We start from the raw sequence: 114,503 nt of genomic DNA on the forward strand, positions 1-114,503 counted from the left end.
TTTCATCCTCTAGAAAGGGCCCTGTGATTGGCTTGTAGACTTTGGCCTCGATTACTTTTGTCAACCTCTCTACCTCATCCAGACGATGGAACTAAGAAGGATAGTTTCACTCATAAAGAATCTGTTCATCCTTGCAGCAATTTCCATAATTCGTCAATCAACGTAAAATCACAAATCTTGGGAGTCTTATCTATATCCCGAAATGTAAGTGGGCCCAAAGGGATTCGAACCCTTGGCCGACCGGTTATGAGCCGGTCGCTCTAACCAGGCTGAGCTATGGGCCCGCGTACGTGCGTACGTGCAGAATCAAAAATCGGACGAGTATGTATAAAGGTTTGGAGCGTCAGCAATACATGCTGCCGACATATTTTTCCTGTACAGAATCCAAGAGCAGGTTCTGCGCCTTGAGCGACTCGACAGCGGCCGCAAACGCCTTTTCGCGTTTTTCAGCCGGCACTGCCTGCAGGATGTCGCGCCATACCTGTGCGTGCCTCACGTCGGCGTCTTCATGTATCTCAAAATAGTTGAGAGCATCCTTGTTGCCGGTCATGCCATAGAATTTTGCCAGGCCGTCTATCTTGCTCCTGCTTATCTTTGGGAGCTCTGCTTCAAACGCATACATTGCAGCGACTGCTTCCTCAAACGACAGCAAAGTGAGCGACATCATCTTTGCCACCGCGTCGTTTGTCTTTGCTGCACCTGCATAGCTGGCAAGCTCTGACTGCGAAACGCCCATCGCACCGGCAAACCTTGCCCAGGGCTCGATGTGCTCTGACTCTTCCTTCAGGTTCTCTTTAATGCCTGGAACTTTTGAGGGGTCGGTATTGTTGGCAGCTGAGGCAATGTTTTGCACGAACGCCGGGACTGCCTTTACAAGCTGAAAGTATTCCTTGGAATAGCCCTGCAGGTGGTCGACTGTCAGCCTGCCTTCCGACCACATCTGGTAGAACGGGTGCTTCAAAAGGCTGCGGTTTTCTATTTCCGAGTCGATCCTCTCTACAAGGTCGTAGTTTTCCATATTGTATCTCACTTCAAAAGCCATAGAAAAACCTTATGACAGCAAGGATTTTATGTGAATCTCCCATCGATTGTGCTCAAGTGCTCCGGTGGTGTAGTGGCTATCCTGCCGGCAACCATCCTCCGGCAAGGGGCTGCACAGTCCGGTCAAGCATTGTGGCCTTTCGAGTCGCAGATCCCGGGTTCAAATCCCGGCCGGAGCACTACTCTCTCATGTTATACCAAGTCCGATAGTAACCCTGACCACCACCTTCAGCCCTTACCATTAGCAGTAAGGTCGTTCTTACCACAGACATTAAGCTCGAAAGTCACAACGCTTGACCGGACTGTGCAACCCGACTGGAATGGCTTCCGTCAATACCTAAACAACATACAAAATCCAAAGGTAGCCAACGACACCTTGCGCTATGCCCGCCAACACTATCGCATTCTGTGGGGAGAAGGAATGGAAGAGCTTCTTCAGCTATCACAAGGGAAGCAACGACACGTTATGAAGGCAATGTCTTCTCTCTCAAAGTATCTTGGGTGTTACAATCATTGGAAGGAAATCAGAGAAGGCTACCAATTGAAATGGTCTCAACAGGACAGCCTTGAACTGTTCCATAACATAATCGACAATGAGCATAATTACAGTGCCATGATAGAATGGCTGAAAGAAGCTTGTGCCAAATCACCCAAGTCGTATGCAGATATCCTGATCTATGCCACTTTAACTGGCCTAAGAGCACAAGAGGTCATAGATAGCATACGCTTGATCAAGACTACTCCTGAAAATTACCTGAAAAAAGATTCAATGATTCTAGAGCACTATCGATATCCCAATCTCTTTATCAGACGAACCAAGAAAGCATACGTGAGTATAGTAAGCGAAGACATACTACAATTAGCGAAGACAGCGGGCAATCACAGCTATATGGCCATTCGAATGGCGCTGGAAGAACGAGGAATGGCTACCAATATGAAGTATTGCCGCAAGATTTTCTCCACCTATCTTCGTATGAATGGCATTGAATCAGAGTTAATCGACCTACTTCAAGGGAGGATACCAAAGACTGTATTTGCGAGGCATTATTTCAGGCCAGACTTTGAAAAAGACATGGTAAGAATAAGGAATGTACTTGAAAAATTGAAGGGTGAAATTACACTGCCAGCATGACTACGGCGGATATCAAAGCTCTACGGCATATTCGCCTGTTCTCAGGAATCGATCAACTGCGCCAAAGAACGTAATAACTGTCAAGATCAAACTAAATGCCGGACTGACTACCCAATCAACTAGGAATTTTGTGTTATTTGCAGCCTGCAAACACTTGTCTTGATTGTCTGTCATTCTCATACATTGTGCAACCGTGGTATCGTAGGTACTGTTGAAAATCCGTGCCAAGCCTTCCTTAATGGGATCAAATATCCACCCGAGAACATATTCGGTGACCAAATGCCATGATAACCAAAGCAAAAGAAAGACAACAATCTGTATTTTAGTTACCATAGGCAGACAGAATCTTGTTCCGGTATTTACCTACTAAAGTTTTCGAACTATCTTTTGGCATGGGCAGCTTTCAAATAACTCTCCCATTTTTCTAGCCGCCCTATGGAAAAAGAAAAATGCAAAACATGCAATGGCCGGGGATATGTGGTGATCGGTACAACTACTACGAGTTGCGAAGCCTGCAAGGGTAATGGTGTGATCACTTCTAACACTATGGAGAACTACTTTGGTTAAAAGCTGTCTTGCTTCCACTATTAGATCCGTTAATAAATTGCAAATTTTTTATATTATCACAATAAATCAATTCTATGTCAGAAGAAGACCCAAGGCGTACAGCTCTTTACCAACGTCTACAGGTTCTTGGAGTCAATGTATCTAAGATAAAGGACATGGAGATTACATTAGAGGCTCTTTTAGAGCTGACTGAAAGATTGGAGGAGATCATTCAAACAGATAAGTTTTAGGCACCACCGACAGCACAAAAAAATACTGCGGCCTTGTGATCTTACCAAGTCTACAACCAAACCTTTCTGGTAATGGCAAAATCTTCAATGATACCTACTTCTGATCCCCTGTTTACCAGAGTAACACGTATTCTGGAAGCATAGGGAGTATAAGGAATTGGAGTGAATGCTAACGAGTATTTCTGCCCTTCTTGGCCAGTAATATCAGCTTCTTCCGTACTCTTATAGCGTAAAATGTATGGGTGTCTGGGGTTGCTTTTTCCCGCCGGGTCAGGGGAGATTCCTGCCACCGGTGCCACTTCGCCCGCACCTACGCCCCAATTCTTGGTTATCAAATCGACAAACGTTTCATGCCCTTGTTGGATACTGACACCAGCTCCACTAGTACCCCAGATCTCTACGTTCAGACCAAGATATCGATAATTCCCATGGAGTTCGAATAAGTAAAGCTCTCCGCTTTCTTTTTGATCTATTACAACTCTTTCTTCTCTGCCCTCTAATGCCAAGTTGCTAATGTCATTTTGAACGAATTGATACTTTCTGCCAAAGTTGTCGGTTTGAACAGCGTGTATGGATTGATTTATGGACTTATTTGTTGACATGTTTTTATCACCTGAAACGGTTGCAATCCGCCGTCAGTGCTTTAATGAAAATTGCCTCATTGCTAAGATTTCGGATAGAGTTGTAGTCTCCAAGATTGGTGGAGCGGATAATGCCTCTATCCACGTCATCAAGAATATTCATTGCAATCTTGCATACTTCTGCTTTCGCTCCCCTAGATAATCTTGGAACCAGCCTGTTAACAGCTCTTACACTTTTGTCTGGCATTTTGATTCACCAAATTAGTACAACCTAAGTATAGGAGAAATCTGCATAGGAAATCTTACTATTTACTGATCTAGATAACTCGTTTGCCCGGTATGAGCCGCCGTTACTTGTAGGGGTAAATGAATAGAGAAAACTATTGGCCCGGCCATCGTTCTGTGCTCTGATATCTCGGGGTGTCATTTTCCTTAGATTACCTTGGGGAGCTGAAGCGTACGCTTGCGAGGGTGTAAAAGTCCTATCCCATATTGCTCTCGCTTGTGAAACTGCACTGGTAACGTGATTCTGGAGATTGAAGCCCGCTGCACTGGCCATTTTGCTTATGACCGTGCCAACAACAGCTCCAGCTCCAAGATTGACAAATGTCTTTTGCTTGAGTACGTAGCCGGTGCCGGCTGCGGCGAGTCCAAGCCCACCGGTCAGTGCATCTGCTTTTGTCAGTGATACCATTCCTGTTAATGGAATGATAGGAGAATTAAGGACTGGTTGCGAGTTTGCAATCTGATTTACTGCAAAGCCGCCCACAGCTCCTAACGCCAACTGAACAACGTCATTAGAACCTAAATTTGTAAGACTAGTCATGAATATTCAATATAATATGTTTAAACATGTATTTAAAGTACTGCTGATTTTAATGAAAAAAGGGCAAGAAATACCCCTATTACTATACTAAACCTAACTCGAAATTACAGGAGTAAACACAATTGAACCTCCAAACCTTTTCTGTCTAAAGGTAATTTGACGAGATCCGTCAAAACCTAGCTCTTTCAATAATTCTTTATTTATACTCACATAATGGGTTTGCCGGATTAATTGCGTTTTTCGTATGTTAGTGGGATTGTATGTCATCTATACTAAATAACCAAACGGTTATATTTAAGAATTATAGGAAATGTTTAAACATTTTAGGCTAAATTTAAATACTTGCAAATAGTATAAATACTGGAATGACAGCAAGTATCAGTTTTTCAGGGTCAGGATTTGACTTTGACATTAACATGTACGGATTCACACCCGGCGAATTAGTTACCATCGTCTTTACCAACGTGAACAACTCTAATGATATGTATTCGATCGACACCTATGTAGGTTACAATCCGATACATGTCCTGCAGCAACATTTCCCGGCGGAAGCTGAAGGCAATTACCACGTCACGGCCGTAGGTTCAACTGGCACAAAGGCGGAAAATACTTTGACTATAGGTTATCCTACCGTGCAGGGCATTCTGCCAAATACAGAAGTGCCTCTGGAAAATATCACAAATCAAGGTGGAGAGACGGTACCAATATTCGGGCAGCTCGAATCGATTGGTGGAGCAGCTGTACCTTCAGCTATTCCTACTCAAACTTCACAGAATAATTCAATTCCATTAGTCTTGGCAGGTGGAGCTCTGTTAGGAGGTCTGTTGCTAATATCTGGTGGAAAGAAGAAAGTGTTTGCCTGACTTTTACCATATCAGATAATGGAGGTAATACAACTTAAGGAGTAGTCTGAAACAGAGACAAATACCTAAAATAATATCGTTCTAATCTTAGGTAATATCATTGCAAAATAGTGATCTAACTCTTACGAAAGCACTTTTCAAAACTGCACTTTCTGATTATAATGCTGCAAAGCTATTATGGGAGAAGGGATTCTATCCACAATGCATTTTCTACTTAGAACAAGCCTTTGAAAAGGCAAGCAAATCTATTATTGCGCACTTTTCCGTTAACCTCAAAAAATGTCCTCAAGAGAAAATTGAAAAAGAATTGAAGAAATCTTTCGGGCACAATAACAAGTATTCTGCCTATACGGTAGTAATGGAGCTACTTGAAGCTGACAAGTGGAAGAAACAACAATCCGGGAAGTGGAACGAAAAACAGGCTAACGTTGCTTTTGCTTTTGCTGAAGGTCATAAGAAAACAAAGCAGAATTACAAAATTGAACAATATTGCAATATGGTCGATTACTACTATTCGAAATACAATCAATTCATGGCACACCCTAAACTAAGACATCCTGCTAATGCAATCTTGGCGTTAAATTGGGCATTGTCCAGCTGCTTTGAAGATATGGAGAATAGAGCAAGATACCCGCTTTCAGAACACGGATACTTGAATCTAGATAAACTAAACCAAGAAAAGAACAAAGACTGTTACAAATTGCTCCTTATCATGGTAAGAGACTACATTAACCGAACGCCTGATTTGATTAATGTTGCAAACGAGCAATTACCACCGTATTATAACAGACAGAGATAGAATTCAAGAACAAAAGAAAAAGGACGTTGCTCACTTCACGATAGAGTGAGCTCACTAGTTAGCTAACAGCGTATGCACTACTCTTTCGAACCAATCTTCAAGCGAAGTTACACTAGAGGTTACACTGGAAGTTCCACTATAAACCACAGTAATATTGTGTCCACTAGATCTGCCGTTCGAAGTTACACTAGAAAAATGAATGGGTGTGGTGGTGTTAAGTAGGAAGTCGTCTATCAGGTCAGACATTCTAGTTACCACCTTTTTTGAATCCGACACTTAGGCAGGAATTGCCAGAAGCTATGACTATTTCTTCGTCTTTATGTGCAGGACAGGCACAGGATTTGCCTTTTGGTTCATGGTCGTAGATATCATTTGTTTCTGGCATTGACGGAACCCTCCATTTTAGGACTAATGGTTTCTTTTGTATGATCTCGACTCTGCTATCCGTGCATTCTTGGAACATTTCAAGCAGGTTTCGTAATTTCTTGTTCTCTCTGGTTACAAGGTTGACTCCTAGGTAATTGCCAACTCTTTCGTTGTTTTTGCAAGCTATTCTCGCTGCTTCTACGAATTCAATTGGTTTTTTGGCGTTCTCGACAACTTTGACTATCTCCTTGAATGCGACTTCTATTGGATCTGCACGAACTGTCTCTGCAAGTTGTCCTTGCTCTGCCAACATTGTAGTGTAATATTCCATTAATTCAATGACAAGCTCTTTGTCCACTACAGTTTCTAAGTGAAGTCGTGCATATGCTGAAGAGAGTCTAAAAAGAGCGTCAAGATTTCTGTTTGTCGCCCTGCCGGTAGATCTCAAACTAATCCAGTATTCTTTGAGCATTTCCCTTGCTTCGGTTGTGAAAGTTGGATAGATTGTCTTGGCGTGAGCTATGTATTTTCTAAGGAAGTTGTAGTTGTGTTCAATATGTCTTTCATCATAGTCCATTTTTGCATCTGCATAATCCCTCATAGATTCTTCAGTCACAAAGTCACGGAATACAAACTTCTGATCAAATCTATCCAATACTTCTTTCTTGACTGGTATTTCACTCATGTCAATCGAATGATCACTATTCCAAGTTGAACCGATTGGGTTGCACGTTGCAATTATGGTAGTTGGGGAATCGATTTCTTGACGAATGCCATACTTATCAATCGTGAAATCCCCTTCTTCCATGACATCATGCAAGTGTTTCTGATCTTCAAAGCTCATTGTTCCAATTTCGTTGATTGCACAAATGCCATTCTTTGACAGCGGAATTGATCCAAGTCTCAATACTGCATTTTCATTCTCCATTACAATAATCGCTGTCAGACTCTTTCCGCTTGCGCCCTGAGCGCTTACATACCGACTGTTAGGAACAAGTCTTATGGATTCTCTAGCTAGCATGGACTTTGCTGTACCGGGTGCTCCTACAAAGAGTGAATGTATTCTACCACGTTTTCCATTCTCTGGTGCTCCGACAGCAGATAACAGGATTCCTAGTTTCTTGTCTTTGTGACCAACTACGTTAGGAGCTACCATTGATACTAGTCTTTCACGAAGAGTTGGTATGTATGTGACCTTTGTGACGCTAGTGACCTTTGTGCCCAGATCCTTGAACCTATAGATATTTTCTACGTCCTTTTCAGTTACCTTCAGCTCTTGTCTTCTGTGATATTTGATAGATTCTGCATGTAGGACAGTAGTTAGCTTCTTTGTTATGAATTTCATTATGTGACTTGTGCCCTTGATTTCTACTAGCTCCCCGGCAATGACATTACAAGTATCCTTTCCATACAGTATGATATCCAGACGTTCTAGATCTCCTGTAGGATTAGGATCTTGGAGTTGTATAGAGAGAGCGGTAGCATAGTCAAACTTGGGTAGGTTTTTCTGTCCACAGTTTCTACATTTTTTTGGTATACCAGATTCTTCAAATTTTGGAGGATTGTGCTCTGTCTCGTCATACTGGTCACAAGAGTTACACCCTATCATTGTCTTTGTAATAACCTTGTAAGGTAATGATTGACTAACGATTACTCCTTTGACAGATAGTTTCACGGAAGACGTTGTACGTAATGCTTCAGAAATTGTCATAGACACAAAATTCTGGTCACATTGGGCACAAGGGTCACTATGTGGATTAGATTCTTCTGCCATAGTCGAGTGTGAAGGTCTTTCGCCGGCGATAATCAACCTCGTGTTGAATCTCTTTAGCCGTGTAATTTCGCCTTTAAATCTATCCGCTATCTCAACTGGCAACAACTTGACGGCTTCGATAAACGTGAGTGAATCAATCGGGAACCTACTATCACGAGATATCCCTTCATTCTCTAATGCAGACTTTAGCTCAATTGGCATAGTCGCAAGGAATTGATCAAGTTCTTCTCTTGTTGTCATTTTTCAATTCACCTTTACGGCGTGGAGCATTGCAGTACGGAAGAGTATGCGAATATGCTCGACTGAAGCGTACCAAATATTGTAGAGGTTACAACGTTCTTCTATCAATTGGTGAATCTTTTGCAATGACGTACCATAGGCGACAGAGATTGGTGTCTCACAACCATCTGTGCTGTAAATGGTAATCACTTCACCGTTAATGCCAATGTGGTCAATGCGTCTTTCAGCGTCAAAATGAGATACCATCATTTTGCAATCACCGAGATTAGCACCATATTCAGGATCACAGACAACGAAAATGTCAGTGGTAGAACATAATTCGTTATAAGATTAATATAAGAGATCTTCGATCTATACACTGTTCACCACCTTTGAATCTGGTAGGTTAACATCTGATTGCGGAGCTGCAAACTCTGCGATCTTATTTCTTTCCACGTTAACTTTTGACCAGCAAGAAGGACACGAAGTATTTTGCCTCAATGACCTTGTATTCCAAGTCCAAGAACACTTTGGACATTTTATCGGTATTTGATTACCTAACATTTTACAAGTAGTAGTAGCACTAACAGATATATAAACTTTTAATCTATCTATAGCTTTCGCTACAATTTAGTATAATACTGTACCACTAATAAACTTACCGATTCAGCGTTGGACGGTAACACGTGTTAGAAATGCCATTTTTGATTTTTCAAAAGTTTTAACTACACTATGAAAAGTGAAAAAGATCATGTGTTACCGTGTTGATTTTTGTCAAAGTCTGCAGAAATTCGTGCTCAAAAATGGTGGTAACAGCAGTAGCGGCAGTAACACGTGCCACAATGCTGTATACTATACATAATGTAATCATTCTTTACCTAATACCAGACGTTATAGGACATGTTACAAGTGTTACCGTGTTACCAAACTAGTTATCTCTGATACTACATGCCTCTGAATAACACATTCGTCAATTATCGCACCAAGTGAAAGGGTCTTGACCTTGGCACATTAGTGTAGTCCAATGGATACAAGAGACAACAATATTGTTACACTATTAATAGTGTAAAACACCGGTGTAATCCATTAGAAATAGGTCAATACCGGTGTAAAAATATGTAAACGTTATGTAAAAGTAAAAGAAAGATCCCGAAAAACCACCAATTTCAACCATTCTGTCTCATGCGATCAAACCTACAATTTTCGTTTGCTTTTATTTCTTTGTACATATTTGCAGATCTAAAAATCATTTTTCCAATGGATTATTAGTGTTTATTGTTAGTATTTTACACTATTAATAGTGTGTTTTACCGGTCACACCGGTGTGCCTCCAATGTATCCAGTAGAAATAATAGTGTTGCAATATTATTCACCAAAAACCGACCATGCTACTGTAATAACTATTCCAAATCTTAGTCTTTTTTGTTAGTTTTGGTTAAACATTTAAATAATAGTGTAAATAATAATATGATATCGTATATAATAATTTGACAGAAGAAAATTTGACGGATAATTTAACAAAAGAAAGTTTACCTCAAAGCACAGAACAAGTTAATACAGCACAAAGTGGCAAAGAAGAAACGACTTCGTTCATACCACAAATCGATTCCCAAACTCAGCGCATGATAATCGAGCGTGGCGTGGACTTTTTGGAGAAGATGGCAGGTGTTCAACCAAAAAAGCCGGAGCAAAAGCAGTTTGGCGTTTACTTCAGTCCAGAAGAGATCCAGCTTCTTGAAATATACGCTAGGGAGTTATTCAATGACGGTTATATCAGTCGCAACTCGATTGGATCACTTTGTAGATTCTGCACTATTGCCTTTCTAAAGAACTCGCAAAACCAAGCATTGGAAAATGTTCGTGCAAGACAAGCGGCGCAAACAAAAGAAAGTGGTCAACAATGACAGTCTACATTATAGACGCTGATAATATCGACTTTGAAGGGATTAACAAGTTCAAAAAAATGGGTTTGATAACTAATGGAGAACCTATCCTTCGTAGCATTGTACTTGAGCAGACAATCCAGAACAAAGACTGGCCAGTGTTCAGGATAGACACACCTTATGGGAAGTTCAAGGAAATCTTTGAAAAATTCTTACCTGAATTAATGACGGTTGTATCTGGCAATGCTGACTCGAAAACATTAAGCGATAACGCTGGAGTTGACACTGAAGTTGACACAGAAACCAAGAAAAAAGAAGTTGATAAGGTCAAAGTTGAAAATGCTGATCCTGAGATACCTCAATATCTTCAGACTATGCAACAAGTTGTTAACACTGTCGGAGTACCAATCCTTGAAAAGTTTGGTGGTGGATTAGCGCAAAAGGTGAATTAGAAAAAATGGACACAATAAAAGATAACGTGAATTGCACTGTCTACCTCAACCACCACTTTGCCAAAACGATTGACACATACTTAGATTCATTCAAGTCGCTCCGCTTTGACGTAAAACAGACGAGGGCGAGTGCAATCAAACACATGGCAGCCTCCTATTCTTCAATATTCAATCTGGACAATATGGCATTGCTCAAAAAGTATGATGAGCTCCAGAGAACAACCGCCATTGGCAAGTCCTCCAAAGATCTCTACTCAGAGTTAAAACAAGAAGCGAACAATGCAGTAAAGGAAAAGCTCACCAACGCAATCAACAATTTGAGTCAACGAGCGGGGAAGTTTGCAACGTTTGAAGCTCTCGACTCTTTGAGAAACAGGCGATAGAAATGAACAAGTTAACTATACCGCCAATCATGGAGAGAGAAGAAGCATTAGAAAGAGTTGCGCTATTCCTCATAGCAAAAGAGGTATCGGTACTTCGTAAATGGTTAGGGGAATAAGAATGGGCAGACCAAGGAAGAAGAAGCAAGAAAAGAGAACATTCAGCCGAACAGAATGGGAAAGGATCCGCAGAGAAATGCCTTCATTCAATGAACAAGAGTTAAAAGAATTCTTTGACTTTCCCCGGATAGTAGCTGATCCAAAAATGGATTCTGGGTATCTTTAGCAAGGTGGGCAGATTGGGAGACATAAACAGTTTCAATGTTGACGACATTCCACTTTCAAAGAAGTCTAGTAATGTGGTAGCAGGTGACATTAATGTTGGAAAGAAGTCTCCAGCGGAGTTAGAGCAAGTTCATATCGAAGAGGATTTACAGACACAATTAGCAGTAACTGATTCAATCTTTTCATTACAATCATTAGACGATAAAACCCAGAGAGAGTTAGCGGAGTTTGCCGGGTATTACTATGAACGTGGAAGGATAACCCAACCAACTATACAGGCGTTAATCCAATACCACTTTGACAAAATAATGGACAGTATAAGATCAGAGTACGAGAGCCATATTTTCAATAAGCAATTGGAAGAAGCAATGATGCGATCAATGGGCATAAAACCTGAAGATATAGACAAATTCAAATTTTAACAACTTTTATCTTCCTTAGTATGATACTGTACCTCTTTTTTCCTGCTTTTTTGTGATTTTTCCTATAAACTTAAATACTTAAGTTAGTATATTTTACATTGCCCACAACACTACTGTTTGAACGACACTTTGGAACATGCAGGAGGTGAGAGGAGTCATTACCCTCTCACCTCATACTTATCTCAAATTTGGTAAGATTAGTTCTGTAGCTTCTTCTCTAACTCTTTAAGTCCAATAATAGACTCAACTCTAATTAACAACAATCCAATATACCGCATTAATGGCGCTTCTCACAGCTTCTGAACTAGCTTGGTTGAAAGGTGAAAAACAAGTTTCTAAAGGCTATGAACATAAAATGAAAAGTGTAGTCAAGAAGAAGCTGCATACTTTCCTAGCTGAGGAATATGCCCTAATTGTAAGAAAGTGCTACGGACGGAATTTGAACGAATTACCAGATATGGTAAGAAATTTGCCTTTCGAGTCGCAGATCCCGGGTTCAAATCCCGGCCGGAGCACTTTCTCATGTTTTCACACATATATTGCATCGAACCAGAAAGAGCAGATACAGAATTACCGCAGCAGCATAAAGACATAACAAATAGAGAGTGGTCAGGAGAGCATATTATTTTGGTCTGGTAGCTCTGTTACAGACAAAAGGGATACAAACAAGCCGCTCCCCCTGACCAAGGGGAAGGATGCTTGCATTTCTTTTATAACTTGTGTAATGAGTGCCTAGAGATTGCCTCTTTCCAAAAGCTCCTTGACCAACGGTCCTGTCCCCGGAACGATGCAACTTGTGGAGACAGGACCATGTGCGAGTCGTTATATCTGCTATTTGATGTGCATCACCGCGGTATAAAAAACTCGATTAACTTGGTTATCGCGGCGGTTCCCAGACAATCGCCAGTCGACGTGTATGTTTCAAAAGGCCACTACTAAAAGTCAGAGTTTCTAATGGCAGGAAGGCAAAGTGAAAAAATACGATTTCACTCATTTTACATCTTTCAAACTGTGAATAAAATAACAAGGGGGACTGACGCTGGAACGGGACAAGGTTCCAGCATGAGCCACAACAACGATCAAGCGTACACGAGAGGTAACGGTTCCTTTTTCAGCCCCTGCCTTTTCCAGGGATCGAGAGATTAAATGACTTTCTATGATTCTCTGGCCGCCTCTCCCTCCCCTTGGGGTGCCAGCTAGAATATAATGTTCAACTTGCTTGGCAATGTGATGGCATGTCGAAACATGTGTGAAAGGTTAAGAGACACTACTCGCACCTTTTACCCTTCGCCGTATGAAGCAGGCTACAAATATTGCCAGAGGTGCGCGCTCTTCATAAAGTTTCAGGGCATTGCGTGCCCTTGTTGCCACAAACGATTAAGGGTCAGGGCTCGTGAAAGTGTCAGGAAAAAAGAGCACGTCCGGTTTTGAATAGTCAAGCGAAGAAAACCGTCACGGAACATGATGATGCAACACACGCCCAACTGGGCATTTATTTTGATTTGGGCAGGCAGTGCTTGCAAAAAAACTGAATGGCTGTGCTGCCCCACAGGTCAAACATGGCTTCGCTTGTCGCAGGTCTAGAACATTCTGAGCAGTACTTTGGAAATGCATTCTTTTCTTCTTCCTCGTCGTCAATTGATCTGATTTCGTATGGCATCAGCATGAGAAGTAAACGGGCTGCATATTATAAAAGCGACAGGAGTACAGTGCGCTATCTTTTCACTGACAGCAAAAAAATTATTGCGATGTACCCTTGACATTTTTATTTTATGAATTCAAACTTCTCCTTAAGAAGGTAAGGTCCCACACAACTTATCTTCGCCCCACACAGATGCAGATGACGGGGTCAGGAACGGGCTAGCTCTCGCAGGCAAGGGCCTTGAAAAGCGGCAGTTCCCCCTGATCTCCCGATTCTCTCTTGGATACTTGTTGTTTTACTTTTCAATGAGTTTCGGATGCATATATAACAGGCTGGCAAAAAATATTAGAAATTGTCCAAGTCGACTCTTGTCGTGTCCTTGCTGCATAACTTCATTGAAGCGGCGACGGATTTATCCTACTAGTCGAAAAAAATAGCACGCGGAACAAGCCTTGTCTGCATCTGTCGCATTTATTTATCCACAGACAATGGCAGCAGCAAAAACATTCCTGCTGGAACCCAAGCATACAGAACAGGAAGATTGTTTGAAGGCATATTGGATGAAATAGCAGCGGCATCTAACCCGAAATTGCTGGATGGGGTGTTCAGCAGGAGAGCACACAGGATGGGCAACAGTCGAGGCCCGGGAGGAATCAGAAGCAAGAAACTTACTTACTTGCACTCTCTCTCCACATTCTACTAAAAGAATAGAAAAGCAGAATGGAGAAGGTTTTCTGCAAGCATCACCCATATTCTGTATGTTATTGACATATTCGTATCGATGTAGTGATAAATTAATATGGTCAACTAATCGAATCACCCTCAAGGAAAGAGCTAGTTCTTGGGCAGGAGAAACATAGAGGCCAACCCACTGACAGACCTTTGTGGCGACTACCTCGTTCGAATCGAAGACGCGCTCAAGCGCGAGCTCGACTCTTATTCATGGTCTGAATTTCATGCGCCACTGCGCTATGCCTGCGATGGAGGCAAGCGCATCAGGCCGCTAATCCTGGTTTTATCGGCAGAGGCGATAAAGGGCAAAAAGGCAAACGGCGACGCGTACCTTGCCGCTTCGGCCATCGAACTTTTGCACACAGAATCGATCATCCACGACGACATAATTGACGAGGAGCATACCCGCAGGGGCAAGCCGTCGTTCCACGTAAAATACGGATACAACAGCAGCATCCTTACCGCAGATTTCGTTCTCGGCGTCATACTTTTCATAGGCTCTAAATTAAAGAATCCCAGGGTGCTTAACGAGCTGTCAAACGCTGCAACGCGCATGAGCGAAGGCGAGATGATGGAGATAAGGCTGAACAAGGCGCCGGCAATAACCGAGGACGACTACATCAAGGTGCTTGACTACAAGACGGCGTCATTGTTCGAGACATCGGCCAAGATAGGCGCAATACTGGGCGAGGGCACCGAGGAGCAGATCCACGCGATGACGACCTTTGGCCACATGCTAGGCATTGCCTACCAGATCCACGACGACCTCATCGACTGGAACGACGAGGACAAGCTGTTCAACATGCTGGTCAAGCAGAACGACAGGTCCAAGGACTTTATCGACAGGATGGAAAAATTATACCAGTCGTACGCTGCAAAGGCCAAGGACGAACTGCTAAAGGTGGCGCCGGCAAACAACGAGGTTATTCGCCATCTAGAGTTGATGACCGACCTGGCATCAGTGCAGATCTAGTATTTTTATGCCCGCGCAGAAGCTCGCAATATGCTGCACGCACACCATACTATCATGGTACTTAAGTTTCGGGGTTGCTGCAGCAGTATTATTAGTAGCGCAATAACCACCGCCAAGGCTGCTGTGCGTATGCAACCCTTAATGCAGCGGGCCAGCGTGGGCGCCAGAGATAAAGCTGAGGTCAGGCACCGCCTTTGACGCAAAGTCAATGAGGGGCGCGTGCCAGATGCCAAAGCCGACCATGAACACCACCGCAAACACCAGCACTGCAATCATAGCCCGGGGTTCTTTTACCCTCTTCATGTCTGGAGCGTCTTCCATGTACATCTTTCTCATTATCCAGGCATAGTAGCCAAGCGAGAGCGCGCTGTTGAGGACGCCGGCGATTGCAAGCCACGGCCCCCAGTCTACCACGGGGCCCGCGTTTATAGCTGCGCCAAAGATCATCAGCTTGCTCCAGAACCCGTTGAGCGGAGGGACGCCTGCAAGGGCAAGCAGCGCTATTGAAAACGTTGCAGCCGTTATTGGCATGCGCCTTCCAAGGCCGCGGTACTTTTCAAGGCTATAGCTGGCAAGCGTTATCGCCACCGCGGCGACTGCAATGAAGCCTGCCGACTTCATGACGGCGTGGTTTATGATGTGGAAAAGCGAGCCGGAAAGCGCCTGGTCAGAGTATGGCGCAAGCGCAATGCCTATCATGATGTAGCCTGCCTGTGCTATGGACGAGTAGGCAAGCATCCTTGGAACGCTCCTCTGCATTATGGCGCCAAGGTTTCCAATCGTCATAGTAAACACTGCGAGTATCGCAAGGGTGAGCGTCCAGTCGGCGTTGAGCGCAAACATGCCCAAGACGATAACGCGGAGAGCCGCTGCAAAGCCGGCCTTCTTGGTTCCCGATGCTAGCAGGCCGCCGATGGTTGCAGGCGAGCCCTCGTACGCGTCTGGGAGCCACATGTGGAACGGGACGAGGCCCATCTTGAATCCAAAGCCGGCGATGAATAGCGCGATTGCAAGCAGGCCTACAGGCATCATCGACGGGTCGAGGTTTGTCAGCGCTTTTACAGAGTCGCCGATGTTTGTGGTGCCGGTCATGCCGTAGACGAGGCCTATTGCAAAGACAATGAGCGCCGACGACAGGGCGCCAAACATGAAATACTTTATTGCAGCCTCGTTTGATACCGGGTCGCGTTTTTGGAAACCTGCCAAGGCGTATGTCGGAAGCGACATCAGCTCCCACGCGACCAGGAGCATTACAAGGTCTGTCGAGTAGGCGATGAGCACCATGCCGATGCTCGACAGCAGGATAAGCGAGTAGTACGCCGCCGGGTTTGACCTGCCCTTCCAGTAGTTCCACGACGATGCCGTCATCATGAGCGACACGAGCAAGAGCGCGACTGCAAAGAATGAGCCGAACAGGTCGTCCGTGAGCACGTCCGTTCCAAACGCGACTGCAGGCATCACCTCGCCGGAGAACACATTGAATATCACGATTCCCATGGCGACGGCGAGCGCGCCAAACGCGATTGCGCTGTACACCTTGTTGCGGTCGATGCCCTTTTCGCGCCTTCCGGCGTCGATGGCGGGTATGGCCAGGCCTACCACGCCCAGTATTACCGTCACGAGTATTGGTGTTGAGGTCAGCTCTACCATTTTTTCTCCATCTCCTTTACATCAGCAACAGCATCACTACTATCATGATGCCCACTGCGAACACGAACAGGTACGTCTGGGTGATGCCAGTCTGGCCGCTCTTGACGACTTTGGACATGCCGGCCATGGCACCCTGGAACGCAGGGTTTATTCCGTCGATTACCGTGCTTTCAAAGTAGCGCCAGATAAAGCGGTATATTGCAAGCGGCCCGATGACTCCTCCCCAGTACAGGGCGGTGTTGAGGTACCACCTGTTGTAGAGGAACTTCCAGATGCCCCTCGTGATGATGTTGCGGCCGATTGCCTCCGGGTCTGCCTTTCTTGCGATGTAGAACACGAATCCAAGGCCCGCGCCTACTGCAAACGCGCCCACGGATGCAATCGCGGCTATTGGGTTGAGGTTGAGGAACGTCCTGCCGGTTGCTTCGTGCGCCGGTGCGATTCCAAACGACTCGCCCAAATATTCGCTGAACAGCTCGTGCAGCTGTTCTTCAAACACAAACCCGACTACACCGACTGCAATCGTCGCCACGGCAAGTATCGCAAAGGGCACCCACATCACAGGACCCACTTCGTGCACATGGTGGCCCTTGTGCTCCATCTCTTCAAGGTGCTTGCTCTTGTTGCCAAAGAACGACATGCCTATCATCCTCATGGTGTAGAACGCAGTCATGACGGCGACTATTACTGCCATTGCAAACAGAGGCCACGAGTAGGTGTATCCTGATTCGAGGATGGCTGCAAATATTGCATCCTTGCTCCAAAAGCCGGACGTAAACAGCGGAGCGCCGGCAAGCGACAGCGCGGCAAGCATCATGAAAATGTAGGTCTTTCTCATGTCCTTTCGCAGGCCGCCCATGTCGGTCATAAAGCGCGACCCAACGCTGTGCAAGAGCGCTCCTGCGCCCATGAAAAGCGACGCCTTGAACATGGCGTGGCTCATCAGGTGGAAGAACCCTGCGGTGTAGCCGTCTGTAAAGTTGAGCGAGATGCCGGCGATGCCAAGTGCCATCATCATGTAGCCTATCTGCGAGCCGGTAGAGTATGCAAGCACCTTCTTTATCTCGGGGCTGACCAGCGCCTGGGTTGCAAGCAGGAACGCCGTGATGGCGCCGGTCCACGCGACCACTTCAAAGAACTGGCTCGTGTTGAGCGCAGAAAGCGCAAAGAACAGAGGTCCTAGCCTTGCGACCAGAAACACACCGGCCTTTACCATGGTCGCGGCGTGTATGAGCGCCGAAACTGAGGTCGGGCCGGTCATGGCCTCAAGGAGCCACTCGTTTAGCGGGAACTGCGCAGACTTGCCCACCGCGCCTCCAAAGAGGAGCACTGCAGCCGGCACTAGCAGGTTCTGCTGCGACATGGCCGCCGCCCACGACTGGTCGGCGACAAGCTCCTTGAACCCAAAGGTGCCGGCATAGGCAAATATCAGGAACATGCCGGCAAGCATCATGACGTCTCCAGCCTTGGTCATGAGGAATGCCTTCATGCCGGCATGCGTAGGGGCGGTCCACATAGGGATTCCTCCTGCCATGTGGCCTTCCTTTCCGACATAGTCCTTCTTTCTGTCGTGGTACCAGAACCCGATGAGCGCGTACGACGCAAGGCCCACTCCCTCCCATCCAAAGAAGACCATGAGCAGGTTGTCAGATATGACGATGAGCTGCATCGAGCCGATGAAGAACAGCATAAAGAACCAGTACCTAGTAAGGTCCCGGTCGCCGTGCATATATCCTAGCGAATACACGAATATCAGAAACGCTATCCAGGCCACGACGTTGGTCATGACTATGGCAAGCGGGTCAGCAAGGACGCCTGCCTTCAGGCCGAGCGCCGAGATCCAGGTAACCTGGCTGTGCACTTCGTGGCCGGCAAGCCCTATGGGTATCAGAGTTGCAGCGGATATTGCGCTTGCCAGCGCAAAGCCTACTGCGATGTAGTCGCGAGCCTTCTTGCTCCCCTTGGCGATTGCAGGTATGATAGCAGCACCTGCAAACGGGAGTATCCATATCAGCCAAACGTTGATTGAATTAGCAAACGTTTCCACCATTATCAGGTTCCGCCTCCATTACCACTAGTTTGTGCCGAGATTCCTTCCTGCATTGAAACGCCGTCGGATTCGTGACCGAGGGCGGCTGCAGGCTCTATTGCTGCATTAGAGTGCTCGGGCAGAGGGAGCACGTTTTCATGCCCGGCGAACATGCCCTGTATGTAGCCTGTTATCGGGTTGAGGAACAGGTCCGGCAATATGCCTATCGTAAGCGAGAGCGCTGCAAAGACCAGCATCGTCATGGTGATGTACGGGCTTGCCTCCTTGACGTGCGCCATCTCTTCAGGGATCTTGCCAAAGAACACGCGCTTTAGCATCCACAGTATGTATGCGGACGTCAGTATCGTTGCCATGATGCCAAAGCCAAACATCGCCGCGCGGAACCAGTCGCCGTTGTGGGCCGCAGTCTGCAGGGCGCCGTTGAACATTGTCCACTCGGCCATAAAGCCGCTTGTGGGCGGGACGCCCATGATTGTAAGGGCACCGATGAACGCAATGACTGCCGTGTACGGCATCTTGCCTGCAAGGCCGCCAAGCCTTGACATGCTCCTTGTGCCTGTCTGCAGGATGATAGAGCCGGCCATCATGAAGAGCACAGCTTTGCCAAGGCCGTGTGATACGTAAAGCATGGTTGCGCCAGAAATGCCAAGTATGCTCTCAGAGCCGAGGCCAAAGAGAATGTAGCCCATCTGGCTGATAGACGAGTACGCAAGCACCTTCTTGATGTCGTCCTGCATCAGCGCCATGGCGCCTCCGTATATCATGGTGGCAAGGCCCCACATGTTGATGTAGAGGCTGTACTGCTCGTAACTGCCCGTCAAAAGTTCCAGCCATAGCCGGAGAAGGGCGTAGGCGCCGATGCCGATCATCGCCGGCGAAAGCAGCGCGGATACTGGCGTAGGTGCTTCGGCGTGGGCGTACGGGAGCCAGATGTGGAGCAGGAACGCGGCAAGTTTCACGCCAAGGCCGGCTACGAGCCCAAAGACAATGAGCGCAAGCCACTGCTGCGGTATGTTGCCAGCATTGGCCTTTATGGTCGCAAAGTCATAGCCTCCTGCAAAGAATCCCATGGCAAGCAGGCTCAACAGCAGGACGACTGCGCCGACGTGGGTCCAGAAGAAGAACATCAGGGCTATTCTGCGCCTTGCGCCATAGCCGTAAAAGGCGATCAGGAAGAACGACGGCACGAGCATCAGCTCAAAGAACACATAGAACTCGATCACGTTGGTCGCAAGGACCGTGCCGAGCATACCCATGGAGAACGCCAGATAAAGCGCAAAGTAGAGCCCCATCTGGCTGTTCACGTACTGCTTTTGCTCGGGGCTCAGCAGCATCATGGTTCCACCGCCATGGCCGGGGCTTTCATGCGAAGAAGAGTGAGAAGGAGCGGAAGAGGACGAGGATGATGAGGAGCCGTCGCCGGCCTTGCCGTGGCCGGGCATGTCCTCCATTATCTTGTGGATCATGTACGGCTTTGAATAGATGGCAAGCACGGTGCACAGCACGTAGATGATTAATGCAAACGGAAGTGCCAGGCCATCAAGCCTCAGGCCAAAGTCGCCAAACTGCCCCCACTTGTACGTCTCTACATACGAGGTCATGCCCCCGTGCAGGAGCATCGTCGGGATGAACAGCAGACCAGTGGATATCGCAAGTGCGCCAAAGGAAAACCACGTGACGGCTGTAGCCCCTGCGCGCCGGCCAATGACGTACGCAACGGGCGCCAAAAGGAGGGGTATAAAGGTCGCTGCCAACAGGAAATATGACTCTGCCATTTTCTTCTTCTCTCTCCCTTTTTCCTCTCTCTATCCCCGCATGCTCCTGAATTCAGCGACGTCGATTTCCTTGTAGAGGCGGTATGCTACAATCACAAGCCCAAGCCCCACTGCGACTTCGGCCGCAGCGATTGCGATTGAAAAGAGCGCAAAGACCTGCCCCTGGACGTTGCCGGTAGATCTTGAAAATGCGACAACCACAAGGTTTGCCGCATTGACGATTATCTCTATTGAAATCAGCATCCTTATCGCGTTGCGCTTGACTACGATGCCGTATATGCCGACGGCCACGAGCGCGACCGACACTATGAGGAAGTCAATCAGTTCGGTCATTCTTGTTGTTGTCCCTCCTCCTGCTCTGTCACAATATCTTCTCTGCGCGCAAGCGCAAGCGCCGCAATCACCGATCCCGCAAGCACCAGCCCAAGCACGATGAGCACAGGCGCATAGTACGTAAGCATCTCCTGGCCTATCTTCATAAAGTTGACGGGCGGCGCGGCAAAACTGTTGCTGCTGTTCAGGCCAGAAGCCAAGAGCAGCGCGCCAAGGCCACCCATTATGAACAGCATCAGCACGATGCCGCCTGCCTTTCTTCCCTTGTCCTCCTTTGTAGTAAATAGCGCCTGCGTCCTGACGAGCATGACCGTGAATATCAAGAGCACCGCGACTGCGCCGACGTACACCGCGATCTGGAACATGGCCACAAACGGCGCGTCAAGTATCAGGAAAAATCCTGCGATGCCAAGCATCGATATGGCAAGGCCTATTGCGCCGTAGATGAGCTCGCGTGTTTCAAGCGCGATGATGGCAGAGCCGACGGTGAGCACTGCAAGGCCTACAAATACCGGGTCAACCATGCGAAGCACCCCTGTCGGTTATCCTGATCTCGACATCACCTTCGTATTTTGGCTTGACTTCAAGCTGCTGCGGCGTGTATATCAGGTGTTCTTTTGTAAAGCCAGAGAGCTCGTAATCGTTTGTCATGAACAGAGCGTAAAACGGGCAGGCGTCAACACACAACCCGCAGAACACGCACTTGCCATAGTCAATCTGCGGCATTATGGATTTCTTGTTCTGCTTCCAGTTCTCGTCGACCTTGACCATGCCTATTGCTTCCGCGATGCCCTCGCACGCGATGGCGCACAGCTGGCAGCCGGTGCACTTGTCGTGCATGAGGATGTGGCGCCCCCTGTATCCGGCGATGCCGACTCCGCGCTTTGGATCAAACTGGTAGCCGTCGCCCACAAAGCGGAGCTTTTGCTCTGGGTAGCGAAAAGTAAAGCGCCTGATTACAAGGTGCTTTGACCCCGACTCGATTGCCTTGATAAACCCAGAAGCCGTGCCGCTCATCTTACCAACAGCCCTCCCGGACCAAGTATGCCGCCATATATTAGTGCAAGGGCAACGAACATGTTGATGAACGAGAGCACGATCAGCTTGTACCAGCCTGTGTGCAGCAGTATGTCTATCCTGATTCTGGGGCTGATGCCTCTTGGGAGCAGCATGAGCATTATCACGCCGAACGTCTTGACGGTGAACCACACAATGGCTGAAAGCGTGACTGGGTTGTAGATCTTGTCGCCAGTGTAGCCAGGGATTATCTCTTGCGGGAATATCACGGGCCCTGCCCACCCTCCAAGGAACAGGACAACGAATAGTGCGGCAAGCGCGTACGTCTTTACGTACGAGCCAAGCTGGATGAGGCCGTAGATCATGCCCGAAGTCTCGGTTATCCATCCCGCCACGATCTCTGACTCTGCCTCTGGCAGGTCAAACGGAATCCTTTCAAGCTCTGCCAGCGACGAGAGGTAGAACACGAACGCGCTTATTGGCAGGAAAAAGATGTACCAGTACGACGAGATCTGGGCGTTGACGATGCCCGTCAGGTTGAGCGTGCCGGCGAGTATGACCACCGACAGCGCAGAGATTATGAACGGGATTTCAAACGCGATTATCTGGTGCAGGGCGCGTAGTCCGCCTATGAACGGGTACTTGCTGTTTGACGCCCACGAGAAGAGGAGCGCGATGAGCGGGAAGAACCCAAGTATCGCAAACACAGCCAAGAGCCCCACGTCGACGTTGGCAACGACCCAGCCGGGCGCAACGGGAATAAGTGCAGTCACGGCCGCTGCAGTCGATACAAACGCAATTGGCGCCGCCCAGAACAACGGCTTGTCTGCGCCAGAAGGAACGATTATCTCCTTTGATATGAGTTTCAGGCCGTCTGCAATGAGCTGAAGCCAGCCCTCTATCTTGCCTACATAAAGCGGGCCGTACCTAAGCTGCATCTTGGCGAGGAACTTGCGTTCCACAAAGATGGTCACCGCTGCAAAGAGCGCTGCGTAGGTAAAGCCGGGGAATGCCGCCACGCGGAACAGGTCCGTGTGGATCATGTACTTGATTATCGGGATGGTGCGTGTCGGGTCCACCGTCATCGTCAAGAACAGGTATGGCGTGAGCGGGGCGCCGTTGACTGGCGGCAGCGGCACGTAGAACAGGACCACGAACAAGAGCGGGAGCCCTACGAGCGAGAATATGATGAGTATCCAGAATACCAGCCACAGGACGCTTCCAATGAATTCGCCAAAGCGGAATGATTCTGTGTACGCCATTTTCCTATCTGTCAGCCTCCACGGGCCAGTAGTTCAGCGACCAGTATATCGACGGCATGTCTGCCAGTTTGTTGCCCACAAGCAGGAAAGGTAGCGCAAGCATGTTGCGGAACGAGCCCACTGATATTTTCACCCTGTACGGCTTGGGAGTTCCGTCGCTTACAATGTAATAGCCTAACGCGCCCCTGCCGGACTCGACGCGCCTATATGCCTCGCCCGGCGGACCCTTGGGGTTTGGCTGCAGTTTCGTGCGCACGTCTCCAGAAGACGGCATCTTGTCGAGCAGCTGCCTCATGATGTTGCACGACTCTTTCATGTCAAGGAACGGCACGTACGAGCGCGCAAACGAGTCGCCCGTCTTCATGTACTGCACCTTGAAATCAATCTCGTTGTAAATGTCATAGGGCTCCACCTTGCGTATGTCGTACGGAACTCCTGACGCGCGCAGTACAGAGCCGGTAACTCCAAGCTTTATTGCGTCTTCCTTTGAAAGCACGCCGACGCCTTCGGTCCTCTGCCTGAAGAGCGGCATGTTGTAGAAAATGTCCTCGTATTCCTTTAGGCGCTTTTCAAAGTAGTTGATGTGCTCAAGGCACTTTGCCTTAAAGTTGTCAGGCATGTCGTTTCTGACGCCGCCTGGTATGTTGTAGGCGTGCGTGACGCGGGCGCCTGTCAGCCTTTCCAGAAGGTCGATGAAAAGTTCGCGGTCGCCTGCCGGCCACATGAACATGGTCGAGTGGCCAAGAAAGATGCCATAGATTGCAAGCCAGTACAGAGTGTAAACCTGCCTGTTCATCTCTGAAGCAAGGGCGCGGATGAACTGGCCCCTGCGCGGCACCTCGATTCCCATCAGCTCCTCGACTGCAAGGCTGTACGAGTACGTGATGTTGGTCGAGTCGTGGATTACCGGCCTTTCAAGATGCGGGATGTTCTGGATGACGTTGCGGTACTCGCACATCTTTTCCTCCCCGCGGTGGACGTATCCGGGGTCAGGATCGCAGTAGACGATATAGTCGCCGTCGACCTTGACCGTAAAGCGAAAGTGGCCGGAGCCGGGATGCTGCGGGCCGATGGAAAGCGTCATGAGGCGGTCGTCTTCGGTTTCCTTGACCACCTGCAGTCCCAGTTTTCTTGTCTCCTCTATCTTTTCTTCAAGGCTTGCCATTTTTTATCATCATCTTCCCTTTATCCTGAATTCTTTGCGCAGTGGCGGGATGTCGGCCCAGTCCTCCGGCAGGAGGAACCTTTCGTTCCTCGGGTGGCCGTCAAAGTAGACACCCAGCATTTCAAACGTCTCCCGCTCGTGGTACTCCACGGACTTGAAGACGTTAATTAAGCTTGGGATGTGCGCGTCGTCGCGGTTAGTTCGAGTAGCGAGAACAAGGACGTGTGCAAGCAGGTCGTCGCGGGTGTACGAGCCAAGGTGGTAGTTGACCTCTATCTGGCTGTCCTTTGGGTAGTCGGTGCCAGAAGCGCACTCGGCATGGTCAAAGCCCATGTTGTCGCGGATGTATGACGCGACTTCAATAAGGTTGCCGGGCTCGACTTGGACCTTGATGCGAAGCGGCCTTATATAGAGGACCTTGACTGCATTGCCAAAGCGCGTGACAAGTTGCTGTGCGATGCCCTTTTCAAAGGCAGGAGGCTCTGGCTCTTTCTTGGCGGCCGGAGGCGCAGCGGCTGCTGCAGGCTTTGCAGCTGCTGGAGCTGGCTTTGCAGCTGCTGGCGATGGTGGCGCTGCCGCTGGCTTGGGTACAGGTTTAGTAGTAGCATTAGAATCTTCAGGCTTTGCAGCTGCTGGAGCTGGCTTGGCTGGCGGAGCTGGTTTTTTCTGCTCTTCCTTGTCGCTGCTCATGTTACTTGATCTTTTGTCTCTTGATCTTTTCTTGGAGCAACATACAGCCCTGGATAAGAGTTTCAGGCCTTGGAGGGCATCCTGGCACGTAGACGTCCACAGGAATGATGCCGTCGCACCCCGGAAGGACGTTGTACGAGTCGATGTATAGTCCGCCAGTGATTGCGCAGGCGCCCATCGCGATTACGTACTTGGGCTCTGGCATCTGGTCGTAGACCATTCTCAGCCTTGGGGCCATCTTTCTTGTCACCGTGCCCTGCACCACGATAAGGTCGCACATGCGCAGCGAGCCGAACGCTTCGATGATGCCGAACCTCTCGACATCGTACCTCGGGCTCGAGGCGGCTCCAAACTCGACACTGCAGCACGCCGTTTCAAGGTGCACCGGCCATAGAGACCAGATCCTTCCCCAGTTGATCGCGTATCCAAGGGGTCTGTCAAGCGCCCTGACCAAGACGTCGGACAGCTTGGTCACAAGTACGTTGAAGTTGTTTGGTGTTGGGCTTACCAGTTCCTTGTTCATTTACGCAATCTTTCCTCCTCTGCCTGTACTTCGCCGTGACCGTATTTAAAACATGCTAGCATGATGATGTTTACCAAATTCCTTTCCTCCCTGCAAGATACAGAGCATAGCCCATCGCTGCAAACATGATTCCAAGGAAAGCGATTATCGGGAGCGTGGCGGTCCTTGGGATGTTAAAGAGGGCCGTGCCCCATGCGTACAGAAAGATGGACATGACGTCAAAGACGACGAACATGAGGATGTAAGCATAATACTGCATCATGAAATGAGAGCGGCCTTCGCCTGTAGGCATCTGTCCGCACTCCATCGGCAGGAACTTGACGGGATTGTACCGGCGCCTTGGAGACACCAGCCTTGACAGGATAAGAGCGGGCACCGAGGCTACAAGACCGAAGCCCAGCATGTAAAGAATTGGTGTAAAGTCTGCAGCGGTCTCCCCAGCCAAGTCACCCATGCTGGCCTAGCGAAGGTATAAAAACTTAACGAGAATTGCGCGCGGCAATCGTCAATCGGTTAACCAATTAATTATCTTTCGATTTTGTTGCATAACGGGGTGCTGTTAGACCGGGAGTAATATTATATGCAACACGTATCAAGATGAACTCTGACGTTTTTGTCAAACATCTTAAATGGGTTCGTTTTCTTCACGGTATAAATGTCGTCAATGTTCAACAATATACTGTTCTTAGCAGGAGTCTTGATAACTAGTGTGTCATCTTCTGTTGTAAAAAATCAGAGCCATCAAGCTATGTTCTGAAAGTATCTGGCTAATGCAAGAAGAATGTTTTCAAACTTTATTCCTAGTTATTTTTGATGGTAAGTTATTTTGCCTTCCAGATCAACTCTGGCAACTTGCCAGTTGTAACTACCATTCCTTATGGCATCCCGGATGGACTCTCTTATTTTATTCAGACCGTTGTTACTTATTTTCTTTGAAAGGAAAATTATTTCTTTCACATTTTCAGCACTGTGAAGACCATCAAATATGATGAAATCCACAGGATGCATAAGTGCCTTGATGTCATAAGGATTGTATGATAAGTTCATAAACTCTATGCTCATTGATCTTCGGAGTATGTCTGGCACCTGCTTCCTGCCTTTCTCAGTAGCGCTCTGTCTAAGTTCTTCAGCCTTTTCCTCAAATGCTTCAACTTTCTTTTCCAAAGCTTTTACTCGCGATTCGTAAATGTCAAGCCATGTCTTCTTAATTCTGCCCCCGTATCTGGGGTTAATATCGGAAAGGCGTTGGATTTGGTTGCAGTATGGACACAAGCAAAGAATAGTCCTAAAAGACTGGAATAGCTCCAAGATATCGTTTGCCAATCTCTATACCTCTTTGTAGCTCACTTCTCTCTTTTCTACAGCCTCTTTGATCGACTTCTCGCGTTTACTTAGTTGTGCCTTACCGGTTTTAATTTCAAGGAATGTGATATAATCGACGGCATGATTGCTTGCCCCTTTGAATACTACCATGTCAATAGGTTCAAACAGTGGTCTACAATCAGACAATGGAAAGTTAAAGTCGCGGTATGCAGGTACTATCTTTTCAACAATCTTCCCAATGCTTACATAGATAGCTTTTTGTTCCGCGCCCTCTACAGAAAGCTTGCGTTTCGTTAATTCCTCTGCCTGCTCCTTTAATTCGTTTAACAACTGTTGGCGTATGGCTTTTGCTTCATCAGGGAATTTGCCTAGTCCATCAAACAAGATAGCTCTCGAAAGAGGAAAATCTCGGCCACAATTCAGGCAGGTACCAATAAGTTCAGAGTTTCTTAATGACTCTATGGTCTCCCTGTTTTCCAAGTGAATAAATCTTCCCAGAGCTGCCATGCTTAAGTATTTTAGTATGTGACATTTTTCTACGCACCTTGTTGAACAACCTATATTCGCAATAACTTGGCCTGATTGAGGGCGGGCATGTAGTTTAGCTGATATCAAGATTTATGAAAGTTATCTCAGTTTGGTTTGGAATCAGCGACATGTCACTTCAAGTTAAGGCTTTCTTCAATGACATTCTTTTCTTCCTCGGTAATACTATACAATTTGTAAACTAGCTCATCGATTTCAGTATCAAGTTTCTTTGCTTCCTCTTCTATTCTCGCCTTTTCATCAGTCCTTTTATCGCCAAGCTCGCTCAATTGTTTGTTTAATATTAGCATCCTTTCAACTAATTTTTCTAATTCAGGATCTCGTTTCTTTGCAATAGGTGCATTCCCAAAATATTTCCAAATAAGCTGGTATCCGTCTTGAACTTGAGTGCACGTATTCATAATCAAGAACCATCCTAATTTAGAGTTAAGAATTGCAAGCAGCTGCTTGTCTTCAGTAGGGATAAAAAAATTAGCGTTATTTGCAAAGTACCCTTTTGTATCTATTGCAAATCTAGGAGCAACTGTAATCACACCATAGATTAATTTTGGTTTTTCAAACAGATCATAGTAGTCACACGCTCTTAGCTCATACCAATAATTTCCTTTATCCCATCTTTTTTCTAATTCTGGTTTAAACTTGGAAAGCCACTTGAGTATAGCTGGATACCTTTGAATATCGACTCCAATCCTAGTCAGTATAACATATTTTTCTTTGAAACTAATTCCATACCGCCTAACCTCCTTTCCAGTTAGGAAGGGCATGATTATCTCTGCTGATTTTCTGTCCTCCTGAATAAGGAGATCTTTGGTGTCTTTATCTATGACAAAGGCTTCAGTTAATCCTGTTATTATTCCACGATATACCTCATCACGGGTGTACTCTTTCAATGAAATACTTTGGGACCGAATCTTTGCCAGTAACTTTGCAATATCATTGCTTTGAAAATTCCAGCCGTTATCATCTAATTGGTGCTGGTTTACAGTAAATTCGTTCTCTTTCACATAACTCTCTAATGAAGGGAAATTAAGACTCCTTACCAAACATACTCTGATCTTTGGATTCTCTTTCTCAATCTTCCTCATTATTATAATGCATGGATATGTGGTCGCATCTGGGAAGACTTTCAGATCACCAAAGTCGATAAATTGTTCAATCCAATACTTCCTGAGCAACCGCCGGAGTTTCAATGCGTAACCTGCCTTCAACCACTTGTTTGAAACAATCATCCCCAGGTAACCGCCTTCCTTAAGCAATTTCAACTCCTTTTCAAAGAAGTATACGAATAGGTCTGCCATGCTATGATAAACCTGATAACTAGCTTCCAAGTATGGCTTGATCGAAGAAAGCTCTTCTTGTCTGACATAGGGTGGATTGCCTACTATAACATCAAAGCCATCAGCATCATCTTTCAGTATTTTTGAAAATTGACTCCCCCAATCGAATGGTCTATCCTCTGAATTCAGAGAACTATGAACCAGCGAATTACCCTGTTTTATGTTCTGTTGCAATAATGGTAATCTCCTGCCTTTGTCACCTTTAACAGAAGATTTAGTTGAGCAACCTCCACTGCTTGCCTGTCCAAGTCTACACCGAAGATATTATTCTGAACAATCTGAAGCTTCTTGGTATATACCGAATCTTCAGAGGCAAATCCAACCGAGTTTGCGCATAATCCTTGTCATGCCGTAGGTAATGTTCATTCAATATATCAAAGGCTTTAATTAAAAATGAACCGGATCCACACGCAGGATCTAGAACTCTAATCTTTTCAATGTTGATTTTCTTGTCTTCAAGCAACTTTCCAAGTGTATTCCTAACAATGTAATCAACTATGAATATTGGGGTGTAAAAGATACCCTGCTCCTTTCTATGGGCCTGACTTTCAGTGAGTTTCGCTGTCTTGGATGTTTTCTTTAGGATATGGCCTAGATATTGTTCGTAGATATTCCCAAGTACATCAGCTTCGATAGCAGAGAAGTCGTAGGAAATCGATCTATCACTTGTAAAATGCAGCCCTTCAATTATCTCATAAAGAACATCATTGTCTATCTCTAGTTCATCGCAAAGATGCTTGGCAAAGATTTTGCTGTTGTAGTATTTATCAAAGTAAGAATACACCTCTCTGATACTTCTAACAAGCTGGCCTTTCCCTCTGCTAGCCCATTCTCTTACATTGGAGATGAGTCTCTTTTCTTCTAGACCTCTGTCTTCACAATAACGAATAAACATTAACCTGTCTAGGATCCTCTGGGTAGATTCGTTGAGATCTTCTTGACTCAAGCTTTTGTTTTGGTTCAATCTCGTAATGCTCTTGGATAGAATCTCTCGAAACCTAGTGAAGTCTGATAAAAGTTGTTTATCTACCGGCGTCTTCTTTGTCTTTTTGCCCCATTTTTCAGCTTCCTTATCTAGTAGTCCCTGTTCGAAGCTCTCTTTTGATAGAAGCCAGAGCTCTTCAAACCTACTAATAAACTGGCTACAGTGAATGTCCTTTATCCTGCTTTGCGAATACTGTGATTCACGCCATTCTGCATTGAAGACTTTTACTTCTTCAAAGTCTGTCAGAACGGCCCAAGTACACCCTTTATGCCATGAATAGTTGATGGCCTGTTCTACATATTTTGGATTCTCCAGATTTTCCCTGAGTGCCTTAGCTTCTAAAAAGAACTTTGGTATCCCATTGATTCTAAAACTATAATCTACTCTATCCTTTGAGATATTTTCCTCTCTAGTAACTTCGTCAGGATGATAGGTATTCCGAACATCCCACCCAAGAGCTTCAAAAAGAGGTTCGATAAACTCTGCTTTGGTATTTTCTTCATTGTACTTTGAAAGTTTGTTTTCCTGTCTTATCCATTATACTTGTCTACAAGGGCCTTGATAATTTGCTTGGCTATTTCCTTTGTCAATAGGTGAACTGTACCAGATACAGTCAACTATGTCAGAGTATCGGAAACTGATTTTATTATAAGACCATTGCTTCTCCCTGTTGCCCTCACAGTCTAATGCAAGATGGTCTCTAATCCGAACTTTAGCTCAGACCTATGCATTAGACATACTTGAAGCTCTGAGCAAGAAGCCCTCAAGATTTAGTGATTTGTCTCTTGTCAGCCCTAATGAAAGAACAAGAGCACAAAGACTGAAGGAATTGGAAAGTATTGGTTTTATATCGACAGTAAGTCTCAAGGTAGAGAAGAGATATTTCGTTCACTACAAGTTGACAGATAAGGGAAAGGAAGCACTCCAAAAAATGCAAGAGATCGATAAATTAGGAGGATAAGTCATTCGCTAAATTGATGGTTGTTCTTAAATGGTTGGAAGCAGCGAATCTACTGCCGCTTTTCTGCCAATACGTAGCCAAGTCCCGCATGGCAAGTGCCTGACGTGCTTGGACCTTGAGCCCATATTAAAATAGTCAGCTCTTGCTGGTTCAAGGCCTTCTCCTTGCGTCCTTGACATTCTACACAAAGTTGAAGGTTGGATAGCGCCATATGATTGCCGCCTTGGCTGATAGGGACTATGTGGTCAACTGTCATAGTCTTGTCATGTTTGCCAGCGAATTGTTTGCCGCAGGCTCTGCAGTAGAGTCCGCTATCGCGTATCCTAAGCTGCTCTACAAAGGAGCGGCGATCAAGATGGAATTTACGCCGTTGTCTTATGGTGTGAAGTGCCTTGTCGGGCATCATTACCCTTTTACGAGACATCCGTATCCTGCATGGGATAGCATCCTAGAATTTTAAGAGATAGCTCAAGCGACACGGCGATACATCCAAACCTTGCCTCTGTGAGGAGGGTTCTCTTGTTTAATGAATTCCCAGTATTTTCTATAATAATTTGACAAGTGTTCATTGGTCTGAAGTATGACATAGCGGCAGGCTACACGTTCACCAATATCAACAGCGATGCCAAGGCAAAAATCACGAATTTCTATACCTATCCCTTGGTTTCTAAAAGGAAGATTAACGCCCATCTGTGCCAACAACATTGCTGGATAGGACCTTGGCGTGTAACCATTAACCTTTTCATCTGCAGCTAGTCTGGGGCTTTCAATCGCAGACATGCATAGCGCAAAGAATCCAACAGGCTTTTGTTCGTAGGTTGTGACGAATAATGAGCATAACCTACTTTTATGATACTGGACTGCCTTCTTTTCAAGAAACTCTTGGACACCAAGTGGGTCAGAGCCATCTGGCTCCTTGCAATTCAAATGTGATAAATCATCCGACTCCTGCCACAGACGGACATTGAACTTGATGGGATCTAGTTTCATTAAAGGAAGACTTGTGATTAGGTCTTGCAGTATTTCTTATAAACTTGGTGAGCTTTCCTGAGCGCTTCTTTTTCCTTTTCACTTAGTGCTCTAGAGTCATACTTCTGAAATATCTCGGCATCCTTGCCAGTTAACTTTGCGACTCTATCCTCAATGGTAGTCATGTCTTAGTCTCCAAATAACCTATCGATTCTGTTAGTATTAAGTCTTATTGAGACATTGTCTAACAGTAGAGGAGCACCTTTCTTACCTTCCATATTTAAATAAACATTCTCGCGACGCTTGGTGGAAGAAGAGAGCCACAATTGAATCCAGTTCGTTTCAATCCTTGTTGTGGTGGATTCGTCTTTCAGACACATGGAACGCAACGGTAACAGCACAAACGCCAGGTTTCAATCCTTGTTGTGGTGGATTCGTCTTTCAGACATTCTTTGCAACATACTGTGAGAGCCAAAGACACTTGGGTTTCAATCCTTGTTGTGGTGGATTCGTCTTTCAGACAGACAAGAATCTCCCAAAAAGCTCGTCATGGTTCAGGTTTCAATCCTTGTTGTGGTGGATTCGTCTTTCAGACGGAAGCGGCAAGGATCAGGGTCGCCATCGAAGACGCGTTTCAATCCTTGTTGTGGTGGATTCGTCTTTCAGACGCTTGGCAGATTCAATTTCCATATTTCCGCAACTCAGTTTCAATCCTTGTTGTGGTGGATTCGTCTTTCAGACTGCTGTCAACATTCTAGTGCGGGAGCGCCTAGAAGTTTCAATCCTTGTTGTGGTGGATTCGTCTTTCAGACAGGAATCAATGTCGGCAAGCCTGTAGCTCAAACAAGTTTCAATCCTTGTTGTGGTGGATTCGTCTTTCAGACACAAAGAGATCAAGATGCCTCCGACACCCGAACTAGAGTTTCAATCCTTGTTGTGGTGGATTCGTCTTTCAGACTTCAACGACTACACTGCATCAACAGGTAGACCAGAGTTTCAATCCTTGTTGTGGTGGATTCGTCTTTCAGACAAGCGTCTCTCCCTTGACAGAGCCGTTCATCTTGGTTTCAATCCTTGTTGTGGTGGATTCGTCTTTCAGACACGCGTACCCCGTCATGGCGCCTATCTGCCCCTTGTGTTTCAATCCTTGTTGTGGTGGATTCGTCTTTCAGACTCTTTCTTGTTGACTTCGGTGAAAGAGAGTGCTGAGTTTCAATCCTTGTTGTGGTGGATTCGTCTTTCAGACATCTCCTTGTTGACCGGAAAGTCGCCATAGAACGCGGGTTTCAATCCTTGTTGTGGTGGATTCGTCTTTCAGACTTGGGGCCAGTTCTGCCAGAACGTTGAGGCATTCGGTTTCAATCCTTGTTGTGGTGGATTCGTCTTTCAGACCTATCTTCTGCCATCTCAATAGCTCAGCTCCAGGAGTTTCAATCCTTGTTGTGGTGGATTCGTCTTTCAGACCTGCTATCGTCAAAGTTCAAAGCAACCGTGTAGAGTTTCAATCCTTGTTGTGGTGGATTCGTCTTTCAGACGGCCAGAATCCCGCTAGAGCTGGTCGAAGTCAAGCAGTTTCAATCCTTGTTGTGGTGGATTCGTCTTTCAGACCGCGAGAATCAGGGGAAATTCTGACGAGGCCAAGACGTTTCAATCCTTGTTGTGGTGGATTCGTCTTTCAGACTTGCCCCTATTCCCTTCTCACGAGCAAGTTTGTAGTTTCAATCCTTGTTGTGGTGGATTCGTCTTTCAGACTGCGGCTCTTGCGGCGCTCTGATAGAGTGCGACAAGTTTCAATCCTTGTTGTGGTGGATTCGTCTTTCAGACACAAAGTCAGGAGTTTCCCATTCGTCCATGGGGATGTTTCAATCCTTGTTGTGGTGGATTCGTCTTTCAGACGTGTCGGTGTTGCTATACTGGCCATTGCGATCCTTGGTTTCAATCCTTGTTGTGGTGGATTCGTCTTTCAGACGGCAAGTTTGAGCGCGAAGAAAAGCCGGTCGATTACAGTTTCAATCCTTGTTGTGGTGGATTCGTCTTTCAGACTGGTTAAAGAACCTCCCCCCCCTAAAACCGAGTTTCAATCCTTGTTGTGGTGGATTCGTCTTTCAGACGGCAGGAAAAGGAGGGAAATAGAAAGGAGTAAAGGTTTCAATCCTTGTTGTGGTGGATTCGTCTTTCAGACATTATCACTATCAACACGGACAACACCGTAGACGAGTTTCAATCCTTGTTGTGGTGGATTCGTCTTTCAGACGGCACAAAGACGGACCTATCGGAAAAGCTTGGGATCGTTTCAATCCTTGTTGTGGTGGATTCGTCTTTCAGACTTCGTTGCGTCGGCGCGCCGTCAATAATGGCATAGAGTTTCAATCCTTGTTGTGGTGGATTCGTCTTTCAGACACCACCAATCGAGAATGAGGTATCCCTTGTTATAGGTTTCAATCCTTGTTGTGGTGGATTCGTCTTTCAGACGATTCAGAAGAGGCTCACGACATCGCCGTTGAGCAGTTTCAATCCTTGTTGTGGTGGATTCGTCTTTCAGACACACCACGAGAGACAAGAACAACGACGGGAAAAGCAGTTTCAATCCTTGTTGTGGTGGATTCGTCTTTCAGACTCCGAAATTGCGGGTATGGAGGTAGAGGCGGAGAGTTTCAATCCTTGTTGTGGTGGATTCGTCTTTCAGACCCAAAGGCGGAGGCAGATATTACAATAGAAAACAGTTTCAATCCTTGTTGTGGTGGATTCGTCTTTCAGACCGTAAAGGAGGTGTCCGAGTCGATAAACGTCTTGAGTTTCAATCCTTGTTGTGGTGGATTCGTCTTTCAGACACAATGTTTGCCCGCCGCAAGTCATTTATCAGGCTGAGTTTCAATCCTTGTTGTGGTGGATTCGTCTTTCAGACGACCCGCACAAACTACCAAAGGCTCCAAGGCTATGGTTTCAATCCTTGTTGTGGTGGATTCGTCTTTCAGACTTCTCGGTTGGCGGGTTTCCTGCTCCGCTGGCAACGGTTTCAATCCTTGTTGTGGTGGATTCGTCTTTCAGACTTTTCGGAACGGGTCAAGTCGCGCCCGATGATGACAGTTTCAATCCTTGTTGTGGTGGATTCGTCTTTCAGACGCACTATTTCCGTCGCTTCCGGTAGCTGTAATAAGTTTCAATCCTTGTTGTGGTGGATTCGTCTTTCAGACCTTCATTTACCAATGTGATAGCTCCTGCAGGAGAGGTTTCAATCCTTGTTGTGGTGGATTCGTCTTTCAGACTTGTAAACCTCCATTGTTTTACCGTAGGCGGTTTGTTTCAATCCTTGTTGTGGTGGATTCGTCTTTCAGACTCGATATGATATAGTCGGGGTTGCGTGAGACTGTGTTTCAATCCTTGTTGTGGTGGATTCGTCTTTCAGACAAAGGACGGCTGCTGCCTTGCGCCTCACTGATTCAGTTTCAATCCTTGTTGTGGTGGATTCGTCTTTCAGACTATTTTTGCGCTCAATTTGCCCGCAACCGTATGTGGTTTCAATCCTTGTTGTGGTGGATTCGTCTTTCAGACAATCTGCTCCCTCAGGATATTCATCTCCTTCTGCAATGGTTTCAATCCTTGTTGTGGTGGATTCGTCTTTCAGACATCTATTGAAGGCACGAATCTTCTTCTATGACATTGTTTCAATCCTTGTTGTGGTGGATTCGTCTTTCAGACTTGAATGCTTCGCTTCCGAAGGCGCCGACGTTCAACGTTTCAATCCTTGTTGTGGTGGATTCGTCTTTCAGACCGTATATCATTGTACTATTCGGTTTCGGGCACTGAGTTTCAATCCTTGTTGTGGTGGATTCGTCTTTCAGACATACAGGATAGTTCCACATTGCGGACATGCCATGAGTTTCAATCCTTGTTGTGGTGGATTCGTCTTTCAGACAGCCGGTGGAGAAAAACAACGAGTGGAGGACGAAGGGTTTCAATCCTTGTTGTGGTGGATTCGTCTTTCAGACACGAGGATTTCAATCCTGAGGAGTTCGTAAGAGAGTTTCAATCCTTGTTGTGGTGGATTCGTCTTTCAGACAAGCAAGCGGTAGACATGGCCAACGAGTTGAAAAATAGTTTCAATCCTTGTTGTGGTGGATTCGTCTTTCAGACAATTGACGCCTTTTGCTCGGGCTCGGGCTTTAGGTGTTTCAATCCTTGTTGTGGTGGATTCGTCTTTCAGACGTAACGGGTCTTGCTACCAATTACGGAGAGGAGTTTGGGTTTCAATCCTTGTTGTGGTGGATTCGTCTTTCAGACAGTTGCAGTTCGAGGGCGTTCTCTTGTTCGTGAGTATAGTTTCAATCCTTGTTGTGGTGGATTCGTCTTTCAGACAGGATATCCACTACTGGTACAGGTATGCCGCAAAGTTTCAATCCTTGTTGTGGTGGATTCGTCTTTCAGACTCGATTTTGGCCTTTCTGCTGCAGTGGACGTCCAGAGTTTCAATCCTTGTTGTGGTGGATTCGTCTTTCAGACTCTAAAATCCGCGGTATAAGGACCATCGAGAAAAGTTTCAATCCTTGTTGTGGTGGATTCGTCTTTCAGACAGGCAGTTGATCTTACGATTGGCGTGCACTACAATACAGTTTCAATCCTTGTTGTGGTGGATTCGTCTTTCAGACCTTTAGCGCCTCTCGTATCACTTCTTTGTTAAAGGTTTCAATCCTTGTTGTGGTGGATTCGTCTTTCAGACACTCTGCCCTGTGAAGCGAGATGATGCTGTCGACAAGTTTCAATCCTTGTTGTGGTGGATTCGTCTTTCAGACGATGGTGTCGTCGCCCTGCTTGTCCATGTTGGCATGTTTCAATCCTTGTTGTGGTGGATTCGTCTTTCAGACGACCAACGACAGGGAATACTTTGACGACGAGGTTATGTTTCAATCCTTGTTGTGGTGGATTCGTCTTTCAGACACACAGATGGCACTCATGGCGCAGTCGGTGAATATCGTTTCAATCCTTGTTGTGGTGGATTCGTCTTTCAGACATGTCAAGCCAGCGTTCCTTTATCATGCCCTGCAGCCCGTTTCAATCCTTGTTGTGGTGGATTCGTCTTTCAGACTATGTTACGCAGTCAGATTTGGACGCAGGCACGAGTTTCAATCCTTGTTGTGGTGGATTCGTCTTTCAGACCGTAGTGTAGTTGGGCTGCTTGCCGTACTGGAAAGTTTCAATCCTTGTTGTGGTGGATTCGTCTTTCAGACTGTTTGTCTGTGCTTGATGTGCCTGTGGTGAGTGGTTTCAATCCTTGTTGTGGTGGATTCGTCTTTCAGACCATAAAAAAGAGGAGGAAATGGTGGAAAAATGAGGTTTCAATCCTTGTTGTGGTGGATTCGTCTTTCAGACAATTCTTCTACCTGAAGAGGCCAGCCGAGCCGGGGCGTTTCAATCCTTGTTGTGGTGGATTCGTCTTTCAGACGCTCTTCCAGGAATGGATGACAAAGTACGTGGAGAGTTTCAATCCTTGTTGTGGTGGATTCGTCTTTCAGACTCAGGGAACAGCAATACCGCCAATGCCGCTGATGAGTTTCAATCCTTGTTGTGGTGGATTCGTCTTTCAGACTATTGCTCGTGGCGGAAATCTGACTATTTACCTTTAGTTTCAATCCTTGTTGTGGTGGATTCGTCTTTCAGACAGAATGAGGACGAGCTGGCGCTTGCCTGCGCAGTTGGTTTCAATCCTTGTTGTGGTGGATTCGTCTTTCAGACCTTTTTCGATGTTGCCATGCCTAACTACTTGTAGTGTTTCAATCCTTGTTGTGGTGGATTCGTCTTTCAGACGGGTGAGCAAGTCGACATCACCCCTGCAGCGCGTGGTTTCAATCCTTGTTGTGGTGGATTCGTCTTTCAGACTCTACAGTGTCTTTTGTGTTGCTTCCAGTCGCGTATGGATTCTTAAGATAATGTTTCAATCCTTGTTGTGGTGGATTCGTCTTTCAGACGTTAAAAGCGACACAGAGAAGTCACCTTCTATCTAGTTTCAATCCTTGTTGTGGTGGATTCGTCTTTCAGACGAGTCCCAGTCCGTGCGGGGTGTTCGGGCCTTGATGTTTCAATCCTTGTTGTGGTGGATTCGTCTTTCAGACCGTCCTTTTGTGGCGGGTCTTCAACCACTAGTTTTGGGTTTCAATCCTTGTTGTGGTGGATTCGTCTTTCAGACAGCACATTCACTTTGCGCTTGCGCTTCCGGAAGTTGGTTTCAATCCTTGTTGTGGTGGATTCGTCTTTCAGACAAGTTCCAAGTCACCAACGAACAGGGCTGGGTAACAAAGTTTCAATCCTTGTTGTGGTGGATTCGTCTTTCAGACGCAGCAAATCAATCTGTACCGATGCGATTTGTTGGTTTCAATCCTTGTTGTGGTGGATTCGTCTTTCAGACTTCGGGAACCTTTTTGCTTGCGCCGTATTTGGTGGGTTTCAATCCTTGTTGTGGTGGATTCGTCTTTCAGACGCTATCTGTTATAACGCTACTTTCTAGTCATAAAAGTTTCAATCCTTGTTGTGGTGGATTCGTCTTTCAGACTACAGCAGGGACGAATCTTAGTGGAAAAATAGATTCGTTTCAATCCTTGTTGTGGTGGATTCGTCTTTCAGACTGTAACAAGCTGAAAAATCGTCTTTGTTATCTTTAGTTTCAATCCTTGTTGTGGTGGATTCGTCTTTCAGACAGCCGGTGGAGAAAAACAACGAGTGGAGGACGAAGGGTTTCAATCCTTGTTGTGGTGGATTCGTCTTTCAGACACGAGGATTTCAATCCTGAGGAGTTCGTAAGAGAGTTTCAATCCTTGTTGTGGTGGATTCGTCTTTCAGACAAGCAAGCGGTAGACATGGCCAACGAGTTGAAAAATAGTTTCAATCCTTGTTGTGGTGGATTCGTCTTTCAGACAGCTTATGAGCAAGGACCCTAGACTTGAGCGCAGGGGTTTCAATCCTTGTTGTGGTGGATTCGTCTTTCAGACCAGGCATTCGTCTACGAATGCAGCTATCGGGTCCTGTTTCAATCCTTGTTGTGGTGGATTCGTCTTTCAGACGGATGGTGCAAACAACAAGACGATAAGAACGTCCTAGTTTCAATCCTTGTTGTGGTGGATTCGTCTTTCAGACGGCCATAGAACAAAGGTCCTTTATGTTTGGCTTCAGTTTCAATCCTTGTTGTGGTGGATTCGTCTTTCAGACTTTGCAGGCAACGGAAACGACAGCGTAGGCTCTAAGTTTCAATCCTTGTTGTGGTGGATTCGTCTTTCAGACATCTTTTGTCGTAGCTCTTCTTTGTTATAATGCGGTTTCAATCCTTGTTGTGGTGGATTCGTCTTTCAGACCCAGCAAGGGGCAAGACACAACTTTTGGAATGGACCGGTTTCAATCCTTGTTGTGGTGGATTCGTCTTTCAGACAGTTTTAGGTTTAAGGTCTACGATGTTGTCTACAGAGTTTCAATCCTTGTTGTGGTGGATTCGTCTTTCAGACATGCTATCTAGCTTCATATCCTTGTATTTTTTCTTGGTTTCAATCCTTGTTGTGGTGGATTCGTCTTTCAGACAGCGCCATAAATGCCCAGTTTTGTGCTCAAAACCGCAATTCTTGGATATGGAAAATCTGTTTTCATCACCGTTCTTCATTTTTATTGATTCATATATAAAGATCCGGTAGGACATACCTTTCTGTATGTGCAGTCGAGACATTTACTGCCGTACTGTGCATTTGGGCTGATTCCACTTGTTATTATCTGCTTAACAGATTCTAACTTTTGCAAAGCAAAGTTTTTCAATTCTGATGTTAATCTAATTTCTCTTACTACTCGCTTTGATTTTTGAAAGATCACAAAAACACGAGTAACAGGCTTATTGCGATTCTCCTCAAGCAAAATGGAGAGCAAGCCGATCTGAGCCTTCAAGCTGTCGGTTATCACAGTGAAATCAGTGTATTTTCTTTCAACCAGAATGATTTCTCTACTACTCTCGTAGGCTTCATCAATTTTTCCCGACAGACCTAACCGCGTCGAGTAAAGCTGCATTGCAACCAGCTTCTTTCCTCGTGCCAACTTTGGAACATAGGTGGGATTGAGCTTTTCTGATCGAGTGTGTAGAGTGCGTCCGGCCATAACAGTACCTCTCTTTTCCTCATATTGACGTAACCCTAGAACCAAAGAATAGTAGGTGAATTTAGGACAAAATGCATTCTCGACCACATCAGTTACTGTTATTAGATCTTTCATAGAACCTCAGCAGATCTTTTACCCGCGGCATATTGTCTATCAAATCCCTTCCCCACTATACTGATCCTGCCAAAACACTGCTCACACGTAAGAATAAGATAGAAAGAGTCCCGCTCATCAGCAATGACCTTCTTTATATCTTCGAGCAGGTCCTTCTTTTTCTGGTTTACAAGGGTGCCGCAGAAGGCACTTTTTTGTATTCTTATAAACCCTGCATTTTTTAGAATCCGTATGACGTTTTTTCGAACTAAATCATCTGAAATGTCGTAGACTGCATAGTATGAGTTTCCTTTCATGCTTCTTTATCTCCGCTGGTAAGCCTTTCTATTATTTCTCTGCAAAACCTCCAAGTTATCTTTTCCAGCTCTTTTCTGTTCTTCTCGCTGTAAGAGGTCAAAAGCGTCAGTCTGGCATCCTTTTTCAGAAATATACTTGAATCATCATTCTTTTCAAACCAGCGTTCTGAAACCATTTTCTTGTTAAACAGGCTCACGACCGTCCTGTCTATAAGTGGTCTTACCAACTCCATGAGGTCAAAGGAAAGTGTGGGTTTACCATAAGAGTCAGCATGGTAAAAGCCTGAATTTGGATCAAGACCTGACAGAATTATTATCTTTTCAACATCAGAATAGGCTATTCCGTAGGCATAATTTAGTAACGCATTAAAACCGTCTAGCGCAGGATACTGGCTTCTGTGTTCAAACGACCATTTGCTAGGTAGGCTTGAAGATATAGCGCGGAAGTATGCTGAAGCAGATGTACCTTCGAGTCCAAGAAGACTTTGTTTCACTCTGTTATCAGGTTGAAGCTTGCGGATCTGCAAGAGTGCATCTGATATGATGTCAATTGCACGAGTGATTTCTGGAACATCAACTTTCCTGTTGTTCTTCAAGTCTTGCAAAAACTCCTTTTGCCTTTTGAGCTTTGTTCTGACCAGCTCAATTGAGATCTGGACTCCCAATACCGTATCTTGGTTGGCATACTGTCTCCTACGCAATTCTGTACTCTTGCCGGCCGTACTCACCCACAGCCTTGCAACCGGTCTTCCTGCCCAGTCAGTCACAACGAGTTGAATATTCTTTTCAATGCATAATTTGATTGCCTGTGAGCTGATGAGTATATTGGCGCTTGTGATTATAGCATCGACCTTTTCTGCAGGAACCTCAGATTTGCCATCTTCATTTTTTACTATGAACAGATCATTTTGACGTTTCAGGACTGATCCGTGACTTGATATTTCGAGGATCATACAGCTTCAATCACCCCGAAACCCTTTGAAACGCTCTTGCCAAGACCAAAGAATCTAGGAAGATTTGTATTGACACTAAAGGAGGCTCTGAAGGCTTGAAAATAGTTCTCATGTACCTTGGCCGATTGTGGTCGGAAAGTTTCAAGGTTGGCAGTAACTTTGAAATTGACGAACACTGACAACCCCTTCAAGGCACTCAAGATGTTGCCCACAAGTATCTTTTCAAGGAATAACTTTCGTTTTCCGCCCTCAAGATCCTTAAATTTCCGGTAGTTTTCCTCGTTGAGAGCTATCCAAGGTGTAACAAATCTGAACCTTGATTTTGTTTCCTCGATAGAGAATGAGTCATTCACTATGTCCACGCTCTGTATGCTTATCTTGTCAGTTGGTGTAGTTATATGGTCAAGTGTGGATATCTTACGACATACAACTTCGGCATAGTCATTTAGACCCATTACCAAAAGCCGACCATGAACTTTCTTGTACTGGACTAGCGGGTAATGATAGGAGCTTTCAGAGTGGTGATGAAATTCTGTGTCCTCCACAAACAGGTGCCCAAGAAAACCGCGCAGAGCTACTGATGATATGGTATTGTTCGGAACTTCAACATAAGCATAGCAGATCTTTATTTTATCCATTTGTCTAAGCCTACCTCCACGTCGTAAACGTCCTGCAGACAACCCTTTTTGGGAATAAGGATGCCCCTTTCTAGGAGTTCTTGGTCGAGATAATCTCTTACAAGCTTCACTGAAGAGGCCGAAATATTCGCGGTTAGAGCAGAGTAAGACTTGAACGATCTTCTGTCGATTCTTTGTGTTGATTTTAGCGCTTCAGATATCTTTTGCAAGTCTTGCTCAGCTTCAGGCACTATCATGGAGTGTCCTTCGTCTGCAAATACGTGATTGTTCACAAATCTCGAAACATCCTCAAAATCCATGTCACGAATTAAGCGGTCAAGCTCTTCTATTCTGTCTGCATTCTGCATGTTCTTCACAGATACTCGCTCATAGTAACTGTCAAGTTTGTCATACAATTCCTTGGAATTCTTCACTTTTTTCAGTATTTTCAGCGATTCCTGATACTCCAGCTCGCTGTACGGTAGGTAATCCGAATCCTTCTGGAAAATGAAAAGCATGGGATTCGTTGCTTCACCTTCACGATTGAGACGCCCCATAACTTGCACAACGTTATCTAGGGGAGCGACTTCGCGGTATACTTCAGCAAAGCTCACGTCAACTCCTGCTTCCAGCACCTGAGTAGAAACTACAATCACATTTTTTCCTTTTTCTTTGATCTTCTGAATGATGTCGCTGCGAGTCTTCTTTCTTATGCCCGAGGTTACATACAGCGACTGGTGACCATTCTGCGACATTTCATAAAAAACCTCCTTTGCTTTTTTTCGTGTATTTAACATGACAAGGATTTTTCTATCAATCCTCACAGGAGGCTGAAAACGGGTCATGAACCTAATGTTTTTCAGAGTCAATCTATGATACGTTTCTGACAGTGTTTGAGGGACTCGTGTAATTGGAACATTGTTGGACAGTTCATAAGGAATAGTTGCACTAACCAAGAGTGTCTTTGAGTTCATTTCTTGGCATATTTTTTGCAGCATCTTGATAAAATTTGGTAGAAGAAACTTTGGTACGACCTGTATTTCATCAACTATCAGTAACGCATTGCGTAGAGAAGCAAGTTTCATCTTATCGGATACGGAGTTAAAATAGAGTATCATCAAAAGTCTCTGGGTTGTTGATATGACAAACTTGCTGTGAAATGACTCATTTTCAAAGTTATAGCCAAGGCTTTCCAATGTACGGCTCTCACTCAACTTGCTTGCAAGACTGCCTGCAAAGAGATGGTTGTAGACGAGGATCTCATCAAGTGCTTGTTGATCTAATACATCTTTTATTTTGCTCTCAAAATCTTCAGTTAATGCAAGCAATGGAGAAAAATACATAACACGTTCTATTCCATGTATATTCGAATATTCGTTTATAAGGTCCAGAAAGACCTTTGTTTTTCCCATTCCAGTGGGTGCATTAAGCACCGACACTGGCGCAGCAAAGTCATGGGTGCTAGCAAACCACTGCTGAAACTCTGTGCGGAGTTTTGAAAGTCCTGATGTTGTGTTAACTAGTCTGTTGGTGCTCATGCGCAAATCGTATTTGATATCCTGCCGTTCGGAAAAGCTTCCCCTGTCCGCTTGAAGCAAGGCCGAGAATATCATACAAGCTTCAATAAAGTCGCGTACAGCGTCTCCGGAGAGTGATTGTAGCTTGTTCTCAAAGGACATTGGTCTTGCAAATTTTGAAAGACATTGATCCCAGTCAAGCGTAGAAAAGTGTTGTGTGTTAGCCATTGCTCCTTTAAATTTTGCAAGGTTTTCAAGTAGACCTTGCTTAGTCCTTTTCATGCGATCTGTTTGATCTTCATTTTGTATTTCGTTTGAGAGATGTGAATGATGGGCCGCTATGACACAGAGCACGAGTTGTAATTGATTTGAATCTAGTTCATCGGCTAGTAGCTTTTCTGCAGCCCACGCAGAAAACAAAGCATGTTGTCTTTCGTATTTGGACTCTAGATCGTCTTCAATTAACCTTCTTTTTTCATCTCCTGCCTGAAAAAGCTCTTGATAAAATGGATTAAGTTTGCCTATATCATGCAGGAGGCCCGCGTAATATGCTAGTTTGCAGCTTTCAAACCGCGTTTTGCGTACAATACCTTCTGCAGAAGTTGCCACTCGTATCAAGTGCTCATCAAGTGGTTTTCCGGGATGCGATAGAAAAGTGTCAGTAGAAACAGACAACTTTTCCACCATCCTGCAAAGAATAATAGGACGATAGCTTGGGCTTTTCTGAAATTCTTACCTCATAAGCTGAACCTCTTGCCGGTATCCAGTGTCTGAGAACACGCCTTTCCAGCTTTTCGTTTTCAAAGAAATGGTGAAGATGTCTTTCTATTATTATGCGAGAATTATCGTTCACTGGTTCGGCAGTTACAGAGAATCGCGTATTGTACGTTTCAGATTCGTCGAGGATTACTGATGAAGTTTCAAATTTGCGGCCGTCAAATACAGCTATTTCTTGCATCTTTGCGTCAGAAATTCTTGCAGGACAGTATGCATGCCCAAGGTATGGTGGATATTTGAAATCATTCTCCTTCAGAGCTGCATAAAGCGTGTCCATGATGGAATCATCAGTCTTGACATAGATTCTGTATGATGGTGAGACCAAAACTTCTGTTTTGAATGGTTTGGTCTTTGGTTCCTTAAGAGACCTATGATTGGTAAAGAAGGAAATTTTTCTCGGATCGGACTCTAGCTCCATTCCGATCTTTGTCTTCTTAAACAGTTTGATATAATCACCACCGTAAATCTCCCCAAGTGAGTGATCTCTTTCCACTCCCAGAATCGCTCCAAGTAGACCTATCACTGCGCTCTTGGAAGGTATGTAATATACGGTCTGGTTTGACGTTACAGAAGGATCTCTAAATGCAGCAAACTCGCCAGAGATGCAAAATGATACGATGCTGTTTAGCATTCGACTTCATGTACGGGTATTTGTTTGGATCGCAGACGCGATAGGAGTAATTTGACATCTTCGCGTATGTCATCGCATGAAGCTATCTTCACATTCTTCACACGTGACTTTCTTTCCACTAGTGTACCTATCAGGCGTTCAAAGTCAAATGGAGACTTTGAAAGTCCAGTCGCAAACTGTTTCATATCTTGAGACTCGTTAACTAGCACAGGCAGATCATTATATGATGTCGAGTCATACGAAACTTCGATGTAAAGTATGCTACGCTGAGGGAATTTGGAGCGTGTGACAAGGTTGTTGGTGCCCTTCCAAAGACATTCAAATAGTTTTTCTTCAACCTTTTCAAAACGGTTTCTCGCTTCGTTATCGCTGTAGTACTTGCCAAGGTTCATCGGATTGATTGCCCCGTGTACCTTCAACAGAGCATATTCAACAGAATAGAACTTGCCAAATGTCGAATATTGCTTCTCTTGACCTTCGTTCTTCTTGCCGACAAATCTTCCTGATATTGTTGGATTTATTATTCTGACCTTGTTCACGCTTCTGCCTAGTCCAAACTGCACGGGACCTGTGAGTTTATGAGAATCCCCGCCTCCATCCTCTCCTTTATCAGACCTGACAGTTACAAGTGCCCCAAAAAGAGGCGCGTCGAATGTCAATTGTATCAACTCTGCGATAACATCTTTGCCCTTTATGTTACCTATTATCTCCTTAGCTCGCTGGTCGGCCGTAACGGCATTGCCATCTTTATCGTAATCGACAAACAATGTCTCACCAAGAACATCTCTAGCATAATCGCGTATAGTCCGCTTTATTCGGACATCGGTTATTAGGATCGTGTCATCAGGCATAAGACGAGGCTGGTTTTCAAATCCAGGATCGCCATTTGGATTCTGCCTTGATTCATAGTAGAACAATATCTCTTTGTTGATGTTCTTTGTCAAGTTTGAGCCTCCTTTTTCATACCTACATCTTTGCTAAAGTAGCCCTTGTAGAAAAAGTACGAATAATCATTGTACGCAGAATCGTCACTTATTTCTGCAGAGGGTTGATTGCTTCGGATGAATGATTCCATTTTCTTTATTTTATCTTCAGGAGCTTTTGATAGGCTCAGACCAAGACCTATTCGCTGCATCACAAAGCGAAGCTTCTCCCTATCATACCTAGAATACGCAAGGATATCACGAAGTGAGTTGCTAGATTCTTCCACATTCTCTTTGAATTTGATATACTCTGCAGCAATGACCCCGACTTTGTGAGCGTATTCTTCATTATCATCCATGAGATAACCCTTGCCTTCATTTCGTTGAACATCCTTGCATAAAACTTTTATGCAAAAGTCGCTCTTACTGAAGAACTGCATGGGTTCTTCTCGGACTTTTTTGTCAAGCCAATTAAACATGTTTTCACGCAATTGCAAAACAAAGCGTGAAAGCAGATAGTGCTTGTCTATTTTCTTTTTTGCCAGCAGACTTCTGACCGCCGACAGGTAATGTGTCCAGATAGTAGTTTTCCCTCTTGTTTCGATGAGAACTTCTAGAGCATGGAATGGAATGTGGCTTCCATCTTCGATTCTAGCAAATATCTCTTTCATATCCTCCATCGTCAGGTTTTCATCAAGCATCACCTCCATCTTTGCTTGGGAAGTCAAATAGCAAAGTACCTTGAGATTGGATCTGCCTTCCTGTCTATGGCTTTCTTTGTCCAGATCTTTGTAATTTCTCCATAGCTGGTAGTATATTCCATTCTTAGTATTATTGAAATGATAGCTGGGTTTGGCCGTGTTGGTAAACATCCACTGGAGGCCGGCTATGCGGAATACATCTATTGTATTGATGTTGACCAGACGATGCGATTCCGTACCTATAGACAAATTGCGGTAAAACCTCTCACCATCAGAGCAATTGATAGCAAATGCAGGATCGTCATATGAAAGGAATTTAGCGGTGATTGTAGTTTCTTTTGCAAAGCTTTTTGTCTTGTTACCAAATGAGTCGGTGAAACTCTGCCCTGCATCGCTTTCTTCATCAGTAGAACGGTATTCCACCTCACCATCCTTTGGGAGAACTAACAGTGAGAAATTGACCACCTTATTTTGTATTCTATCTTCTTGCCAGCGTGACCTGACATGTTTGAAGAATACTTGGCAGATTCTCTTGAAGAGAGTGGAGCTGAATTTAGAGTCTTTTGTGATTACTCTGGATCGTACATATTCATCATAGAGATTCTTGCCTGAAATAAAATACCTCTCCTTGTCTATGTTCAGGAAGATGCTATTCTTGGCCACGATCCGCTCCTTTTTGGTTTTCAAATTCAGTTCCGCAATAAATGATGCAGCGCCCTTGCCCATCTCAAGTGAGATTATTGGACCTGCTTTAATATGCTGAAACTGTCCGTAAAGTTCAACATATGGCCTCGGAGAATTTGGACTGGTAGTTCTGAACCGGAGTCCCAAGCGGGGGGCAGTATTAGAAGGCATAGAGAAGAGCACTTGAAATGACTTGTATTCTTCAAGTGGTTCACCATATTCCTGCAAGGTCTTTTTATCCAGTGTAGGACTCATTCCACGCATTATCACTTTCTTGACCGGTTTCGGGCTCTTTACAAACTCCCCCTTGAAGCTTCTGTTTCTCAAATAGAGTTCATGAGCAAGCAATCATTTGGACTGCATATGCCATGAAATTAAACATTTTCATTGACATTCTGTTATTGTTGATCCGGATGGGTTAGACGTAATAATCGATGCTCGCATAGGTAAAAGCAAACCGCAGGAGTTTACAATACCTTATTCAGTGTAACATTGCATTGTAGTCTAGATTATGATTCTTGCTGTGCCAAGATCCAAACTATCAAACTTGACATGTACAGACTTTGCCACTTGAGCCTTGATATGCTCTGGAATGCCGCCATAGCATTTGTTCAATACTTCAGTATTCTCCCATCCACCTAGACTTGCCACATATGCAAGTGACCAGTTTGTTGCTGCCAAATAGTACTGAGCCATAGTATGCCTAAAGAGATGCAATGGATGTCCTGTAAAGTATAATCCATCACCCAGTGCGTATATTCTAGTCTTTTCGTTGAGCCAGCTTGCTTTGTCAAGTTCTCCAAATATCTTTTTGAATTTGACGGCCATCTTGTGCATGAAATAACTGGCTTGCAAGCAGTTTGCTTTATCACTCTTAGCATCTTCAAAAAACAAGAACTTCCTGCATTTTGGCAAACTATCATAGGCTATTTCAACAACAGCTCTGCATTCTTCAGTTGGATACTTGACCCACCACTTGCCTTCTTTGTCAAGATACCAATCTCCTCTCTTTGTTTTAGACTCAAACTGTTCTACTCTGAACAAAGGTGAGAACGCGATCCTATCGCGGCTCATAGATGCCATTGCAAATGCTCTAGCTCCTGTGTGTAGATCAATGTTCATAAAACTCCAAGAATCCCAATCATTTTCATTCTCTAGCTTTTTGTTGATTCTGTATATTTGCTCCGGTGTTAGCAGGATGTCTTTGTACTCTCCAAGTCTTTCTGATGTTGTAGATAGCCCGTACCTCTTGCCTTCACCATGAGCAAAGTTAATGTTATGAGCTGCAAGGAAACTGCGATAAGCATTAATGGTGTTTGTCTTTTGCATTTGAGGATATGCGGTATTGAACCACGCCAAGAAATTCTGCCAATATTCTATTGCTATTTCTTTGCGCTTTGTCGCGTCGATTGGTACGCCATAGCTAACGAGTGTTTCAGGCATCACCTTTAGCTGATTCGATATTCCATGAATTACATTTGCAAGGTGATTGATTCTGTTAGCAGGTATTGCGCCTGATTTCAAAAATGTTACCCATTTCTGAATTGATGGCAGCTGGTTGAACGGTTCGTTTTCTAATTTCTGGTATCGTCGAGCTATCTGCTTTTGCAGAGATATGACGATGTTCCCATTAGCATCTCGCTTTATTCCCCACTTGCCATCTTTTTCCATCTCTGTTAGATAACGTGAAACAGTACTGTGATCCTTGCCTACGTCTACACCAATGTCTCTGGTGGTATAGTTGCCATTTTGGATGCTGATTGTAATAGCTTCCTTGATCTTTTCCTTGTCTTTGACTTTCAGACCCTTAACCCGTAAACGGCTCTTTCTTTGTACAAATGTCTGAGCCACTAGGTGTCCATCCTCTTGATTGTAAAGTCACCTAGAACTAATGCCAGTGACGTGGTAGGGGGATAGATATACCATATTACAAATAATAAAGTCGGAAAAATTGTTAGTGTTACTTGATAATTGCTGAAGAAAATGTTTAGCAATTGTATATTTTTGAGGCTAGTTTGAAGCTCCGCGCCTATGCAACAAGTTATGCAACGCTTTTGGTGCATTAGACGCTAGTAGGAAGCGATATTCTCAAATAATTAATCAATCAACTTTTCAGGACCATGTTGAACAGCTGGCGCGCGGCAAGTCTTGGATGGTGCAGCGCAAGCTTTATCATCTTGCCGGCGGTGAACTCGGCCTTGACAAAGTCGATAAACTCGTCTGCGGACATGTCCCTCAGGATCTCGATCTCACGGTCCCACTCTTCGTCTGACAGCCCTATCCAGCGCGACTGCACCTTGAGCGCCGAGGCGATTTTTGACGCCGCCTTGGCCTTCCACGCCCTTTCATAGTCTAAAAGCGACTCGCGGCTGGCGCCTCCCTCAAGCGACCGCGCGCCCACCTCGCCGGCAAGCCTGCCAAACTCGATTGCATAGCGTATGCCCTCAAGCACCAGCGGGTTTGCCTGGCCTGCCGAGTCCCCCACCATGAGCAGGCCGTCTGCAACCGTGCTTGCACGCGTGCCCTCGTTAGGGATGAATCCATAGTGCAGTTCAACTGGCTGTATCTTGCCCAGCCTGTCAAGAGGCTTTAACCTCTTTTCCAGAATCGCGTTCAATTTGTCGAGCGGGTCGGCCTGCGACTCGGGCCTTCCGATGCCGACTCCGATTCTCACCCTGTTTTTAGAGAGCGGAAACACCCACGCATAGCCGGCCTCGGAATATTGCTGTCCGACCATCAGCGTCCACAGCGCGCTGTCTGCGTGGTCGCAGTAGCACTCGTATTCTGCGCCCACCCCGTAGCGCTTCCATTCCCCTGCCATGCCGGCCCTGCGCGCAGCAGAGGTGCCAAAGCCGCTCGCGTCTATTACAAGGGGGCAAGCAACCTCGAGGTCGCCCGCCGGCGTGCTTGCCTTGACGCCTGCTATCCTGTCGCCTTCTTTTACAACGTTGATGACGTTGCTTTTGATCATTATCCGGGCGCCAGCCTCTGCCGCCATGAATGTAAGGTGCTGGTACGTCGCCCTCACGTCAAGGACGCAAGACCGGGGGTTGCTGCCTGCAATCGTCACCTCGTTTGAAGGCGATACAAACTGGTAGCTGGAGATCGGGTTGTACAGGCGACTAGGAATGCCAAGCGCGTCCATCGAGTCTATCCAGCTGACGCCGGACGTCCTCACGCTGTGCGCGATTGCCTCATCCTTTTCAAACAGAATGACACTTGCACCTGCCTTTGCAGCCGCCCACGCTGCGGAAAGCCCCGCAGGGCCTCCTCCCACCACGGCAATGTCGTATTTTCCTGCCATTTTTTCTATCTCCCATCATCCTGCCGTGAAAGAGACCCTTCCAAAGCGCATGTACGGGAGTATCGAGGCGCCTATAACCTTGCGCTCCTTTGACAGCCCCGTTAAATTCTTTAGGCAGTCAAAGACGTTTCCGGCAACCATCACTTCCTTGACTGGGTGCACAAGCTCGCCGTTTCTTACGAGCCATCCTCCCTTTACCACGCCGGAAAAGTCGCCGTTTACGGGATTGACGTTGCCGGAAAACCTGCTTATCATGACGCCCTGCTTTATCTCTGAGATCAGGCCGTCAAGGGATGATTTGCCGGGCTTGACTGCAAAGTTAGTGGTTGCAACCGACGGGGGCGAACTCGTCGAGCCGGAGGCGTTTCCCGTGCTCCTGGTGCCTGCTTTTTTTGCAGTGTAGGTATTGTAAAGGAATTTTTTGAGCACACCGTTTTCGATGACGACGTTTTTCCTGTGGGGCACGCCTTCTCGGTCAAAGCTTGCGGCTGCAAGGCCGTCTGCGTTTGTGGCGTCGTCTTCTACGGCCAGCATGGCAGACGCCACGCGCTTGCCAAGCTTGCCTGCAAACATGCTTGATTTTTTCTGGACCGCGTCAGAGTTTATAGAGTGGGCCACGACTTCTTCCACCATCTCCATCGCTGCCGCAGGCGTGAGGAGCATCTCGCCTTTGAAGCTGTCCGTCATCTTTTTTGCGCCAAGCGAGCCGGCTACGGTGCGCGCAAACTCGCTTGCGGCCGTGTGCACTTCAATGTCCTTTACATGGTGCGTGCCCCCGGACTGGACGTCAAAGCTTGACACGTCGTCGCCGTCGATCGCCATTCCCATTATCGACCACGAAAACACGCTCAGTTTTTCCGATAGCAAGACGCCGTTTGTGTTGGCAAGCCAGTGCGTCATCCCAGTCGCCGAAAAGTTGCCGCTGTCGACGCTTACCTTCTTGTCGTGTGACTTGGCCGTTTTCAGCATCTCGGCTGCAAGTTTTGCAGCTTCCCTGGCCTCAAACGACTCGGCGTTTCTGTCGTAAATCCCCCTCACGCGGCCTACCTTTGACTTGGCGGGAAGAAAGTTGAGCTTGTCCCGCGGGCTGACGCGCGCTATTTTGACAGCAGAATACACGGCATTTCTTATCTTGTCCGGGTCAAGGCTGTTGACAGAGTAGAACCCCAGCGCGCCGTTGAGAAAGACGCGTATTCCCACCGCGCTTGCCTTTTGCGTCTTGGCCTGCTTCAGGTCGTTGTTCTCGATAAAGACTTCTGACTCTTTGGTAACTGCGGCATAGACCTCGGCGTCGCTTGCCCCGTGTGCTTCTGCCTCTTTGAGGGCGAGGCGCAGCAGGCTCTCCATCCTTTTACTGCATACCCCCTATTATCGCGGTGCACCGTACGTGCGGGCCACCGCCGTCGACCTTGGCCGGCTGGTACTTGCCGCAGTAGCCGGTGCCAATGTCGTACTCGAACTTGCTTCCAACCATGTCTATTGACCGCAGCACGTCAAACGCGTTGCCCGAGATGCTTGCCCCCCTCATCAGCTCCTTTACCTCGCCGTTTTCTATCAGATATGCTTCTTGCGCGCCAAACATGAATTCGCCGTTTGCGTCGGCCTGGCCGTTTCTGGCGCCCTTGACAAGATAGCCGTGCTTTGTCTCTTTGACGATTTCATCGAGCGTGTCGGCGCGGGGCTCGATGTACGTGTTTCTCATCCGTATCAGGGGCTCGTCGGTGTAGGTAAACGCGCGTGCGTTGCCGGTCGATGCGGTCCCAAATGCAAACGCAGACTCGCGGTTGTGCAAAAACGACTTTAGAATGCCTTTTTCGATTATCGCGGTCCTGCCGGCCTCGACGCCCTCGTCGTCGACTCCGATCGTGCCGGCGGCGTTTTCTGCGATATCAGACCTGCCGCTGTCCACGAGCGTGACAAGGTCGCTTGCCACCTTTTGGCCGATCTTGTCTTTTACCACAGAGCCGGAAAGGACAAAATCCGCCTCGACCGTGTGGCCTATTGCCTCGTGGCACAAGAGCCCTACCATCCCCGGGTCCAGAATTATCGTCGTCTTTTCTCCCGTAGCGTATTTTGCCTGGAGCAGTTTGGCTGCCTTTTCTGCGGCCACCTGCGCGTATTCAAGGTGGCCTTTTTTGAACAGGTCGTCCCAGCCTCCAGTTATGCCAATGCCCTCGCTTGCAGTCACGCTCTTGGCGCCTTCCCTTGCCACCGCAGTGACGTTGAACTCGGGTTTTGAATCAAATATCTCGACTTCTGCGCCGTCGCTGTTTGCAATAACCTTGTGATCAAGCATGTCGCGGTAGGTGGCCGACGCAGTCTTGATCCCTTTTGCGTGCTTGCGCGCAGCCGCCTCAGCCTCCCTTGCGACTCTGACCTTTTGCTCGATGTCAATCCCTGCAAGGTCGCCCTTTGCCTTTGCCACAAACGTCCCCCTTGCCATTTTTGACTCTGCAAGGCCCTTGACCTTGTTCTTTTTCGACCTGCCAAGGACGCGGGCCATCGAGACTGCCTGTACAAGCGACTCTTTCAGGTCTTCCTTTGACATACTGGCCGAGCTTGAAAAGCCCCAGCAGCCGTCTACAAGGACCCTTATGCCGCAGCCGGCGTTTTCGACCATGCGCACCCTCTCCAGCCGGCCGTTTGCGAAATTGACTTCCGAAAATGACCGGGCCTGGTAGCGCGCCTCGACATAGCTTGTACCCCTTGATGATGACGACGAAGATACAAGGGACCGCAGCATGTCAAGCACTGCCTGTGGTTGTTGTTGCAACAACATACAAGCGTGATGTGTTTCTGTAAATTATGTCTTGTGACTGCCGCGTGTAGTTTTGCTCCATATCTCATTTATTTGATAATTGCAGATAACCTGCGGTGAAAAAAAGGGCTTTTGTGGGGCTGTCAATAGCGGGAGCTATAGCTGTTGCTATTGCAGGCATCATTATAGTTGTGCCCGATGTGGCCCTTCCCTTCAAGACAAGCGGCAGCACCACCGAGGTTGAAAACAGCGGGCCGGAGCTGCGCGACGGCACGCTTGCCTTGGAGCAGGTTGTTGCAGGTGGATTGCAGTTTCCCACGAGCATGGCGTTTTTAGACGCAGACAACATACTCGTGCTGCAGAAAAACGACGGACAGGTCCGGCTCGTTTCAGGCGGCGTGCTTGCCGAAAAGCCGGTCCTTCAGGTCAACGTAGAAAACGATGTGGAAAGGGGGCTCCTTGGCATAGCCGTGTGGAACGGCAGCAGCGTCAGCAGCAACGAAGTGTTCCTCTACCTTACGGAAAACGTGACTGACGGAGGAAACACCACGACTGCAATGAACAGGATCTACAGGTACAACTACGACTGGAGCCAAAAGGCCCTTGTCAACGGCACGCTCCTTCTTGATCTGGCAGGCGGGCCGGGTCCCTACCACAATGGGGGCAAAATCGCAATCGGCCCCGACGGCTACCTGTACGCAGTCATCGGGGACACAAACTTTAGCACTGGGATTTCAGACAACCACGCCAGCAGAGAGCCACCAGACTACAGGTCAGTCATAATACGCGTCGACAGGGAAACCGGAAAGGCGCCAAGCGACAACCCGTTCTACGGGATAAAGGGACTTGAAAGAGTCTACGCCTATGGCATAAGGAACAGCTTTGGCATGGACTTTGACCCCATCACAAACAGCCTGTGGATGACTGAAAACGGCCCGACCACGTACGACGAGATAAACGTGGTCCATCCGGGGTTCAACAGCGGGTGGGACAAGTTTACAGGCCCCATCGCCAAGAGCAACGCGACTATGGACGACCTTGCAATGGTGGAAGGCGCAAAATACAGCGATCCGGCCTTTAGTTGGTACATCCCTGTCGGCGTGACGGACATTGAGTTTTTCGACTCGGACAAGCTGGGCGAAAAATACAAGGACAACATCTTTGTAGGAGACGTCAACAACGGCAACCTCTATTTCTTTGAGGCAGACCAGAACAGGACCGGGCTTTATTTCGGCTATGAGCAGTCCAGTCTTGCCGACCTCATCGCAGACCCCGTCCCGGACAAGGACACGGGCAGGCTCGACGGCGAGCTGCCCTCTATAACCCTAGGCAAGGGGTTTGCCGCAATAACCGACATCGAGACGGGGCCGGACGGCTACCTGTACGTGCTGACGCACATTGACGGCAAGATATACAGGATAACTCCAACCGGCACGGGACAATAATAATAGATATTATTCAAGCCAGGTTGTCTTGCCCGGCTTTTTGACCTGTATGTGCGCAAAATCCTCGCCCTTTTGCGCGCCGTGCCAGTGCCATACGTACGCCGGCACGCACACAAAGTCGCCCTCCTCAAGCGTGTGCACGTCGTCCATCCGCACCCGGGCAACGCTGTCGCTTTCCATCTTCACTTCTGTCTGCAGCGCCACGATGCCCTTGCCCTTTGTTGCGATCAGGATCTGGTCGGTCTCGTGATAGTGCAGTTTCGTACGGGCGCCGCGTAAAAACGTCACCAGGTACGCCTCGGCCTCCTTGCTTGCGGCGTCGGTGACCATCTTTTTAATCTCGACCTGCCCTTCAAAGTATTTCAACATCGCCTGGTCGGGCGCAATGTCGCGGATGTTTCCCTTCAGCATCACATACATGAAAAAGGGCGAGCAGTTAAATGTCTACTGACTGCCCGTTTCTGTAGCTTCTTTTATCAAAGATCATCTCTGCTATCTTTTCTGCGACCTGTTCTGGCTTGAGCATCCTTGACCTGTTTTGCCGGTAATACACAGGGTCTGATTCTTGCATACGGGTGTCGACCTCGCCGGGGCAGATGGCCATGACGCGGACGCCGTTTTGCACTTCCCACGACAGGCTTTCTGTCAGGCCCATCATGCCAAACTTGCTTGCGCAGTATGCAGAGAGGTTTTCAAAGCCTGTCTTGCCGGCGCCAGAGCTGACGTTGATTATCGTGCCCGTCTTTGTCAAATGCGGCAGGACTGCCTTTGAGCATAGAAACGCGCTTTTCAGGTTGGAGTTCATCGTATCATCCCATTCTTTTTCAGAGGTGTCGACAAGTTTTTTGATGTAAAAGATGCCGGCGTTGTTTACCAAAATGTCTATCTGGCCAAAGCGCGCGACTGCCTTTTTTGCAAGCGAATCTACCAGCGACGCGACTCCGACGTCGCAAACGACGCCCAAGACGCCCTCGTGAAATTTTCTTGTTTCATCGACGGTGTCATCGACCTCGCTTTTTGTGCGCGAGCACACTACGACATTGACGCCCTTTTTTGCAAGCAGCAGCGCAGTCGCCCTGCCAATGCCGCGCCCGCTTCCAGTCACTATGGCCGTTACCATAATCATGTGCAGCAGGCCGCAGCATCCTAAAATGTGTTTGAATGGACGGCATGCCAGCAGCAACACCTGTCAAGCGTACAATCTGGACAGTCGGTATCCGACTTAGCTTGGGCGCACTCTTTGGGATCGCATCTGCAGTTGGCGCATCTCATAGTGTATTCTCATTCACATAGACGCGGATAAAAGGATCTACAGTTATATCCCCTGCACATAAAAAAACACCAACTGCATATGCAACTGATACCGGCCACTCCCGCCCCCGAGTTCAAGGAAATCTCCGGCTGGGCTAATTCAAGCCCGCTTTCGATAAAGTCATTGAAAGGCAAGGTGGTCATACTTGACTGCTGGACCTACACTTGCATATTCTGCCTGCGCACCATACCCACATTAAAGCGGCTGCAGGAAAAGTACGGCAAGTACGGCCTTCAGGTGGTGCAAGCGCATTCTGCAGAATACCACTTTGCAACCGACCACGCCAACATTTCAAGAGCCCTTGCCCGCTACAACGTCAGCAACCTGCCTGTGGCCTTTGACACCAAGAACAAGACGTGGGAGGCGTACGGCAACATGTACTGGCCAAAGCACGTCATAATCGACCATGCAGGGTTTGTGCGCTATGAGCACGCCGGCTATGGCGACATTACCGAGTTTGAGCCAGTGATTGCAGAACTGCTGGAAGAGGCAGGAAACAAACCATCATCAATCGACTATGACGACAAGAATCCTGACGACGAGATCTTTGACACCTACGGTATGCATTTTGCAGGCATGGCGCCAGAGATATGCGTCGGCTATTCCCGCATGCGGCGCTTTGGCAACAACCAGACATTCAAGCCGGACGAGCCAAGCGTTGCCGTGGATCAGGGCTCGCACCTTGACAACACAGTTTACCTCCGCGGCAAGTGGATCTGGCAGCGCGAAGGCGTGCAGTTTGCGCCGGGAGGCAAGGAAACAAAGCCGGCCATAATCATGAAATACAATTCTGCCAAGAGGGTGCACGGCATCATGGGCACGTCCGACGGCAGGCAGGGCAGGGCAGAGGTAAGGCTTGACGGAAACCCTCTGTCAAAGGAGCAGCTGGGAAGAGACGCAAGGCTGGAAAATGGTGCAAGCATTGTCAACATAGAGTGGCCTTTTATGCACAATTTGGTCAGGACAGGGAAACCCGAAGTGCACGAGATAGAGATCATACCGCGCTCTGACAATTTCGTGTTCTACACGTTTGTCTTTGGATAAGCAAGTAAGTTTTTTATCGCCGGCAGGCGCTTGTTTTTGTACATATATGTCAGAGCTAGCTGAAGGGAGCGTTGCGCCCAACTTTGCAATGCGCGATTCAAGCAACAAAATCTTCAAGCTGTCAGACTTGAAAGGCAAAAAGAACGCAGTGGTCTACTTTTACCCGAAGGACTTTACCCCCGGCTGCACCACAGAGGCGGCCGAGTTTACCCGCGACTACCAGAAATTCAAGGATGCCGGCATCGAGATAATAGGCATCAGCCCCGACACGGAAGATTCGCACGACAAGTTCCGCGAAAAGATGGGCATACCCTACCCGCTGGTCTCAGACCCTGAAAAGGAGGTGGCAAAAAGCTACGGCGTCTATGGGAAAAAGACCTTCATGGGCCGGGAGTTCATGGGCGTAATCCGGTCGACGTTCCTTGTGGACAAGTCAGGCAAGGTGCTCAAGGTGTTTGGCAAGGTCAAGCCGGCAGGCCACAGCAAGGAAGTGCTAGAGTCATTTAGTAGTACCGGCAGCGGCTGACTCGACAAGTTCTGACAAGTGCTCAAGTATCCTCATGTGGTGCTCCTCGTCGACGCTTATGCTCTTTAGGAGCGCCGCCGTTTCCGGGTCGTCTGCCATTTCCGCGCATTTCAAGAGCGCGTCGTGCGACTCGCGCTCATCTGCAATGGATTCTTCGATCCCCTTCTTTGTCAAAGACGCGCTTCCGGTGGCCCCTTCAATGTCGGCCATGATGCGCGAGATGTATTCAATGTGGCGCAGGCCGTCTGACAGGAGCGTGTGCAGGTAGCTGCGCACAAGGTTGTTTTCCACCGTCGTCAGAACGGACATGTAGTGCATGAGCTCCTTGACTTCTGCCTCATGCTGCGCTTTTAGAAGAGAGTACAGCTTTTGCTTTTTTTCAAGCTGCTTGAGCCTTGGGTCCATTGGCAGGGTTTTAACATGCAGAACTGCAATAAAAGATTGTGTTTAGGTTTAAATAACTTGGGTGGTATCGCAGTGATGGTTGTCGTCATCCGAGTCCCCTGCCGGCTCTGCAACTTGTACATGCCCCTGCCACAAAAAGTACGGCGACAGGTCGTACTGCAACAAGTGCATAGACCACCACAAGACGTCGCCCCACTACCAAGTTCTCAAGAAATTCGAATAGCAATGGATGTTGTGCACGTGCATATTTTCCTAGATCTCTGAAAATACGGATGATCAAGACAATTGTAATAATGGTGCGGGAGATGGGATTTGAACCCACGAACCCCTTCGGGATAAGAGCCTCAGTCTTACGCCTTTGGCCAAGCTGGGCGACTCCCGCTCCAACTTACACGCTTTCACTCGCTAATTTGAATATTTTCATTTGTCAGTGACGACTCATTATGTGCACAAGATCAGCATTTTTCCGTCGAGATCGGAGGGAGGTTGCTTATGTTGCGTATCTTTAGCGTTTCCAGATCAACGTCTACAGAGCCGTACCAGCCGCATCCTTGGCTTGGCGGCGATTGCTTTAGTCCTGCCAAGAACAGTTGCACATTTGCGTTCCACTTGTCTCCGTCATAAGGTTGTACGATAAAGTAGTCAAGCTTCCAGCCAGCGTTTTGCCGGGTTTCCGGCAGATTCATCGCAATGTCTATCACCTGCCGCTTCTGATCCTCCGACAGAAGGTTGCCCGGGACAATTTCCTGATAGCCATATCTGTGCGAGCAGCCATAGTGGCCAGCGCAGAGCACTTTTTTGTACGTCGGCGCAGGCAGATTGAATGCCACAGGGCTGTCAGGCGTGTAATTTGGTGGATGGGGACACGTGTAATATGTGTCGCCATCCTTTTCCGAAATGACGACGTTCTGACACGGTATGGCGGCATCGCCAGATTGCAGTGTGTAAGGCGGCTGGACTTCAGGAGCTGCGGTTGACATGAAATAAAACAGCAATGCAAAGACAAATCCTGTCGCGGCTATAACCGGCGCGATGAGCGCCATCCTGCTGGCCACAGAGGGTATTGACAACTATAATCTTTGAATTTTATGTATCTATGTTTCAACACGGTGGCTATTGCCGTTAACGGCGGGCCTGCAGCAATGGTTTTTATAAGACTCGATCCAAACAACAAAGGCACATGCTTGTTCCGGTGCGCTGCTTTACCTGCGGCGGTCTCATTGCTGACAAGTACGGCGAGTATTCCAACAGGGTCAAAGCTGGAGAAGACCCGGCAAAGGTGATGGACTCCCTTGGAGTCAAGCGCTATTGCTGCAGGCGCATGTTCATCTCTACCGTCGAGACGATATACCAGATTATCCCCTACTACGAGGCACTCAGGCGCAGGATGTCTGAAGTCCAGACGGAAATAGAATAAATAACGAACAACGGCAGTTTTTCCTCGATGCCTTCCTCTCCTTCTATTACCGCACTTGACGCTAGAATAGTCTTTAACAGCCGCGGAAGCAAGACCATCGAAGTCGACGTCGTGACAGACAAGGAATTTTCAGGCCGCGCCTGCGCGCCGTCCGGCGCAAGCGTCGGCAAGCTGGAGGCCCAGAGCTTTCCAGACAACAAGCCGGAAAAAGCACTTGCCGCGTTTAACGCGAACAAGAAAAAGTTCATCGGCCTTGATGCCTCTGACACCAAGGCGGTTTTTGACGCGCTGCGGTCGATAGACAACACTGACAACTACTCCAAGATAGGAGGCTCTGTCGCGTACGCGCTTTCGATTGCAGCGGTTGACTCTGCCGCAAAGGCAAAGGGCGTCCCGCTTTTTCAGCTGCTGAACCCACAAAAGCCGTACAGGTTCCCGTTCCCGCTTGGAAACGTGCTTGGAGGAGGCGCGCACGCCGGCCCGGGCACGCCAGACATACAGGAGATACTCGCATGTCCTGTTGGCGCCAAGGGCATCATGGAGGCTTTGGAGATGAACTTTCGCTTCCACTCTGAAATGCGCAAGGTCATCGAGTCGATGGACAGCAGGTTCACGTACGGAAGGGGTGACGAGGGCGCGTGGGCTCCAAACGTCAACAACGACCAGGCGCTTGAAATCGCGGAAAAAACCATCGAAAGATGCGGCTACAGCCTTGGAAAGGACATGGCCCTTGGCATCGACTTTGCAAGTTCATCGTTCTGGGACGAGGAAAACAGCGTCTATGACTATGCAAGGCAGGGGATAAAGCGCGACACTGGCGAGCAGATCGAGTTTGCAGGCAGGCTCATCAAGGACTTCAAGCTTGCGTACGCAGAAGACGCCGTGCACGAAGCAGACTTTCAGAGCATGGCGGTCCTGACCAAAAAGTACCCAAGGACGCTTGTTACAGGCGACGACATGCTGGTGACAAACGCAAGCATGGTAAAAAAGGCAGTCGAGTTTGGAGCGTGCTCTGGCGCAATACTGAAGGTGAACCAGGCTGGCAGCCTTTACGACGCGCTCCAGTTTGCCAGAGAATGCACCAAAAACGGCATCGGCATAATCACTTCCCACAGGTCCGGCGAATCGGTCGACTCGCACATTGCGCACATTGCCGTGGCGACAGGCTCGAAGATGATAAAGACGGGCGTGCTTGGAGGCGAGCGCATCGCCAAACTTAACGAGCTTGTGCGCCTGTCAGAGTATGATTTAATTGCAGACATGCAAGATTTGTGATATACTGCAAGCGCAAGGATTCAACTGGCTAGCAAATGGTAAAGACTCATGTTGGATTAAGATATGATATTGATAGAATTATTGCAATGTGCCAACTATTCTGAATATGCCTTTGGTAACTAAAAAGGCGCGATAATCACTAGACCATATTTTAGGCATGACCGAATTATGTCTACGAGGTCTTAACAATCATAAGGGCAACAGCTCCTTAGAATAAGATCATGCAATCATCCAAGATGCGCAATTGGAGCCCACTGCTCCGAATCGGTGCCATACTTGCTTTTGCGGGAGTGGTTACATACGGGGTTTCATGGCCGATACATCCTGGAGTTCCAGATGCTAGCGATTGGGCCCGCAGCGCTCAAGCATATGCTGAAAGCGACAACTGGGTTACGATACACCTTGCCCAGTTGTCCGGGTTGCTCTTTTTGTTCCTAGGTTTAGCCATTTTAGCCGAGGCTCTGAGAAGAGAATACAGAGGAACTATCGTGGAAGCCCTAGCATTTCTTGCTCTCGTTACGACGATTTTAACTGCTTCCGTATTTGCAACTTTGCAAGCTGTTGATGGAATATCATTAAAGGCAATGGTTGACAGGTGGGCAAACGCTCCAGCAAATGAGAAGGCCGTAGCCTTTCGGGTATCCGAGTCAGTCCGTTATATTGAAATTGGACTTAACAGTCCTTTCCGGTTTCTCCAAGCCATATCCGCATTTCTGATTGGAGCTGCAATTGCACTCACATTCAATAAGGAAAATCCATACCCTAAAGCAAGAATCCTTGGCGGGGTGGCAATCGCCATTGGCATTGGAATGGCACTGAGAGGATATGCCATATCTTATACGGGATTTTCAGAACAAAACCCGCTCTATTCTCAAACCCATTTGTTTATTCTCATCTTGCTTTTGTGGATGGTCGCTATTGGAATCGCAATGTGGAAGAGAAGGTCTCCAGCACTGCTCGCACCTGTTGAAAGATAGTAAAAGGTGTTGCTAGCTTCTTTATCTGAATGCCGCCCTAGTATCGACAGCAACGCCAGCAATCCGACATGGCTGCAAAACCCACTTTGCCGCCCTATCTCGACAGAACTCATTTTCAATATGCATAGATGAAGCTACTTACCTCCTTACACCATCCGCTTTTTTTAAAATAGACGGCAAGCGAATGATTTTTTGATAGTCTGGCTGGTTGCCTCCGTGGAATGATTTAATAAAAGGTATGGCCGAACTGACCTCTACGACATGAGCAACAATCCCGAAGATGACTCCTCTCCAAAAGACGAGATAAGGGCAGAGGATGAGACTACTACTGGTACTGATGATAATAGTAGTACTACTACTCCTGTAGAAAGCCCCGAAGGCCAGGATTCCATTGACACTGACAATTTAGAAAAGATGATACTTTCAACAGGCATAAGGGTAGGAACGCCGGTCAAGACGAAATACATGTCGCCTTTTATCGTGCGCGCAAACCCGGAGGGCCTGTACATACTGGACATCAGCAAGACTCTGGCAAGGATTGACGTCGCAGCGAAGTTCATCGGCAGGTCGGACATTTCAAAGGTGGCAGTCACCTCTGCACGCGAGTACGGCAAGACGCCGGTGGAGAAGTTCTGCGAGCTGACAGGCGCAACCCCGATACTGGGCCGGTTCATGCCGGGCACGTTTACCAACCCGTCGCTTCCTGACTATATGGAGCCGGAAATCGTTGTCGTGACAGACCCGCAGGCCGACCAGCAGGCAGTCATCGAGGCGACAAGGGCAGGCAAGCCGGTTATCGCCGTGTCAAACAGCGACAACGTCACGTCCAAGGTCGACCTGGTCATCCCCGCAAACAACAGGGGCAGAAAGGCGCTTGCAACCGTGTACTGGCTCCTTGCAAGAGAAGTCATGAAGAAGCAGGGCAAGATCAAGTCAGACAGCGAGATGAAGGTATCAATCGACGACTTTGAGACAAAGCTGGTCGAGGAAATATCATGATTCTAAGCTAAAAGCCGTGTAGGGTTTTTTCCTACATATATCCTTGTTTTGCGTATTTTAATCAAAATTCCAAGATTCGCTACAAATAGCGAACGCCGTGGTTATGGTTCTGCTCAAGCCTCGATTCAGGAATGCAGGGGTCCCACATGTACGGGCAGACAAGGGAGACAGGCAAGCCGACCGTCGAAACAAGGTCTTCCCACGCGTCTTCAAGCGCCATACAGTTCAAGTAATTTTCATGGGCAAGCAGGTGGCTGGGACAGAGGCCAAGCACGTTCAGCCCGGACTTTTTTTCTCTGGCAGCCGCTTTGCATACAGAACGCAGTGTCGACTCCATCGAAGTTCTCATCTGGGTTTTGCCCACATCCAGCTTGGTGCAATCAAGCATGACCAGGTTTTGTTGTGATTGTTGTTGCTGCTGTTGTTGTTGCGACAGTGATGATGATGCTTCCGCCAGGCTGGCATTTGCCATCAGGGCCTTGGCGTGCTCTTGTAGTTCTTCCGGGCACACAAGGACGTTTAGCCGGTTTTTCTTGGCCCCTGCTGCGCAAAACGAGGAAAGAATCTTGGAAAAGTCATTTTCCGATCTGTACACCAGTGCCACGTGCTGGTGATTTTCAAGGCCGGACAGCACGTTTGCACCGTCGTAACGCCTTCGCACCTCATTGACCACGTGAAGGAAATTTGAGAGCTGGTCTGCGTCTCTGATTCTTGGAAAATCGTGCATCAGCCTTGCCGAAACTTTGTCCAGGATAAAAGGCGCCGCCGGCGGCAGCATCTCGTTCAGGGCCTGCGCGAATTTTACGGCGGTGGAACGTTCTAAGATATTGTCAAGCCTTACGCCGCACGAACAATCCAGCTTGTTACGGAGAACTCTCCAGACCTCCGCCCCGAGAAAATCAGTCAACGAATCTTCGATGGCATCCGCAGCCTTTCTAGTCAGCAATGGCTAACCGACTCCAAGTCATTATTATGATATAGAGGATATACTTAACCATTCGTCGAACAACCAGTCTGCCGCAGGAGTTCTTGCATCAACCATCTGGCGTTTTCACTCCACAACGTGCAGGGAATCTGAATCAGACCACCATCCAGCTGGCATTTCAACGCAGGCAGTCCAAAACACACGTGCGCGCATGTAGCGGAGCGCATTTTAACGTCTAAATACGGGAAGTCGTTTTCTATTCTCGGTCATAGAGGGGTAGCAACAACAGCATGAGAAGGTATTCGAATTATCATTATTGTCATTACAGAGCGCCATTTTCGATAACAGCTTTTTCGTTGCCACATAATAATATGGATAATAAAAATAGCAGAGAGGAAAAATGACATCTTGACCAAGCCGACAAACAGACCGCCTGCCGTTGCCGGCATGTTTTACCCTTCAAGCGAGCACGAGCTCAGGCTGACCATCGACCAGTCTTTTCGCAACACCAAGTTCGGGCCGGGAATGCCTCCGCCTGCACTGACAGAAGAGCGCAGGATATACGGCATCGTGTCCCCGCACGCCGGCTATGCGTACTCGGGCGCAGTGGCGGCAAACGGCTTTTACGCGATTTCTGCAAGCGACTTTGACAACGTCGTGATGGTCGGCCCAAACCACTATGGCATTGGCTCCGGCGTGGCGACGATGAGGAGCGGGACGTGGGAGACCCCCCTCGGCCAGGTGCAGGTAAACAGCGAATGGGCGCAAGAGATCGCAAAAAAGTCCGGGATCGTCGACTTTGACGACTTTGCGCACAGCCGCGACCACTGCCTTGAGGTGCAGCTGCCTTTTCTGCAATCGATAAAGAGCAAGTTCACTATTGTGCCGGTGATCCTGATAATGCAGGACATCGACACCGCGTTTGACGTCGGAAAGGCAATAGCCGACACGGTTGCCGAGAACCCAAAGACAAAGACGATGCTGGTTGCGTCGTCCGACCTGACGCACTATGAGCCAAACATAATGGCGCACGAAAAAGACAACGAACTGATAAAGGCGATGCTCACGCTTGACGTCACGAAATTCTACGCGGTGCTAGAGAGGATGGACGTTTCTGCGTGCGGGTATGGCGCCATCGCATCGATAATGGTTGCCGCAAAGAACCTGGGCGCCACCCGGGGCGAGCTGTTGAAATATGCGACCAGCGGAGACGTGACGGGGGACACGGACGCGGTGGTCGGCTATTCATCGGTGATATTTGTATGACTGCAACAACTGTCACGGTAGCAAAGGCAAGAGCGGCGGCTCCGGCAAAGATAATCCTGTTTGGCGAGCATTTCGTCGTGTACGGCAACCCGGCGATACTTGCATCCATCAACCGCAGGATAACCGTCACTGCGAAGAAATCCAAGGACGGCAAGGTCAAGATAAAATCGGACATCGCATCAGGCGAGTTTGACGGCTCGACGTTCCGGCTCATAGAGGGCGCAAACGCACGCGCAACGCTTGAGCCGCTGTATTACGCGGCAAAGCAGGCCCTTGACGACAGGAAGCAGCAAAACAACAACAAGTCGGGCCTTGAGATAGAGATCAAGTCGGACATTCCCTACGGCGTGGGCCTTGGCTCTTCCGCCGCGGCGCTTGTAGCCACAATTGCTGCAGTCGAGTCGCTTGCTGGCAAGGCCGACAAAAAGAAGGTCTGCGAAAGCGCTATCGAGGCCGAAAAGATAATCCACAAAAACTCGTCAGGGGCAGACTGCTTTGTCAGCACCTTTGGTGGCATGATGCACTACAGCAAGGGCGGAGGTTTCAAAAAAATCGAGGCCAAGACCAAGATCTTTTTGGTCATCGGGGACACGGGGATAAAGCACAACACGGGCGACCTTGTTTCCAGCGTGCGCAAGCTTAAAGAGGCAAACCAGATGGCGTTTTCCGGCCTTATGTCGCAGGCAAGAGACATCTGCAACCAGGCCCTTGCCGCACTCAACAACGGCAACATAGAGTACCTCGGTATGCTGATGAACGAAAACCAGCTTTTGCTGGAGCGCCTCGGGGTCTCCCACGAAAAGGCAGACGACCTGATAGACGTGGCTAGGCGCGCAGGCGCACTTGGAGCCAAGATAACGGGCGCAGGGGGCGGAGGCGCAATAATAGCGCTGGCCGCTTCAAAGGAAGACAGCGAGAGGATCGCATCGGCGATAAAGGAAGCCGGCCAGAGCGCCTTTGAGGTCGAGATAGACACCAAGGGCCTGGTTCTAGGCTAGCTGACTGCTAGGCGTTTTTCAGGGGCGCTATCAGGTGCATCGGTTTTACAAGGTCCGCAATGTCTACCCAGCAGCGGGCTATTCTGTCCATCGAGTAGGTCAAGTTTAGTACAGCGACTGTCGACTCGGAACCCTTGCTGTCCGCATTGGCCGACGCCTCTTCTTTGATCGAGTTTATTATCTCGTTGAACCTGCCATAAGTGCTGACCACTTCAACAGACTCGGCGCGGTTCTTGCCGGCAAACGCCGCCACTGCCTTTTCCTGCATCTTTTCTACAAGCTCGCCGGCCTGCACAAACCTGTCCACGAGGTCCAACTTTGTAAAATCCTGCATCGACGCGAGGTCGACTATAAAGTCGCCGGCGCTTTCAAGCAGGTTTGCCGCTATCCTGTAGTCGAGGATGTCTATGTTGCTCAGGTTGAGTTTGCCGGCAAGCTGCTGGTCCATCATGGCGCTCCTTATGAGGCGCACCAGTAGAAAATACTGCCGGTCGACCTCGTCGTCGCGCCCGCCTATCGAGCGCTTGGCGATGTTCTCCCTTTCTTTTATCGCTTCAAGCATCTCGCGGAACATGCCGGCGACAAGCGAGTTCATCCGGCGCAGGATCTTTTCAGCGTCAAGCGTGTTTGGGTCGAGCAAGAACTGCGACGAAATTGTCTGCCGGTCCTCCTCCACTATCTCAAGGCCCACCAGCTTTCTCATCGCCCGCTTGAACCGCTCGGCATCATCGTACGTTATCGAGCCTGCTGCCTTTACCCGTATCATGTCATAGCCAAGAAGGTATGCGCCATACACCTGGTTGACAAGCGAGTCCATCGAAGCCGGCGAGTACTGGATTGTCACCTCTTTGGTGCTCTCGGCTTCCTCGCTGGACGGAAATATGGAAATCGTGTTGTCCCTGTTGACCTCGACCGGGACGATGCTGCCTTTTTTCAGGTTGTTGTCCTTGACCCACTGGCTTGGAAGAGAAATCAGGATGCTGCTTCCTATCTGCTGGAGGCGCCTTGCGTATCTCACCATAAATAGTATAAACCCATTTAAACTAATTAAACATTATTTTTATATCCACTGACTTTTATAAACGAGTGTATGGCATCTACAGTGGTTACAGCGCCGGTAGCTGTAGCCAAGGCGTTCTCCCCGGGCCACGTCACAGGTTTTTTCGAGATACCCAAGCTGCCGAGTTCGGGCCCTCAGTACAGAGGATCGAGGGGCGCAGGATTTTCCATCGACAGGGGCATTTCCACGACCGTCTACGTCTTTGATGGCAAGACGGGATCAAAGGTTTTGATAAACGGCAGGACCGCCAAGCCAAAGGATGCAGAGGTGTCACAGTGGGTCATCGACAGGTATGCCAAGAGTGCGGAAAAGCCCTTCTTTGTAAGGGTAGAGCACGAGATAGACATTCCCGTAGGCTTTGGGCTTGGGTCAAGCGGCGCGGCGGCGCTGAGCCTCAGCTACGCGCTCAATGCGGCTCTTGGCTCAAAACAGAGCATGCAGCAAGCGGCGCAGCTGGCTCATGAGGCAGAAATTGCGTGCAAGACAGGCCTTGGAACCGTGATTGCCGAGTACGCGGGAGGCTTTGAGATGCGCACGGGCGCAGGCGCGCCAGGCATAGGTACGGTTGAGAAAATCTCACTTGAAGATAACTACAAGGCAGTGATACTCTGCATATCGCCGATCTCGACCAAGGCGTTTCTTGCAAACCGCATGGACATGATAAACGGCCTTGGGGGCAGGATGCTTGACAAACTGGCAGAGACAAAAAGCATAGACGACTTTATGAAGATGTCATACCAGTTTGCAGACACGCTGGGGCTTACGGAAGGCAAGTGCAGGGCGCCGGTGCGCGCACTAAGAGCGGCGGGAATTGAGTGCAGCGTCGCTTTATTTGGCGAGACCGTGTTTACCATCGTGCCAGAGGCTTGCACAAATGAAGCAGCAGACGTTTTGCAAAAATTTGAGGGCACGCTGCTTGTCTGCGACATTGACGGCAGGGGCGCAAGGGTCCTCTGAGAGACATGACAATAACAACGATACCAGCGGACCACCCGCGCGCCAAGTCGCTGCATACGAGGGAGATGCTGGTTGACGGGTTCAAGCGCAACCTGGTAGTAGCAGAGGGCCTCATTGCGCATGGCAGGGGCGAGGCCTTTGACTATTTGATTGGCGAGCGCACAAGCGCGGCTGCAAAAAAGGCAATACGCGCGGCGGCTGCAGCGCTCCTTCTCTCAAACAAAAAGGCGGTGCTTTCAGTCAACGGCAATGCTGCCGCCCTGTGCCCAAAAGAAATAGTGGAACTTTCCAAAATCACGGGCGCCGCAATCGAGGTCAACCTGTTCTACCGCACGGAAGAAAGGGAATACGCCATCAAGGCCGAGCTAGAGAAGCACGGCGCAAGAAACGTGCTTGGAGTAGGCCCGCGCGCATCTGCCAAGATACCCGAGCTTTCAAGTGAGCGCAGGCGCGTCGACCCGGACGGGATATTTTCGGCAGACACGGTTTTCGTGCCGCTTGAAGACGGCGACAGGACGGAGGCGCTTGCCAGGATGGGCAAGACCGTGATTACGGTTGATTTGAATCCGCTTTCAAGGACGGCCAAGGCCGCGCACGTGACCATGGTGGACAACCTGGTAAGGGCGATGCCGGCGCTCGTGCAAGAGGCGCAGGCGCTGAAAGGCAAGGACGCAAAGTCGCTTGAAAGAATGGTCCGCGCCTTTGACAACAAAAAGAACCTCGCCCAGTCGCTCAAAAAGATAAGGGGAGGAGCCTTGTGACGCAGGAGGCAGCGACCTCTTCAGCGCCAAAAAAGAACAAGAAGGTAAGCGTCAGCGACCTCGCCCTTTTGAAAAGTGAAGGAAAGGAAAAGATCTCTGTCCTCACTGCGTACGACTATTCCACCGCGCTCATATGCGACAGGGCCGGCGTCGACGTTTTGCTGGTAGGCGACAGCGCAGGGATGGTGGTCCTTGGGCACCCAAGCACGGTGCCTGTTAACATGCAAGAGATGCTGATGTTCTGCGGCGCAGTGTCAAGGGGCGCCAAGAGGGCAATGATAATAGGAGACATGCCTTTTGGCTCGTACCAGCCAAGCACCAGCATGGCCATTGAAAACGCCGTCCAGTTCATCAAGGGAGGCTGCGACGCAGTGAAACTGGAAGGCGGCGCGGAGATCGCTGACAAGGTAAAGGCCATCGTGGACGCCGGCGTGCCTGTGATGGGCCACATTGGGCTCAAGCCGCAGACATCGTCGCTGTGGGAGGGTTACCGCCTGCAGGGCAGGACTGCCGAGTCAGCGCAGCGGCTGGTGCAGGATGCGCAGGCGCTTGAAAAAGCAGGCGTTTTCTCGATAGTTCTGGAGATGGTTGCAAGCGAGGTTGCAGAGGTCATCACCAGAAAAGTGTCGGTGCCTACAATCGGCATAGGCTCCGGCCCGGAGTGCGACGGCCAGGTACTTGTGTTGCACGACCTGCTTGGGATATACGAAGACATCAAGCCAAAATTTGTCAAGAGGTACGCCGAGCTTGCCAAGCCGATCCTTGATGCAGTTTCAAGTTATACCCGGGACGTCAAGGCAGGCAAGTTCCCGGACGAGCAAAACACGTTTCACATGAACCCGGAAGAGCTTGAAAAGTTTCAGGGGAAGGGCAAAAAGAAATGAAACAGCGGCAACGGCGTGGCGTACACCCGTCAAAGGACATCACGGGCTCTGACGGAAACGAGCTAGCAGGCAAGAAAATAGTCCTGTGCGTAACGGGAAGCGTGGCCGCGTACCGCGCAATCGACCTTGCGCGCCTTTTGATGCGCCACGGAGCTGACGTGCACGCAGTCATGAGCGAGGCCACTGCGTCGACGCTTTTGCACCCCGAGATGATGAAGTGGGCCACGGGAAACGAGGTCGTTTCAAAACTCACGGGAAACCTGGAGCACATTGCGCTTGCAGACTATGGCATGTCAGACCTTGTGATAGTGTACCCGTGCACTGCAAACACGATCGGCAAGATGGTAGCAGGAATCGACGACACGCCGGTGACATCCGTCCTGAGCGTCGCGCTGGGCTCCAAGATCCCAATAATTGTGGCGCCGGCTATGCACGAGGCCATGTACGAAAACAGGTTCATCCAGCAGAACGTGGAAAAGCTGCATGAACACGAGGGCACACGGTTTATCGGCCCGAAAATAGAAGAGGGCAAGGCCAAGGCTGCAGAGCCGGAGCAGGTTCTTGCGTCTGCGATAGACGCGCTTGCCGGCAATGGGCCGCTTGCGGGCAGGCGCGTGCTTGTCACGGCTGGAAGCACCATCGAGTACATCGACCCCATCCGCGTCATCACCAATACCAGTTCTGGCAAGATGGGCATTGCAATAGCCAAAGAAGCAGAGAGGATGGGTGCGGAGGTGACGCTTGTCTATGGCCGTGGCACGGAAAAAGAGCCTGAGGGCAATAATCATTATCATGTTGTAAGGGTAGACACAAGCGCGCAGATGCATGATGCAGTCATTGGAGAATTAAAGAAAGAAGAAAAGTGCGACATTGCGATAATGGCAGCCGCAGTGGCTGACTATGCTCCCGCCTCTGCATCTGCAAAAAAAATAGACACAAGAAACGGCAGGCTGGACCTTTCGCTTGTAGCCACAAAGAAAATAGTCGACGATGTCAAGAAGGCAAGCAAGGGCACTTTTCTTGTCGCGTTCAAGGCAGACTATGGCGTTTCAGACGCGCTGCTTGTAGACAAGGCATACAAAAAGCTGCAAAAGTGCGGGGCGGACCTTGTCGTTGCAAACGACATTGGCCGCGACGGCTCAAAAGCAGGCTCTGACAGGAACGAAGTGTTTATCGTAGACGCAAGGAAAAAGGTCGTGCACGTGCCCCTTGGCGGCAAGTCAGAGGTGGCAAGAAAACTGCTAGAGCTTGTCTCTGAATCTATGAGCAAGGATAGCAAGACCCGCAAGTGAGCCTGCAAGGGCCAGGGTCGCAGCAGGAAATTCAGGCACTACCTGCACCGCGCCTGTGGCAAACTCGACTGATTCGGAGTTGCAGCTGGCTGTGAAATTGTTTCCCACGTCATGGTTTGACTGTATCGTAAAGCCGGCGCTCTTTCCCGGCGCAATCGTGCCCGGCTTTGAATAATCAAACACGGAATCCACAGCAGACCCTTGCGCGTCATATACTACGCAGGCTATTTTGACCTGCGTGGCGTTTCGCTCGATGCTGTTGTTGTAGACGGTTCCTGATATCACGCCATTGCCCGGCTCTGGCTCTACTACCAGCTGCAGCGCGTGCTGTTTTGCAGGCGCATTATCGTACGCGGTCACCCTGACGGAATACTCTTTGTTGCGCAGGTCGCCGTTACCGCCAAGCAGGAGGCTAAAGCCAGAGGTCATGTTGGGCATCAGCGTCCCCATCGTGGTGTAGACGCGCTCCTCTTGAAAGAGAGAGTCGCCCTGAAAAAAGTTGATGTCGACTGCCACGCGTTCAAGCGGCGCGCTGCCGGTATTCTGCACTTCGCCTATCAGGTTGGCATCGCCCTGATAGTCCACGTACGTGCCTGCAGACAGTACTGCCACGTCTCTTTCGGTGACGTACAGCCTTGTCGTGGCTTTTTCCTCGCCGTTGACGTAGAGGCGTGCGGTGTAGGCCCCTGCTTTTAGCGTGCCAATGTCTTGCTCAAGCAGATGGCTCTTTAGCACCTGCGCGCAGACTGTATCCTGCGCAGGCGGCGTGACCTTGACGTTTATCGATATCACATTTCCTGATTTTTCAAAATCCTGCATCTCTACTTTGTAGCAAGGAGTGGGCGTTGTCAGTGACACCTTTGCAGTCACGGGGCTTTTCTCCGTTGGCACCTGCGGATAAAAATATAGCCGATCTTCAAGCGACTGCGCGCTGGCAGATAGCAGCAGCGGTGGCGGTGAAACGGCAATCATTATCATCGCACCTGCGACAAGCGCCGCTACAAAAGCAGCCTTTATGGCCAATAGCGACTATAATCTGGCGCGCACGCCTTCTTTACCGTTGCGATGCCAGTCTCTACAGCACCACGAGGTCTTTTGTGAACTTGTTCAATACCTTGGGCTTTCCGTCGGTGACAAGTACGCTGTCCTCTATCCTGACTCCGAACTTGCCCTCAAGGTAGATTCCCGGCTCGACTGTCACTGCCATGTTCTTTTGCAGCACCTCCTCGTTTTTCGTGCGCACCCAGGGAGGCTCGTGCACGTCAAGGCCGATGCCGTGGCCCGTGGAGTGGATGAACTGCCTTTCATAGCCCCGCTCTTTTATCAAATCCCGGCACGCCGCATCTACCTGGCCGCACGTGGCGCCTGCTACTGCGGCATCAAGGCCGGCCTTTTGCGACTCTTGCACTATTTCGTAAACATGGACCATCTCTGCCGTCGGCTTGCCAAGAGCAAACGTACGCGTGGCGTCGGCAATGTAGCCCTGGTGGCGGAGCGTCAGGTCGACTACAATCATGTCCTTGTTCTTGAATTTTCGGTCAGTCACCTCGGCGTGCGGAAGCGCGCCGTTTGGCCCACCTGCGATTATCAGGGGATTCAGCGTGGACTTGTACGAGGGCGGGTTTGCACCCATCTTTAGCCCTTCGTAGACAAGTTTTGCTTGGAGGTCGCGCTCTGTCATGCCCGCCTTTATCTCGTCTGCGCAGATTTCGTACAGCCTGTCAAGTATGCGCGATGCTTTTGCTATCACCTTCATCTCGGCTTCGTCTTTTAACCTGCGCGTAAGAAAGAACGGCTCGGTATCAACGGTGATGTCGCCCTGCAGCTTTCTGATGTGCTCGACTGTCCCATAGTCGCTGCAGTCGGTGCACGTTTTCTTGTTTTTTATCTGCGACACGAACGTCGACAAAAGCTCGCTTCCCCTTTCCGTAGGAATCACTTCGCACTCTACCGATGCTTGCTGGGCGCGCGAGTATTCCAGCTTGGGCGCCACAAGTTTTGTGCCATCCTCGGTGCACACCGCGATTGCCTCTCCCCAGAATCCAGTAAGGTAGAACACGTTTTCAGGCTCAAATGCCGCCACTGCGCTGCAGCCAGCAGTTGCAGCGTGCTGCAAAAGGCGCGACCTGCGCTCCTTCATTGTCATATATGTATACACGCAGGATTAAGTGTCCAGTTTTATAAAACGTTGCCAAAAGAAAAAAAGGTACAAGGCCACTAGGATTTATCCAGCATAGGCTGCTCCGGTGACCCTTGAGGGCATCCCGAATTTCTCTGCAATGTTCTTGTACATGTCCAGCTCCTGAGACGACAGGGGCCTCACCTTTGTCATTGCCTCCTTGAAATGCCGCATTTTTACTTTCAGGTCCTTGGCGTGGCTTTCTGCTTCTTTTGCATCGCTGTATTTTGCTACGTGCTCCCGCAGGGCCAGCATCACGGCGGCAGACGCAACCGACGCAATGTCGGCGCCGGTGTAGCCGTTCATGTCGCCTGCCAGCTGCTCGATGTTGACGTCCTTGTCAAGCGGCTTTTTCTTTGTGTGAATTTTGAGTATCTGCAGCCTCGATTCCTTGTCAGGAGGCGGGACGTACAGCAGCCTGTCAAACCTGCCGGGCCTGAGAAGCGCAGGGTCTACGATGTCGGGCCGGTTTGTGGCGGCTATCACCACGACGTTTGTCAGTATCTCCAGCCCGTCAAGCTCTGTCAGCATCTGGCTTATCACCCTCTCAGTCACGTGCGAGTCGCCAAAATCCCCTCCCCGGGTGGGCGCTATGGCGTCTATTTCGTCAAAGAATATTATGCAGGGCGCCGCCTGCCTTGCCTTTCGGAATATCTCCCTGACGCCTTTTTCGGACTCGCCGACCCACTTGCTCAAGAGCTCCGGCCCCTTTATGCTGATAAAGTTGGCCTCGCTTTCGTTTGCCGCCGCCTTGGCAAGCAGCGTCTTGCCGGTGCCCGGAGGCCCGTACAGGAGGATGCCCTTTGGAGGAGTCGCGTCAGAGTAGGCAAACAGCCCCTGGTACTTTAGCGGCCACTCCACGGCTTCGCGAAGCTCCTGCTTTACGTCCTGCAGGCCGCCCACGTCGGCCCACTGGACGTCCGGGATTTCCACAAACACCTCCCTCATTGCAGAAGGCTCCATCTCCTTTACAACGTCCATAAAGTCCTGCATTTTTACAATAATCTTGTTCAGTATCTCGCCGGGGATGCTTTCTGCAGACACGTCGATTTCCGGAAGCACGCGCCGGAGCGCCCGCATTGCGGCTTCCTTTGCCAGCGCCTGCAGGTCGGCTCCGACAAAGCCATGCGAAATGTCGGCGAGCTTTTCTAGGTTCACGTCCTTGTCAAGGGGCATTCCTCTCGTATGGATCTGGAGAACCTCCAGCCTGCCATTCCGGTCAGGCACGCCTATCTCTATCTCCCTGTCGAACCTGCCGGGGCGCCTGAGCGCGGGGTCGATTGCGTTTATCCTGTTGGTGGCGCCGATTACGACCACCTTGCCCCTTGCAGTCAGCCCGTCCATCAGCGACAGCAGCTGCGCTACCACCCTGCGCTCAACCTCGCCGCTGACTTCTTCCCTCTTTGGCGCGATAGAGTCCAGCTCGTCTATGAATATTATTGAAGGCGCGTTCTTTTGCGCCTCCTCAAAGATGTTGCGCAGCCTCTCCTCGCTTTCGCCGTAGTACTTGCTCATTATCTCCGGTCCGCCAATCGAGTAAAAGTTGGCCTGCGTCTCGTTGGCCACCGCCTTTGCAAGCAGCGTTTTTCCCGTGCCGGGCGGGCCGTGCAGTATGACGCCCTTTGGCGCCTCGACCCCAAGCCTCCTGAAAAGCTCCGGGTGGCGCAGGGGAAGCTCTATCATCTCCCGTACTTTGGTCACTTCGCCTCGCAGGCCGCCAATGTCCTCGTACGTGATGGCCGGGATGCCAGCTTCCTTGGCTGCCGCAGCCGCCTTGGCGCTTTCCTCAGATATTGACACCTCTGTTGAAGGCTCGATTATGACGGGCCCTGAAGGATTTGTAGAGATGACCACCAGGTCGACCCGCTGGCCCATGATGCCAAGCGGTATAGTGTCCCCCTTTGTGACAAGCTGTCCCTGCAAAAACCCTGCAAGATAGTCTTCGGCGCCTAGGATGCGGAGGGGTTCCGTGGGAGCCAGAGCGACGCTCTGGGCGGGTTTTGCCTCCACTTTTCTAACGTCCACGGTATCGCCGATGCCTATACCAAGCTTGTTTCTTGCATAGCCGTCAATCCTTATCAGCTCTTTGCCGTTATCCTTCTGGTACGCAGGCCAGTTGAGGACCGTAGTCTTTCTCTTGCTGGCAGGCGATATGACTTCTACCGCGTCCCCGGTCGTTATGCCGAGCCTTGCAGCGACTTTTGGGTCTATCCTTGCTATCCTCCTTCCGACGTCCCGTGCGTCTGCTTCTGCAACCCTCAGGCTTGCTTTGTTATCAGAAGATGACACAGACTAGCTGCCACCAGCTCTCAGAACAACAATTTCACGTTTCCAGCCACGTTCTTTGTTGTTGATCACAAAGATATCATTGGCGTTTCTTTATCTAATGAGTTACGGTTTTAGGCGTCGTTTCCCCTTCTGCTTCTGTACGTCAAGCTGCTGTAATTATTATTAGATTGTTCTGTTCGCAAGGAAACATGCGAAAAGTAAAGCTGTTCATCGCTTCAAGCCTTGACTGCTACATTGCAAGAAATGATGGGAGCGTCGACTGGCTGTTCACAGACGGCGACTATGGCTATGCCAAGTTCTACGATTCAATTGACACTGTCATAATGGGAAGAAAGACATACGAGACTGCGCTGAAATTCGAGGAGCACCCGTACAAGGACAAGAAATGTTATGTGTTTACGAGAAATCCAAGCGAGAAATATCGCAACGTGGAATTTGTCTCTGATGTAGTCGGCGTTACAAAAAGCCTTGTCCGTTCTACAGAGGGCAGAGACATCTGGCTTGTTGGAGGCGCGGAGATAAACTCCGTCCTGCTTGACGCCGGCCTGATACACGAGATAATTGTGGCAGTCCACCCGACGATACTTGGCAGGGGCATACCGATGTTCAACAATGTAAAGCAAGCCAACATGAAGCTCGTCGATCTCATCAGGTACGACAACGGGCTTGTGCAGATGCACTACCAACTAATGCCTTGTTGATTTAAATATCGGCCAGCGCGCCATTCCACCGCTCATGGAATACCTCGTAATGCTTCCCGGTCCTACAAACGTGCCCAACAGGGTGATGAACGCCATGCTTGCTCCTGTGATAAACCACAGGAGTGACGATTTTCGCGTGCTGTACAAGGAGATATTTGAAAAGACCCAGAAGGTCTTCCAGACCACCGGCGACATCGTGCTCCTCACGACTTCGGGCACCGGCGCGGTCGAGACCTCGGTCGTCAACCTCATAAAAAAGGGCGACAAGGCAGTCATCCCGGTCAACGGCGAGTTTTCCACGCGCCTTGCAGACCTCATCGACAGCTGGGGCGGCCAGGCAATCAGGATAAAGGCGCCGTTTGGCGAGAACCCGCCGTACGAAGAGTTTGAAAAAGTCTTTGACCAGCACAAGGACATCAAGGCGCTGTACGCCGTGTACAACGAGACCTCGACTGGTACCACCATCCGCTACATGGACAAACTGGGCCAGCTCGCGTCACGCAAGGGCGCGTTCTTTGTCGCCGACTCGGTTTCAATCCTCGGAGGCGACGAGCTCCCGGTGGACAGGTGGAACATCGACGTCTGCGTGACTGCGTCGCAAAAGGCACTTGCAGCCCCTCCGGGCGTCTCGCCAGTGTCGGTGAGTGCAAGGGCGAAAAAATACATGCAGGAAAACCCGCCTCCCACGGCCTACCTGAACCTGAAGCGCTACTTCAAGTACCAGGAAGAGCACTTTGAGACGCCGTTCACCCCTGCGCTTCCGCTGTACTATGCGTTCCGCGAGGCGCTCAACATGATACTTGAAGAAGGCATGGACAACAGGATAAGGCGCCACAAGATTTGCGCCGACGCCTTTTACGCCGGCCTCAACGCTATGGGCTTGACGCCGTTTGCCAAGCCGGACGCAAGGAGCAACGTCGTGATTGCAGTCAACTACTTGCAGGGAATGGACGACAAGAAGTTCCGCGGCCTGCTCGGCGAGCAGTTCAAGGTACTGGTTGCAGGCGGCTTTGGCGACCTGAAAGGCAAGGTGTTCAGGGTAGGCTGTATGGGCGAAGTGCACAAGTACCACGTCATGAGGACGCTGTCGTCAATCGCGTCTGCGATGAACATGATAGGCGTCAAGGCAAACCCGGAGGCAACGTCGGTCGCGCTTGACAGGCTCAAGGCTCTTAACTAGCGCCCTTTCTTTTTACAAAGGGCCATTTCTTTGTGTGTGCGTGCGCGTTTCCAACTCCCCACAACTACAATGGTAGTTGTAGGTCCCGGTTAGTTCTTTTAGATAAGTCAAGTGCGCGTGCGTAGTGTACTGGCACAAGCTGCGCTACTTCAGGCATGGCTTGACCATAGCTATAGAAGCGGGCCTAGAGGGACTAGAGTTTAGAAAAATAAGGGTTCGGGCTCCAATGAGTTCGTAGACATGGAGTAAAAAGGGAACGCCCCGTTTTCGTGCTCGGCATTGTGCCGCTTTTTGAAGGCAAGTCTGAAAGGTGAAATAGAGGAATCTCCTATTCTTTAGTATATTGCCAGACAAAAGCCTTGCAATAGGCATTCTTGCAGTAACAATAGTAGGATTGCTATCTCTGGCTTTTTCTCTCACAAATAGCGTGCAAGTAAACGCACAGCTGATAGAACAGAATCCATCTCCGACAGCAACTCCACAAATGCTTCAAGAATGCAAAGAGATGGGCATCTCGCTAGAAAAATGCTCTGAAAATGAGATATTGAAACACCGCTGCCTTGGAGCAGTGGGCTCACCATTTGGATCATCAAGCGGTGCAGCATCACAACCAGAACTTGGCCCATTTGTTGTGGAGATATTGGCAGGCTCTGGGATAGCATTTGTAGCGTCTATTTTCGGAATAAGGAAGTTAAGGTCAGTAAAGAAGAAAAGGTTAGCAGAGGGCAAATAATAGCAGGTACATACATGCAGAATGCTAAAGTAACACCGCAGATATCGGCTCAGCATCTATGGCCCGGGACTCTATACCTGTCAAGGTGCTGTCAATAGGACTTGCAGGTTGTATACTCGGTATCTTTTGCACTGTCAGTAACATGAGTCCAGCCTACGCCTCGGACTTTGAAGTTATACGGCTGAACCACGATCCAATCGTGACTACCATTGAGAATGCGGATGAAAAAATAACAAAGTTGGAACGCGGCCAGCAGACTGTAATAGAAATAGCGGCTCATAACAACATGGCAGCATCGCAGCATTTTGTGATGGTAGTCGAGGTCAGAGATGGCAGAGGAGTTACCGAATATCTAGCGTGGCAAGAAGGGGTCGCTGAACCTGACAGCGATTTTGAAATAAAGTTCTCTTGGTCTCCTGAGCAAACATGCGAGTTCTACGAAGACTGTGCAAAACGAGAGATCAGAAGTTTTGCAATGTCATCTCTAACCGAACCAAGATCAGTATCTTCAATAGCTACCACAGGTGGCATAACAATCTCAGGAATATCGACGTAACTCCCTACTATGGATCAAAATTATGACGTGCTGTTACACGATAGCACATACAGTGTACAATATTCATTTCACAAGGGAAGTGGAAGAATCGTCAACATAGAAATTAATCATGATGCCCGAACGCTCACTCTTTCGGTAGAAACGCTGCAAGATAGCCAACTCATAATGGCTATTCCACAGCCATTGTATTACTATGCACTTATTGGCAATACGCCGGGAGCTGTTGAACTTTACGTCCATGCAGATGGAAACGACACTCCTTTCGAACAGCTGATGGACTTCAAAAAGAGCCTTGTTACGTATATTGTGAATATTGAAAAAGGAACCGAACAGGTTATGCTAGGCAGAAGATTGCCGTAGAAGCAGAGCCGACCTAATCATTACCTTTGTTATGATAGTTGCAGGTCAAAAGAACCATGATGATGTCAAACTACGGCATCTCTTCATATTGGTAGAACGTTGTTCATGCGTATTATTAGGAACAAGGTACGGGCCCAAAGGGGCTCCGTGCCACATTGGATGCGAGCATCACAGCAAAAGTGGCAGGTTGTAATCCTTGATATCGACATACTCAAACTGGGCATCACTTCGCTTCGCAAAATCATAGATCCATTTTTGCTACTGCCTCGCCATTTCTTCCATGATGAGTGCTTCCTAGGATTACGGCCACTCTTGGCATTTACTTTGCCTACTATTGTATATCAGTTTGGAATCTAGAGTGATTTACCTAACAAGTCCGCTCACGCCACCACCAAGACTCTGTCAACCTTTTCAACGATGCCTGAAAAATCCATTCCCCAAGACGACAGGAACTGAAGTGGAATCATCTGCTCGCTCCCTTCGTCGCATTCAGGATTAATTGCGCAACCTCGTTTGGATGTGATACAAGTGATGCATGGCCTGATGGAAGGGATATGGTTGTAGCATTCATCTGTTGTGCGAAGGTACGTTGTAGATCCAGAGGAATAAGATGATCATTTTCAGACACTTGAAACCACGTCGGAAGTTGCTTCCAGGCTGGAGGCCCGGATTTTTCACCAAAAATTGATTGATTAACTGGCTTTTGCACAACCGCCATTACGTCAGTCTGAGCCTTGTCAAGATCCTGCGCAAACGTGTCGTGGAAGAACGCCGGGTTAATGTACGCAAATCCGCTGCTGTCAAGGACCAACAAGTCCTTGGGAAGCTTGGTCACGTCGACGTAATCTGTGATGGACTTGCCATTATCAGGGGCAAATGCGCTAACGTAGACAAGCCCTTTAACATTAGGATTATTGTAAGCAGCATTCGTGATTACAAATCCAGCATACGAATGTCCTGCGAGAATTACCGGACCGCCGGCTAGCTCGACAGCGCGATTGACCGTGGCGACATCATCTTTCAGAGAATGTAGAGGAAGCTGCGGAGCGATAACATTGTAGCCAGCCTTCTTTAAAATAGGAATTACCTTGCTCCATGAGGACGCATCGGCCCACAACCCATGCACCAATACAATACTCATAGTCTTGTTATTGTTGGTGGTAGCCATACTCTTTGATTGGTCAGCCTGGACTAAAGTAATCGCACCCTCTTTACTGGCAAAACTGGATTGAATAGTTGGCTTGATGCCCATCAATATTATCGATAGTGTCATTGCGATGCCAATAGCGACTAATACATGACGAGCTCCATTTTTTCTTCCCGATAGAGTTGGCATACCGTTGTAGAGATAAAGTAATTTTAAAGTCTTGAGCAAAATTTACGAGTAATGTGATTATGTTGAAATACCAACTAACGAATATCAAATTATTTAGGAATTTATGATAAGAAGCATAGGTGGAAAGAGAAACTTGTGTTTTAACCCAAATAATCCACTCTTTACAACATGCTCACAGCGATAATACTGGCAGGGTTTAGCGCATAATAAGGAAGGGGCGGGGTAATTAGATAATTTTCCCACCCGGCCCGCCTAAAGATTTAGGTTTACGAAGGTACGGATTCAGAAATTGAGGGTCTTTGTCCAGTACCTCTAGAACCTCCGGCAAGTTCATTCTGGATTAGTTGAGCGGCGCGCCTTGCACTTGCAAAGGACGCGTTAGATAATAATCCCTCCTGTCCGACCCAGTCTCCCACTACGTATAGACCTTCTTCGATTTTTGGATCGACCCGCCCTGATAACCCGCCGTTTGCGGCAGTAACCAAGGTATTTGAAAGCACCATACTTGGCAAAGGTCTCTTCTTAACGAGTACTTGTCTCCAACCGGGCTGCATCAGATCAAGCAGTTCTTCAAGTTCTTTTTCGTCTTCTTTCGGATTTGGTTTGATCGAAGAACCGAGGTACTTTGCCACATGGATCAGTGCTCCGTTAGGAGGAGCAAGCTCTGCATATGGAGAGTGGACCGAAAAGTATAGGGGTGAATCGATTCCAAGGGCAAACAGCGCATCCTTTTGTGGAAGATTGCTAAGCGCAACGTCCAGGCATGCCAGGCGTACAGGCCTGGCCTCCTTTACTGCTTTTGACAATGCCTCAATCTTCTCGCCTTCATGAAATAGGGCTTGCGCCTCATTTGGACCTGCTGCTATTACAAGTATCTCTGCGGATATCTGGCTCTGGTCAGATAACGTAACTAGCCAACCCGAACTGTTTCTTTGTACTTTGGTTGCCTTCTTTCCCATAACAATTCTTGCTTTGGCATTTTTAGCAGCCGCGACAAGCCCATCAACTAGAGTCTGCCAGCCTCTATCGACATACATGACCCCTCCCAAGTTGTATAGGTGGACTTGGTGCAACGCAGAACCCGCGCTCTGGATGTCCGGATCATTACCGTAGGTAGTCAGGCTGATAAGAGCCTTCAATAAGGCGATCGCGTCCGCATCATGAAAATTCCTCTCAATCCATTCCGTCACGCTGATATTCTCTAATTCTGTGAAGTCAGTTTTGTTTAATAAATCGGAGAACTTGGCAAAGACATCTTCCGAGTTAAAGTCGCTCACTGGAGTCAGAGAGGGAGAACTGCTATTGGTTAGCACGCGATACTTTTTGGCATCTCTTATCCCAAGGCCCGTAGCTGGAGGTTCTCCACCAGTATATGAGACCCCTAACTCTTGCAGGACCTTTGCTCCTACATCTGCGAGGAAAAGCGCATGCGGTCCCTGATTGAAATAATATCCATTATCGATTGACGTTCTTGCACGGCCTCCTATTTCGCGCGACGATTGTTCAAACAGTGTTACAGCTTTTCCGGCGCGAGCGAGCAACGCAGCCGTTGTTAGACCTGCAAGCCCTCCGCCGATGACAATGACATCCGGACTGTCATCTTTTTCCATCATTGTCGCTCATGTACTTTAGCATAAAAGATATGCCTTTCTCGCACTCTTTATCTTATACAATTGCATAACGTCGTTCATGAAACAACATTCAGACAAAAGAACTGAAAATGATGCATTTGTAAGTTGATGGGCGATAGCTCTAAGTCTCCTAAATCGTATTCTATCAACTCGTGCTCTTGTCCCTTGCCAGGTGGTTTTGAACTTGCCGCCGACGCGCAGGTCGTTTTCAGCAGCCGGCGCTTCTCAGTCATCCGAAGCAAAAGCCCAGCCTGTAATGTGTTCCGGCTTGTTCCAGCACTCCCACACTTTTTCCATGGAAGCATTTACCACAGTTTGTACGGCAATAGTGTTTTTCATTATTACCTGCACTAAGGCAAATGACATAAAAAAAAGAATTATGCCCCAAGGGGGGAGCAGTTTATCCTTCTTCCTTGAGCCGCTTTCGGCGGGCAAGTTCTGCCTCGCTTGGAGTCTCAAGCCCAAACGACCCTGTCTTGACCTCGCCTGCACGCCCATACGAGGCGATGATAACTCCACTTGGCGAAATCTCGCTTTCAACAAGTTTGAATCCAGCTGGAATCGTGCCATCTGCAAACAATCGCTTGCCAATGCCGAGAGTGACAGGGAATATCTTTAGCCGGAGTTCATCAACCAAGTCGTGCTTTAAAAGCGTCTGGATAAGATTGCCGCTGCCATGAACCTGTATTTCTGGCCCCTCCTGCTCCTTTAGTTTCTTGATCTCCTTCCAGACATCGCCTTGAATAAGTTCGGAATTGTTCCAGTCGAGCTTTGTAATCGTCTTTGATGCTACGTATTTCTTGGCATTATTGATTCTGGCAGCAAATGGATCTTCACTACTGTTCACGTACGGCCAGTGCGCCGCAAATATCTCGTACGTTTTTCTGCCAAGCAACAATTCAAAGGGCTTGCTCATCTGCTTGACCATAACTTTGAGGAGATAGTCATCAATGTATCCGACAACCCAGCCTTCGTGCTTGAACCCGCCTGTAGGATCTTCCCCAGGGCCGCCAGGAGCCTGCATAACGCCGTCGAGGGATATAAAAGACAGGACAACCAGTTTTCTCATTTTTTATTTCCTCCTGTAAGTTGAGCTTGGCAAAAAGTCTCTCGTCTTCAATTCTTTAACCGACAGGCTGTCGAACATTTGCGTCCCACTTTGTCCGTTTTTGTTCATGTCTGACCTATGGCAAGTGACATAAAAAAGACATTACTCCCCAAGGGGAGAAAATTCGTCAGACGTTGCCAAACAGAAATGCTCGTGCATTTTCCCGGCCGTCACAACAAAAAAGGGAAAACACACGCATCTTGACGGCATGACCCACATTATTCACAAATAGAATGTAATAGAGCAAAATATACTGAATTTTTATACTGGGCAAAATTACCTTTTCGGGTGCTTGAGAGGCAAGATGCTGCGCGAGCACCAGTCGCGCTGACTCTGGCAACTCTGTTTTTCTCGTACCCGCGGCGCAAGGCCGGGCATTGCTTGGCATTGGCAGTGTGCACTCCCCCGTTTCTTGGGAGGCTCAGGTTGTTCCCTGCCAAGAATGCCTTTACGTTCGAGTGGGTAAATTTAGAAAGCTGATTCTCAGAAACTAGGCATTAATAATCCCAAATACTAGCAAATAATGGTTTTGCGCAGTTGCAATGTACACTGATTAGCAAGTAAGCAAATCTTAAACACGATGCTGTTTTTGTAACACGCTATCAGACATGAATTAGCAATCATGTCTGAGCCAACAGGTTTATGGCAACCTGTGACTTCATGTGTGCGAGCCAGCATATGATGTCAAACAACCTTGTGACGACCGAAAGTCAGCCACAACTGTTTGTATGCTGGCCCGCGCAATATTAGACAAAAGCAATCGGTAATAATGTACTGCCCACAATTATTCAAGCCTGCGGCAAAATAAATTACCGTGCCTAGATGCAAAAAATAGGCGCCGATGCCTGTCAAAGCCAGAGGGTCTGGTCGAACCGCCGATTTTGCAGCAAGCCTTTTGTCCAACTTATTGAAGAGACCATTCTATCAAAACGTTCAAGATAAATTCCTCGTTGGACGTTATCATATTGATGATGATAACGTAATGGTGATAGTGGAGATAACATTGCATGGATTCAAAGAATCTGGCAACGCTTACACCTTCAGATATTGATGCATTGTTAGAACTAGTAACTCAAGAGGAACGGTACGTCATGTTATTGATACTCAAAAACCCAAAAGAGAGTAAAAAAAGAGAATGGCGGGTGAAGCGTTTGAAGTATCTAGATGATCTTTCCCAGAAGTTAGAGTATCTGAAAAAGCAGGCTTTATGACGTCTTCAAGAATATCCCCAAGCCGCGATTCTTAGTTTAAGGCCGATCTCCAACAAACATTGTGCGCATAAATGCCTATGAAGGTTAGCGTGAGCTTGATACCCCTGTGATCTCTCCCTGATTGCTCACATGGTAAAGATAGATGATGGGACATGGTGAGAAAATTATTTGGCTCTTTGGGCTTCTGGTTTCTTTTGGCGGCCAGACCTTTCTGAAGCCTTTATCGATATGCTCCTTTCTCCTTTACGAATCTTTTGGACTACACTCCAAGAGGAGGCTAGTTGGCCAGATGCCGTTAGAATTAGACAGGAATTGGAGTCTGTACATATATGTAGATGGGGTGTGTGTTATGGAGACGGTACTTCGCTATCAATTCTTGAACGCACTGCCCATCTTGTACGGCTTTACTCCAGAGACTTTATACGGCCGTTGCCACTTTTATTGCAAAGTCGTGCATATACCTTGCCGCAGAGAATCTGGGCTCACCTAATCACATTACTAATTACTACTTTTATGGCAAAAAATTGAAGGGATTAGGTGGGGATTCTTACCACCTATTTTCATATACATGTCAGGTATTGCGACTTTTACTCTCCACGTTCGTCGGTACAATCCCTATCGTGACCGGGGCAGAAGTCGCCGCCGTCACAACCGTTGTCGCGGCCTGGACAGAATGCGTCTCCGCCGCCATCGCCGCCGTCACATTCGTTGTCGCGGCCTGGACAGAATGCGTCTCCGCCGTCTCCACCATCTCCACCGTGGCCGCCGTTGCCACCATGTGAGTGGCTGCTTCGTGCGAAGGCTAGGTCAGGGCTCACTACCGCCGCCGTTATCATTGCTGCAAGAGCCAAGAGCACGACTCCCGTCAGCACAATTTTCGTCGTCTGGTTGCTTGACATCAGATATGAAAATAGCTTATTATTCACTTAAGTGCATTGCAAATTCATTACATGTATTACTTCTAATAACACAAGCCTTTGCAAGATTTATCTATGATTTGAATATTATATACTAGTTATAACAAGACAATATGTCGGCCAGCTAAAAGAATTAACCCTTTTGACTTTATCAACGAACAGTCTACTACAATATTATGCTTTGAAGTATATCTCTGGTAAATGTGGCGCAGACTAGGCAACGCCAAGCTGCTTGGGTTTGTAATCTATCAACGCTCACAAGCAGTAGAACGACCAAATGTGTAGCGAGTATACCTAAAGGATTTACTTGATTGTTTGGTTTTTTACAGATATCTGTCAAATCCTCAAGCTTGATTACTCTGTTACTAGCTTTTGCAATTCCACTATCTTTTTTGCTGTATGCTGGATATGCGGCGTGCAGGGTAAAACTGTCTTATAGTCAAAATTAAGTGTGTACAGGCTTGCAAGATATGTCTAGAGAGACTTCCTTGAGAATATTAATGTGATGTAATATTGATAAAGTCATCGAGGATCTGATGGCTCACATCAGAATCGCTTGTGCATATTAGAGATGTGCATTTAGTAATCTTATTGTAATTATTATATGATAATTGAATTACAGGTAAGGATATTCAAGATTTACCTTATCAGATATCATATACTTAATCGATTTGCAAACCACTTAAATAAATCTCGTGCTATCAGGTATGTGATGTCAAGCAACCAGACGACGAAAATTGTGCTGACGGGAGTCGTGCTCTTGGCTCTTGCAGCAATGATAACGGCGGCGGTAGTGAGCCCTGACCTAGCCTTCGCAAAGAAAAAACACAAGCATCATCATGGCGGCGACGTGAACATTGGCGGAGACGGCGGCGATGGCGGAGATGGCGGAGACGGTGGAAACGCCTTCTGCCCTGGTAAAGACAACGAATGTACCGGTGGCGATGGCGGAGATGGCGGAGATGGCGGAGATGGCGGAGACGCTGGTTAATCAGTCGCGACAAAATACATAACAACAGGGTGGTAATTTACCACCTAATTTTTTCTATTTTCTAGTAAAGAAGTTGTAAATAGATCTCTTTTTACCTCAAAAAATAAATAATTTTAGAATAACTTAAATAAATCCTTCAATATAGATACATGTTGAAAAAACATTCAAAGGAAAAAATTCTGTGGCTCGGTCTGATGGCTATTATCACACTTGCCATTATGTACACTGGCTCCAGTGTAGCTAATGGAGCTGGCGGCAATGGCGGAAATTGTGAACCGGGGGAACCCGGACAACCAGGTGAACCCGGAGAACCAGGGGAAGGTGGCGGGGAACCCGGACAACCAGGTGAACCCGGAGAACCAGGAGAGGCTGGAAATTGCGTTGAATAAAGCAACAATTAACGCCTTCATTTTATCTGCAGCTTGTGGCTAATACTGAACCTTATTTTGGATGATTGACTAGATGGCGAAAAATTATTCTTGCAATAAGGAAAAACGAAACACCCAAAAATGAGAGGATATGAGACTCTTGAAATACCTGTCGTCTTTGCATCCTTCCTTATTCCTTCTATTCTTATCTCTCGGCTATAGGTGTGAAATGCTGTAAGATGAACGAGGATGAAAAAGCAAAAATGTCTTCAGCCTTTCCAAGGAAGTACATTATTGCTCTCGTCATCTTTGCAGTAATTGCTTTTGCTGTCGTTGTCACTATCAGGTATACAACCAACACTTTCAATCCTTTTTTTGTAGTTGCAAGTGACAGCATGGTTCCAACACTTCAAGTCGGCGACCTGATTCTTATGAAACGTGTTAGCGATGGTGATGCAGATTCATCGTTCAATGATATCAAGGTGGGCGACATTATCCTTTTCAAAAATCCTCACGAAGTTGATGACGAAACAGGACAGCCAATAACTATAGTCCACAGAGTGGTAGAAATAAACGACACTGCGGACAACAGAATCATAAAGACAAAAGGCGACAACAATCCTGAATCCATTGCAGATCTAGACTATCCAATCTACAAAAGTTACTACATTGGAAAGGTTATGTACGTTATCCCTGCAATCGGAACATTAGAGATTTCTCCTTACAGGAATTATGTTTTTGTGGGCATAAGCGTCACTATGATAGCGACATTAATTTTTATATTTAGACGGGGCAAGAGTTGAGTGTTGGAGCTATGGGCGACCCAGTTATTTTGGTTCATCGTTTCCCCTTTTTCCACTCAATGTTGCGCCGCTTTTCTGGGTATGCACAGTGTGCTTCGTTCGACTTGTAATCACAGAATGCAAAAGGCAGAAGCGTATGAAGTGAATCTCCCTCTTTACGCGTAAACTTGTGTCGCTTTGGTATTTATTACTACAATAGTAATGCAGATGGTGACTCTTTTTACATCGTCAAGCCAATCAGCGAACCTATTTTGCTGTAGGAAGTTCTACGGTCCCTGGCCAAATCGGCGAGAATATTGAGATCAGTCTTGTCAAGCACCAGTCTCTCTCCATACGATCTCTTCCTTTATTACGTCAGGATTGTCATCGAGTAAGCTGTCCGATTCTAGGAGTATCGCTACCACCGGAGATAAATCCAGTGTTGTCGGAGGAATGCCATGCAAAAACAACATGAATCTTCTGCAAAAAACGCGAAGGAGATCGTAATGGAGTACTTGCAGGCATTAACAGAACGCCGGGACTTTGAATCTGCCAGAAGCTACCTGAAGGACAACGTATCGTACGTGTCGCCTCTTAATTCATTTGATAATGCTGAAGCATACCTAAAGTATAATGAAAGCTTGCACCTGCCGAAACCAGATATCAAAAAGATTTTCACCGATGGCGACGATGTCTGCCTTCTCTATGAAATGACTCTTACCACGCAGCCTGCACCGCTCTTTGTATCTTTTTGGGCCCACGTCGATAGTGGGAAAATAAGTTCGATAAATGTTAATTTCGATCCGCGACCTTTCATTCGGCCGGGAAGATAGTTTCCGAATTCCGGGTGAAGGAGGGCCCATCGGGATTTGAGCCGCCTTGTGTGTGCATTTTAGAATAAAATGGGCCCGCACCCACATATAGGGTCTGGGCCCTCCACGGGCCCAAAGGGACTTGAACCCTTCGGCCTGCAAAATTACTTCTTTAAACTTCGCACTCGCAAAAGATTGCCGCAATTGCAAAACAAGAAACTGAAAACAGCAGAAGAAGAAGAACGATGCACGTATGCGTCTAACCTTGCTGCAAAATTCATTTTTTCTATTTTATGCACAGCCACGCTCATTTTATGCAATTATGCACGTTCAAAATCCGGCCTTATGCACCCCGCGTTTTCATGGAATATATTCCGACCCACGTCAAAATATTCCAAAATTGGAACATTATTCCAGCTTGGACAAGGCAATTATTTCAGTACCAGTACCCCGTCAAGATTAATATAAGGTAAAAACCGTCTCGCAAATCATGCCTTTGGAAAAGGGTTCACTTGTATTGGTAGATTACACTGCTAAAGTTAAGGACACTAACGAGGTTTTCGAGACTACTCGCGAAGAAGAGGCCAAGAAAACAGACCTCTACGACCCGACCCGCAAGTACGAGCCAAGGCTCGTCTCTGTTGGCGAGGCGTGGGTGCTAAAGGGCCTTGACGAGGCGCTGGCAAAGGCAGGCGTCGGCGACAAGATGAACGTCGAAGTCACGCCGGACAAGGGCTTTGGCGAGCGCGACCCGAACAAGGTGAGGATGATCCCGCAGCGCAAGCTCGGCGACAAGGCAGACGAAGTCCGCGTCGGCGACGTGGTAGAACTGGACGACAGGACAGGAATCATCCGCTACATCGGCTCCGGCAGGCTGCAGGTGGATTTCAACCACCGCCTTGCAGGCAAGACGCTCGTGTACGACGTCAACGTCATCAAGAAACTTGACACTGACAACGACAAGATAACTGCTCTCATAAAGCGCAGGATCCCAATAGAAGACGCCAAGATCAAGTTCAACCTGTCAGGCGCAAACCTGGACATGGAACTGCCGGAAGAGACGTACCTGGCAGAGGGCCTGCAGATAATCAAGAGGGCGGTCGCAAACGACATCTTCAAGTTCGTCCCGGCGGTCAAGAACATCAAGTTCATAGAGAGTTACGCAGCTCCACAGCCGGCGGCAACTGCTGAAAAGAAGGAAGAAGCAAAGCCGGCTGCAGCAGCGGCTACCGAAGCCAAGGCAGAAGCGGCCAAGTAACGGCCTTCCCCTTTTTACCCCTTTTACAGTAGCAAAAACTTATTATATTAAAAAATGCAAGCTTGCTGCAGCATGGAAAGCGCTCAACACGTAGAAAGCATAACAGTAACCCCAAAGGCGGCAGAAAAGGTCGCCGAATTCATGAAGCAGGAAGGCAATACAGGCCTGTACCTGAGGGTTTATGTCACCGGCGGCGGATGCTCCGGCCTGTCATACGGCATGGGCTTTGAGGAAAAGCCAGACGAGGACGACAGCGTCATCGAGCAGAACGGCGTCAAGGTTCTTGTTGACAGCTACAGCCAGAGATACCTGAGAGGCGCAAACATCGACTATGTCGAGAGCCTGATGGGTTCTGGGTTCAAGATCAACAACCCAAACGTCACAAAGAGCTGCTCGTGCGGACATTCGTTCAGCACAGAATAAGCAAAAACTCCCTTTCTTTTCCTTCCCTTCTTTTCGTTTGGATAAAACCTTATTAGAATACCCTCAAAACGGATTTGCATCACCCACTTGCTTGCTACACGACGCATAATCGACATTATTTTTGTGGCACTTGCGATAGTTGCGGCTTGCATCACGGCCATCGTCGCTGCAAAGGCTGTTACTGATGCGTTCAAGCCAACGCTTGACAGTGGCAACAGCATCCAGGAAAGTTCCAAACTTGTCATTACAGACCCGGACGCAAACCTGTAAGACAGGTCGGGGGATCCAGCAACGTTGCAAGACAAGTCAGAAAATCCAATGCTGGCTCAAAGCTATGCAAATTCAGGCAGATATACTGTAACCCTTGCAGATGCAGAGTCAACGGGGCCGCTTGACCACCCTGCCGCAACAGCGTTGTACGAATATGCCCCTTTCACCCTTCCGATAACGTGGGGCGCAGTAGCCGGGACTGTCATCTGGCGGGGCAGGGTAAGGTCGCAGTGGAGCAAGCAGGGCTACGACTATGACACTTTCAAGCTCATTACAAAAATGCGCGGGAGCCCGACCCGCCAAAAGCTTCTCGAAGCAGTCAGAAACGAGCAAAAGAACAAGCTCCAGCTTGCAAACGAGCTTGGGGTCGACTGGAAGACAATCGACAACCATGTCGCGATGCTGCTTGAGGCCCGGCTCGTAGAGGAAAAAAATGTAGTTGGCACTGCAAGGTATTATTCCATAACAGAAAACGGTGCAAAGGTTTTGGCCCTGCTTGCCAGTAGCGGCGGCGAGGCCAAGGATGATGACGATGGCAGCAGCCGGAAAGAAGAAGTGGCTGGCGGCGATGAAAAGTAGATGATCAGAGTTGTTGCCTGCATGGTTCTTCTGTGTATGCTCGGCTTGGCTGCGACGCTGTTCGAAGTGCCAAAGGCACATGCGTGCTCTTGTGTAGGGTCAATATCACCCGGCGAACAGTTTGAAAAAAGCACTGCAGTGTTTGCCGGCAAGGTTGCTGACATTGAGGCCGGCGACTATAGCAATACCGTACATTTTGACGTTGAGAGGGCGTGGAAAGGAGTGTCAACAACGACGCTTGCGCTCACTACGTCAGGGTCAAGCGATTCGTGCGGCTATGATTTTGAAAAAGGCAAAGAATACGTCGTATACGCGTATAGCAGCGATGAATCTTCCCTGCGTACAAGTACATGCAGCCGGACGCAGCTGGTGGCATACGCGTACGACGATCTCGCGTACCTTGGCGCAGGTTACACTCCTGCGCCAGGCCAGCCGGCAACAGTTGCAAAGGAGCCGGGCGACCCGCTCTTGCCCTTCATAGGCATCGGAGCCGCCGTGACTGCAGCTATCGTGCTTTTCACGCGGAGAAAAAGCAAACGGCAAAAATGAAAAAAAACGTTTTCAAAATTCTTATTAGAGCTGATGCGGCTTTTGCACATACACACATGAAAGCCGGAATATTATTGCCGCAAGTTACAGAGCACGCTACCAAAGAAAACCTTCTGTATATCGCAAAGGAAGCTGAAAAAGAAGGTCTGGATTCTGCCTGGGTATTTGAGCGCCTGCTGTGGCCGCTAAAGCCCCAGACGCCGTATGTTGCAACGCCTGATGGTTCCCTTCCAACAGAATACCAAAACGTGCTTGACCCACTTGAAACCCTCACCTACATAGCGGGAAACACTACGAAAATTTCTCTGGGAACCTGCCTGATTGACATGCTGTTTCACAACCCCGTCGTGCTGGCAAGGAGGTTTGCCACGCTAGATGTCCTTTCGGGCGGGCGAGTTATTGCCGGCCTTGGCATTGGATGGTCAAAAGACGAGTACGAGGTGTCCGGCGTGCCGTACAAGCAGAGAGGAGCAAGGGCAGACGAATTCTTGCAGGCGCTAAAGCGGATATGGACCGATGACGTGGTCGAGTTCAAGGGCCAGTTCTACAACATACCAGCTTCAAAAATCGGCCCCAAGCCGGTGCAAAAGCCGCATCCCCCAGTGCTTCTTGGCGGGTTCAGCCCAAAGGTGTTCTCAAGGATAGTAAACTATGCAGACGGATGGCTGCCCATTGCAGGAGTTGGACCGCTGGAACAGCTTGAACAGGCGGTAAGCGGCTTGAGGGAAGGCGCAAGAAAGGCAGGCAAAGACCCTTCGAAGGTTCGCGTGTTCGTTCTGTCGTATCCAACCGTGATGGACTCTCCTTCTCCCAATCAGCAGCAGAGATGGCCCATGACCGGCACCATCGACCAAATTGGAAGCGACATAGAGCGAATAAAAGCGATAGACGGGGTGGACCACATAATATTTGGTTACGCGTTTTCTTCGGTGGGCAGGGACGTGAAAAAGATGATCGAGATAACAAAACAGCTTGTCAGGTTTGCCAGATAAGAGAATACATTATCCTTGCTAGAAACACAAACGTGTACTAGAATCAAGAATTGCGCCACGACGTTACCTTTTCCGGCCGGATGACGATGCATGTTTCACCCGGCCCGATTTTTTGATACTGGGGATATTTGGCAATCAATTTTTCGTAGACTTTGTTCAACTGTATGCCTCCCTGTGTTTTGCCTGCCATCATTATTGACGCCTTTCCTCGTATCATTACAAAGGCCAGCCTTGTCCAATCATCATCATAATACTCGTCGATGAGCAAGGCGACGTTTGGATTGTCCCGTATGTTCCTGAGCCGCCTTAGGTTCTCCGGTTTGACCGTCTTTCTTTTTTCATCTATCGGTACAAAGAAACAGTTGTCATCAAACACAAACACTATAGGCACCAAGTGAGGCTTGGACTCTGAATCTACCGTTGCAAGCCTTGCAACTCTAGCTCTTTCTACAAGTTCTTTGACATCGTGGGCAATAATAGCAGTAGCATTATCATCATCCATTGTTCCATCTATTATTACAAGACAGCGCCTTGTTCATAAAAAGTGTGGGCGACGGTGTTGTTTCATTGTTAAGCAGATAATAATTTTTTGGCGCTGGTCAGGGATGGCTAGCTGCGGCTGTGCAGTTCCACTACCATCATTGTCTGTGTCGCCTTGACTTTTTCAATCCGCCTTATGCGCCTGTTTATGATCTCCTTTAGCCGTTCTTCAGTCTCTGCCCAGACTTTGACAATTATGTCAAAAGTGGAACCGTAAATCTGGCTTGCTTCGACGACTCCTGGCAGCGTCTTGAGCTCGTCAATGACTGCGTTTTCGCATCCAAGCTCGCAGTTGATCAGGATGTATGCAGATGAAGGCATGATGATGTATAATCACAACACATACAAGATTGTTATCATCATCTTCGACTCCAAAGCGTACCTATCATCATTATACGTCATAGTACATCCTGAACTGTCGCTCCTTTGAGCAGTCTCCAGCCTCTTCCACCTCTTTTTCCTTGAGGGAAAGATAAGTCTCTAGCAGCTCGTCGCTAAAGCACGACTTTAGGTAGCCCAAATCGCTCTCCAATGCGGCAATCGAGTCTTGCAGGCTGCCCGGGAGGGGCTTTATCCCAAGGCTGCGCCTCTGGTCGTCAGTCATTTTGTAGATGTTTTCGTTTATCGGGTCTCCGGGGTCCGTCTTTTTCTTGATGCCGTCAAGCCCTGCAGACACGACGGCGGAAAATGCCAGGTACGGGTTGGCCGAAGGATCTGGCGCTCGAAACTCGATGCGCTTTGATCCAGAGCTTCCCCTCTCGTTTACCGGCACCCGTATGATGGCCGACCTGTTTCCCCGGGACCACGCGGCGTACACTGGCGCTTCAAAGCCAGGAACCATCCTGTAGTACGAGTTTACCGTCGGCGCAACAAGGCAGGCAAGCGAAGCCGCGTGGTCCAGCAGCCCTCCGATAAAGTACCTCCCCGCCTGGCTAAACTCGGCGTATTCGTCAGAAGGGTCGTAGAAAATGTTGCGATGGTTGTTGCTGTCTTTAGCAGCATGGGATTTGGTCCACAGGCTCACGCTGACGTGCATGCCCGAGCCGTTGTCGCCGGCCCTCCTGTCGCTTTCATCAAAGATCGGTTTGGGCATAAAGTTTGCCACCTTGTTGTGTTTCTTTGCCACGTTTCTGACGACGTCTTTGTACACCTGGACGTTGTCAGCCGCCTTGGTGAGCGTGTCATGCAAAAAGTTGATCTCTATCTGGCCGCTGCTTGCGACTTCGTGGTTCAGGTTTGTGACCTCGATTGAATAGTACTTCTCAAGCATGTCTGCGACTTCAAACCTGAACTCCATCAAAGAATCCTGAAAGGGCGGCGCGTCGTATCCCCCCTTTCTGCGCAGCGGATACTTGCTCTGGCCTTCATCTTCTACAGACACGATTTTGGCTTCGTGGCCTCCAGAAAAGACCATGTCGTCAAAAATAAAGCACTCTACCTCGGGCCCGACCTGGCAGGCAAGCCCGTCATAGGCGAGGCGCTCTTCTACGCACTGCGATACGTGCCTCGGGTCCCGCGGCAGCCTTCCCCTGCCAAAGCCCCTGTACACGTCAGCAATCACCGTCGCCACGTTAAAGTCAGGCAGGGGAAGTCTTCTCAGGGTCGACCTGTCTGGGACCAGCAGAAGGTCCGACTCGTCTATGGTGGCAAAGCCCCTGACGGACGAGCCGTCCAGGCCAACTCCGCTTTTGAAATACTCGCGGAGGCTCTTGTTTCCGCTGAAAACATACTTTGCCAAAAACCTGCCGGGAACATCAGTGTACCTTAGCTGGAGAAATTCGGCAGACGTGATGTCATCCGGGCCACTGCTGCTATTATTCTTCTGCTGCAGCTCCTCTAACGAACTCGCATCTCTAAAGGACATATCTATGCCATAGATATGGCGTTTGTACGATATAAGGCCATTGACGATTATCATTTAAACTTGCAAACTATTATCAGCAAATACTTTATACTTGTAAAACCATACCCGCATGATGACCATATGGACAAAACAGATGTAAAGATACTCGAAAAGATGCTGTCAGATGCACGAATGTCCTACCGGAAAATAGCAGAGGAGATCGGCGTTTCGCCCCCGACAGTTCTTGCAAGGGTGGAAAAGCTGGAAAAGGAAGGCATAGTCAAGTCCTACTCTGCCCTGCTTGACCACGAAAAATTGGGCTACGACCTGACCGCAATAATTGACATAACTGCCGCCAAGGGCAAGATAATCGAGATCGAAAAACAGATAGCCAAATTCCCAAACGTCTGCGCGGTCTATGACATAACGGGCCTGACGGACATGACAGTCATTGCCAAGTTCAGGAACAGAAAGGAGCTCAGCAACTTTGTGAAAAAAGACCTTTCGCTGCAGTACGTCGAAAGGACAAACACGCACGTGGTACTGATAACCGTAAAAGAGGATTTCAGGTTTGTTGAGAGCTAGCACTGCTGCAAGATAATAAAAGAACTATCGCGCAAGAAGAGGCTGCCACTGGAAGCACGCCCCTCCCCTCTTTCTGCTGCACGCGGCAAAAGAAAGAAAAAGAGTGGGTTACGGCCAGAGGCCGCGGGTCTTGATCGCTTCGACGACCCTGTTGACTGCCAGGACCATCGAGGCCTTGCGCATGTTGACGCCGTATTCCTCGTGCGTATGGTAGATGTCGAGGAACGCCTTTGTGATGTTCTTGTCAAGTTTCTGGTTGACTTCGGCCTCCGACCAGTACTCGCGCCGTAGGTTCTGCAGCCACTCAAAATACGAGACCGTGACGCCGCCCCCGTTTGCCAGGATGTCCGGTATCACAAGCGTCTTGTTCTTGAACAGCACATCGTCGGCTTCAGGAGTGGTCGGGCCGTTGGCAGCCTCGGCAACTATCTTGGCCTTGATATTCTTGGCGTTCTTGCCGTTTATCTGGTTTTCAAGCGCGGCAGGTATCAGGATTGTGCAGTCGGTTTCCAGCAAGTCCTCGTTGCTTATCGGCTTGGCGCCGGAAAACCCGACGACAGAGCCTGTCTTTTCCTTGTGCTTGCGAAGCGCCTGCGCGGACATGCCGGCCTTGTTGTAGACGCCGCCCTTAGAGTCAGACGCCGCGATGACTGTTGCGCCCTGCTCTTCAACGAGCTGCGACGCAAACTGGCCGGCGTTTCCAAAGCCCTGCACCGCGACCGTGGCGTTTTTCATGTTTATCTTTAGCTTCTTTGCCGCTTCCCTCACCGTGAAGGACAGCCCTCTGCCGGTAGCCTCGTTTCTGCCAAGCGAGCCGCCGATTGAGAGGGGCTTGCCGGTGATAACTTCGGGCTGCACATAGTTGCCCTTTAGCGCAGAGTAGGTGTCCATTATCCATGCCATCTCGTTGCCTCCGGTGTAGACATCGGGGGCGGGGATGTCGGTATGCGGGCCAATGATGTCGGCAATGCTGTAGGCATAGCGCCGCGTCATCCTTTCAAGCTCGCCCTTTGACATTTCCTTTGGGTTGCAGATGATCCCGCCCTTGCCTCCCCCGTACGGGATGTCGGCAACTGCGCACTTCCAGGTCATCCACATCGACAGCGCCTTTACTTCGTCGATTGAGACCTGCGGGTGGTAGCGGATTCCGCCCTTGTACGGGCCGCGGGCGTCGTTGTGCTGCGACCTAAAACCGGTGAAAACCTTGACCTCGCCAGAGTCCATCTTGACCGGGATCGAGACTGTCAGGACCCGCTTTGGATGCGCCAGGACCTGGTGCATGCCATTATCGAGCTTTATTAGCTTCGCTGCTTCGTCAAGTTGCTTGAGTGCCATCTCAAAAGGGTTGATTGGCTGGGACATGCTTCCGATCTAGCAAAATAGCGTATTTAAGCCTAAGCCTACTATCATTATGCGTTCATGCGCTGCGAGATGAGTGACCTGAGCTCCTCGTCGCTCTTGCCGGCGCAGTCGATGCCAAGCGAGGTTGCTATCACTTCCAGCTTTTCTCGCTCTGTCGCAACGGGGCTTGTGATCCGGGGGACCTTGCTGATGCCGGCTTCCCTCCTTGCCTGCTCGGTTGCGTCCTGCATCTCTTGCCTAAACTGCTGGCGGGCCTTTTCGTACTCGCCTACCGCTTTTCCCAACGAACGCGAGACCTGCGGCAGGCGCTTTGTGCCAAAGATGAGGATGAGCGCAACCAGGATTATTATTGCCCACTCTGACCCCGCAATGTCCAAGAGCAGGCCGGAAAACGGCATATTTGTACTTGTACACTGAATATAAACAGGAATTAAATATTTCCTCTTCCACCCGGCAGCCTCTTTTCAAGGCCGTCTATGGCATCGACCATCGCCTTGCGCCTCTTTTCCTCCGTGACTACTGCCCGGATGTCCTCAATAAGCATCCTTGCCACGTCCAGCTTTTTCCGCAGGCCGGCCACGATGTTGTCGTACACTGCAAATGGATAGACCGCGCCGTAAATGTCCTCCATCACTGCAAACAGGCTCTCGGCGTCCTTCTCGTTGCCGGACCTCATGCGGTCGTACACCAGCCTCTTTATCTCGCCGACGCAATCCAAAAGCCCGGTGAGGTATGACGGACCAGAGACTTCAAGGTCGGCCATCGACGGGAGCTGCGACGATCCTTCCATGACTGCGCGCAGCACGTACGCCTCCACCAGCTCTTGCTCTGCCACTGCGATGTAACGATAGAGGTCGTCGCCGGCGTGGACGCGGAACTCTACGAGCATCGCCTTTGCCTGGCCCATCATTTCAGCTGCCTCGCCAAGCTGGCCGTGGTGCATCGCGATTATCGACTTGCTGCAGAGCGTCACTGCATCGCGCGTCCCCTTGATCAGTTTTTCCCGGCGCTCCTGCACGTCCTTTAGGTCCTTGTCGATGGCTTCAAGCGAGCCCTGTATGCTGCTGGTAACAACAACTGGCATGTGTGTACGCCCTTTAGCGCGGCTGGTCTGGATAAAAGACTTGCTACTACTACCACTATTCTGCCATGATGACGACATCTACGATTTTTATAGACGGAACAGTAACCGCTAGTCGGACTCGGTTAGTTGGGCAGCAACATTCGCAGGAGCAGGGGCTACGCCTTTGAGCATGGGCTTGTTGAGCGCTTTAACTCGCTAAAAGAGTGGCACGCGCGCCGCCTCGGCGGATCATCGACAGGCCTGCCGGACATTGTCGCGGTAAACAACAAGCAAGGGATACTGCTCACTATCGAGGCCAAGTCCGGCACAAGCGACATCCTGTACGTGCCGCAGGACCAGATCGAAAGATGCATAGTAGTCACGGAAATGTTTGCCATCTACCCTACCCGCCACATAGTTTTTGCATTCAAGTTCATGAGCAAAAAGAGGTTCAGGCGCAAGAACGCGACCGTGTACGAGCAGCGCAAACTGGCAGAATACTACAAGGTTGCAGACGCGCTTGCGAGCATGAAGCCGCTTCCCGTAGTAAAGTGCACGTACGACGGCAGGACGTTTGCGATGCTTGACGGCAAGACGGTGGAACTGAACCTGCCTGACCTGCCAATGCCATTTCAGCAACACCATAACAATAACAACGATGATGGTGCAAAGAAATAACACGATGACGAACAAGAAAAAGAAGGCATTATTACTTGAATTTTCAAAGATAGGCGAAAAGGTAGAGATAGAGCTTGACGACACGCAATCGCCCCGGACGGTCGGGGCTATTGTCGACAGCCTTCCGCTGACCATGACAATAGAAAGATGGGGCGACGAACTGTATTCAGAGGCAACGCCGGTAAAGGTTGCAGAGGAAAATGCAAGATCGGAGGTATGCCTGTTCGATGTCGCATACTGGCCGCAAGGCAGCGCCCTGTGCTTCTTTTACGGGCCCACGCCGATAACAAGCAAGGCCGGCAAGATACTGCCGTACTCGCCTGTCAACATTGTCGGCAGGATAAAGTCAAGGCCTGCAGACATACAGGATTTTCTGCGCAGGGTAGAAGAGGCGCACGTAGCGGAGCGTGTGCCCGTGGTTCTGCGCTAGCGGCAGCCGTACTGGCGGGCCCACGGTTCTGAGGCAAACTCGCTTTTGTCGCAGAATGTCGTGAGAATGACGGCGTGCTTGGCGTTTAGGAGCTCGGCGTTTAGCACCTTGTCGCCGCAAAACACCTTTGCCACCATTCTGTCATAGCTCCCCGCCTGCTGCTCATCATCCTCGTCTACAAGCGCAGTCGAGCCGACCGGGCACAACGCCCTAGTAAAGTCTGTCGCCTCCTTGTATCCCGGCTGGCCTCTTTCAGGCGTGTTTACAAGTGCAAGACGGATTGCAATGTTGTTGACCCGAATTGTGTCGCCATCAGTTATTTTTGTGACCGTGCCGGAAAAGCATACGGCGGCACCTACGCAATGGGCTACGGAGGTTGTGCCAGCAATGTCAAGAAAACCGGCGGAGGCTTGGGATAGCGGTTTTGGGGAGGACAGGCTGTCCCAGACAAAGGCCTGGATTATGTACCTCCCCTCTTTTTGCGGCGTCCAAGAAAACTCAAAAGTGCGCTGCCCCGTAAATGCGACCTGCTCCCACTTTAGGTAATCAGTATAACCATCCGGGTCCTGTACTTGTACAATGTAGAAAATTGGGCCCTGTTGTTGGCTGGAAGAAGTAATGTTTACCCGTATCGACATTTGCCTTCCGGCTTCAAATTGGCCTCCCTCTGGCACAACCAGCAGCTTGTCTATCGTGACGCCAGCATAATCATCATCATTGCTAGCCGCTGCCGCCAGAGCGAACACGGGAAGCGGCGCCAAAGCTAGAACGACCAAAAAGAGGGCCTTGAGCACAATTCTTGGGAAGCATGTCATTATAATTATATTGTAGGTTCATATAGCAGAATTGCTGTAATATTTTCAGAAATCACTGCTCCGGACGTGTGGTAACAGGCGCAAACACTGCAAGCATTTGCATTTCAACAATCCATATATTAGCATTTAGGAATAAAAACCTGCAATTTCTATCCGATGGAAAATAATTGTTGAAAATTCTCAATAGTACAAACCCCGAATGCAATTATACTTAGTTCCACAGGCCTTATAAGTTGCAAACGCGATACTACATTGCTTTTCAGAGAGAGAAAATGAAAACATCACTAGTATCCCCGTGCAAACACGAAAAGACGGTCACAGACCCAGAGTCTGGCGAGATTATTTGCCGGAGCTGCGGACTTGTGATATCGGACAAGATACAGGAGATGCGGCCCGAATGGCGCGCGTTTACCTCTCAGGAGGCAGACGACAGGGCGAGGACTGGAATCCCCAGTTCCCTTGCACGCCATGACATGGGCCTGTCTACAGTGATTGCAAGGACAGACAAGGACGCAAGCGGGCGCCTGATAGAGGGTGTCATGAAGTCTACGATGGACAGGCTGAGGGCGTGGGATTTCCGCACGCAGGCCCACTCGCCGACTGACAGGAACCTCAGGCAGGCGTTCTCGGAGCTGGACAGGCTAAAAGACAAGCTGTCGCTGTCCGACGCCGTGGTGGAAAAGACGGCTTATATATACAGAAAAGCGCAAGAGCGCGGTCTTGTAAGGGGCAGAACCATATCTGCAACCCTGGGAGCTGCGCTGTACATTGCGATACGTGAGACAGGCATGTCAAGGACGCTCAAAGACATCGCCGAGACCAGCAACGTCAAACGCAAGGACCTGGCAAGGATGTACAGGCTCGTAGTGCTTGAGCTGGACCTGAAAATCCCGATGATTGACCCGATGAAATGCATTGCAAGGGTTGCAAGCAAGTCGGGATTGAGCGAAAAGACCAAGCGTCATGCTATGAACATAATGTATGATGTAGTAAAGAGCGGCATGTCCGCCGGCAAGGACCCGATGGGACTTGCCGCATCAGTGCTGTACATGGCGTCGCTTGAGACAGGCGAGAACAGGACCCAGACAGACATCGCCGAGGCCGCGGGAGTCACCGAAGTGACCGTCAGAAACAGGTACAAGAATCTAAAGAGCCGGCTTGATTCGCTGGCGAATTAGACTCTACTGATACCTCTCCCCTTTTTGATATCATTAAAATAATAAACACCTAAATAGCAATTTTTGGTAAACACCGTCCAACAGTGGCAGCGTCTGCCGACGTTTCCATCATCAAGAGAAATGCTCTGCGCTATTCGCTTGCAGCAATAGCGTCCGTTTTTGTCTTTGAATTTACAGCAGGCATCATCACAAACAGCCTTGCTGTCCTGACAGACAGCACTCACGCGCTACTCGACGCTGTCGTGACTGCGATACTGATAATTGCGGTGAGCCTTGCAGCCAAGCCCCGCGACAAAGAGCACACGTACGGCCATGGCAGGATAGAGACGATAGGCGGCTTTATCGGAGGAGCGGCGCTTTTCGTAGTTTCAATATTTTTCATCTACGAGGCGGCGGCAAGGCTTGCGTTTGGAGGCACGGCTGCGCTCTCGGTCAACCCCGGCATGATAGGCTTTGCGGCAGTCGTGTACACGCTTGCAGTCGACGCTTTCAGGATGGCGGTGCTTGGCAGGGCGATGCGCAAGACAAGAAGTGGCGCGGCCACGCTCAAGGCAGACCTCTACCATGCAATAGCAGACTTTGCCTCAACTGCGGTAGCCCTTGTCGGCCTGTGGCTTGTCACCACCGGCTTTTACCAGGGCGACGCAATTGCCGCGGTGATCCTGGGTGCATTTCTTGCATATCTCAGCAGCAAGTTTGCATACCAGAACGCGTTTGAGCTTACAGACAGCATCCCGCCGCGGCTTGTGGCAAGGGTGCGCCAGGCGGCCGCAGAGACAGATGGCGTGCTTGACTGCAAGGACGTCAAGATGAGAAGGGTAGGAAACGATATTTTTGCAGAAGTCACGATAAGCCTAAAGGCAGACATTAGCTTTGAAAAAGCGCACGAGATAAGCGCGCAGGTGGAGCGCAACATCGAGTCGAGCCTTGCGCAGGCTGGTGACTCTGTTGAAAGCATCACCGTGCACTTTGAGCCGATATACGGCCCTGACCTGCCGCTTGAATCGATAATCGAGCGTGCGGCAGCGCGTGTATCGGGAGTAAAGGGTGTCCACAACATTATCGTTTCAAGGGTTGTCGACGGCACCGACAGGCTCGAGATCTCGCTCCACATCCAGGTCAACAGGTCTGCGAGCCTGAGCGAGGCGCACGCAATAGCAAGCGCTGTCGAAGAGTCGATAAAGGGCCAGGTAAAGCGCGCGGAAAACGTGACGGTGCACCTGGAGCCTTTGATGCCAGAGGTGGCCGGCGTCCAGCCGCTGGCAGACATCGAAATCCAGAACTCTATAAGGCAGATAGTTCTGGCATCGGGCGACATCAAAAAAGTGGGAAGGATAGCAACGTTTAGGACCGACGAAGACACGCTCAAGATAGACGTCGACATTGGCTTTTCCACTGAAAGGCCGTCCACCATAGAGCAGGTGCACGAGTTAGTGACAGAAATAGAAAAACAGATACGCGCCAAGTACCCCGGCTCCATAGTCACGATACACGCAGAGCCGGGCTGAGCCAGCTGAATCTCTTTATATCTTGGCCTGTTCGCTTCCTCTTGTGGCCGTAATCACTACCATAAACCTGCCGCTAGCCAAGAAACTGATGCCGCCTCGCAGGGCGTCGTCAAAAAAGGGCGACAACGGCACGGTGCTTGTAGCTGGCGGAAGCCGGTTCTACCACGGGGCGCCAGTGTTTACCAGCATGGCCGCGCTCCGTGCAGGCACAGACCTTGTCTATACAGCGGTTCCACGCTCGATAATCACAGAGGTGCGCTGCTTTTCGCCAGCGCTCATTGCGCTTCCGCTTCCGGACGACAAGCTGACCGTGGGTGCGGCAAACAGGCTTGCCGCAATGCTTCCAAAAAAGCCCGACGCTGCGGCCATAGGAATGGGCATGAGCATCGCCGGCCCGGAAGCGATAATCGCGCTTGCAAGAAAGCTCAAAGAACGCGGGACGAAAATCCTGCTCGACGCATCCGCGCTTGTGCCAGAGATACTCCCGGAAATTGCCAATGCAAACGCCGTCGTGACTCCCCATGCAGGCGAATACAAGAGGCTGTTTGGAGAGGAAGCCGGCGAAACGGAAAAGGAAAGGATTGCAAACGTGTCTGCCAATGCAAAAAAGCACGGCATAACCATCCTGCTCAAGGGTCCCACCGACATTGTTTCTGACGGCAAGAGCACAGGGATAAACCGCACGCACAACTGCGCCATGACGGTCGGGGGCACCGGCGACGTGCTTGCAGGCATTACCGCGGGCCTGATGTGCAAAGTCCCACCCTTTGAAGCGGCGCTGCTTGCAGTCTATTTCAACGGGCTTGCAGGCAACCTTGCGTTTAACCGCGTCGGCCTGCACATGACGTCTACAGACCTGCTGGAAGACCTGCCGGTTGCCATGAAGCGCTTTGACGTGATAATCAAATAATATAGCAGAGAGGCAATGCACAACAGCAGGGCACTTGAAATCAGTCATCGTAACAGGAGCGTCAAGCGGCATCGGCAGGGCTGCTTCATCCAGGCTTGCAAACGCGGGGTACAGGGTATATGGCCTTGCGAGGAGCTATGACAAACTGCAGGCAATGGCCGGCGAGCTTGCAAACTTTGTTCCTGTCGAGTTTGACGTGACAAAACCGGACAAGTTTGACAAGGTACTGGACCCGATAATCGCGTCATCACCATCAGGCATCTTTGGGCTTGTCAACAATGCAGGTTACGTCGAGCCCGGCGCTATTGAGGATTTGTCCATGGAAAGCATCAGGATGCAGTTTGAGACCAACTTTTTTGGGCTTGTAGGCGTCACGAAAAAGATCCTGCCGTCCATGATGGCGCAAAAAGAAGGCCGGATTGTAAACGTCAGCTCGATGGCAGGCATGGTGTCGCTTCCCACAATAGGCATGTACTGCGCAACCAAGCACGCCCTTGAAGCGTTCACGGAGGCGCTGCGCATGGAGCTGTGGAATACAGGGATAAAGGTCGCAAGCATAAACCCGGGCATAATTGAAACGAACATACATTTTGTGACTGATGAAAAGGTGTCGCAATTAAAGAATTCCAGGTTTGCAAAAGCATATGCAAAATACCTGAAAGAAACGCCCCGGGGCCTGCCGTCGTCAATAGTTGCAGACGCCATATATGACGCAGTGTCGACTTCAAAGCCAAAATACAGGTACCTGCTTGGCTCGGCAAGGGAAAAAGCAGGAGTCAGGCTCAGGCGCATTGCGCCGGACGACATCATCCATTCGCTTGTTGCAAAGCGCGTGCTCGAGTAGATATATGCACACCAATTTAATAGCCCCTCTGTTACTGAAAAAAGAAGAGTACACGAATATGAGCGAGCAAGGCCACGACAATAACAATAACAGCAACATCATCACGTTTGACGAGTTTATCAAGGTGCAGCTGAGGATTGGCAAGGTAGTGAGTGCAGAGGCCATCCCCGGCATGAAAAAGGTGTTCAAGGCTATTGTCGACATTGGAACAGAAAAGCGCGAAGTCGCGGTGGGCGCGGCGCTGTGGATAAAGCCTGAGGATTTTGTGGGCAGGACTGTGGTGATATGCACAAACCTTGCGCCCCGGAAAATTGGCGACATGACTTCAAATGGCATGCTCTTGGCGGCAGACGGGCCTGAAGGCAGGCCAGTCTTCCTTACAACCACTGAAGAAGCGCCGCTTGGCGCGCCGATACACTAACTAACTAGCCTGTCCCCGACCCAAACTTGCCAGGCCCAGGCTCTTTCTTTTTCTGTATCTCTTCCAGTATCGATTCGTAGTGCTGGTCAAGAGGCTTTGTATCAACCGGGATTTTTTCCAGCCTTGAAAACGCAGACACTATGCTCTTTGCGGCAAGCGGCTGAGGGACGGTGGTTTCAGATATCTCGCCAAACAAGCCGATTGCGTCGATGCCACGCTCTGCGGCAAGGCCCAAGATCACGCCGTTGAACCACGTGATGCTTGAAATTTCACTTCCGACGAGGTCGATGCCGGCCCTTGCCAGCACTTTTTTCAGCTCCGGCCTGTTGACCACTCCGCATACCCGTGGAGCGCCGGTAAGCTGCTCACGGAGATAGCCGCCGGCACCGTACAGTTTTTTCACCGTGCCGATTTTTTGCGCATAGTCCAAAAACGCGTTGCACAGCGCGTACAGTTGGCCAGGGTCCTGCGGCTGCGACTCTCCTGTAAACACTAGCAGCTTGTGCGCCCTGTCATAAAATATCTTGTACGTGTCGCTTGCGCTTTTTACCACGCCGTTGGAGTACGACACCCACGGCTTGTCGCTTGACACAACCTCTGCCACCTGCTCGCACTTTAGATGCTGTGCAAGAAAGGACGACACGAGTCCGCCTACCCGCCCCATGTCCGGAAGCGACGCAAACGCGGTAAACTCGTTGTCGTCAGCCTGCAGCTCCTTTAGCACGACAAGTTTCATCGTCATCGTCATTTTGTTTTTCTTCCTTCTCCTCCTTCCATCCCGTTTATCTTGGCAAGAAAGGCGCAGATTGCAGTATAGTCCATCTCCGAGTATCCGCTGTTGTTTGCCGCCCTGAACATCTGCTGTACATGCGCAGTAGTCGGAAGCGTGATGCCTTGCACCTGAGCCGTGTCGTTTGCAAGCTCTAGGTCTTTGAGCATGTTCTTTAGGTGAAAAGAGGGCGCATAATCATTTGCCACCATGAGCGGTCCTTTTTTCTCCGACAGGCCAGTCTTGAAGTAAGTGGTATTTAGCACCTGCACAAACACCGCAGGGTCGATGCCAGATCCCTTTACAAGCATAATGCCTTCTGACACCGCCGTTGCAATTAGCGCGATGTTGAGGTTGAGGGCAAGTTTCACCGCGTTTGCAGAACCGTCCTTTTCAGAGATGTAAAATACACGCTTGCCCATCTTTTCTATCACGGGTCTTGCCTTTTCAAACGCCTGCCTGCTTCCGGCAACCATGGGCACAAGTTCGCCTGCCTCGGCAGCCGCAGGCCCGCCCATCACTGGCATGCCAAGCATTTCAATCCCGACTTTGCGCAACTCTTGCGCGCAGTACGCAGACTGCTCTGGAGAGATGGTGCTGGCGTCTATGATTATTGCATGGGAGCCGTTTTTCTTTGACGACTTGGCAATGCCTTTATCGCCAAAAAACACTTGTTTTACAGCATCAAAGTTTGTCACGACGGTTATCACAAGGTTGCAGTTTGAGGCAAGTTCAAGTGGGCTTGCGGCCACTTTGGCATCCTTTGAAAACAGGTTTGCTTTTGACTTTTCCCGGTTATAGACCCAGACATCGTGGCCCGTGCTTATCAAGCGCTTTGCAATGCCAGAGCCCATAAGGCCCAACCCTGCTATGCCAACTTTCACGCCCTTTTTCCCTCATGCGCCAATAAAAAACCTATACACGATGGCCGATTCTTAAACTACGAGAAAAAAGGTTAAATCGTTGAGGTTTGTTCTATAACAAAGTAATTGCTTTTTGATCTTGCAGTTTCCAGTACATATATACATTTATTCCCATTTATGGTTACTGACGGCAGAAGAAGAAGAGGAATGAAATGATCAAGATGGACATGCCGCGCCTTTTAGACGAAAGAGGGTACAAGCCACTAAAAGTGCAGGAAAAGGCAGTGGCCTCTGCGGCATTGAGCTCGCTCACGGTCCTCGGCGAGTCGTCTGTCAGGGCGCTTCTTTACCACATGGCAGCCCTTGCCGCAATGCAGGAAAGAGAGCTCCTCTCAAACTACAAAGAGTTTGAAAAAGCGTTGTGGTCTGCTCTTGGCAGCGGAGCTGACATTATCCTAAAGCGCTTTGACGAAGAGCTTGCAAAGAACGTGCAGGCAACAGACATGGGGCCAAACGAGGTGCTTGACGCGATGAAAAGGGACCAACCCTACGTCTTTATGCGAAATATTTCAGCAGGCGAGCACGTTTTGGTCCTGTACAGGAGCACCCAGTTCCGCGACAGGATGCTTGGCGCTTTCTTTGATTCAACAACTGCGCAAGGAGGCGGAGGACGTCAGGCAAAGGGCGCGATACTGTCGGAGCCGGCTTCACTTGCATTTGCACAGTCCATCACGTGGCGCGACTTGCAGGAAAAAAAGAAGGCAGGTGGCACAAGCCTTGACGAAAAGGTATCCGAGTGGACATCAACGCTTGGCGGAGGCAAGCTGAGGCTTGCAAGGGACAGCACCTGGCTTCTGGAAAACAACATAGAGGAAACCGCCGCTGCAAAATTCAAGGATGCGGCCCTTGTGTGCGCCTGCGACCTGCGGGTCGGCATCGAGCGCGCAGCCAAGGCAATGGAGTCGCACAATTATGTCGTGCTAGAAGACTCGAAGATAGTGTATGCAAGGGACTAAGGTCCCCTCCCTCCCCCTTGAGTGTCTTTTGTCTTATTAGGCATGTATTTGCATGTGCCAACATGTCGTCAGGGCTATGGTATGACGTTTCAGCTCCAAGGTACGAAGCCAAGAAGGCCAAGTCGATAATCCACCCCTTTGCGGTCAAGGGTTACACGGGCATGACCGTAAACCCTTACCAAGGATGCCAGCACAGGTGCGCCTACTGCTATGCAACGTACGAGTGGTCGCCAGAATTCTATGACAAGGTCTATGCCAAGAGCAACGCGCCGGAGGTTCTTGAGAAGGAGCTCCAGTCATGGAAGGCAAGCACCATAAACCCCATGATGGTAGCGTCAGCAACAGACGCCTACCAGCCGGCAGAGCTAAGGTACGGCCTGACAAGAAAGTGCGTGCAGGTGCTGCAAAAATACAACGTGCCGTACTATGTCTTTACAAAATCTACAATCATAGAGCGAGACCTTGAACTGCACCGCAGGTACGCCCGCAACTGCCTTGTCATCTGGTCGATAACTACCGCAAACGAGAAGATAAGGCGCATAGTAGAGCCCGGCACGCCTCCGGCAGAGCGGATCTTTGCAGTCATTAAAAAGTTCACGGACGCCGGCGTCCCATGTGGAATAAATGTCGACCCCATAATGCCCCTTGTCACCGATACCGACGAGGAGCTTGGCGCAGTGGTGGACCGCTGCAAGGAGGCTGGCGTGAAATACGTCTTTGGAGCCATGCTTCGTATGCGCGACGACATCTGGGACCGCATGAAGCTGGCCCTCCGGCTGCTGCAAGTTCCTGACGGCGAGAGGCGCTACCGCCAGATCTATGAGATCAAGGAAGAGCTATCTGCCGATGCCAAGCAGAAGTACATCGCCTGCAACAAGGAATACGGAAAAAGAGTGACTGACAGGCTGCACGAAATAATAAAATCGCGGGGCCTCTGCCCCGACTTTCCCGACCATGTGCGGCCGCAGGATATCGACAGGTCATGCACGGGCCAGATGACAATGCTTTCATTCGTTCACAGAGACATCTAGCGACCAGGCTGTACAGCCCAGCCAGTACTAAAGAGGCTCACTTGCGCGGCTTTGTCAGAAAGATTGCCTCGCATTCGCAGTGGCCGTCGATGCGCACTTGCCTGCCGCACTTGGGGCATATGGTCAGTGGCGCCGGTGCCTCAAGTTCAAGCTCGAACAGCGACATATGTGCAGTATTATCACAGTTGTTCTTTAAAAGATTTTGGCACTATAATGAGATAAGGATTGTATTTTCCTATATTTCTAATGACATGCAGTATTTTCACAGAGAAAACTGGCATTTACTGAAATTACTGCAATGCATGCAATCGTTAAAAGCGCCGGGAAGCGCACACAGAGATACTGATGAGCAGCTATCGCAATCCCACGCCCACAGTCGACGCCATACTGCAAAAAGGGTCCAAGGTCCTAATGGTAAGGAGGAAAAAAGACCCGTTCAAGGACACGCTTGCGCTTCCGGGCGGCTTTGTGAACGAGGGCGAGACCGTCGAGGACGCAATGAAGCGCGAGGTTATGGAGGAGACAGCGCTGGAAGTAGAGCCCATAGACATACTGGGCGTCTACTCTGACCCGCACAGAGACCCAAGGATGCACACCATGACGGTGGTGTTTGTGGCAATTATAATCGGCGGCAAGGAAAAGGCGCAGGACGATGCTGCAAGCCTCGAATGGGTAGAGCTTGCAGGCATTGAAAAGGCGGCGTTTGACCATGCGCAGATACTTGCAGATTATCGCCAGTGGAAAGGAAACGCGGGTAGCACATACTGGTCGACAAAGCGCAGGAGCACACAGGTTGATCGAAATTATTAAAGCCACATGCAGGATGAAAAAAAGTGCATTTGCGCTCTGAAAAGGACATACGGCTCAGAATAGACCTGCTTGAAGGGCAGGCCAGCTCGATAGCCAAGATGCTTGCCAAGGCCATGCAGGAGCACAACGAAGAAGCAGTAAAGCAGTATTCCGAGAAACTTGCCCAGCGAAAAGGCAAGGTTGAGGAGCTCCTGTGGGTGCTTGGGGTAAAGACAGGCCAGAGCGTGCTTGACACCAAGGCTGCAGTCCCGGGGAGGCAAGAAATGACCGTCCGCGATATCCTCGACCTGCTCAAGGAAGGCAGGATAAAGATGGACGACCTTGCGCTTGACGTGCAGGCGCTGGTCCGCAAGGGCGCTCTTGAGGCTAAAAACGCAATGAGGCATACAACTTAGCTTGTACAAATTATGGAGTTAGGCCGTACAAATTACCAAAACCCCGGTTGTAAAGTGGAAAATATATATAAAATAACAGCGTTATGAAACTGTAGAGATGACCGCAGAAGACCTTAACATGGATTATAGCAAGTACGACTTTAAAGATTCAACAGAGCTTTATGTTTACCTTAGCAAAAAGGGGCTCTCCCGTGGCACTGTAGAAGAGATAAGCCGCATGAAGGGCGAGCCAGACTGGATGCGTGATTTCAGGCTCAGGTCTTTTGACGTTTTCATGAGCAAGCCGATGCCGGAATGGGGAGGCGACCTGTCAAAGATTGACTTTCAGAACATCTACTACTATGCCAAGGCTTCCGAGAAGCAGGGCAAGAGCTGGGATGAAGTGCCCGAGTCGGTCAGGAACACGTTTGAAAAGCTCGGAATCCCGGAGGCAGAGCGCAAGTTCCTTGCAGGCGTGGGCGCGCAGTACGAGTCTGAAGTAGTTTACCACAACCTGCGCGACGATCTTGCGAAAAAGGGCGTAATTTTTGCCGACACCGACACTGCGGTAAAAGAGTACCCCGAGATAGTAAAGAAGCACTTTGGCAAGGTCATACCGCCAGAGGACAACAAGTTTGCAGCGCTCAACAGCGCGGTTTGGTCCGGCGGCTCGTTTATCTACGTCCCGCCAAACGTCAAGGTCGACCTTCCGCTGCAAGCATATTTCAGGATTAACGCAGAGAACATTGGCCAGTTTGAGCGCACGCTCATCATAGCAGACGAAGGCGCTGACGTCCACTACATCGAGGGCTGCACGGCGCCAGTGTATTCAACAGAATCGCTGCACTCTGCAGTCGTTGAGCTGATTGCAAAGAAAGGAGCCAAAATACGCTACACGACAATCCAGAACTGGAGCAAGGACGTCTACAACCTTGTGACCAAGAGGGCGTATGCCTACGAGGGCGCGACAGTCGAGTGGATTGACGGCAACATTGGAAGCAAGCTGACGATGAAGTACCCCGGCGTCTACATGCTCGGCAAGGGCGCGCACGCGGAGGTCGTTTCAATCGCGTTTGCAGGCGGAGGCCAGCACCAGGACGCAGGGGCAAAGGCAGTCCACCTTGCGCCAAACACCACGTCAAGGATCACAAGCAAGTCGGTCAGCAAGGACTCTGGCAGGACCACGTACAGGGGCCTGTTGCACGTTGCCAAGGGTGCCACAGGAGTAAAGTCAAACGTCAGGTGCGACGCGCTGTTGCTTGACGAAAAGTCAAGGACTGACACGTACCCATACATCGAGGTAAACGAGGACGACGCGACCATCACCCACGAGGCAACAGTCGGCAAGATAGGCGAGGACCAGATATTCTACCTGATGTCACGCGGATACACAGAGTCTGACGCGCTGTCCATGATAGTCGGAGGTTTCATCGAGCCGTTCACAAAAGAGCTCCCGATGGAATACGCAGTAGAGCTGAACAGGCTGGTAAAGCTAGAGATGGAAGGCTCTGTAGGCTAGACGCCTACGCTCTGCTTCTTTTTTGTGAGAGGGTGATTGAGAAAAAATATGCCGACCACACTTGCCAACATCAACGCAAGCAACGTAATAGATGAAGTGTCTCCAAAAGATCCTGCGTGGCTTGCAGAGGAGAGGAAAAAGGCGATTGCAAAATATCTCTCGCTTCCGAATGAAGTCTCGCCTCTCTACTCGAAATACTCTGATGCAAACAGGATCAAGCCGCAGGGCGTACACCTGAACTTTGGACAGGGAAACAGCAGGCACGTGTTAAGCAGCGATCTTGCCAAGAGGCTTGAAGAGCTTGAAAAAGAGACAGGAATTTTGCAGGTAGGTCCTGAAATAAACAAGGTAGTGATCAAAGAAAACGTCGCCAAGCAGGGAGTAATCGTAACCGGCATCAAAGACGCGATTTCCAGGCATGCCGACCTTGTCAAGGCGCACATTGAAGCAAACCCGCTTGACCACGGCGAGGACAAGTTTCTGGCGCTTGAAGCGGCCGCATTCCAGTCGGGCGTCTTTGTCTACGTTCCAAGGAACGTCGTCCTTGAAGAGCCTATCAGGATCATAACGTCGCTTGCAGATGACGGCACGTCGCTTGTGTCAAGAAACATCTTTGCAGTCGAGCAGGGCGCCAAGGCCACCGTCGTGCAAGAGCTGTACGCGCCGGGGACGGGCAACGCAGCAGAAACGCAGCAGGGCTATTTTGAATTAATCGAGACTTCAGTCAAGCCAAACGCGCACCTTGAAGCAGTCACGCTGCAGGCAATGGGCACGGACACTGTTTGCGTCTCAAACAGAAAGGCGTTTGTTGAAAGGGACGGCAAGATGTCGTGGTACGTCGGCCTCTTTGGAACGATGCTTTCAAGGTTCAAGACGGACAGCGTCATGAAGGGCCAAGGCGCAAGCGCCGAAGACGTCGAGATAGTCTTTGGAGTCGGCAACCAGTCGTTTGACATCATGTCAAACCTGATACACAACGGCCAGTTCTCCCGCGGCAAGGTGCAGGTCAAGTCGGTCATGAAGGACACTTCAAAATCGCTGTTCAAGGGCATGATAAAAATCGGCAAGGACGGCAAGGGCACGGAATCCTACCTAGCAGGCCACGCAATCCTGCTTGACAAGGGAGCAAAATCAGACTCGATACCGGGCCTGGAAATTCTGACGAACGAGGTCAGGGCAACCCACTCGGCCTCGGTAGCCCAGATCGACGAGAACCAGATATTCTACCTCACCACTAGGGGCCTGAGCAGGGAAGGAGCAAAGCGCGAGATAGTCTCGGGCTTTCTCGAGCCGCTGTCAAGAAAGATGGGCCCGACCATAAGGGCGTGGATAAATTACCTGATAGAGAACAAGTGGCAGGGCAACCCGCTCATGCTTCGCGCCGACGAGGCGATGGAGCAGATTCTAGAAGTCGAAAAGTCGCGCTACCGCGAGACGCAAGACATCTTTGAAAAGCACTACAAGTACAGGTAGTAGAACAATATGGGAGAGGAGTGGGTGCGCGTCTGCGACGCCGGCTCGCTTTCAAGTGGCGAGCTGGTCGAGTTTGACCATGGAGGCAAGAAACTAATGGTGGCAAAAATTGGAAGCGATATTTATGCCACCGACAGGATATGCACCCATGCATATGCCGACCTTACTGCGGGCTTTGTAAACGAGGGCGAAAAGACTGTGACATGCCCTCTTCATCTTTCTGCCTTTAAATTCGCAGATGGCGTGCCGCAGAACCCTCCCGCCACCATCCCCCTTAAAACTTACAAGGTTAAAATACAGGATAACGCAATTTACATCAAGATCGATTAAGATTATGATGCAGAAAGGTGCCCTCAACGTCGAAAAGATCCGCAAAGATTTCCCCATCCTGAAGCGGAAGGTGATGGGTGGCAAGCCCCTGGTATACCTCGACAACGCGGCAACTACGCAAAAGCCGCTTGCAGTCATTGACGCCATCCACGACTATTACATGAACTACAATTCCAACATCCACAGGGCGGTGCACCAGCTTGCAGAAGAGGCGACCAAGGCGTACGAGGACACGAGGGTCAAGATTGCCAAGTTCATAAACGCCCGCTCGACTGACGAGATAATTTTCACCCGCAACACGACAGAAGCGATAAACCTTGTCGCGTACTCGTGGGGAAGGGCCAACATAAAAAAAGACGACAGGATAGTGATTACCGAGATAGAGCACCACTCTAACATTGTTCCGTGGCAGATACTGACGCAGGAAAAGGGCGCCAAACTGGAATACATTGGAGTCGGCGACGACGGCTACTTGAAGATGCACGAGTACAAGAAATACCTTGACTCTGGCAAGGTCAAGCTCGTGTCCGTGTCGCACATGTCAAACGTGCTTGGCACCATTACTCCAATAAATGACATCATCAATATGGCTCACGAGAAAGGCATCCCGGTGCTAGTCGACGGCGCGCAGTCGGTCCCGCATATGCCAGTCGACGTCCAAAAGCTGGACTGCGAGTTCATGGCGTTTTCAGCCCACAAGATGCTTGGGCCCACGGGCGTCGGCGTGCTGTACGTAAAGCGCGAACTGCTTGAAAAGATGCCGCCGTTTATGGGCGGTGGCGACATGATAAAAGAAGTTCACAAGTACGAGACGCGCTACAACGACCTGCCGTACAAGTTCGAGGGAGGCACGCCCAACATCGCCGATGTCATTGGCTTTGCAGCGGCAATAGACTACCTTCAAAAGATCGGCATGGACAGGGTCAGGGAGCACGAAATCGACATCACCAAATATGCGCTTGACAGGGTTGCGCAGGTAAAAGGAGTGACAATCTACGGCCCGATGAACGCAATAGACAGGGGCGGCGTTGTGTCGTTTAACATCGGCGACATCCACCCGCACGACCTTGCGACCATCATGAACGACCACGGAGTCGCCATCAGGTCCGGACACCACTGCGCGCAGGTGCTCATGGAGCGCCTTGACGTTGCCGCAACTTCGAGGGCAAGCTTTTATATCTATAACACCAAAGAGGAGGTCGACGTGTTCATTGATGCTCTGTCTGAGGCAAGGAGGCTGTTCAAGATTTGAGTGACGACATTTACCGCGAGATAATACTCGATCATTACCGCAACCCAAGGAACAAGGGCAAGATACAGAACGCGGACGTCAGCATACACGATTCAAACCCGCTCTGCGGCGACGAAATCGACATCCACCTGAAGGTTGACGGCGACAAGATAAAGGACATCAAGTTTGAGGGTCGCGGCTGCGCTATAAGCCAGGCAAGCGCATCGATGCTGACAGAGATGGTCATGAACAAGCAGCTTGCGTCGGTAAAGGACCTGACAAAGGACGACATCCTGGAGAATATCGGCCTCATGAACCTCGGCCCGGCAAGGATCAAGTGCGCCCTTTTGTCGCTAAAGGTGCTAAAGCTTGGCATGGTAAAGTACTATGCCGACAGGGATCCTGCGTCAGCCAAAAAGCTGCAGGATGACACGAGAACGCTTTAGGCCATGTCAGCATCTACTACTCCAAAGGTAAGCAGGCAGGACATACGCCAAATAATATCTGACAATTTCAACGACACAGACTACCGCTTTTCAAACGATGAGATCCTGGGCTACCTCAACGAAATGGACAGGTACAAGGCGGCAAACCTCGATGTCTTGGACTTTGAGGACGTGCTCTTGGAAATGGAAGAATCTGGCTTTTTGCGCCCTATTGCGCAGAATTTCAACACGCGCTACTACAAGATAATGACGGAACTTGAATCCAAGACGTGCAAGGACTGCAACACGGTTTCATGGTTTGCAGAGGCAGAAGAGCCCAAGCTGTGCCCGCGGTGCAGGTCCAAGAACATGGCTTAGGAAAACAATTAAACAGCAAGCGCGCGCCTTCTTTACAGTTGTCAGCTGCTGCAAACCCGCCGTGGATGTTCAGGACGCGCTCGTTCCAGTTTGTTGCGTTCCTGGCCGCATTCGTGGTTTTCAGCGCAGTGGTTGCGTCAGGCGCCACAAATGTCATTGACGAGCCTGTCAACAAGTATGCAAAATCAAT

122 protein-coding genes, 3 tRNA genes, 1 pseudogene and 1 CRISPR repeat array (2 of these 127 running past the window's edge) are annotated in these 114,503 nt (G+C 49.0%); of the genes and pseudogenes, 61 read left to right on the forward strand and 65 right to left on the reverse strand.

Annotated elements, in window-relative coordinates; genetic code table 11:
• The 3 genes from NTE_RS11360 to NTE_RS11370 form a co-directional block, all read right to left on the reverse strand.
• Positions 1-64: the 5' end (the start) of a hypothetical protein gene (locus tag NTE_RS11360; protein ID WP_148701123.1), read on the reverse strand. Its footprint begins 806 nt before the window's first position; only the first 64 of its 870 coding nucleotides appear in the window; it begins with the start codon at positions 62-64; the stop codon falls past the left edge of the window.
• Between the two features lie 145 nt (positions 65-209).
• Positions 210-284: transfer RNA gene (locus NTE_RS11365), tRNA-Ile, on the reverse strand.
• 59 nt (positions 285-343) lie between these two features.
• Complete coding sequence (locus NTE_RS11370; RefSeq protein WP_226986980.1) at positions 344-1,042, reverse strand: iron-containing redox enzyme family protein; 699 nt, start codon at positions 1,040-1,042, stop codon at positions 344-346.
• 58 nt (positions 1,043-1,100) lie between these two features.
• Here NTE_RS11370 and NTE_RS11375 point away from each other — a divergent pair.
• Positions 1,101-1,220: transfer RNA gene (locus tag NTE_RS11375), tRNA-Glu, on the forward strand.
• A 125-nt stretch (positions 1,221-1,345) separates the two neighbouring features.
• The gene (locus NTE_RS11380; RefSeq protein ID WP_148701124.1) at positions 1,346-2,173 is read left to right on the forward strand and encodes an integrase; all 828 of its coding nucleotides are present in this window, start codon (positions 1,346-1,348) and stop codon (positions 2,171-2,173) included.
• A 12-nt stretch (positions 2,174-2,185) separates the two neighbouring features.
• On the opposite strand, the gene NTE_RS16685 is transcribed toward NTE_RS11380, so the two are convergent.
• Positions 2,186-2,506 carry a hypothetical protein gene (locus tag NTE_RS16685; RefSeq protein ID WP_158385486.1) on the reverse strand — a complete coding sequence of 107 codons (321 nt, stop codon included), beginning with the start codon at positions 2,504-2,506 and terminating at the stop codon, positions 2,186-2,188.
• 308 nt (positions 2,507-2,814) lie between these two features.
• On the opposite strand from NTE_RS16685, the gene NTE_RS16690 reads away from it, so the two are divergent.
• A complete protein-coding gene (locus NTE_RS16690) occupies positions 2,815-2,970 on the forward strand; it encodes a hypothetical protein (RefSeq protein ID WP_158385488.1) in 156 nt (51 codons plus the stop codon).
• Positions 2,971-3,020: 50 nt separating this feature from the next.
• Here NTE_RS16690 and NTE_RS11385 read toward each other — a convergent pair whose 3' ends face one another.
• From NTE_RS11385 to NTE_RS11395, 3 genes are read right to left on the reverse strand one after another with little or no spacing between them, the layout of a single operon-like run.
• Positions 3,021-3,572, reverse strand: coding sequence for a hypothetical protein (locus tag NTE_RS11385; RefSeq protein ID WP_148701125.1), 552 nt, complete (start codon positions 3,570-3,572; stop codon positions 3,021-3,023).
• Between the two features lie 7 nt (positions 3,573-3,579).
• Entirely contained in the window at positions 3,580-3,798 is a 219-nt protein-coding gene (locus NTE_RS11390; RefSeq protein WP_148701126.1) for a hypothetical protein, read from the reverse strand.
• A 24-nt stretch (positions 3,799-3,822) separates the two neighbouring features.
• Positions 3,823-4,377: a hypothetical protein gene (locus NTE_RS11395; protein WP_148701127.1), complete on the reverse strand. Its 555-nt coding sequence runs from the start codon at positions 4,375-4,377 to the stop codon at positions 3,823-3,825.
• Positions 4,378-4,742: 365 nt separating this feature from the next.
• Between NTE_RS11395 and NTE_RS11400 the strand changes: the two genes are divergently transcribed.
• Together NTE_RS11400 and NTE_RS11405 are read left to right on the forward strand one after the other, a co-directional pair.
• Positions 4,743-5,240 carry an LPXTG cell wall anchor domain-containing protein gene (locus NTE_RS11400; RefSeq protein ID WP_148701128.1) on the forward strand — a complete coding sequence of 166 codons (498 nt, stop codon included), beginning with the start codon at positions 4,743-4,745 and terminating at the stop codon, positions 5,238-5,240.
• 100 nt (positions 5,241-5,340) lie between these two features.
• Positions 5,341-6,039 carry a HEPN domain-containing protein gene (locus NTE_RS11405; protein WP_158385490.1) on the forward strand — a complete coding sequence of 233 codons (699 nt, stop codon included), beginning with the start codon at positions 5,341-5,343 and terminating at the stop codon, positions 6,037-6,039.
• A 247-nt stretch (positions 6,040-6,286) separates the two neighbouring features.
• Here the strand turns inward: NTE_RS11405 and NTE_RS11410 are convergent, their stop codons facing one another.
• On the reverse strand, positions 6,287-8,419 hold the full coding sequence (locus NTE_RS11410; protein ID WP_148701130.1) for an AAA family ATPase: 2,133 nt from the start codon (positions 8,417-8,419) through the stop codon (positions 6,287-6,289).
• Between the two features lie 1,466 nt (positions 8,420-9,885).
• Here NTE_RS11410 and NTE_RS11415 point away from each other — a divergent pair.
• The 5 genes from NTE_RS11415 (at position 9,886) to NTE_RS11435 (ending at position 11,820) form a co-directional block, all read left to right on the forward strand.
• Entirely contained in the window at positions 9,886-10,302 is a 417-nt protein-coding gene (locus tag NTE_RS11415; protein WP_148701131.1) for a hypothetical protein, read from the forward strand.
• Positions 10,299-10,733 (forward strand): hypothetical protein, encoded by a 435-nt coding sequence (locus NTE_RS11420; protein WP_148701132.1) that lies wholly within the window; start codon positions 10,299-10,301, stop codon positions 10,731-10,733. Before NTE_RS11415 ends, NTE_RS11420 begins: the two co-directional genes overlap by 4 nt.
• A gap of 5 nt (positions 10,734-10,738) precedes the next feature.
• Complete coding sequence (locus NTE_RS11425) at positions 10,739-11,116, forward strand: hypothetical protein (RefSeq protein ID WP_148701133.1); 378 nt, start codon at positions 10,739-10,741, stop codon at positions 11,114-11,116.
• A 100-nt stretch (positions 11,117-11,216) separates the two neighbouring features.
• Positions 11,217-11,399 (forward strand): hypothetical protein, encoded by a 183-nt coding sequence (locus tag NTE_RS11430; RefSeq protein WP_148701134.1) that lies wholly within the window; start codon positions 11,217-11,219, stop codon positions 11,397-11,399.
• 13 nt (positions 11,400-11,412) lie between these two features.
• On the forward strand, positions 11,413-11,820 hold the full coding sequence (locus tag NTE_RS11435) for a hypothetical protein (protein ID WP_148701135.1): 408 nt from the start codon (positions 11,413-11,415) through the stop codon (positions 11,818-11,820).
• A gap of 1,492 nt (positions 11,821-13,312) precedes the next feature.
• Here NTE_RS11435 and NTE_RS16695 read toward each other — a convergent pair.
• Entirely contained in the window at positions 13,313-13,480 is a 168-nt protein-coding gene (locus NTE_RS16695; protein WP_158385492.1) for a hypothetical protein, read from the reverse strand.
• Between the two features lie 823 nt (positions 13,481-14,303).
• Here NTE_RS16695 and NTE_RS11445 point away from each other — a divergent pair.
• Positions 14,304-15,167 (forward strand): polyprenyl synthetase family protein, encoded by an 864-nt coding sequence (locus NTE_RS11445; RefSeq protein ID WP_148701136.1) that lies wholly within the window; start codon positions 14,304-14,306, stop codon positions 15,165-15,167.
• A 138-nt stretch (positions 15,168-15,305) separates the two neighbouring features.
• Here the strand turns inward: NTE_RS11445 and NTE_RS11450 are convergent, their stop codons facing one another.
• From NTE_RS11450 to NTE_RS17625, 16 genes and pseudogenes are all read right to left on the reverse strand, one after another.
• Entirely contained in the window at positions 15,306-16,817 is a 1,512-nt protein-coding gene (locus NTE_RS11450; RefSeq protein WP_148701137.1) for an NADH-quinone oxidoreductase subunit N, read from the reverse strand.
• A 16-nt stretch (positions 16,818-16,833) separates the two neighbouring features.
• Positions 16,834-18,867, reverse strand: a complete 2,034-nt coding sequence (locus NTE_RS11455) for an NADH-quinone oxidoreductase subunit 5 family protein (RefSeq protein WP_148701138.1) — start codon at positions 18,865-18,867, stop codon at positions 16,834-16,836.
• Between the two features lie 2 nt (positions 18,868-18,869).
• Positions 18,870-20,642, reverse strand: coding sequence for a complex I subunit 4 family protein (locus NTE_RS11460; protein ID WP_148701139.1), 1,773 nt, complete (start codon positions 20,640-20,642; stop codon positions 18,870-18,872).
• A 30-nt stretch (positions 20,643-20,672) separates the two neighbouring features.
• Positions 20,673-20,975, reverse strand: coding sequence for an NADH-quinone oxidoreductase subunit NuoK (nuoK, locus tag NTE_RS11465; protein ID WP_148701140.1), 303 nt, complete (start codon positions 20,973-20,975; stop codon positions 20,673-20,675).
• A complete protein-coding gene (locus tag NTE_RS11470) occupies positions 20,972-21,499 on the reverse strand; it encodes an NADH-quinone oxidoreductase subunit J family protein (protein ID WP_148701141.1) in 528 nt (175 codons plus the stop codon). Before NTE_RS11470 ends, nuoK begins: the two co-directional genes overlap by 4 nt.
• Complete coding sequence (locus NTE_RS11475) at positions 21,492-21,992, reverse strand: NADH-quinone oxidoreductase subunit I (RefSeq protein ID WP_148701142.1); 501 nt, start codon at positions 21,990-21,992, stop codon at positions 21,492-21,494. The genes NTE_RS11470 and NTE_RS11475 overlap by 8 nt, the downstream gene beginning before the upstream one ends.
• The gene (locus NTE_RS11480; protein WP_148701143.1) at positions 21,989-23,254 is read right to left on the reverse strand and encodes a complex I subunit 1/NuoH family protein; all 1,266 of its coding nucleotides are present in this window, start codon (positions 23,252-23,254) and stop codon (positions 21,989-21,991) included. Before NTE_RS11480 ends, NTE_RS11475 begins: the two co-directional genes overlap by 4 nt.
• A gap of 4 nt (positions 23,255-23,258) precedes the next feature.
• Positions 23,259-24,338 (reverse strand): NADH-quinone oxidoreductase subunit D, encoded by a 1,080-nt coding sequence (locus tag NTE_RS11485; RefSeq protein WP_420835309.1) that lies wholly within the window; start codon positions 24,336-24,338, stop codon positions 23,259-23,261.
• 90 nt (positions 24,339-24,428) lie between these two features.
• On the reverse strand, positions 24,429-25,109 hold the full coding sequence (locus NTE_RS11490) for an NADH-quinone oxidoreductase subunit C (protein WP_148701145.1): 681 nt from the start codon (positions 25,107-25,109) through the stop codon (positions 24,429-24,431).
• Between the two features lies 1 nt (position 25,110).
• Entirely contained in the window at positions 25,111-25,632 is a 522-nt protein-coding gene (locus NTE_RS11495) for an NADH-quinone oxidoreductase subunit B (protein WP_075054412.1), read from the reverse strand.
• A gap of 70 nt (positions 25,633-25,702) precedes the next feature.
• A complete protein-coding gene (locus NTE_RS11500) occupies positions 25,703-26,035 on the reverse strand; it encodes an NADH-quinone oxidoreductase subunit A (protein ID WP_075056017.1) in 333 nt (110 codons plus the stop codon).
• A 401-nt stretch (positions 26,036-26,436) separates the two neighbouring features.
• Entirely contained in the window at positions 26,437-26,955 is a 519-nt protein-coding gene (locus NTE_RS11510; RefSeq protein ID WP_148701146.1) for a Holliday junction resolvase-like protein, read from the reverse strand.
• Positions 26,956-26,958: 3 nt separating this feature from the next.
• Positions 26,959-27,462, reverse strand: coding sequence for a Holliday junction resolvase-like protein (locus NTE_RS11515; RefSeq protein WP_148701147.1), 504 nt, complete (start codon positions 27,460-27,462; stop codon positions 26,959-26,961).
• Positions 27,463-27,614: 152 nt separating this feature from the next.
• Entirely contained in the window at positions 27,615-29,012 is a 1,398-nt protein-coding gene (locus NTE_RS11520) for an Eco57I restriction-modification methylase domain-containing protein (RefSeq protein WP_148701148.1), read from the reverse strand.
• Between the two features lie 76 nt (positions 29,013-29,088).
• Positions 29,089-29,802 carry an N-6 DNA methylase gene (locus tag NTE_RS11525; protein WP_158385498.1) on the reverse strand — a complete coding sequence of 238 codons (714 nt, stop codon included), beginning with the start codon at positions 29,800-29,802 and terminating at the stop codon, positions 29,089-29,091.
• A gap of 228 nt (positions 29,803-30,030) precedes the next feature.
• A pseudogene (locus tag NTE_RS17625) lies at positions 30,031-30,357 on the reverse strand (type I restriction endonuclease); the annotation flags it as partial.
• A gap of 136 nt (positions 30,358-30,493) precedes the next feature.
• Between NTE_RS17625 and NTE_RS11535 the strand changes: the two are divergent.
• Complete coding sequence (locus NTE_RS11535; RefSeq protein ID WP_158385500.1) at positions 30,494-30,784, forward strand: winged helix-turn-helix transcriptional regulator; 291 nt, start codon at positions 30,494-30,496, stop codon at positions 30,782-30,784.
• Between the two features lie 49 nt (positions 30,785-30,833).
• Here the strand turns inward: NTE_RS11535 and NTE_RS17630 are convergent, their stop codons facing one another.
• From NTE_RS17630 to NTE_RS11605, 15 genes are all read right to left on the reverse strand, one after another.
• Complete coding sequence (locus tag NTE_RS17630; protein ID WP_148701151.1) at positions 30,834-31,208, reverse strand: HNH endonuclease; 375 nt, start codon at positions 31,206-31,208, stop codon at positions 30,834-30,836.
• A gap of 44 nt (positions 31,209-31,252) precedes the next feature.
• Positions 31,253-31,774: a hypothetical protein gene (locus NTE_RS11545; RefSeq protein ID WP_148701152.1), complete on the reverse strand. Its 522-nt coding sequence runs from the start codon at positions 31,772-31,774 to the stop codon at positions 31,253-31,255.
• 17 nt (positions 31,775-31,791) lie between these two features.
• Positions 31,792-31,938, reverse strand: coding sequence for a hypothetical protein (locus tag NTE_RS16700; RefSeq protein ID WP_158385504.1), 147 nt, complete (start codon positions 31,936-31,938; stop codon positions 31,792-31,794).
• Positions 31,939-32,092: 154 nt separating this feature from the next.
• Positions 32,093-39,313: direct repeats of the CRISPR family, unit length 37 nt; unit sequence GTTTCAATCCTTGTTGTGGTGGATTCGTCTTTCAGAC.
• Between the two features lie 81 nt (positions 39,314-39,394).
• The gene (gene cas4, locus NTE_RS11550; RefSeq protein ID WP_148701153.1) at positions 39,395-39,988 is read right to left on the reverse strand and encodes a CRISPR-associated protein Cas4; all 594 of its coding nucleotides are present in this window, start codon (positions 39,986-39,988) and stop codon (positions 39,395-39,397) included.
• Positions 39,985-40,284: a CRISPR-associated endonuclease Cas2 gene (gene cas2 / locus NTE_RS11555; protein WP_148701154.1), complete on the reverse strand. Its 300-nt coding sequence runs from the start codon at positions 40,282-40,284 to the stop codon at positions 39,985-39,987. The genes cas4 and cas2 overlap by 4 nt, the downstream gene beginning before the upstream one ends.
• On the reverse strand, positions 40,281-41,237 hold the full coding sequence (gene cas1 / locus NTE_RS11560) for a CRISPR-associated endonuclease Cas1 (protein ID WP_148701155.1): 957 nt from the start codon (positions 41,235-41,237) through the stop codon (positions 40,281-40,283). Before cas1 ends, cas2 begins: the two co-directional genes overlap by 4 nt.
• Complete coding sequence (locus NTE_RS11565; RefSeq protein WP_148701156.1) at positions 41,234-41,875, reverse strand: CRISPR-associated endonuclease Cas6; 642 nt, start codon at positions 41,873-41,875, stop codon at positions 41,234-41,236. Before NTE_RS11565 ends, cas1 begins: the two co-directional genes overlap by 4 nt.
• Positions 41,863-44,046, reverse strand: coding sequence for a CRISPR-associated helicase Cas3' (gene cas3 / locus NTE_RS11570; protein WP_158385507.1), 2,184 nt, complete (start codon positions 44,044-44,046; stop codon positions 41,863-41,865). The genes NTE_RS11565 and cas3 overlap by 13 nt, the downstream gene beginning before the upstream one ends.
• Positions 44,030-44,779 (reverse strand): CRISPR-associated protein Cas5, encoded by a 750-nt coding sequence (gene cas5 / locus NTE_RS11575; protein ID WP_148701158.1) that lies wholly within the window; start codon positions 44,777-44,779, stop codon positions 44,030-44,032. The genes cas3 and cas5 overlap by 17 nt, the downstream gene beginning before the upstream one ends.
• On the reverse strand, positions 44,773-45,723 hold the full coding sequence (locus NTE_RS11580; protein WP_148701159.1) for a type I CRISPR-associated protein Cas7: 951 nt from the start codon (positions 45,721-45,723) through the stop codon (positions 44,773-44,775). The genes cas5 and NTE_RS11580 overlap by 7 nt, the downstream gene beginning before the upstream one ends.
• The gene (locus NTE_RS11585) at positions 45,720-47,435 is read right to left on the reverse strand and encodes a hypothetical protein (RefSeq protein ID WP_148701160.1); all 1,716 of its coding nucleotides are present in this window, start codon (positions 47,433-47,435) and stop codon (positions 45,720-45,722) included. The genes NTE_RS11580 and NTE_RS11585 overlap by 4 nt, the downstream gene beginning before the upstream one ends.
• 156 nt (positions 47,436-47,591) lie before the next feature.
• The gene (locus tag NTE_RS17175; protein WP_226986982.1) at positions 47,592-48,938 is read right to left on the reverse strand and encodes a helix-turn-helix domain-containing protein; all 1,347 of its coding nucleotides are present in this window, start codon (positions 48,936-48,938) and stop codon (positions 47,592-47,594) included.
• 253 nt (positions 48,939-49,191) lie between these two features.
• Positions 49,192-50,391 (reverse strand): NAD(P)/FAD-dependent oxidoreductase, encoded by a 1,200-nt coding sequence (locus tag NTE_RS11595; protein WP_148701161.1) that lies wholly within the window; start codon positions 50,389-50,391, stop codon positions 49,192-49,194.
• A 15-nt stretch (positions 50,392-50,406) separates the two neighbouring features.
• A complete protein-coding gene (locus NTE_RS11600; protein WP_148701162.1) occupies positions 50,407-51,738 on the reverse strand; it encodes a TldD/PmbA family protein in 1,332 nt (443 codons plus the stop codon).
• Positions 51,739-51,742: 4 nt separating this feature from the next.
• The gene (locus NTE_RS11605) at positions 51,743-53,164 is read right to left on the reverse strand and encodes a TldD/PmbA family protein (protein WP_158385509.1); all 1,422 of its coding nucleotides are present in this window, start codon (positions 53,162-53,164) and stop codon (positions 51,743-51,745) included.
• 101 nt (positions 53,165-53,265) lie between these two features.
• Between NTE_RS11605 and NTE_RS11610 the strand changes: the two genes are divergently transcribed.
• Positions 53,266-54,594, forward strand: coding sequence for a PQQ-dependent sugar dehydrogenase (locus NTE_RS11610; protein WP_226986983.1), 1,329 nt, complete (start codon positions 53,266-53,268; stop codon positions 54,592-54,594).
• 9 nt (positions 54,595-54,603) lie between these two features.
• Here the strand turns inward: NTE_RS11610 and NTE_RS11615 are convergent, their stop codons facing one another.
• Positions 54,604-55,005: a cupin domain-containing protein gene (locus NTE_RS11615; RefSeq protein WP_226987278.1), complete on the reverse strand. Its 402-nt coding sequence runs from the start codon at positions 55,003-55,005 to the stop codon at positions 54,604-54,606.
• A 25-nt stretch (positions 55,006-55,030) separates the two neighbouring features.
• On the reverse strand, positions 55,031-55,720 hold the full coding sequence (locus NTE_RS11620) for an SDR family NAD(P)-dependent oxidoreductase (protein ID WP_148701165.1): 690 nt from the start codon (positions 55,718-55,720) through the stop codon (positions 55,031-55,033).
• A 225-nt stretch (positions 55,721-55,945) separates the two neighbouring features.
• Here NTE_RS11620 and NTE_RS11625 point away from each other — a divergent pair, with 225 nt between their 5' ends.
• A complete protein-coding gene (locus NTE_RS11625; protein WP_148701166.1) occupies positions 55,946-56,950 on the forward strand; it encodes a redoxin domain-containing protein in 1,005 nt (334 codons plus the stop codon).
• Between the two features lie 46 nt (positions 56,951-56,996).
• Entirely contained in the window at positions 56,997-57,476 is a 480-nt protein-coding gene (bcp, locus tag NTE_RS11630) for a thioredoxin-dependent thiol peroxidase (protein ID WP_148701167.1), read from the forward strand.
• Here the strand turns inward: bcp and NTE_RS11635 are convergent.
• Positions 57,450-57,881, reverse strand: a complete 432-nt coding sequence (locus tag NTE_RS11635) for a ferritin family protein (RefSeq protein WP_148701168.1) — start codon at positions 57,879-57,881, stop codon at positions 57,450-57,452. The genes bcp and NTE_RS11635 overlap by 27 nt on opposite strands.
• Positions 57,882-57,960: 79 nt before the next feature.
• Between NTE_RS11635 and NTE_RS16705 the strand changes: the two genes are divergently transcribed.
• Positions 57,961-58,104: a hypothetical protein gene (locus NTE_RS16705; protein ID WP_158385513.1), complete on the forward strand. Its 144-nt coding sequence runs from the start codon at positions 57,961-57,963 to the stop codon at positions 58,102-58,104.
• 71 nt (positions 58,105-58,175) lie between these two features.
• On the opposite strand, the gene NTE_RS11640 is transcribed toward NTE_RS16705, so the two are convergent.
• A tRNA-Leu gene (locus NTE_RS11640) sits at positions 58,176-58,263 on the reverse strand.
• 73 nt (positions 58,264-58,336) lie between these two features.
• Positions 58,337-58,951, reverse strand: coding sequence for a hypothetical protein (locus tag NTE_RS11645; RefSeq protein WP_148701169.1), 615 nt, complete (start codon positions 58,949-58,951; stop codon positions 58,337-58,339).
• A 110-nt stretch (positions 58,952-59,061) separates the two neighbouring features.
• Here NTE_RS11645 and NTE_RS11650 point away from each other — a divergent pair, with 110 nt between their 5' ends.
• The 4 genes from NTE_RS11650 to rpsB all read left to right on the forward strand — a co-directional run bounded on the left by NTE_RS11650 (position 59,062) and on the right by rpsB (position 62,549).
• Complete coding sequence (locus NTE_RS11650) at positions 59,062-59,298, forward strand: DNA-directed RNA polymerase subunit N (protein WP_075054423.1); 237 nt, start codon at positions 59,062-59,064, stop codon at positions 59,296-59,298.
• Positions 59,299-59,325: 27 nt separating this feature from the next.
• A complete protein-coding gene (eno, locus tag NTE_RS11655; RefSeq protein ID WP_148701170.1) occupies positions 59,326-60,573 on the forward strand; it encodes a phosphopyruvate hydratase in 1,248 nt (415 codons plus the stop codon).
• A gap of 221 nt (positions 60,574-60,794) precedes the next feature.
• The gene (locus NTE_RS11660) at positions 60,795-61,550 is read left to right on the forward strand and encodes a hypothetical protein (protein ID WP_148701171.1); all 756 of its coding nucleotides are present in this window, start codon (positions 60,795-60,797) and stop codon (positions 61,548-61,550) included.
• Positions 61,551-61,964: 414 nt separating this feature from the next.
• Entirely contained in the window at positions 61,965-62,549 is a 585-nt protein-coding gene (gene rpsB / locus NTE_RS11665) for a 30S ribosomal protein S2 (protein ID WP_193354106.1), read from the forward strand.
• A gap of 79 nt (positions 62,550-62,628) precedes the next feature.
• Here the strand turns inward: rpsB and NTE_RS11670 are convergent, their stop codons facing one another.
• Positions 62,629-63,495 (reverse strand): MEDS domain-containing protein, encoded by an 867-nt coding sequence (locus tag NTE_RS11670; RefSeq protein ID WP_148701173.1) that lies wholly within the window; start codon positions 63,493-63,495, stop codon positions 62,629-62,631.
• A gap of 387 nt (positions 63,496-63,882) precedes the next feature.
• On the opposite strand from NTE_RS11670, the gene NTE_RS11675 reads away from it, so the two are divergent.
• Together NTE_RS11675 and mvk are read left to right on the forward strand one after the other, a co-directional pair.
• Positions 63,883-64,740 carry an MEMO1 family protein gene (locus NTE_RS11675; protein WP_226986984.1) on the forward strand — a complete coding sequence of 286 codons (858 nt, stop codon included), beginning with the start codon at positions 63,883-63,885 and terminating at the stop codon, positions 64,738-64,740.
• Positions 64,737-65,738 (forward strand): mevalonate kinase, encoded by a 1,002-nt coding sequence (mvk, locus tag NTE_RS11680; RefSeq protein ID WP_148701174.1) that lies wholly within the window; start codon positions 64,737-64,739, stop codon positions 65,736-65,738. The genes NTE_RS11675 and mvk overlap by 4 nt, the downstream gene beginning before the upstream one ends.
• 7 nt (positions 65,739-65,745) lie before the next feature.
• Here mvk and NTE_RS11685 read toward each other — a convergent pair whose 3' ends face one another.
• Positions 65,746-66,759 (reverse strand): phosphate signaling complex PhoU family protein, encoded by a 1,014-nt coding sequence (locus NTE_RS11685; RefSeq protein ID WP_148701175.1) that lies wholly within the window; start codon positions 66,757-66,759, stop codon positions 65,746-65,748.
• Positions 66,760-66,828: 69 nt separating this feature from the next.
• Between NTE_RS11685 and NTE_RS11690 the strand changes: the two genes are divergently transcribed.
• From NTE_RS11690 to coaBC, 4 genes are read left to right on the forward strand one after another with little or no spacing between them, the layout of a single operon-like run.
• Complete coding sequence (locus tag NTE_RS11690) at positions 66,829-67,755, forward strand: pantoate kinase (protein ID WP_148701176.1); 927 nt, start codon at positions 66,829-66,831, stop codon at positions 67,753-67,755.
• 5 nt (positions 67,756-67,760) lie between these two features.
• The gene (locus NTE_RS11695; protein WP_148701177.1) at positions 67,761-68,516 is read left to right on the forward strand and encodes a 4-phosphopantoate--beta-alanine ligase; all 756 of its coding nucleotides are present in this window, start codon (positions 67,761-67,763) and stop codon (positions 68,514-68,516) included.
• Positions 68,513-69,400, forward strand: a complete 888-nt coding sequence (gene panB, locus NTE_RS11700; protein ID WP_148701178.1) for a 3-methyl-2-oxobutanoate hydroxymethyltransferase — start codon at positions 68,513-68,515, stop codon at positions 69,398-69,400. Before NTE_RS11695 ends, panB begins: the two co-directional genes overlap by 4 nt.
• The gene (gene coaBC, locus NTE_RS11705; protein ID WP_148701179.1) at positions 69,397-70,692 is read left to right on the forward strand and encodes a bifunctional phosphopantothenoylcysteine decarboxylase/phosphopantothenate--cysteine ligase CoaBC; all 1,296 of its coding nucleotides are present in this window, start codon (positions 69,397-69,399) and stop codon (positions 70,690-70,692) included. Before panB ends, coaBC begins: the two co-directional genes overlap by 4 nt.
• On the opposite strand, the gene NTE_RS11710 is transcribed toward coaBC, so the two are convergent.
• From NTE_RS11710 to NTE_RS11720, 3 genes are all read right to left on the reverse strand, one after another.
• Positions 70,642-71,715, reverse strand: a complete 1,074-nt coding sequence (locus NTE_RS11710; protein WP_148701180.1) for an FxLYD domain-containing protein — start codon at positions 71,713-71,715, stop codon at positions 70,642-70,644. The genes coaBC and NTE_RS11710 overlap by 51 nt on opposite strands.
• A gap of 52 nt (positions 71,716-71,767) precedes the next feature.
• Positions 71,768-72,838, reverse strand: coding sequence for a M24 family metallopeptidase (locus tag NTE_RS11715; RefSeq protein ID WP_226986985.1), 1,071 nt, complete (start codon positions 72,836-72,838; stop codon positions 71,768-71,770).
• A gap of 78 nt (positions 72,839-72,916) precedes the next feature.
• Positions 72,917-75,160 (reverse strand): CDC48 family AAA ATPase, encoded by a 2,244-nt coding sequence (locus tag NTE_RS11720; protein WP_148701181.1) that lies wholly within the window; start codon positions 75,158-75,160, stop codon positions 72,917-72,919.
• A 188-nt stretch (positions 75,161-75,348) separates the two neighbouring features.
• Here NTE_RS11720 and NTE_RS11725 point away from each other — a divergent pair, with 188 nt between their 5' ends.
• The 5 genes from NTE_RS11725 (at position 75,349) to NTE_RS11745 (ending at position 78,690) form a co-directional block, all read left to right on the forward strand.
• The gene (locus tag NTE_RS11725) at positions 75,349-75,861 is read left to right on the forward strand and encodes a dihydrofolate reductase family protein (RefSeq protein ID WP_148701182.1); all 513 of its coding nucleotides are present in this window, start codon (positions 75,349-75,351) and stop codon (positions 75,859-75,861) included.
• A gap of 34 nt (positions 75,862-75,895) precedes the next feature.
• Complete coding sequence (locus NTE_RS11730; RefSeq protein ID WP_148701183.1) at positions 75,896-77,041, forward strand: pyridoxal-phosphate-dependent aminotransferase family protein; 1,146 nt, start codon at positions 75,896-75,898, stop codon at positions 77,039-77,041.
• Between the two features lie 343 nt (positions 77,042-77,384).
• Positions 77,385-77,774 carry a hypothetical protein gene (locus tag NTE_RS11735; RefSeq protein WP_148701184.1) on the forward strand — a complete coding sequence of 130 codons (390 nt, stop codon included), beginning with the start codon at positions 77,385-77,387 and terminating at the stop codon, positions 77,772-77,774.
• Positions 77,775-77,916: 142 nt separating this feature from the next.
• Positions 77,917-78,330 carry a hypothetical protein gene (locus NTE_RS11740; protein WP_148701185.1) on the forward strand — a complete coding sequence of 138 codons (414 nt, stop codon included), beginning with the start codon at positions 77,917-77,919 and terminating at the stop codon, positions 78,328-78,330.
• A gap of 165 nt (positions 78,331-78,495) precedes the next feature.
• Entirely contained in the window at positions 78,496-78,690 is a 195-nt protein-coding gene (locus NTE_RS11745) for a hypothetical protein (protein WP_148701186.1), read from the forward strand.
• A 463-nt stretch (positions 78,691-79,153) separates the two neighbouring features.
• Here the strand turns inward: NTE_RS11745 and NTE_RS11755 are convergent, their stop codons facing one another.
• The 4 genes from NTE_RS11755 to NTE_RS11770 all read right to left on the reverse strand — a co-directional run bounded on the left by NTE_RS11755 (position 79,154) and on the right by NTE_RS11770 (position 82,726).
• Positions 79,154-80,065, reverse strand: a complete 912-nt coding sequence (locus NTE_RS11755; protein WP_148701187.1) for an alpha/beta fold hydrolase — start codon at positions 80,063-80,065, stop codon at positions 79,154-79,156.
• A gap of 227 nt (positions 80,066-80,292) precedes the next feature.
• Positions 80,293-81,639, reverse strand: a complete 1,347-nt coding sequence (locus NTE_RS11760; protein WP_148701188.1) for a phytoene desaturase family protein — start codon at positions 81,637-81,639, stop codon at positions 80,293-80,295.
• A gap of 243 nt (positions 81,640-81,882) precedes the next feature.
• Positions 81,883-82,092 (reverse strand): SRPBCC family protein, encoded by a 210-nt coding sequence (locus NTE_RS16910; RefSeq protein WP_148701189.1) that lies wholly within the window; start codon positions 82,090-82,092, stop codon positions 81,883-81,885.
• Entirely contained in the window at positions 82,058-82,726 is a 669-nt protein-coding gene (locus NTE_RS11770; RefSeq protein ID WP_148701190.1) for a dihydrofolate reductase family protein, read from the reverse strand. Before NTE_RS11770 ends, NTE_RS16910 begins: the two co-directional genes overlap by 35 nt.
• A gap of 1,046 nt (positions 82,727-83,772) precedes the next feature.
• Here NTE_RS11770 and NTE_RS11775 point away from each other — a divergent pair.
• The 4 genes from NTE_RS11775 (at position 83,773) to NTE_RS11790 (ending at position 87,055) form a co-directional block, all read left to right on the forward strand.
• The gene (locus NTE_RS11775) at positions 83,773-83,976 is read left to right on the forward strand and encodes a hypothetical protein (RefSeq protein WP_148701191.1); all 204 of its coding nucleotides are present in this window, start codon (positions 83,773-83,775) and stop codon (positions 83,974-83,976) included.
• A gap of 1,629 nt (positions 83,977-85,605) precedes the next feature.
• Entirely contained in the window at positions 85,606-85,884 is a 279-nt protein-coding gene (locus NTE_RS11780; protein WP_148701192.1) for a hypothetical protein, read from the forward strand.
• Between the two features lie 243 nt (positions 85,885-86,127).
• Positions 86,128-86,316 (forward strand): hypothetical protein, encoded by a 189-nt coding sequence (locus NTE_RS16710; protein ID WP_158385515.1) that lies wholly within the window; start codon positions 86,128-86,130, stop codon positions 86,314-86,316.
• Between the two features lie 175 nt (positions 86,317-86,491).
• A complete protein-coding gene (locus tag NTE_RS11790) occupies positions 86,492-87,055 on the forward strand; it encodes a signal peptidase I (RefSeq protein WP_148701194.1) in 564 nt (187 codons plus the stop codon).
• Positions 87,056-87,275: 220 nt separating this feature from the next.
• Here the strand turns inward: NTE_RS11790 and NTE_RS17635 are convergent, their stop codons facing one another.
• Positions 87,276-87,374: an AsnC family transcriptional regulator gene (locus NTE_RS17635; RefSeq protein ID WP_158385517.1), complete on the reverse strand. Its 99-nt coding sequence runs from the start codon at positions 87,372-87,374 to the stop codon at positions 87,276-87,278.
• A 118-nt stretch (positions 87,375-87,492) separates the two neighbouring features.
• On the opposite strand from NTE_RS17635, the gene NTE_RS11800 reads away from it, so the two are divergent.
• From NTE_RS11800 to NTE_RS11825, 7 genes are all read left to right on the forward strand, one after another.
• The gene (locus NTE_RS11800; protein ID WP_148701195.1) at positions 87,493-87,867 is read left to right on the forward strand and encodes a nuclear transport factor 2 family protein; all 375 of its coding nucleotides are present in this window, start codon (positions 87,493-87,495) and stop codon (positions 87,865-87,867) included.
• Between the two features lie 469 nt (positions 87,868-88,336).
• Positions 88,337-89,104: a peptidylprolyl isomerase gene (locus NTE_RS11805; RefSeq protein WP_226986986.1), complete on the forward strand. Its 768-nt coding sequence runs from the start codon at positions 88,337-88,339 to the stop codon at positions 89,102-89,104.
• Positions 89,105-89,176: 72 nt separating this feature from the next.
• Positions 89,177-89,527, forward strand: a complete 351-nt coding sequence (erpA, locus tag NTE_RS11810; protein WP_148701196.1) for an iron-sulfur cluster insertion protein ErpA — start codon at positions 89,177-89,179, stop codon at positions 89,525-89,527.
• An 87-nt stretch (positions 89,528-89,614) separates the two neighbouring features.
• Positions 89,615-89,797, forward strand: a complete 183-nt coding sequence (locus NTE_RS11815) for a hypothetical protein (RefSeq protein ID WP_148701197.1) — start codon at positions 89,615-89,617, stop codon at positions 89,795-89,797.
• A gap of 24 nt (positions 89,798-89,821) precedes the next feature.
• Positions 89,822-90,376: an ArsR/SmtB family transcription factor gene (locus NTE_RS11820; RefSeq protein ID WP_148701198.1), complete on the forward strand. Its 555-nt coding sequence runs from the start codon at positions 89,822-89,824 to the stop codon at positions 90,374-90,376.
• Positions 90,377-90,925, forward strand: a complete 549-nt coding sequence (locus NTE_RS16715; RefSeq protein ID WP_158385519.1) for a hypothetical protein — start codon at positions 90,377-90,379, stop codon at positions 90,923-90,925.
• A 56-nt stretch (positions 90,926-90,981) separates the two neighbouring features.
• Complete coding sequence (locus NTE_RS11825; RefSeq protein ID WP_158385521.1) at positions 90,982-91,917, forward strand: LLM class F420-dependent oxidoreductase; 936 nt, start codon at positions 90,982-90,984, stop codon at positions 91,915-91,917.
• Positions 91,918-91,960: 43 nt separating this feature from the next.
• On the opposite strand, the gene NTE_RS11830 is transcribed toward NTE_RS11825, so the two are convergent.
• The 3 genes from NTE_RS11830 to glnA all read right to left on the reverse strand — a co-directional run bounded on the left by NTE_RS11830 (position 91,961) and on the right by glnA (position 94,321).
• The gene (locus tag NTE_RS11830; RefSeq protein WP_148701200.1) at positions 91,961-92,419 is read right to left on the reverse strand and encodes a TIGR03668 family PPOX class F420-dependent oxidoreductase; all 459 of its coding nucleotides are present in this window, start codon (positions 92,417-92,419) and stop codon (positions 91,961-91,963) included.
• A gap of 107 nt (positions 92,420-92,526) precedes the next feature.
• Entirely contained in the window at positions 92,527-92,778 is a 252-nt protein-coding gene (locus tag NTE_RS11835) for an Lrp/AsnC ligand binding domain-containing protein (protein ID WP_148701201.1), read from the reverse strand.
• Between the two features lie 70 nt (positions 92,779-92,848).
• Entirely contained in the window at positions 92,849-94,321 is a 1,473-nt protein-coding gene (gene glnA / locus NTE_RS11840) for a type I glutamate--ammonia ligase (protein ID WP_148701202.1), read from the reverse strand.
• 120 nt (positions 94,322-94,441) lie between these two features.
• On the opposite strand from glnA, the gene NTE_RS11845 reads away from it, so the two are divergent.
• Entirely contained in the window at positions 94,442-94,885 is a 444-nt protein-coding gene (locus NTE_RS11845; RefSeq protein WP_148701203.1) for an Lrp/AsnC family transcriptional regulator, read from the forward strand.
• Positions 94,886-94,993: 108 nt separating this feature from the next.
• On the opposite strand, the gene NTE_RS11850 is transcribed toward NTE_RS11845, so the two are convergent.
• From NTE_RS11850 to NTE_RS11860, 3 genes are read right to left on the reverse strand one after another with little or no spacing between them, the layout of a single operon-like run.
• Entirely contained in the window at positions 94,994-96,247 is a 1,254-nt protein-coding gene (locus tag NTE_RS11850) for a Glu/Leu/Phe/Val family dehydrogenase (protein WP_148701204.1), read from the reverse strand.
• Between the two features lie 47 nt (positions 96,248-96,294).
• Complete coding sequence (locus tag NTE_RS11855) at positions 96,295-96,645, reverse strand: Sec-independent protein translocase subunit TatA/TatB (RefSeq protein WP_148701205.1); 351 nt, start codon at positions 96,643-96,645, stop codon at positions 96,295-96,297.
• A 32-nt stretch (positions 96,646-96,677) separates the two neighbouring features.
• Positions 96,678-97,409, reverse strand: a complete 732-nt coding sequence (locus NTE_RS11860) for a translin family protein (RefSeq protein WP_226986987.1) — start codon at positions 97,407-97,409, stop codon at positions 96,678-96,680.
• Between the two features lie 48 nt (positions 97,410-97,457).
• Between NTE_RS11860 and NTE_RS11865 the strand changes: the two genes are divergently transcribed.
• Both NTE_RS11865 and NTE_RS11870 read left to right on the forward strand, forming a co-directional pair.
• On the forward strand, positions 97,458-97,988 hold the full coding sequence (locus NTE_RS11865) for a PDDEXK family nuclease (protein WP_148701206.1): 531 nt from the start codon (positions 97,458-97,460) through the stop codon (positions 97,986-97,988).
• Between the two features lie 4 nt (positions 97,989-97,992).
• Positions 97,993-98,418 carry a cyclophilin-like fold protein gene (locus tag NTE_RS11870; RefSeq protein ID WP_148701207.1) on the forward strand — a complete coding sequence of 142 codons (426 nt, stop codon included), beginning with the start codon at positions 97,993-97,995 and terminating at the stop codon, positions 98,416-98,418.
• Here NTE_RS11870 and NTE_RS11875 read toward each other — a convergent pair.
• Positions 98,415-99,179: a thermonuclease family protein gene (locus NTE_RS11875; RefSeq protein WP_226986988.1), complete on the reverse strand. Its 765-nt coding sequence runs from the start codon at positions 99,177-99,179 to the stop codon at positions 98,415-98,417. The genes NTE_RS11870 and NTE_RS11875 overlap by 4 nt on opposite strands.
• A gap of 326 nt (positions 99,180-99,505) precedes the next feature.
• On the opposite strand from NTE_RS11875, the gene NTE_RS11880 reads away from it, so the two are divergent.
• From NTE_RS11880 to NTE_RS11900, 5 genes are all read left to right on the forward strand, one after another.
• Complete coding sequence (locus NTE_RS11880) at positions 99,506-100,411, forward strand: transcription initiation factor IIB (RefSeq protein ID WP_075054465.1); 906 nt, start codon at positions 99,506-99,508, stop codon at positions 100,409-100,411.
• 83 nt (positions 100,412-100,494) lie between these two features.
• Positions 100,495-101,919 carry a cation diffusion facilitator family transporter gene (locus NTE_RS11885; RefSeq protein WP_148701209.1) on the forward strand — a complete coding sequence of 475 codons (1,425 nt, stop codon included), beginning with the start codon at positions 100,495-100,497 and terminating at the stop codon, positions 101,917-101,919.
• A 43-nt stretch (positions 101,920-101,962) separates the two neighbouring features.
• A complete protein-coding gene (locus NTE_RS11890) occupies positions 101,963-102,829 on the forward strand; it encodes an NAD(P)H-hydrate dehydratase (protein WP_226986989.1) in 867 nt (288 codons plus the stop codon).
• A gap of 34 nt (positions 102,830-102,863) precedes the next feature.
• Positions 102,864-103,673 carry an SDR family oxidoreductase gene (locus NTE_RS11895; protein WP_158385525.1) on the forward strand — a complete coding sequence of 270 codons (810 nt, stop codon included), beginning with the start codon at positions 102,864-102,866 and terminating at the stop codon, positions 103,671-103,673.
• Positions 103,674-103,731: 58 nt separating this feature from the next.
• Complete coding sequence (locus tag NTE_RS11900; RefSeq protein ID WP_148701211.1) at positions 103,732-104,094, forward strand: methionine--tRNA ligase; 363 nt, start codon at positions 103,732-103,734, stop codon at positions 104,092-104,094.
• Positions 104,095-104,098: 4 nt separating this feature from the next.
• Here NTE_RS11900 and NTE_RS11905 read toward each other — a convergent pair whose 3' ends face one another.
• Positions 104,099-104,842: a PAC2 family protein gene (locus tag NTE_RS11905; RefSeq protein ID WP_148701212.1), complete on the reverse strand. Its 744-nt coding sequence runs from the start codon at positions 104,840-104,842 to the stop codon at positions 104,099-104,101.
• On the reverse strand, positions 104,839-105,747 hold the full coding sequence (locus tag NTE_RS11910; protein WP_148701213.1) for an NAD(P)-dependent oxidoreductase: 909 nt from the start codon (positions 105,745-105,747) through the stop codon (positions 104,839-104,841). Before NTE_RS11910 ends, NTE_RS11905 begins: the two co-directional genes overlap by 4 nt.
• A gap of 191 nt (positions 105,748-105,938) precedes the next feature.
• Between NTE_RS11910 and NTE_RS11915 the strand changes: the two genes are divergently transcribed.
• Both NTE_RS11915 and NTE_RS11920 read left to right on the forward strand, forming a co-directional pair.
• Complete coding sequence (locus NTE_RS11915) at positions 105,939-106,742, forward strand: hypothetical protein (RefSeq protein WP_148701214.1); 804 nt, start codon at positions 105,939-105,941, stop codon at positions 106,740-106,742.
• Between the two features lie 62 nt (positions 106,743-106,804).
• Positions 106,805-107,773, forward strand: a complete 969-nt coding sequence (locus tag NTE_RS11920; RefSeq protein ID WP_148701215.1) for an SPL family radical SAM protein — start codon at positions 106,805-106,807, stop codon at positions 107,771-107,773.
• Positions 107,774-107,810: 37 nt separating this feature from the next.
• Here NTE_RS11920 and NTE_RS17375 read toward each other — a convergent pair whose 3' ends face one another.
• Complete coding sequence (locus NTE_RS17375) at positions 107,811-107,939, reverse strand: hypothetical protein (protein ID WP_258914178.1); 129 nt, start codon at positions 107,937-107,939, stop codon at positions 107,811-107,813.
• A 179-nt stretch (positions 107,940-108,118) separates the two neighbouring features.
• Between NTE_RS17375 and NTE_RS11925 the strand changes: the two genes are divergently transcribed.
• The 9 genes from NTE_RS11925 to NTE_RS11965 form a co-directional block, all read left to right on the forward strand.
• Positions 108,119-108,583, forward strand: a complete 465-nt coding sequence (locus NTE_RS11925) for an NUDIX domain-containing protein (RefSeq protein WP_148701216.1) — start codon at positions 108,119-108,121, stop codon at positions 108,581-108,583.
• A 29-nt stretch (positions 108,584-108,612) separates the two neighbouring features.
• Positions 108,613-108,978, forward strand: a complete 366-nt coding sequence (locus NTE_RS11930; protein WP_148701217.1) for a hypothetical protein — start codon at positions 108,613-108,615, stop codon at positions 108,976-108,978.
• A 97-nt stretch (positions 108,979-109,075) separates the two neighbouring features.
• The gene (gene sufB, locus NTE_RS11935; protein WP_148701218.1) at positions 109,076-110,476 is read left to right on the forward strand and encodes a Fe-S cluster assembly protein SufB; all 1,401 of its coding nucleotides are present in this window, start codon (positions 109,076-109,078) and stop codon (positions 110,474-110,476) included.
• Positions 110,477-110,524: 48 nt separating this feature from the next.
• Complete coding sequence (locus NTE_RS11940; RefSeq protein WP_148701219.1) at positions 110,525-111,949, forward strand: SufB/SufD family protein; 1,425 nt, start codon at positions 110,525-110,527, stop codon at positions 111,947-111,949.
• Positions 111,950-111,958: 9 nt separating this feature from the next.
• On the forward strand, positions 111,959-112,279 hold the full coding sequence (locus NTE_RS11945; RefSeq protein ID WP_148701220.1) for a non-heme iron oxygenase ferredoxin subunit: 321 nt from the start codon (positions 111,959-111,961) through the stop codon (positions 112,277-112,279).
• Positions 112,280-112,286: 7 nt separating this feature from the next.
• Positions 112,287-113,531: a cysteine desulfurase gene (locus tag NTE_RS11950; protein ID WP_148702155.1), complete on the forward strand. Its 1,245-nt coding sequence runs from the start codon at positions 112,287-112,289 to the stop codon at positions 113,529-113,531.
• Positions 113,528-113,956 carry a Fe-S cluster assembly sulfur transfer protein SufU gene (gene sufU / locus NTE_RS11955; protein WP_148701221.1) on the forward strand — a complete coding sequence of 143 codons (429 nt, stop codon included), beginning with the start codon at positions 113,528-113,530 and terminating at the stop codon, positions 113,954-113,956. Before NTE_RS11950 ends, sufU begins: the two co-directional genes overlap by 4 nt.
• Positions 113,957-113,959: 3 nt before the next feature.
• Positions 113,960-114,313, forward strand: a complete 354-nt coding sequence (locus NTE_RS11960) for a hypothetical protein (RefSeq protein ID WP_148701222.1) — start codon at positions 113,960-113,962, stop codon at positions 114,311-114,313.
• Between the two features lie 38 nt (positions 114,314-114,351).
• Positions 114,352-114,503 carry the 5' portion of a phosphatase PAP2 family protein gene (locus tag NTE_RS11965; RefSeq protein WP_158385527.1) on the forward strand. It continues 574 nt past the right edge of the window, so only the first 152 of its 726 coding nucleotides appear in the window; it begins with the start codon at positions 114,352-114,354; its stop codon lies beyond the right edge, outside the window.

This window comes from Candidatus Nitrososphaera evergladensis SR1 (genome assembly GCF_000730285.1).
In the GTDB taxonomy this organism is placed as follows: domain Archaea; phylum Thermoproteota; class Nitrososphaeria; order Nitrososphaerales; family Nitrososphaeraceae; genus Nitrososphaera; species Nitrososphaera evergladensis.

Excerpts from the sequence above, each read along its gene's own strand:
- NTE_RS11775 (WP_148701191.1), top strand. The coding sequence starts at position 83,773 with ATGGATTCAAAGAATCTGGCAACGCTTACACCTTCAGATATTGATGCA.
- NTE_RS16700 (WP_158385504.1), bottom strand. The coding sequence starts at position 31,938 with ATGACTACCATTGAGGATAGAGTCGCAAAGTTAACTGGCAAGGATGCC.
- NTE_RS11825 (WP_158385521.1), top strand. The coding sequence starts at position 90,982 with ATGAAAGCCGGAATATTATTGCCGCAAGTTACAGAGCACGCTACCAAA.
- NTE_RS11920 (WP_148701215.1), top strand. The coding sequence starts at position 106,805 with ATGTCGTCAGGGCTATGGTATGACGTTTCAGCTCCAAGGTACGAAGCC.
- NTE_RS11905 (WP_148701212.1), bottom strand. The coding sequence starts at position 104,842 with ATGACGATGACGATGAAACTTGTCGTGCTAAAGGAGCTGCAGGCTGAC.
- NTE_RS11695 (WP_148701177.1), top strand. The coding sequence starts at position 67,761 with ATGACAATAACAACGATACCAGCGGACCACCCGCGCGCCAAGTCGCTG.
- NTE_RS11845 (WP_148701203.1), top strand. The coding sequence starts at position 94,442 with ATGGACAAAACAGATGTAAAGATACTCGAAAAGATGCTGTCAGATGCA.
- NTE_RS11635 (WP_148701168.1), bottom strand. The coding sequence starts at position 57,881 with ATGGACCCAAGGCTCAAGCAGCTTGAAAAAAAGCAAAAGCTGTACTCT.
- rpsB (WP_193354106.1), top strand. The coding sequence starts at position 61,965 with ATGATACTTTCAACAGGCATAAGGGTAGGAACGCCGGTCAAGACGAAA.
- NTE_RS11685 (WP_148701175.1), bottom strand. The coding sequence starts at position 66,759 with ATGGTGAGATACGCAAGGCGCCTCCAGCAGATAGGAAGCAGCATCCTG.
- NTE_RS11690 (WP_148701176.1), top strand. The coding sequence starts at position 66,829 with ATGGCATCTACAGTGGTTACAGCGCCGGTAGCTGTAGCCAAGGCGTTC.
- NTE_RS11490 (WP_148701145.1), bottom strand. The coding sequence starts at position 25,109 with ATGAGCAGCGACAAGGAAGAGCAGAAAAAACCAGCTCCGCCAGCCAAG.
- NTE_RS11515 (WP_148701147.1), bottom strand. The coding sequence starts at position 27,462 with ATGGCAGCTCTGGGAAGATTTATTCACTTGGAAAACAGGGAGACCATA.
- NTE_RS11950 (WP_148702155.1), top strand. The coding sequence starts at position 112,287 with ATGCAGAAAGGTGCCCTCAACGTCGAAAAGATCCGCAAAGATTTCCCC.
- bcp (WP_148701167.1), top strand. The coding sequence starts at position 56,997 with ATGTCAGAGCTAGCTGAAGGGAGCGTTGCGCCCAACTTTGCAATGCGC.
- NTE_RS11835 (WP_148701201.1), bottom strand. The coding sequence starts at position 92,778 with ATGCCTTCATCTGCATACATCCTGATCAACTGCGAGCTTGGATGCGAA.
- NTE_RS11460 (WP_148701139.1), bottom strand. The coding sequence starts at position 20,642 with ATGGCAGAGTCATATTTCCTGTTGGCAGCGACCTTTATACCCCTCCTT.
- NTE_RS11485 (WP_420835309.1), bottom strand. The coding sequence starts at position 24,338 with ATGACGCTTTCCATCGGCCCGCAGCATCCCGGCTCCGGCCACTTTCGC.
- NTE_RS11620 (WP_148701165.1), bottom strand. The coding sequence starts at position 55,720 with ATGATTATGGTAACGGCCATAGTGACTGGAAGCGGGCGCGGCATTGGC.
- NTE_RS11745 (WP_148701186.1), top strand. The coding sequence starts at position 78,496 with ATGGCTATTCCACAGCCATTGTATTACTATGCACTTATTGGCAATACG.
- NTE_RS11900 (WP_148701211.1), top strand. The coding sequence starts at position 103,732 with ATGAGCGAGCAAGGCCACGACAATAACAATAACAGCAACATCATCACG.
- NTE_RS16715 (WP_158385519.1), top strand. The coding sequence starts at position 90,377 with ATGATCAGAGTTGTTGCCTGCATGGTTCTTCTGTGTATGCTCGGCTTG.
- cas1 (WP_148701155.1), bottom strand. The coding sequence starts at position 41,237 with ATGATCCTCGAAATATCAAGTCACGGATCAGTCCTGAAACGTCAAAAT.
- NTE_RS11650 (WP_075054423.1), top strand. The coding sequence starts at position 59,062 with ATGCTTGTTCCGGTGCGCTGCTTTACCTGCGGCGGTCTCATTGCTGAC.
- NTE_RS11410 (WP_148701130.1), bottom strand. The coding sequence starts at position 8,419 with ATGACAACAAGAGAAGAACTTGATCAATTCCTTGCGACTATGCCAATT.
- NTE_RS17630 (WP_148701151.1), bottom strand. The coding sequence starts at position 31,208 with ATGTCTCGTAAAAGGGTAATGATGCCCGACAAGGCACTTCACACCATA.
- NTE_RS11715 (WP_226986985.1), bottom strand. The coding sequence starts at position 72,838 with ATGACAATGAAGGAGCGCAGGTCGCGCCTTTTGCAGCACGCTGCAACT.
- NTE_RS11790 (WP_148701194.1), top strand. The coding sequence starts at position 86,492 with ATGAACGAGGATGAAAAAGCAAAAATGTCTTCAGCCTTTCCAAGGAAG.
- NTE_RS16690 (WP_158385488.1), top strand. The coding sequence starts at position 2,815 with ATGTCAGAAGAAGACCCAAGGCGTACAGCTCTTTACCAACGTCTACAG.
- NTE_RS11780 (WP_148701192.1), top strand. The coding sequence starts at position 85,606 with ATGTCAAGCAACCAGACGACGAAAATTGTGCTGACGGGAGTCGTGCTC.
- NTE_RS11960 (WP_148701222.1), top strand. The coding sequence starts at position 113,960 with ATGTCAGCATCTACTACTCCAAAGGTAAGCAGGCAGGACATACGCCAA.
- NTE_RS11385 (WP_148701125.1), bottom strand. The coding sequence starts at position 3,572 with ATGTCAACAAATAAGTCCATAAATCAATCCATACACGCTGTTCAAACC.
- NTE_RS11925 (WP_148701216.1), top strand. The coding sequence starts at position 108,119 with ATGAGCAGCTATCGCAATCCCACGCCCACAGTCGACGCCATACTGCAA.
- NTE_RS11940 (WP_148701219.1), top strand. The coding sequence starts at position 110,525 with ATGCCGACCACACTTGCCAACATCAACGCAAGCAACGTAATAGATGAA.
- NTE_RS16685 (WP_158385486.1), bottom strand. The coding sequence starts at position 2,506 with ATGGTAACTAAAATACAGATTGTTGTCTTTCTTTTGCTTTGGTTATCA.
- NTE_RS11450 (WP_148701137.1), bottom strand. The coding sequence starts at position 16,817 with ATGGTAGAGCTGACCTCAACACCAATACTCGTGACGGTAATACTGGGC.
- NTE_RS11730 (WP_148701183.1), top strand. The coding sequence starts at position 75,896 with ATGGAATACCTCGTAATGCTTCCCGGTCCTACAAACGTGCCCAACAGG.
- NTE_RS11495 (WP_075054412.1), bottom strand. The coding sequence starts at position 25,632 with ATGAACAAGGAACTGGTAAGCCCAACACCAAACAACTTCAACGTACTT.
- NTE_RS11615 (WP_226987278.1), bottom strand. The coding sequence starts at position 55,005 with ATGCTGAAGGGAAACATCCGCGACATTGCGCCCGACCAGGCGATGTTG.
- NTE_RS11425 (WP_148701133.1), top strand. The coding sequence starts at position 10,739 with ATGGACACAATAAAAGATAACGTGAATTGCACTGTCTACCTCAACCAC.
- cas2 (WP_148701154.1), bottom strand. The coding sequence starts at position 40,284 with ATGAAAGGAAACTCATACTATGCAGTCTACGACATTTCAGATGATTTA.
- mvk (WP_148701174.1), top strand. The coding sequence starts at position 64,737 with ATGACTGCAACAACTGTCACGGTAGCAAAGGCAAGAGCGGCGGCTCCG.
- cas5 (WP_148701158.1), bottom strand. The coding sequence starts at position 44,779 with ATGCTAAACAGCATCGTATCATTTTGCATCTCTGGCGAGTTTGCTGCA.
- nuoK (WP_148701140.1), bottom strand. The coding sequence starts at position 20,975 with ATGACCGAACTGATTGACTTCCTCATAGTGTCGGTCGCGCTCGTGGCC.
- NTE_RS11740 (WP_148701185.1), top strand. The coding sequence starts at position 77,917 with ATGAGTCCAGCCTACGCCTCGGACTTTGAAGTTATACGGCTGAACCAC.
- NTE_RS11565 (WP_148701156.1), bottom strand. The coding sequence starts at position 41,875 with ATGGATAAAATAAAGATCTGCTATGCTTATGTTGAAGTTCCGAACAAT.
- erpA (WP_148701196.1), top strand. The coding sequence starts at position 89,177 with ATGGAAAGCGCTCAACACGTAGAAAGCATAACAGTAACCCCAAAGGCG.
- NTE_RS11870 (WP_148701207.1), top strand. The coding sequence starts at position 97,993 with ATGACGAACAAGAAAAAGAAGGCATTATTACTTGAATTTTCAAAGATA.
- NTE_RS11390 (WP_148701126.1), bottom strand. The coding sequence starts at position 3,798 with ATGCCAGACAAAAGTGTAAGAGCTGTTAACAGGCTGGTTCCAAGATTA.
- NTE_RS11600 (WP_148701162.1), bottom strand. The coding sequence starts at position 51,738 with ATGGAGAGCCTGCTGCGCCTCGCCCTCAAAGAGGCAGAAGCACACGGG.
- NTE_RS16695 (WP_158385492.1), bottom strand. The coding sequence starts at position 13,480 with ATGCCATACGAAATCAGATCAATTGACGACGAGGAAGAAGAAAAGAAT.
- NTE_RS11545 (WP_148701152.1), bottom strand. The coding sequence starts at position 31,774 with ATGAAACTAGATCCCATCAAGTTCAATGTCCGTCTGTGGCAGGAGTCG.
- NTE_RS11800 (WP_148701195.1), top strand. The coding sequence starts at position 87,493 with ATGCAAAAACAACATGAATCTTCTGCAAAAAACGCGAAGGAGATCGTA.
- NTE_RS11470 (WP_148701141.1), bottom strand. The coding sequence starts at position 21,499 with ATGGTTGACCCGGTATTTGTAGGCCTTGCAGTGCTCACCGTCGGCTCT.
- NTE_RS11850 (WP_148701204.1), bottom strand. The coding sequence starts at position 96,247 with ATGTCCCAGCCAATCAACCCTTTTGAGATGGCACTCAAGCAACTTGAC.
- NTE_RS11770 (WP_148701190.1), bottom strand. The coding sequence starts at position 82,726 with ATGAGAAAACTGGTTGTCCTGTCTTTTATATCCCTCGACGGCGTTATG.
- NTE_RS11760 (WP_148701188.1), bottom strand. The coding sequence starts at position 81,639 with ATGATGGAAAAAGATGACAGTCCGGATGTCATTGTCATCGGCGGAGGG.
- cas4 (WP_148701153.1), bottom strand. The coding sequence starts at position 39,988 with ATGAAAGATCTAATAACAGTAACTGATGTGGTCGAGAATGCATTTTGT.
- NTE_RS11370 (WP_226986980.1), bottom strand. The coding sequence starts at position 1,042 with ATGGCTTTTGAAGTGAGATACAATATGGAAAACTACGACCTTGTAGAG.
- NTE_RS11915 (WP_148701214.1), top strand. The coding sequence starts at position 105,939 with ATGATCAAGATGGACATGCCGCGCCTTTTAGACGAAAGAGGGTACAAG.
- NTE_RS11500 (WP_075056017.1), bottom strand. The coding sequence starts at position 26,035 with ATGCTGGGCTTCGGTCTTGTAGCCTCGGTGCCCGCTCTTATCCTGTCA.
- NTE_RS11480 (WP_148701143.1), bottom strand. The coding sequence starts at position 23,254 with ATGGCGTACACAGAATCATTCCGCTTTGGCGAATTCATTGGAAGCGTC.
- NTE_RS11475 (WP_148701142.1), bottom strand. The coding sequence starts at position 21,992 with ATGAGCGGCACGGCTTCTGGGTTTATCAAGGCAATCGAGTCGGGGTCA.
- NTE_RS11880 (WP_075054465.1), top strand. The coding sequence starts at position 99,506 with ATGAAAACATCACTAGTATCCCCGTGCAAACACGAAAAGACGGTCACA.
- NTE_RS11420 (WP_148701132.1), top strand. The coding sequence starts at position 10,299 with ATGACAGTCTACATTATAGACGCTGATAATATCGACTTTGAAGGGATT.
- NTE_RS11805 (WP_226986986.1), top strand. The coding sequence starts at position 88,337 with ATGCCTTTGGAAAAGGGTTCACTTGTATTGGTAGATTACACTGCTAAA.
- NTE_RS11625 (WP_148701166.1), top strand. The coding sequence starts at position 55,946 with ATGCAACTGATACCGGCCACTCCCGCCCCCGAGTTCAAGGAAATCTCC.
- NTE_RS11945 (WP_148701220.1), top strand. The coding sequence starts at position 111,959 with ATGGGAGAGGAGTGGGTGCGCGTCTGCGACGCCGGCTCGCTTTCAAGT.
- NTE_RS11395 (WP_148701127.1), bottom strand. The coding sequence starts at position 4,377 with ATGACTAGTCTTACAAATTTAGGTTCTAATGACGTTGTTCAGTTGGCG.
- NTE_RS16710 (WP_158385515.1), top strand. The coding sequence starts at position 86,128 with ATGGAGCTGGCGGCAATGGCGGAAATTGTGAACCGGGGGAACCCGGAC.
- eno (WP_148701170.1), top strand. The coding sequence starts at position 59,326 with ATGCCTTCCTCTCCTTCTATTACCGCACTTGACGCTAGAATAGTCTTT.
- NTE_RS11400 (WP_148701128.1), top strand. The coding sequence starts at position 4,743 with ATGACAGCAAGTATCAGTTTTTCAGGGTCAGGATTTGACTTTGACATT.
- NTE_RS11725 (WP_148701182.1), top strand. The coding sequence starts at position 75,349 with ATGCGAAAAGTAAAGCTGTTCATCGCTTCAAGCCTTGACTGCTACATT.
- glnA (WP_148701202.1), bottom strand. The coding sequence starts at position 94,321 with ATGTCCTTTAGAGATGCGAGTTCGTTAGAGGAGCTGCAGCAGAAGAAT.
- sufB (WP_148701218.1), top strand. The coding sequence starts at position 109,076 with ATGACCGCAGAAGACCTTAACATGGATTATAGCAAGTACGACTTTAAA.
- NTE_RS11430 (WP_148701134.1), top strand. The coding sequence starts at position 11,217 with ATGGTTAGGGGAATAAGAATGGGCAGACCAAGGAAGAAGAAGCAAGAA.
- coaBC (WP_148701179.1), top strand. The coding sequence starts at position 69,397 with ATGAAACAGCGGCAACGGCGTGGCGTACACCCGTCAAAGGACATCACG.
- NTE_RS11455 (WP_148701138.1), bottom strand. The coding sequence starts at position 18,867 with ATGGTGGAAACGTTTGCTAATTCAATCAACGTTTGGCTGATATGGATA.
- NTE_RS11660 (WP_148701171.1), top strand. The coding sequence starts at position 60,795 with ATGCAATCATCCAAGATGCGCAATTGGAGCCCACTGCTCCGAATCGGT.
- NTE_RS11595 (WP_148701161.1), bottom strand. The coding sequence starts at position 50,391 with ATGGCAGGAAAATACGACATTGCCGTGGTGGGAGGAGGCCCTGCGGGG.
- NTE_RS17375 (WP_258914178.1), bottom strand. The coding sequence starts at position 107,939 with ATGTCGCTGTTCGAGCTTGAACTTGAGGCACCGGCGCCACTGACCATA.
- NTE_RS11830 (WP_148701200.1), bottom strand. The coding sequence starts at position 92,419 with ATGGATGATGATAATGCTACTGCTATTATTGCCCACGATGTCAAAGAA.
- NTE_RS11855 (WP_148701205.1), bottom strand. The coding sequence starts at position 96,645 with ATGCCGTTTTCCGGCCTGCTCTTGGACATTGCGGGGTCAGAGTGGGCA.
- NTE_RS11860 (WP_226986987.1), bottom strand. The coding sequence starts at position 97,409 with ATGTCGTCATCATGGCAGAATAGTGGTAGTAGTAGCAAGTCTTTTATC.